Source organism: Bradyrhizobium sp. Leo114 (assembly GCF_055229415.2).
In genome coordinates, this window is the sequence record NZ_JBUYEN020000029.1 from 1 (window position 1) to 115,343 (window position 115,343).

Sequence of the window (115,343 nt, forward strand, 5' to 3'; positions counted from 1 at the left end):
GATCTCCCGAAGCGACGCCGCCCACAACGCAAGCGTCTCCTCAATCGACGCTGCCTGCGTCCACGATCTTCGAATCATGGTTGCCCATGGATTCAGAAACCCACTAAAAAAACAACTGTAATGCTAGGATGCGGCCTATCTACGTTGGCGCCGCGTTACAGATGTAGCCACGCCTGGCTTGACCCAGGCATCCACGCTGCAGTTGAGTAAAGCGAAAACGGAAATCTGCGAGGACGTCATGGATTTCGTCACGGTGCGGAACGGATCGATCAACCTCAATGTGGCCGTCGCCGGCCGCGGTCCCCTGATCGTCTGCGTTCACGGGTTTCCCGAGCTCTGGTACTCATGGCGTCACCAGATCGATCATTTCTCGGCGCGCGGCTATAAGGTGGCGGCGCTTGACGTGCGCGGCTACGGGCAGAGCTCCAAGCCGCAGGAGATTGCCGCCTACACCATTCGCAATCTGGCCTCCGATATCGTCGCCGTGGTCGATCAGTTGGGTGATGGCAAGGCGATCCTGTTCGGTCACGATTGGGGCGCGCCGATGGTTTGGAATACCGCGCTGCTCTACCCGAGCAAGGTGACGGCGGTCGCCGGCCTCAGTGTTCCCTACATTCCCAGACGACCCGTGCCGCTTCTCGACACGTTCAAAGCCACCTACAAGGACCGCTTCTTCTATCAGCTCTATTTCCAGGACGAAGGCGTGGCGGAGAAAGAGCTCGAGGCCGACATCCGCGTCGCTTTGCGAAAACTCTATTTCGCCATCTCAGGTAGCGCCCCGCTCAACAAGTGGCTCGATCATAAACCGGTGGATGCGAAATTGCTTGACGGGATGATCGATCCGAAGTCGTTTCCGGACTGGATGAGCGAAAAGGACCTGCAGGTCTATGTCGACGCATTTCGCGCCGGCGGCTTCCGTGGCCCGCTCAATCGCTACCGGGCACAGGATATCGATTTTAAAGAATTGGCGGAGTTTGCCAACAAGCCCGTGACGCAGCCATCGTATTTTGTGGCCGGCGAGCGCGACGCGGTTCGCGCGTTCATTCCCGGCATGGATCTCTATGCGAACGCCGGGATCGGCTGCACCGACTTTCGCGGATCGGTCATTCTCCCAGGTATCGGCCACTGGGTGCAGCAGGAAGCACCAGCTGAGACCAACGCAACGCTGGAGCGGTTCCTCGACGCACTTTGAGGGCTAAGGGCCAATATCCGTGCCCTCTATCGTCGCGCCTTCTGCGTGGGCTTCTTCCTTACCCTCCGCGTGAGCTTTTCTTCAATACCTTTGCGAGCCGCGCGCGTCCTGAGCTTCGCCTCTTGCATAGGCGGCGTGCCGCTTGGCGAGACCACGCCGTCATCGACCTTCTGCCTGTGGCGACGCTCAGTGTGGGACAGCCGCCAGCGAACCAAATCGTCCGCACCGGGGCCTTCTTTGATTGCGAGATCCAGGGCGCTGAGCTGCTCACCAGTGTTCTTGTCGATGAAACTCCACTCGACGTCGGCCCCGGTCTTTCGATTGACAAACTTCAGCGGCGGCGCTGAAGCGCCAGAGACGTCGCAGCGATCCCCGATCTGCGCGAGCACCGGCATCACAGAGGCGATTTGCCAGCCCTTTTGGGTCAACAGGTATTCAAATCGTTCCGGATTTACCTGATAGCGCCGCCGCTCGATCAGGCCATTGGCCTCAAGGTGTTTCAGCCGGTCGCTGAGCGTCGCATTGGTCGCGCCAGACGATTGGCGAAAGTCCTCGTATCGGTTGAGACCGAGGACAAGGTCGCGCAGGATCAGCAGACCCCAACGATCGCCGATCACCGCCATCACGCCGGCGATCGAGCATACCATTCCGTCGAAACCCTTCGAGCGCATCAACCATTTCCACGAGTTACGCAAGGATCATCGTCGCGCAGCTCTCATCATAAGAGCCAACTTAGGTCGGCAACACGGCAAATTCAACGAAGCGTGAGACGAGCCAGACTTTCTTGCTTTTCTGAGTCACTCTTATTATAAGAGTTACAGTCCAGTGACGAGTGCCGTCGTTTCGAATGACCGCGAAACGCCCGATCACCAGGCGAGGCTCCCGTTGGCCGGCCGCGACGCCGCTGCCAATCGGCTCAAAACCTGTGGAGATAACGATGCCCACGCACAGCACCTCCAAGATCTTCGTCATCGGCGGCACGGGCGCTCAGGGCTTGCCCGTCATCGGCGCTCTGGTCGCTGACAAGAAATATTCTGTCCGAGCCCTTAGCCGCGACCCTGCCTCCCGACGGGCAAATGCCCTTCGCGCACTCGGCAACGTGTCCATCCTGGAGGGAACGTTCGCGGACGAGGCCATATTGCGGGAAGGCTTCCGCGGTTGCGACGGGGCATACGTCAATATCGATGGGTTCAACACCGGCGAGAAGGCGGAGACCTATTGGGCAATCCGCAGCTACGAGATAGCCGTGGAAGAAGGGATCAAGTTCTTTGTCTATGGAAATCTGGACTACGCGCTCAAGAAGTCCGGTTATGATTCCAGATTCCGTGCGGGTCACTATGACGGCAAGGGCCGCATGGGCGAATGGATCTTGTTTCAAAACCAAGCGAACAAAGACAGGATGGGCGCGGCGGTGTTCACCACTGGCCCATACATGGAGATGGCAATCTCGGCGATGACGCCCATGACTCCTTCTGTGGAGGATGGTGTCGTGACGTGGCGAGTTCCGCTCGGCAACGGAGCCGTGCCGCACGTTGCTCTTGATGATTGTGGCTATTATGCCCGCTGGCTCTTCGACAACCCGGAGCGTGCGAATGGCATGAATCTCGAAGTCGCCATCGAGCATGTTGAGTATCAGAAACTTGCTGCGGCGTTCGAGAAGGTGACGGGGCATCCGGCTCAATACATAGATACGGACTTGGACGCGTACTGGAATGGCCCGCTGAAGGCGGCCGCTGACTTGCCCGCCGGATACAATGCAGATCCCAATGACAAAAGCACCATGAGTTTCCGGGATAACTTCACCGGGTTCTGGAACGTCTGGAAATACGGAGTCGTTCAGAGGGATTACGGGTTGTTGGATGAAATTCACCCCAATCGAATCGGGAGCGTCGAACAGTGGCTTCGGCGGGAAGATCAGTTGGGAAGAGAGCTTGGGAAGGGAAACCTTTGGGAAAGAGTTCAACCGGAAAATTTGTACAAGGCGCCGCCGCTTCTGAAGCTGACTGAGGATAAGAGGAAGGGGACGCTGTAGGGTGAACGGATGAAACAGGACGATCTTACATCGACTGATTTCTACACGGCTTGCGTATGTCTCGGCCTGAACAGGGCCGCCCGCGCCACATCGCGGAGATACGACGCGATGTTCAAGCCCATCGGCATCACGTCGGGACAGTTCACAATCGTGTCCGCGTTGAAGCGCAACGAGCCGGTGCGGATCAGCGACATGGCCGATCTGCTCGGTATGGATCGCACGACCCTCACTCGCAACTTGAAGCCGCTCGAAACCATGAAGCTCGTTGCGATCCAGCCGGACGCGCGAGATCGTCGTATTCGTAGCCTGACACTGACGGCCAAAGGCCGGGTACTCCTGAAACAAGCGGTGCCCCTCTGGCGGAAGGCCCAGAAAGAAAGCAACCGCCGCATAGGCGCCAATCGTTGGGACGAGCTCAGACCAACTCTGGACTTCTTATCAGCCTGAGGAGCGGGAAGAAGCGTCACGCATTTTTGTGCTCAAGTACGTGTAACTACACCTAAAAGGAGATAGGTCATGGATCGAGAACTCGAGCTCCGCAAACGCCGCGGGACGCGCGTCTTGCTGGTTGTGCTGGCCATCTGGGGATTGGCGGTCGCCTTTGCCGCGGAGGCAGGATTCTATCGTGCCATTCCCCCGCTGTTTCTGGCTGCCATCATCGCCTTGGGGATTGTGGTGCCTATTATTATCTACGCAATGTCCGATGGCTTCCGTGCATACATCGAAGCCATCGGTCTACGATCGATAACGGCATTTCATATCTGGCGCATCGCGGCCGCGTTGGTTTTCTTCTGGTATGGGGCGCACAACCTCCTCCCGGAAGCCTTTGTTCGAAACGCGGGGTGGGGCGACCTCATCGCGGGGTTCTTGGCCCTCGGCGTTTTACTTCTGCCCGAGAGTCGCAACCGGTACTTGGCCTTCCACATCTTCGGCTTTGCTGATTTTGTCGTGGCGGTCGGTACGGGGCTGACCTTCTTCCTCCTCAACGACCCCCGCATGTCTGGCATCCAGACGCTGCCCATGGCGCTGATCCCGCTCTACGGCGTCGGCATTTCGGGTGCGAGCCACATCATGGCGTTCGACCTGCTGCGTCGTGGCTCAGGGAGGGAAGTGAAGCGCGCCGCTGTCCAGACATGAAACGTGTGCTCCGGAATCCACGAAGTCGTGAAAGGAAAAGAGATGACCAACTCAAATGTGCAGGCTCCGGCAGCGCAGGATCCGACTGCTGAGACGAGCTTCTTTAGATGGCTATGGCAAAACATTCTGCGGTTTGATGAAGCACTGAACTTTGACCCATGCAGCGACGTTGCGCGTCGGATAACGGACCTCGAGAGGCATATCGAAGCTTCGAAGATCCCGAACAGAACGTCTTCGCCGCTGCGATAGCACGCGCGGTGCACACGATACTGCACAAGGCAATCCAATCATCGCCAACTACAGGGAATTCATCATGACGTCTCAACGTGCTCGCGCGGCAGCCAGCCTGCTGCTCGGTATCCTGCTTTCTGGAACGATGCTCTCAGGTGTGGGAGTCGCTCAATCCAGTTCGCGATCTGCCGCGGCTGCCGGCGAGCCGGCGTCACCTTGGGACCAGCGTGTGAACCCCGCTGCCGTGCAAGCCGACGCCTGGTTTGACAACTATAAGTTCCGTGACGGGGAGACGCTGGCGCGCCTCAAGATTCATTATTCGACTCTGGGCACACCGCACCGCAACGCCAAGGGCGAGATCGACAATGCGGTCCTTGTTCTGCATTGGACCGGGGCGGACAGCCGCGCCCTGCTGAGCCCAACCTACGCGAAGGCCCTCTTCGATCCTGGTCGCGCGCTGGACGCGCAACGTTACTATCTGATCTTTCCGGACAGTGTCGGCCACGGCCAATCCAGCAAGCCGAGCGACGGGTTGAAAACGAAGTTCCCGAACTACGATTACAGCGACATCGTCGACCTCCAGCATAAGGTGGTGACGGAAACACTGGGCATCAAACATCTTCACGCCATTCTCGGCATGTCCATGGGTGGAATGAATGCCTGGCAATGGGCCGAGGCCTATCCCGACATGATGGACGGCGTGATGCCGGTGGTCTCGCTGCCGATCTCGGTTTCGGGCCGCAACCTCCTCTGGAGGCGCATGGTGATCGATGCGATCCGTGCCGATCCAGAATGGAAAAACGGGGACTATACGGAGACCCCGCGCGGTTGGATCATGGGGTACAACATTCTGCGCCTGATGATCGACAGCGCTCCCGCTCTTCAGCACGAAGTGCCTGACGGCCCCGCGGTCGATAAATTCCTGAGCGCCAACCGTCTCACAGCGGAGCATGTCGACGCAAACGATATTCTTTATTCGCTCAAATCATCATTCAGCTACGATCCTGAGCCTGAGCTTTCCAAGATCAAGACGAAGCTCTTCGCACTCAATTTTTCCGACGACGAGTTCAATCCTGACAAACTGCAAGTTCTCGAAAAGTCGGTTCCGAAGCTCGAACGCGGCCGTTACGCAGTTCAAGCGGGAACCCCGTCATCGCCCGGTCACTTCACCATGACACGGCCCGACCTATGGGCCCAGCATGTCGCCGAGTTCATGCAGTGGCTTGGCGATACGCCTTCTCGGGCGAGCAACTAGAGCAATTTGCGGCCAAACATCCTCGCACGTCCGATCAGCCCACAAAACACGATACCGGCAGCTATGCTGGCGTGACCGCTGAACATCACGAGGCCGAGGCTCCAGCCATGCCGAGCGACGAGAATGCCGAGCGCAAAAACCAGGGCGCACGCGCCGGCAATGCGATGGATATATGTCATGCTTGGCCGCAGGAGCCTGCCAAAGATATCGCGCTGCTGGCGATTCGTGGCGAACGCCAGCGCGGTGAACCCTGTAAGGCACAGCGCAAAGGAAGGGAGATGACTCATCCTGCCGCCTCGCCGGACGCAACGGCGGCCAGAGCCTCGCGGCTTGTCTTGCGCCTGAACTGAGATCCGGTCTGCTGCCGAGCCGTGCGTATCGCCAGGACGGCATGGAGCGCAGCGAGCGCCCAGCACATGAGATCCACACCGGCAAAGACCCAGTCGCCTTCGGTGAGGCTGTGCCACAACGGACGCTGCGTCGTCACGGCGTTGAGGATCGGCAAGAGAAACAGCAGCGCCGATGCCGCCCATAATTGCTCGACCCAGGCTGACTTGGCGGAACGCACCAAGGCATGCAGCAGTGTCAGGGCCCAGACGATGAAGAACAGGTCAATCTCCCAGTTGGCGCGGCCTTCCAAGGGGTGTGGCAGCAGGCGGTTGGCCCACAAGAATGCAGTCATTGCGATCGACAAGCCGGCGATGCACGCGATGTTCAGCCGCTCCACAAGACGGAAGCCAAAATAGGGGCGATCCGCGTCAGGCAGCTTCTGTCGCCGCTTCACGGTCCACATCACGAGGCCCGTGCCCACCATGGCCGTACCCATGAAGCTCACGAGAAAATACAGCCACCGCGTGACGGTATCGCTGAAGCGTCCCAAATGGAGCGCATAAAGGACGCCTCGGGTTTCGGCCGCAGCCCCCACATGCTCGCGCACTGCCAGCAGTTTGCCAGTGGCGCCTTCGAACTCCAGATATTGCGGACTCATGGAAACGCGGCCGGCTTCTCCCCGCGTCACAGCCACACGCGCCGCCGCATCTCCGGGATGAACCGCATTGACGCGCCCCACATTCTCCCGGCCCCAGCGTTCTTGAGCCTGCCGCACCATGTCCTCGACCGATGCCAGTGGCACTTTCTGCCCGCTGGGTTTGCCGGGCTGGATGAAGGCACTGAGTTCGGCGTTGAGTTGCTGTTGCTCCGCCGGGCTCTTGAACGCCACGCGCTCGCCCCACGGCATGTACAGCGCCATCAAGGTCACCAATCCGGTGTAGGTGATCATGAAATGGAACGGCAGCCCGAACACCGAAAAGGCGTTGTGAGCGTCCAGCCAGGAGCGCTGTCCTTTGCTCCAGCGGAAGGTGAAGAAATCGACGAAAATCTTCTTATGGGTGATGACGCCACTCACAATGGCCACGAGCATGAACATTGCGGCCGCACCTGCAAGCCACCTGCCCCATATCACTGGCATGTAGTGGAATTGGAAGTGGAAACGGTAGAAGAACTCACCGCCCAGCGTGCCGCGTGAGGTGACTTTCTGGCCGGTGGCGGGATCGAAATTGGCTTCGTCAAAGGCACGGCCGCCCGGATTGCCTGTGGGTGTACGCCAGAAGGCGTAGACACTGTTATTGCGCGCGTCCGGCAGGCGCATGCTCCACTGCGAGGTTCCGGGCGCGATGTTGCCGAGTTCATCAGCAATTCGCTGCGCCACCACCGCTTGATCGGGAATCTGAGCTAGAGGCGGCAGCTCCGGTCGCATCCATTGCGACAACTCGTCCTTGAAATAGGACACTGTCCCTGTGAGGAACATGGCATAGAGAATCCAGCCGAGCAGAAGGCCAGCCCACGTATGCAGGCTGGACATACTTTGCCGGATGCCGCGGCCGGCAACTTGCACATCGTTGTCCGTCTTCACGCCTCGGCCCTTCGTCAGGAAACGGACCATGCCGCCAGCGACAACGGCACGGCCACGACGATCAGGCCGGCCCAAGCCTTCAGCGCGCTGCGCACGGCAAAGACCCAGATCACTGCACCGGCGTAGATGGCAAAGCTCGCCAGCATGCCGGTGAGCACGGCCTGGGGCTTGCTCATGGGCAAAGCGAGCACGGCGACGCTGTTGAGCGCGGCCAGCGCATAGCCGCCGAACAGGGCGGCGACGATGCGCGAGATGAGCGGGCCCGTGGAGCGAAGGCGATGTATCAGGGCGTTCATTTGCCCGGAGTTGCCGGCGGGCCCGCAGGAATTGGGGGCAGGCCGTTGGCATTCACATAGGTCACGGTGGTGGCATAGCTCACGGCATCATACTTCTCAGCGCCCTTCGTCCCCGTGCGCTCGCCTGGGCTGCGGTCGTTGAAGCTGACTTCAGCGACGTAAGTGCCTTTCCAAGGCATACTAAACGTTACAAGGCCCTGCTCGTCGGTGTGAGCTTCCTTGGACCAGCCAGATTCCGTTACCAGAGTCACCTTGGTCTTGGCTTTAGGTTGATTTTTGAAGAAGAGCTTGAACTGGCCTTCCTGACCTGTAGGCACGAGGTCCAGTACGAGCTTGGGCTGCTGCGCGGCAAAGCTGGTGATCAAGCGTGCGGCAGGATAGAACCAGTTCGTGGCCTCTTTGTCTTGCTGCTTCCAAACATAGAGCGGGTAGCTCGCATCTTCCGCGACAATGCCGTCGCCGGGGGCCGTGGAAAATGGCAGCGTGAAGCCGTTTGCGGTCTTCGTGGCATCGGACTTTTGCTCGCCCTTGGTGGAGATGAGCGTACCGGTTACCTTAGCGAACTTGTCGAGCAACCCCGGTGACACTTCACGAAGGTTCTCGCCGAACTCGCCAAAGCGAACGACGGCATTCTGGCCATCGGACTGCTCGATCCAGATCTGGTGCGCCTGCACGGGCGTTATCACGCCAAGCAGGGCGACTACTGCGATGAAGGGCTTTGTCATGACAAACACCTTAGAAATCGAATGAAGCAGATACGATGTAAGTCCGAGGCGACGCAACCGTTACGAATGTACCGGTCGTGAGCCAGTAGTTCTCGCCGGTCACGTTTTCGATGTTGGCACGGATCGTAACAGGCTTGCCGGTGAGCGCCGTCGTCGTATAGCGCGCGCCGATGTCGACACGAGTCCAATCGGGGAATCGCAGGAGATTGGCGCTGGTGAGATAGGCGCCCGACGTATAGATCACGCGCCCATTGAGAGCGAGGCCCTCGACCCAGGGCGTATCCCAGTCGAGGCTGGCCGAGAACGTCTTGTCCGGCACGCCCTGGGCGTCGTTGCCGCGCTCCAGAGGATTGGTCGGGTTGGTCAGCTCGGGACGCAGGAAGGTTGCGCTGGCCATACCGCGCAGGCCAGGCAGCAACAGGCCATAAGCGGACAGCTCCACGCCGCGGTTACGCTGTTCGCCGTCATAGGCCAGTGCGTTGGATGCGGTCCGGATCTGGCTGGGTCGTGTAATCTGGAACACCGCCGCAGTCGTCGTGATGGTGCCCCAGTCCACCTTGATACCAGCTTCCTGCTGCTTCGATTTGAATGGGGCAAGCACGGTACCGGTGTTGCTGTAGCCGGGACCGACGATGGTGCCCTGGCTCAGTCCTTCAGCGTAGTTCGCGTAGAGCGAAACATTATGCCAGGGCTTGACTACCACGCCGGCAAGTGGCGTCAGCGCTTCTGCTCCGTAGTTGCTTGTCGGGAGACCGGTAGTGGTGCTGAAAGCGTCCTGTTCCACTCTCTGGTGACGAGTGCCGACGGTCACCAGGATCGCATCATTCAGGAGCGACATCGTGTCGGCGATCGCAACGCTTCTGAGCGTTATCTCGTTGGCTAACCGCGGCGGCGTGCGCGCGCCAGTGACCACAGGAAGGGGGGATGGGTTGTAGATATTCGATGGGACTGACTGAGCCGGCGTATTGGCAACGTAAGCGTTGCCGTTCTCCTGATAATAGCCGGTGAAAGCGAGATTGATCGCATGACCGACCGGCCCTACTTGGAAACGTGACCGTATGCCTGCGTTGCCGCTCGTCGTCTTGCTGTAGGAGTCATAGTACGCGTTGATGAGCCTGAAATTGCCAAGAGCGTCTATGCCGCTAGGGAATCCCGTGACACGGGAATCGGGGAACGTCTGAGTGTTCTCACCCTCACGATAGCCGATGCCCGCATAGGCCGTCAGCGATTCGGTCAGATCGTATTCGAGGCCCGAGGCGATGGTGTTGTCGCGCTGACGGAGCATCGTGTCCGGGTACCAGTTGCTGCGCGCGTCGGGCGGGGCAGGAATGAAGGGCACATTACCCTGGATGGTCATCTGCGGACGGAAGTTCTTGGTGTCGTCGTTCTGCGAAATGGCATCGAGCGTCCAGCGCAGGCGCTCCCCGCGATAGTCGAGCGACAACGCACCGAGACCCGTCCGCCAGTTTCCGCCGTCGATCGAGGCTTCGCCATTGCGCCCCACCCCGTTGAAACGAACGCCCCACTCCTTGTTTTCACCAAAGCGGTGGCTGGTCTCTAGATGGAGACCGTAATTGCCGGCGCTCATGAAGACCGGCGTCAAACGTGTGAAAGGTACCTCAAGCGCGCGTTTGCTGACGATGTTGACGCCGCCGCCGACGCTGCCGCCAGGGGCTATGCCGTTGATGAGCGCACCGGGCCCCTTGAGCAATTCGATTCGCTCGATGATCTCCGCCGGCACGCGACTGGAGGACACCAGCCCGTAGAGACCGTTGAAGCCAACGTCACCTGAAGGAACGCTGAAGCCGCGGATCTGGAACGTATCGTCGAATCCGTTGCTGCCTGTGGTGAGTCGCACTGAAGAGTCGTTGATCAGCGTATCCGCGGCCGTCCGCGCCTGCTGATTCTCGATCAGTTGCGACGTATAGTTGACGGTGCTGAACGGCACATTCATGACGTTCGTGCTTCCGAGCAGGCCGAGCGTTCCACCCTGTGCCAACTGGCCGCCAGCATAGGCTGGCGCCGGCGCTCCGATCGTCCGGGTCGATCCCATCGTGGTAACAGGCGCAGTCGGCGCAGGAGGCTGTTCGGTTCGCTGCCGGGATGCGACGCGAGCAGAGTGCTGAGCCGAACCGCGAGTCCGAACAGTGCGCGTCGCTCGCGCTCTTTGTTGGGGCGCATCGACGTGCACCGGAGGCAACACGTGCGGCTGCGCGCTCTGCGCCCTGCTCTGAGAAGAGCTCACACCGCTCAGGCATAACTTAACAACGCCCGTCGCCACGCCAACATACAAACGGTTCTTATAATTCTCGAAGTTGCTCAACAATCGCCCCCAGTTCGCCTAGTCGATGTCCGACTAGGAAATCGAAGGTGCGAAGGCAACGAAGGCGATTTAGAATCTATTGATGCATGCGCGTAAGAGTTTGTGAGTCCGATCTCTAACCACTCTAGTAAGCCAACACTGAAATCTCTCTAATAAGCGAACACTGACAACTCATCGTCCGGCATTGCGACGCTTTGACGCGTGAGGGAGTGGAGGTTGTGCTAGCTAACACGTGCCGCCGCTTGATAGTCCGCTTTGCGAAGCTCGCTCGCGCACCATCGCGACGCCACACGTCGAACTCTGCCGTCGGCCAGCTCAGAGCTTCTTTGTGATTCCGAGGCCACGCCTTAGGCCGAGTCGGAAATTGAAGAGGCGCCCGAAGGCGCCTCCAATTCGCTGGAGTGATTGCGCCGCCTCTTTAGAACCGGTCGGCAACGCCCATGCCAGGATCGCTCACCGAACCGCGGCCGGTTTCCACATGGCCGGCGACGCGCCGATAGAAGCCGCTGCCCGAGTCGCTGGTGATGACGAAGTCATACCACAGGCCGGTGGTGCGCAGATTCCAGTACAGTTCACCGGGGTGGCCGGAAGCGGACACTTTGACATCCCACGACGTGCGCGGACCGCCGCCGAAGTCGGGTCCCGGGAAGAAGACCGGCGGATTGAAGCCGAAGCCGGGGGCGCAGAAGTCGGGAGCTTGCCGGAAACCAGGCACCGGGCCGAAGCCCACGGGACGGACGCTCGGACGCGGACCGAAGCCCGGAGGCTCCGGCTGCATCGCGGCGGCCACCGAGGCGCTCACGGCGAGCAGCGGTCCATAAATCTTGTTGGACTTCACCGTGAAGCGCAGGTGGCCGTTGCCGTCGTTGCGAAACTGCAGGTGCAGACCGCCGTCGTGGACGTTGTAGCCGACGAAGATTTCCGGTTCGGCTCATTCTTGTGCCGCATCGTAGAGATGTCGCCTTTGAAGTGGCGGTGGAAGCCATTGGGGGCGAGCACCCACAGATCATAAAGGCCGTCGTCGCCAACCGCCCATTCGTCGTCCAGCATCTGGCCCGCCTCGACCGTGTAGCGCCGTGGAATGCGATCCAGGTGCATCTTGTCGTAGACGTGGAACACGGCGCCTGCGAAGCCGGTATTGGCGAACAGCAGCCTCACCTTGCTCTTGCCGGCATCAACCTGCGCGCTGGCGTGCAGAATGTAGGGTAGCGCGCGCGAGAAGCGCACGCCGGTTTCCTGAAACAGCGGCTGCGGCGTCGTCGGCGCGGCGGGGGCCGGCAATGTCTTCTGGTGCGCATCCGATGCTTGCCAGTTGCTCTGGTCGGGCAGCTCCGGGAAGCGGGGATCGTTGGGGCTCGCGAAGTCGAAGGCCGTGGTGAGGTCGCCCGAAATGGCGCGGTGCCAGGGGCTGATGGAGTCCACCTTGATGCCGAAGCGCTTCTCGAGGAATCGGCCCACCGACGTGTGGTCGAAGACCTGCGAATTGACCCAGCCGCCCTTGCTCCACGGCGACACGACGTACATCGGCACGCGCGCACTGAGACCCCAGGGGCGGATGTTGCCGCTGATCTTGTCGTCGCTGCTCAGCACGTTGCCGACCGTGTTGGAAAAGTATTCACCCGCGAGCGGCATCGTGGCCTTGCCCATCAGGTTGCCGTCGTTGTCATAGGACGGCACCGCCGGTGCCGGCAGGTGATCGAAGAAGCCGTCGTTCTCGTCGAAGGTCAGGAAGAAGACGGTCTGGCTCCAGACCTCGGGGTTGGCGGTCAGTGCTTCCAGCACCTGGTCGGTGAAATTGCCGGCGCGGGTCGGGCTGCCGCCGCCGGGATGTTCGGAGTTGGCTTGCGTCGGCAGGATCCACGATACCTGCGGAAGGTTGCCGCTCATCACATCGGCCTTCAGCCTGTCGAGATAATCCGGGCCACCGGTCAGGCCGTGCACATAGTTGGGATCGCCCGGCTGGGCGTGGCGGAAGCTGGCGAACGCCAGGCAGCCGTGCATCGCGCCGGTCCAGTTGTCGTTCATGTCCTGGTAGACGTGCCAGCTGACGCCGGCGCGCTGCAGCAGGTCGGGGAGGGTGGGCCAGTTAAAGTCGCTGCCGACATAGCGATAGTTCGGCTGGGGCTGAGGCAGGCCGTCCACCCATTTGGAAGGGTTGGGCCAGCAGCGGTTGTTGTTGGGCTCGGAATCGTTCGTCGTGCAGTTGATGCCCTGCGCGCGCAGCGTGGGATTGAAGTTGGAGCCCGACCAGAACACGATCCGGTTGGGATCGGTGCCGGTGGTGATGGAGGCGTGGTAGGCGTCGCACAGTGTGAAGGCCTCGGCCAGCGCGAACTGGAAGGGAATGTCATCGCGGCCGAAATAGCCCATCGCGTACGGGGTCTTGTACTTGGCCCAGAAGCCCATCTTGCCCTGGTTCCACGCTGCCTGACTGTCGCCAAACGAATGCGGCGTGCCGTATCCGACCAGCGCGTTGCTGGTCGCGGAGTCGCGGTGATAGGGCGGGATCTCACGGGTGCCGTCCGACTGAAACCACACCGGCTTGCCGCTTTCGAGCGGAATAGGGAAGCGGTCGCCGAAGCCGCGCACGCCGCGCAGCGTACCGAAATAGTGGTCGAACGAGCGGTTCTCCTGCATCAGGATCACGATGTGCTTGACGTCCATGATCGTGCCGGTCCGACGCCGCGCCGGAATGGCCAGCGCCCGGTTGATGCTGGTAAAGGCAGCCGCCGCCGTGGCGCCCGCCAGAAAGTCGCGACGTGTTGTCATTTCTTATCTACCTTTGGTTGAACAGTTGAAGAAACGAACGACGGCCTGCAGCGCAGGCTTGGCTCACTGCGCGGGCAAGCCGGTCGGCAATAGCAGTGCGACTTGACGTCGCTGTGAATAATTTATTTCCGATGGAATTTTTTGTGAGCTTTTCTCAGTGTAGGGTGATTGAGCACCGAGAGAGGGGAGAACGGGCCGGAATGACCCATGGGCCATCCTCGTCGCCGGCTCATCCCGGCGGCCCACGAGAATTGAAGCTCTGCGCAAAGGGAATCGCGATAACCTTCCGCGATCCACCAAATGAATTCCCACGTTGTTCGCGAGGACGCGGGTGACACGCTCGAACTCCAATGCAGGGCCGTCCGTGAGCGGTATTCTATCCCGCGTTCGTGAATTGCAATCCGATCTTCCTCCAAAAGCCAGGCAAATCGCCGAGCTGATTATCGCGCAGCCGGAGTCCTTCATTCACATGTCGATCACCGAAGTTGCCGAGACATGTGGCGTGAGCGAAGGCACGATCGTTTCCTTTTGCGGCAGGGTGGGCGTTCGCGGGTTCCAGGAGCTCAAGATTCTTCTGGCGCGCGATCTGATCGAGCCGGTTCGTCTGATTCAGGAGGATCTGCATCGAGGCGATGATCCGGCGACCGTCACGGATCACATCTTTGCTGCTCACGCCGCTTCGCTCCACGAGACGCGCCGCCTGCTCTCAATGGAATCGCTGGCGAAGGCGGCGAGCTTGTTGAGGGAAGCGCAGCGGATCGAGATCTATGGCATAGGAAGTTCGGCGCCGATTGCGCAGGACCTCTCCTATCGCCTGCTGCAACTGGGGCTCGCGGCGAGCGCAGTCGTCGATTCTCATGTCCAGGCCGTCAGCGCGGGCATGACCGGCCCGGCGGTCACGACCGTTACGGTGTCTCACTCAGGCAGCACGGTCGAGACGGTGCTCGCGACCCGATTGGCGCGGGAAGCCGGCGCTCGGACAATCGGCATCACCCGGCTCGGCAAGTCGCCTCTGGCGGCCCATTGCGACGTTCTGCTCTATACCGTCGCCAATGAAACCAGATATCGGCCCGAGGCCATGAGCAGCCGCGTGGCTCAGCTCGCCATTATCGACACCCTGGTGAGCTGTTGCGCCCTGACCGACACCGAGCGCTCTGTGGACCGGCTTCAACACGCCGCGCGTATTCTTTCCGAGAAGCGCTTTTGACCGCACAGCTTGCGGCGGAGAGCCGCAACAGGATGGCTCCGACCCGAGCCGAAAATCTCCGCCCGAGATGCCTTTCGGAGGATGCCCCCACTTGGCTTTGATGTACAATTGATGCCGGTTGCCCACCACAGGAGGTAAGTCATGAAAAGCCTCTATGCTCTCGCGTCAGTTGGGTTCTGCGTAGCTTCGGCAGCCCTCACCATCACCTCGGCGTCGGCTTTTCCAAACGAGGAGATCCCGAAAACCGAACCGGAGTACATCGCCAAGACAAAGACCGCCGCGCCGGCGTCGGTCGTGAACAACGCGACGATCACCATGCCGCAGCCGGATGGGTCTTCCAAGACCGTCCAAACCGGATCGAACGGTTTCACGTGCTTTATCGGCAATGACGGAACACCCGAATGCGATGACCAGAACGCCATGGAATGGCGCAAAGCTCTCCAGGCCAAACAGACCCCGCCGAACAAGATTGGCTTCATCTTCATGCTGGCCGGTGACACCGGCACGAGCAATCATGATTCCTCCGAACGGCACACGCACCAGCATTGGGTCCAGACCGGGCCGCATGTGATGATCGTCGGCGGCGCAGCGCACGAGATGCTCAGTCCGTATCCGCGCGATCTGGATGTCAAAGACCCGACGCAGCCTTATGTGATGTTCCCCGGCAAACCCAACGAGCACCTGATGATCCCGGTGGTCTCGCAAGAGCTTACGACGGGCAGCACGCGGTGACGCGCGTGAACTCCACCGTGCCTGAGAGCAGCGGCACGGCGGCTGATTCCGTATGATCGCAATGGCGGATCTGTGCTGCCCGCGTGATATTTCTTGGCGGTACAGCGCAAAGCCAGAACATTTCAACTCATGCCAGCCTGCTTGGGGCCGGCCTGAGTTCAAGTTCTCAAGCCCCGACCTTCCTGGCGGCAGGAACCGTCCATGTGCCGTTGATGATGGAGGGGTCCGTTTCCTGCGGCCAGTACATGCGCAGCATGAGTATGAAATCTCCCTCGGGAGCGGGCAGCCAGTTTGACTCCTTGTCTTGGCCCGGGGAGTCCTTTTGAATGTAGAGATCGACCGAGCCGTCCGCGTTCTCCTTCAGATCTTCACGGGCGCTAATCGAGTAGCGGTTGATCGGATTCTTCACGAAGAAGTAGCTGCTATCGTACATCGTGAGCGACCAGAATCCCTCCGCGGGAGGCAGGTGGCCTTTCGGAAACCGCATGACGTACTTGTTTGCGCCATTGTACTTGCGGCCATCCGCATCCTTTTGGGAGGTCGGGTAGACCGCATCCTGCGGACGATTAGCGCCGAGTCCGATCGCGGTCACCAAGGCTCGCATCAGATAGTCGGTGCCATAGATGCCGGTCTTCGTTGTGAAGGCAAAGCCATTCTCATCCCTGATGGCTTTGTTGATCTTGAACTGAAGCATGATCCTGTCGAACGATACCTCCGGTAAGCGCTTCAGGAAGTCCGCCTTGAGCTTGCTCTCATCAAAATCCTGTCCGGGGACGATTCCAATTCGGGCAAATTTGGCAAGCTGGGGCGCGTCTGCTTCGTAGGGCGGATTGGTCTTCATAAGCTCGCACAGCAGCTTGAAATACGACACCGCGTCCATGCGATTGACCTGCTCGCGGACCGCGGTCTTCATGTCGACCGACGGATCGACTTTTCCCGCAGGTGGCGTGTACGGCTTGCCGTAAGCACTGAGCGGTACGAGTTTGCACTCATCCTGCAGCTTGTGGACGGCGGCGTAATCCTCCGGCGTGCCGGTGCAATAGATGCGGCCAAGCAGCCACACGATACTGGTGGGCGATTTGCACTCCTTCACGCCGGCCGGCAGCGTGCCCTTCCACCCGGGTCCGGTGATCGCGTAAGTCTGCGCCCCCGTGCCGGTGGTGCGTTTCCCTGGGACTTGAAACACCGTCGTCCAGCCGTCCAGCATTGGCATCAGGAAATAGCGCCCCTTCATGTCCGGGATGCTGAGGACCCACGGTTCTTTCCCGACGTCGACGAAGGAGGTTGTGTAGAGAGTGTCCGCATTCGGCGCGGTGACATCCCTGAACGAAGCGTCTGGATATTGGCGCAGCTTGATAAGATGACCCATCGGTCCCCGTGTTCCGACCGGTTCAGCAACATTGGTCATGACCCGGCGAGTCATCTCGATCGTCACCAACGGATAGCCGAAAGTGTAGGCGTCGCTCGCGAGCCAGAAATCCTCCAGGCCTTGACCCACTCCGAGGAAAGAATCCTGGGCAAGGACTGATCGTGTGGCGGCCGCGCCTGCCAGCAGCCCCATTCCACCAAACGCAAGGGATCGGCGGGTGATATTCATCGCTATCTCCTTCCTGAAACGAATACAAATGACGGCTAGTGTTTTCAGATGTGACGCTCATGCCCTGTGGGCCGAGGCGGTCAGGATGAATTGCTGGCGGCAGCTACGATGCCGCCAGTCAGCGCAGCTCAATAGCAAGGCGGATAAGGATAATATCCGCACCGGGGCGCGTAGTATGGATAGGCAGCTCCGGCCACTGCGGCCGCTCCCGCAAAGGCCGCACCTCGGTAGAAAGCACCGCGCCAGGCCGTTCGGCGGGCGACGCCCGCAAAGGACAGCGGAGTGAAGGGGCGGCCGATGATGTCGATAAAAACTGATGCCGGCCCATCAGCTCCCACAAGATCGCCTTCGAGAATATCGACATCGAAAGTCAGCTTGTCGTCCTCGAGCTTGGGCGATTTCAGTACGACGACGGCGTCGATCACCGACGATCCGTCTTTCTTGAAACCGGAAACCGTAGCGTTTGGAGGATCTTTGGCGAAGTTGTCGCTGCCGTTGCCCCAATCCTCAACAATTCGCGTCGTGAGATCGTGACCGGCCGCCCGTACAGGTCGATCGGCAAACACGATGGCATTCGGCGAAATTCCCGTCAGCACAAGCTTGCCGTCCTTCAAGCTCGCACCGCGCGAATTGAGGACGAAGAGGGATGGCACGACTTCCGGCTTTGCCTGGCCGATGGATTTCTCAAGCGGAATATGCGGCTTACGTTCGGGGGCCGTTTGAGCAGAAAGTCCTTGGGGGCAGATCAGCAATCCGCCGACGCAAAATGCGATTAAAGCAGCACGAAGTGTCACGGCAATTTTCTCCTTGGAAAGAGGACTATTTTCCTTTCGGCCGGCTCCTATGGCTTTCAAAAATCGTCTGGCGCATCTTCTTCTGCGCATTCTAGAAAGTGGCTCCGCAGCAGCCGGGCAATTGGCAAGCAGCTTCCAATGTGGCAAGCAGCTTCGCTAAGCATTTCGCGCCAATTCAGATCGCAAGTCTTGCCATTTCGCGCCAATCGGCCGGATCAGTTCAGCAGTCAATCGGACAAATTCTTCTGCGATTGGCGTGCCGCTCCTGCTTACGCGCAAGTTGCTGCTGTCTGTAGACAACGGGTTGAACTTTCATCAAACGCACGAAACTGCGGCTGAAGCTGCTTGCATTCGTATAGCCGAGAAATCTTGCGATATCGGACAGGCGCATGCTTGAGTCCACGAGCAAGCGGCACGCGATAGTCAGGCGAACTTCCGCAAGCATTGCGCTGTGGCTTGTGCCCATGCGACCGAGATGACGCTGCAAGGTGCGCGTGCTGATTTTGCAGGCGCGAGCTGTGCCATCGAGAGTTGCGTCACCGTGTCGCAGCGACGCGATAATGGCCGCGCGGACCGCCCGAGATGAAGGCAAACGGACAGCTCTCATCGGTTTGTGTGAGGCGTGAAGCCCACGGTCCCTCTGAAGAGAACCGATGCTTTGAGGCTACGCGCATTCTCAGGACCAATCTGGCCACCAGCCGCCAAAATGTTCGTCAAGTGGAATTATTTGTTGCTCGCCATGCCTGCACGACCTGACAATCGATAAGGCAAGACAGTTGCAAGCCTGCTAGTCTGCTACCGCGGCAGACTTCTTGGGCAGGTAGTGATGACCGTTATTCCATTGACCCGTTGCCAATTTCTAATGCCATTTGCTGAAATTCATTCAGAGATCGGCGGACCCACCGCGGCGCTTCTCGCCAAATTCCGGCTTCCTACGTCTTTGGAGGAAAAAGCGGATCATTACGTGCCGCTGCTGCCGGCCGTTCGCTTTGCGGCGGCCGCCCAGGAAAAGCAGGGGCTGTCGGAGATCGCCTTTCGCGCAGCCCAGAGGCTCTCATTCGATCATCTAAGCGATGCCATGCGAGTTCGAATCCGGCATTCGCCAACTCTGTTGGTTGCTCTTCAGCAGATGTGCAAGTGGGCGCCGGTCGAAGATACAAATCTGCGTCTATGGCTGGAGCCGTACGACGAAAGCGTGAAAATTTGCAGCAAGCTCATTGGAACGGAAGGTATTTCCCATCTTGAGGTGTCCCAATGGCTTCAGAACATATTCGTCCTGCACATCGTCCGTCAGTTCGCGGGCGCGTGCTGGACTCCCAGAGTGATCGCGTTTGAAGCTGATTATATGCCGAGCAGAGAAGTTCAATCGCATTGGCCGGATACACGCTTCATGTCAGGTCAGAAAGCCTCATGGATCGAAGTGCCGCTGCAGTTCTTGAGCTATCCCAATCGCGCAGTTGTTGTCCGGTCTCATTTGCCCGAGACAGAGCGGCAGCCTTTCGGCGGCGACGTCGTCGGCATTCTCAAGTTGACTTTACCATCGTATCTTGACGAGGGAGGCCCGGCGATAGTGCAGGCTGCCGAGATGGTTGGACTGAGCGTCAGGAGTCTGCAGAGGAAGCTCGCGCTGGCCGGGCTGACATACTCGGGCCTGCTTGAGCAGGTCCGCTTCAACAATGCGATGCAGCTTCTAAGCGATACTGAGAACAAGATCATCGACGTAGCATTCTCATCGGGATATGCAGACCCTGCCCACTTTGCTCGCGCTTTCCGACGGATTTCCGGATTCACCCCGCGACAGTTTCGGGAAAGGTCGAGGAGCGGACGGGCGGAGATCGACCTTCGCGCCTCCCAACTTGATGATCATCGTCTCTAGAGAAGATTTACGCCTTGGATGCTCCTCTATGTAGCGGCGTGGAATTTTCGGCTTTCCGGCTGATGTTGAAAGCTGGACTGCACGCGACATTGATCCTCGCCGCTGGGACAGCCTTTGGCGCAAATGATGATGACGGCGCTATCAGCGCATCGATACCGGCGGTCTATCTTGATCTGAGGACAAGCTACGCGCAGGTGCCGGCAGGATCGCTCGCATTTGGCTTTGGACATCCAACTCTATTCGATGCGTTGCGAACGCTTGCAACACCGAACCGCGCGGCGTTTCCGACCGGCCTGCCAGCAGCAAAATCGCTCAACGTGGATTTTCCGTTGACGGTCGATGTCACCGACAGTGTCTCGCTATACGGAGGCGTCTCCGGCAGTTCGACGGAGTTCGGAGGCAGCGGGTGGTCGTCCTTTCAAGTCACAAGCTGGAACGTCGGCTTCCAGGCGGATCTCTACCAGCAGAACGGCGGGACCTTTCCGACCGTGACGCTGCAATCGACCATCACACAATCGATCCCCAATGGTCCGCTGGCCACAACCTCCTTCAACAACATTCTCGAATTCGACTATGCACTTGATTCCGATGAGACCAAAGGCTTCCTCGCCGGTTTCCAGGACACGCGCACTGACGTCGGCACGACGCTCGTGAAGATCAACCCGAACACGATCGCCTATGTCGGCGGCTACTATCAATGGTCCAATAATTGGAGATTCACTGGCCGTGTGGGCGTGCAGTCCTTCGAAGGGGCGCAGCTTCTAACCCTTGCGCCCATTCAGCCGTTCACGCAACCGATCATGCGGCTCGATCTCGATCGCATGGACGATAACGACAATCGGCTGTTTGGCATCACCGCCGAAATCATGTGGGTGCCCAAGCCCGCCTATCAACTGACGGTCAGGACGCCCCTGTACGCAGTCCGTAATTAGCCGGCGCTGCTGGCGCGAGCCGACAAGGACCAAAAATACCCTGTGTCTGCTTTCGACGCCAATGTCCGCGCGGTCTTCCTGTGCCAGCGCTGCCGGTCATGTTCGCGCGAGGCGCGGGCCGGATCGTCCTGCGGCAATTCTCAGCGCTCCCGCAATGACAGGATGATTTTGCCATCACCATTATGAGTTGGACGGAACAATCCATGATCCGGATCAATTCGGATCGCGATAAGGGTGGGAGCCGAGCCTGGCTCGGGCAGCCGACGTGATTACGGCTGGAACTGTTGTTCGGCTTTGGGCCGGGTCGTATGCGCCCATTTTGGCATCTTTGCGTCTTATCTGCTTGCAGGGCAAACTCGGAAATGCCGGTTGTCCGATCTGCGGCCGGCTGGGATAAGCTGTCATCGTCCACACGGAAAGGTGCGCATTGGTCTCTGCAAGCGAACTGGAGGCTGCTCTGGATTTTCTCCGGGCTCGGGCTGCCGGATCTGCCGAGGGCATTTTTGGTCCGGACTCGATGACCTGGAGGATCGATAGAGAAGCGGTCATCTTTTTGGGCGCCGGTCGTGCGTTGCTCCTTCAACTGGCGCATCCCTGGATCGCGGCCGCTGTGGCGGAGCACTCGCGGACCTTTGCGGATCCGATCGGTCGTTTTCATCGAACCTTTGACGTTATGTTTACGATGGTGTTCGGCTCGGTCGATACGGCTCTTGCTGCTGCCCGGCATCTCCACCGCCGCCATGCCACGATCGTCGGCCGCTTGCCCGAAGCGATCGGTCCCTTCGAGCGTGGCTCACTCTACCGCGCCAATGAGATCGCAGCGTTGCTGTGGGTTCACGCGACCCTCGTCGAGACCGCTCTCATGGTGCACGACATGATCTTGCCTCCGCTCTCGGTTGAAGAGCGCGAGCGATATTGGGCCGAAAGCCGGCTCTTTGGGGCGTTGTTCGGGCTGAAGCCGACTGACTTGCCTGCGGATTGGCAATCGTTTGTCGCCTACAACCGGGCCATGATGCAATCGGACACATTGTCGGTTACCGACACCGCCCGCGACGTGGCTGGACAGATCTTCGCTGGCGGTCGTCCATGGTTGCGCGTACCGCGATGGTATCAAGCCCTAAGCGCCGAGCTGCTGCCTGACCGCATTCGCATGGGCTTCGGATTTGCGTTTGACGAACGGGACAGGAAAGCCGCGGAACGTGCGCTCGCACGCATCCGACGCGTATACTCGGCAATACCAACCCGGCTTCGCTACGTCGGCCCTTACCACGAAGCTCAAGCGCGACTAAAAGGAAGACCCCGGCTCGACTGGACAACCCGCTGCCTTAACAGGGTTTGGATCGGACGGCCTCAGCTAGGTGATCGCCGGAACATTTGAAGCTCCCGTGCTCTCTGTCCCGTGTATGAACGCTTGTATCTTCAGCGTAAGACGGAGGATTCCTGGCTTCCTGAGAGGGACAGCGTAGCCCGGATTGCGCTTCGCTCCATCCGGGTTACGGGCTGCTATCCCTTCTGCGTGTAGAGCAGCGGCACCGCGGAATCCACGACCACCTCGACAAGACTCGTGCCGTCATGTGTAAGCCCACGCTTCAGCGCGCTTGGAAGCTCGGCGGCCTTCGTCACGCGTACGGCGTGGCAGCCCATGCCTTCTGCGATCTTGACGAAATCGATATCGGGCAATTCCAGCCCCGGCACGTTGCGCACCTGCATCACCTGGCTGAACGAGCGCATCGCGCCGTAGCCTGAATTGTTGATCACCACCACCGTCATCGGCAGCTTGCGCTGCGCGGCGGTCCACAGCGCCTGGATCGAATACATCGCCGAGCCGTCGCCGATCAGGCAGACGATGCGACAACCGGTGCGGCCGAGCGCCATGCCGACCGCCGCCGGCAGGCTGTAGCCGAGGCCGCCGCTCGCCATGGTGTAGAAACTGTCCTGCCCGCGCATCGGCATGAACTTCTGCATCGCCAGGCGATGCGAGGGAGCCTCTTCCACCAGCACGTCATGCGGCCCCATCGCGGCGACAAGCAAATGCATCAGGAACTCGGCGGGAATCGGATCGCCGGGTGCGGGCACAGGCGACAGCGCGCGGCCCGCGGGCACGGCTCGCCTGGTTTCGGGCAACAGTTCGAGCAGTGTCGCAAGCGACGGCTTCATCGTGCCGATGATGCTGTTGCCGACTGGCGTGAAGGACGCAGCGTTTGGATCGTCGGTGATCTGGAACAGCGCGGTTGCGCCATCGAAGATCGAAGCGTGGCCCTCGACATGGAAGGTGAACACCGGCGCGCCGATCACGACGACCAAGTCGTGCCCGCGCAGCGCCTCCGAGAGCTGCCCCGGGGAAGCGTGGAGGAAGCCGGCGAATTGCGGATGCCGCTCGGGGAATGAGCAGCGCGCCGAGAACGGGCTCGCCCACACCAAGGCTTTCGTCTTCTCCGCGACCTCAATCATGAGATCGACGGCCTGTGCGCGGTCGACGGCGGGGCCGACGACGAGGGCAGGGTGCTTGCTGTCGGCGAGCGCGGCGACCAGCGCCTTCATCGCCGCCGGATCGGGCCCGATCTCGCGACTGATCTGGCGCGCCTCGACCGGCTGCGTCGACCGGTTCCAGTCGTCGACCGGCACCGAGACGAAGGTCGGCCCGCAGGGCGGCTGCATCGCGATGTAATAGGCGCGTGCTATCGCGCCGGGGACGTCCTCAGGCCGCGCCGGCTCGACCGCCCATTTCACATAGGGCTGCGGGAATTCGGTGGCGCGTTCGGCGTAGAGGAACGGCTGCAATGGCAGGATCGAGCGCGCCTGCTGGCCTGCGGTGATCACCAGCGGCGTCTGGTTGCGGTAGGCGTTGAAGACATTGCCGAGCGCGTGCCCGACGCCGGCCGCCGAATGCAGATTGACGAAGCCGGCGTTGCGCGTCGCCTGCGCATAGCCGTCGGCCATCCCGACGACAGAGGATTCCTGCAGTCCCAGCACATAGTCGATGTCATCGGGCCAGTCGCTCAGGAACGGCAATTCGGTTGAGCCGGGATTGCCGAACACCTTTTTGATGCCGAAGGCACGGAGCAGTCCGAACGTCGCGTCCTTGACCGTGACGGCTTTGCTGTTGGCGGCGGCGGGCTTGCGGGACGACATCAGGCGATTCTCCCCAGTTTATTTTTTCGTCATTGCGAGCCACCGGGTCGGCGCGTAGCGCCGCCCGATGACAGGCTCCGCGAAGCAATCCATCTCGCCGCTTGCGGAGATATGGATTGCTTCGTCGCTTCGTTCCTCGCAATGACGGCCTAGGAGCGACCGCTAGTCAAGCCCTACCAGGTCGCCGTGCCCTTCATCGTCGGCTGCCCTTCAGCATTAGCCGTCCACAGGTCCAGGCCTTCGCCATTCTCATTGGCGTTGACCGAGAACTCGCTGCCCTCGAACAGGGGCTGCACGCCGCGATAGACGAACTTCTTCGGCGGCTGGCCGCCATGAAGCTTCGCCGCCAGCTCGATGATGAACGCGGCTTGCAGCGGCCCGTGGAAGATCAGGCCGGGATAGCCCTCCACCTTGGTGACGTAGTCGCGATCGTAATGGATGCGATGGCCGTTGAAGGTCAGCGCCGAATAGCGGAACAGCAGCACCGGATCGGCCATGTGTGTCTCGCGGTGCTTTGCAATCGGCGGCGGGGGCGGAGCCTTCGCCGATGTGGCCGCTGGCGTGCTCGTCATCTCGCGATAGACGATATCCTGCCGCTCGCGGATCGCGAGCCCGCGCGGCGTCATCACCTCGTGATGGACGGAGACGAAGCACAGCGTGCCGGTCGAGCCGCTCTTCAAGCTCACGTCGGAGATGCGCGAGACGCGCCTCGGCTCGTCGCCGACGCGCAGCGTGTCGAGGAATTCGAGCTCGCCGCCGGCCCACATCCGGCGCGGCAGCGGCACCGGCGGCAGGAAGCCGCCGCGGGTCGGGTGGCCGTCGGGACCGAGCTGCGACATCGGAAACACCGGCTGCGCCAGGCACCAATGCACCGTGAACGGCGCGGCATCGCCCACCTTGGGCTCGCCGATCTCCTGGAACAGCGTCGCGCGCAGACCTTTCACGAGCTGCGCGGTGACGGTGTCGGAGGCCTCAGTGGTGCGGCCGATCCATTGCCTGAGATGATCGAGGTCGAGTTGTTCGCTCATGATGATTTGGCCCGGGCAGGAGAGGACTTTGCGGCGCTGGTCTGCTCGCCGATCGCCGGCACCGCGCCGTAGTGGCGCGGTTCGCCGACGACAATCGCAGCCGGTGCCGGATAGGCGACGCGGCCGTTCGGCGTCTCGACCTCGATCCGGCGCAGATGCGGATGATGGGCGAGGTCGTCCATGGTGTTGACCTCGGCGAAAGCGATGTCGGCATCGGCCAATTTCTGCAGCAGCTCGTCGCGCGTCAGCTTCGCGAAGGCGTCGCCGACGGTCTGGTCGGTCAGCGCGCGGTTGCGCACCCGCTCGACCATGTTGGCGAAGCGCGGATCCTTCGGTAGCTCCGGCTGGCCCAGCACTTCGGCGCACAGCTTCTTCCATTCCCGTTCGCTCTGGATCGAGATCAGGATCTCCTTGCCGTCCCTGGAGCGGAACACGCCGTAGGGCGCGATCGAGGGGTGGGCGAGGCCCATGCGCTTCGGCGGCTTGCCGTCCTCGGCATTGAGCAGCGGCACCGTCAGCCAGTCCGCCATCACGTCGAACATGGAGATGCGGATGTCGGCCCCCTTGCCGGTGCGCCCGCGCGCGATCAGCGCTTCCAGGATCGCCGCATGCGCCGTCGCGCCGGTCGCAACGTCCACGATCGACATACCGACGCGCGAGGCGCCCTCCGGCCCGCCGGTGATCGAGGCGAGTCCACTCTCGGCCTGGATCAGGAGATCATAGGCCTTGCGATTGGCATACGGCCCTTCGTCGCCATAGCCCGTGATGGTGCAGCAGATCAGCTTCGGATAATCCTTGCGCAGCCGTGCAAGCGAGAAGCCGAGCTTGTCCATCGAGCCCGGCTTCAAATTCTGCAATAGCACGTCGGCGCCCGCGATGAGCTCTTCCAGCGCGCTGCGGCCTTCCTTGGTCGCCAGATCGACCACGACCGAATCCTTCCCGCGGTTCAGCCAGACGAAATAGCTGCTCTGGCCCTTGGCGGCGGCGTCATAGCCGCGGGCGAAATCGCCCTCGGGGCGTTCGATCTTGATCACATGCGCGCCGGCATCGGCCAGGCGCGACGAGCAGAACGGCGCAGCCACCGCCTGCTCCACGGCGATGACGGTCAGTCCCTCGAGCGGCAGCATGCGTCTCACCTCAGTAGGAGCGGGGCATGCCGAGCACATGCTCGGCGACGAAGGACAGGATCAGATTGGTCGAGATCGGCGCCACCTGGTAGAGCCGCGTCTCGCGGAACTTGCGCTCGACGTCGTATTCCTCGGCAAAGCCGAAGCCGCCATGGGTCTGCACGCAGGCATTCGCCGCTTCCCAGGACGCATCCGCCGCCAACATCTTCGCCATGTTGGCTTCCGCACCGCAGTCGAGCCCGGCTTCGTACTTGCGGGTGGCTTCCTTCACCATCAACTCGGCCGCACGCATCGAGGCATAGGCTTTTGCGATCGGGAACTGGATGCCTTGATTCTGGCCGATCGGCCGGCCGAACACGGCGCGCTCCTTGGCGTAGTTGGTCGCCTTGGCGATGAACCATTTGGCATCGCCGATGCATTCGGCCGCGATCAGGATGCGCTCGGCATTCATGCCGGAGAGGATGTAGCGGAAACCCTTGCCCTCGTCGCCGATCAGGTTTTCCGCCGGCACCCGCATGTCCGTGAAGAACACCTCTGTCGTCGCGTGGTTCATCATGGTCCGGATCGGGCGGATCTCCAGCCCCTTGCCCTTGACCTCGCGCATGTCGACGATGAACACCGACAGCCCGTCGGTCCGCTTCTTCGCCTGCTCCTTCGGCGTGGTGCGCGCGAGCAGGATCATCAGATCGGAATGCTCGGCGCGGCTGGTCCAGATCTTCTGGCCGTTGACGACGTAGTGGTCGCCATCCTTCCGCGCAAACGTCTTCAGCGACGACGTATCGGTGCCGCTGGTCGGCTCGGTCACGCCAAAGGCCTGCAACCGCAATTCGCCGCTCGCGACCTTCGGCAGATACTTCGCCTTCTGCTCGGCATTGCCGTGCCGCAACACCGTGCCCATCGTGTACATCTGCGCGTGGCAGCCGCCACCGTTGCAGCCGGCACGCTGGATCTCCTCCAGGATCGCCGCCGCCGCGGACAGCTTCAGCCCCGCGCCGCCATACTCCTCGGGGATCAGCACCGAGAGATAGCCGGCTTCGGTCAACGCATCGACGAATTCCTTCGGATACGCCATCTGCCGGTCGAGCTTGCGCCAGTATTCACCGGGAAACTGTGCGCAGAGTTTTGCCACCGCATCGCGGATGTCGGAATAGTCGTCATGGTGTTCTTGTGCGGTCATCGGAAATCACCGGCGCGTTCGTTTAAGGGATGGCGGATCTGAAAGGCGCGGCGGACCATTGTGGCGCCGGCGTAAACTCCCTATGCTGTTTTGTTATAGCGTATGAAGTAGCATTCCAAGATTGGCAAGCATGGATTTCCGCCAGCTTAGGACGTTTACCTGCGTCGCGGAACTCGGGAGCCTGAGCAAGGCCTCCGACACGCTGCGCATAGCTCAGCCGGCGCTGAGCCGGCAGATCAAGCTGCTCGAGCACGAGCTGCGCACGGAGCTGTTTACGCGGAACGGCCGCGGCATGGTGCTGACCGATGCCGGTCGCCTCTTGCTCGCGCGCACCTCCGGCATCGTCCGCCAGGTCGACCAGATCCGCGACGACATCCAGTCCGCGCAGGGCCCGCCGTCCGGCCGCGTGGTGCTCGGCCTGGTGCCAACGGTGAGCTGCGTGCTCTCGGCGCGCTTCGCCCGCCGCTGCGTGGAGAATTTCCCCGGCATCTCGCTGCGCATCGTCGAGAGCTATAGCGGCCACCTGATCGAATGGCTGCACCGCGGCGAGATGGATATTTCGATCATCTACGGCCGCACCGCGGACCTGCATCTGGCGGCGCAGCCGCTCGGCCGCGACCAGATCATAGCCGTCGGCCCTCGCGGCTGCGGCTTGTCGCGCAAGAAGCAGGTCGAGATCGGCTGGCTCTTGCGCCAGCGCCTGGTACTGCCCAGTCATTCGCATGGGCTCCGTGCCCTGATCGAGCACGCCGCGGCGCTCAAGAAGATCAAGCTCGACGTCCAGCTCGAGGCGGATTCGTTCCGCGTGCTCACCAGCCTGGTCGAGGAGGGGCTCGGCTTTGCGCTGTTGCCGCCATCCTCGGTGCGGAGCGAAGTCGCCGACGGCCGGCTGGAAACCGCGGCGATCGCAAAGCCGCTGTCGCGCGAGCTGATCATTGCCTCTCCGATCGATCGTCCCACCTCAATCGCGACCACCGCCGTCACCACGCTGTTGCGCGAGGAGGTCGCCGCCTGCCGCAAGGAAGGCCTCTGGGACATCAAGCTGGCGTAACGCCGTTGCGGTGCGCCAACAGAAGACTTAAGGGAAGCTCGCGCAGCCTTCCCTTCGCATCTGGTGCAGGCTGTCATGCCAGGTTTTTATATCTCCGTCATTGCGAGCGAAGCGAAGCAATCCATTTCACCACTTGCGGAGGCATGGATTGCTTCGTCGCTTCGCTCCTCGCAATGACGGAGCTGAGGCCCGGCCTGTGGCCTCGCCCTTCGAGACGGTCGCTACGCGACCTCCTCAGGGTGAGGGGATAGAGTGGAGTGCGCCGCTCTCCCCGCGTCATTGCGAGCGAAGCGAAGCAATCCATCTCGCCACTTGTGGAAGCATGGATTGCTTCGTCGCTTCGCTCCTCGCAATGACGATCACCCCGGAATCCGCACCGGCAGCGTCTCATATCCCTTGATGAAGCTGGAATAGATCCGCCGGGGCTCGCCGACCACCTCGATACGGTCGAACCGTTTCAGCATCTCCTGCCAGATGATCTTCAATTGCAGCTCGGCGAGCCGCATGCCGACGCAGCGGTGGATGCCGAAGCCGAACGACAGATGCGTGCGCGGCCGCGGTCGGTCGATGATGAACTCGTTGGGGCGGTCGATCACCTCTTCGTCGCGGTTGCCCGAGACATACCACATCACGACGCGGTCGCCCTTTTTGATCGTCTTGCCGCCGAGCTCGGTATCTTCAAGAGCGGTACGCCGCATATGGGCGAGCGGCGTCTGCCAGCGGATCACTTCCGGCACCATCGAGTCGATCAATTCAGGGTTTTGCCTGAGCTTCTCGTACTGCTCCGGGTTTTCGTTCAGCGCCAGCACCGAGCCGGTCATAGTGTTGCGCGTGGTGTCGTTGCCGCCGACGATCAGCAGGATGAGGTTGCCCATGAGGTTGTCGCGGTCCATGTGCCGCGTCGCATCGCTATGCGCCATCATCGACAACAGATCGTTGCGCGGCGGCGCGTTGACGCGCTCGTTCCAGAGCTTGGCGAAATAGGCGTAGCATTCGTCCATTTCCTTCCGCCGCTGCTCCGGCGAGTCGACGATGCCGCTCTTGGGCAGAGCGGTAGCGACGTCGGACCAGCGCGTCAGCTTGCGCCGTTCCTCCCAGGGGAAGTCGAACAGCGTCGCCAGCATCTGCGTGGTCAATTCGATCGAGACCCTTTCGACAAAGTTGAAGGTCTCGTTGCGCGGCAGGCCGTCCAGCACCCGTTGCGACCGCTCGCGGATCAGCTTGGCAAGTTCGTCCAGATGCGTCGGCGTGAACATCGGCGACACCGTCTTGCGCTGCGCCGAGTGTTTCGGCTGGTCCATCGCGATGAAGCTCGGCCAGTCATAGCCGACCGGCATGTCGCGGATGCCGATGCCGCCAAGCGTCGCATCAGAGGAGAAGATGCCGTGGTTGGTGTCGACATGCATGATGTCGTTGTACTTCGTAACCGACCAATAGGGCTCGATCGGCGCGTTGGTGCAGTAATGCACCGGCTCTTCTTTGCGCAGCCGCTCGAACCACGGCTGCCACGTGTCGTTCTGGAACAGCCTTGGCGCGCCCGGGTGGAAATTCTTCAGCGGCGTCGAATAGGCCTCCTCGCGCGCCAGGCGCATCAGCTCGTTCCTGTCGACCCTGACCGAAGTCTGCACGTTCATGGTTATCAACTCCCAAAAGCGCTAGAGCATTTCGGTTCTGATGGAATCAGAACCGAAGCTCTAGATTCTCGTTTTGACGCGTTTTCTTCACGCGAACCGGTGTCCACTTCGCTCGAAAACGCTCTAGTCCGCGATGCGGACCGGCAGCGTCTCATATCCCTTGATGAAGCTCGAATACACGCGCTTCGGCTCCTCCACCACCTCGATCGTGTCGAAGCGCTTCAGGATCTCTTCCCAGATGATCTTCAACTGCAATTCGGCAAGTCTGAGGCCGACGCAGCGATGGATGCCGAAGCCAAACGAAATGTGAGTGCGGGGACGGGCGCGATCAATGATGAACTCGTAGGGACGTTCGATCACATCTTCGTCGCGGTTGCCCGAGACGTACCACATCACGACCTTGTCACCCTTCCGGATCTGCTTGCCATGGAACTCGATGTCGGCAAGCGCAGTGCGGCGCATATGCGCCAGCGGCGTCTGCCAGCGGATCACCTCCGGCACGAAGCTGTCGATCAAGTCAGGGTTCTGCTTCAGCTTGCGATACTGGTCCGGATTCCGGTTCAGCGCATAGATGCTGCCGGAAAGCGTGTTGCGCGTGGTGTCGTTGCCGCCGACGATCAAGAGGATCAGATTGCCGAGGAAGTTCTTCGGATCCATGTCGCGGGTCGCCGGGCTGTGCGCCATCATCGAGAGCAGGTCACTCTTCGGCGGCTGGTCGATCCGTTCCTTCCACAGCCGCGAGAAATAGCTGGCGCATTCCATCAGCTCTGCCTGCCTCTCGTCCTCGGTCGCGACCAGCCCGCCGGCGCCCGGAAGGGTGGTGGCGACGTCCGACCAGCGCGTCAGCTTGCGCCGGTCCTCCCAGGGGAAATCGAACAGCACCGCCAGCATCTGCGTGGTCAATTCGATCGAGACCCTGTCGACCCAGTCGAACACGTCGCCGCGCGGTAGGTTGTCGAGGCATTCGGTCGAGCGCTTGCGGATGTTGATCGCCAGCTCGTCGAGATGGGTCGGCGTGAACATCGGCGCCACGGTCCGCCGTTGCGCCGAGTGCCGCGGCTGATCCATTGCGATGAAGCTTTCGCGGCGCAGATCCGGGGCGATGTCGCGGATGGTGATGCCGCCGAGCGAGGCGGCCGAGGAGAACACCGAATGGTTGGTCTCGATCTCCATGATGTCGTTATACTTGGTCACCGACCAATAGGGCCCGAACAGGCTGTCCCGGCAATAGTGCACCGGCTCCTCCCGGCGTAGCCGGTCGAAATAGGGCCAGAACGAATCGGTCCGGAACAGTTCGGGAGCGCTGGGGTCGAATTGATCCAGCGGGATCGCATAAGCCCGCTCGCGGGCGGCCTCCTGGGTTTCGCTCTTGATACGATCGACCGTCCCGTGCATGGCGTATCTCCTTGGATCGTCCCGGTCCGGTTGTTCCGTCGGGCGCATTTTTGGCGGATTACAACCCGTCACGCCGCGCAGGGCAAGGGCGAGTTTGGCACATTTGGCCGCATCGGCTTCCACCGAGCCGCGCCTGCGGGGAGAGGGAAGGTACCTACCGCCCTCGTCATTCCGGGGCGTCCGAAGGACGAACCCGGAATCCATTGGGCCGCATATACGTGCGGAGAAATGGATTCCGGGCTCGACGCTTCGCGTCGCCCCGGAATGACGGCGGTGCGGGGAGCGGAAGAAGAAACCTCCCCGTGACAAGCCGCCCGGCAGCGAATAAGCCTAGGGCAACAAGCCATTCTGGAGGCCGCTCGCCATGATTCCCAACGCGCAACGGATGTTCAATTTCGACCTGGGCGAGACCGCGGATGCGATCCGCGAGACCGTGTACGATTTCGCGAGCAACGAGATCGCCCCACGCGCGGCCGAGATCGACCGCACCAACCAATTCCCGCGCGACCTCTGGCCGAAGATCGGCGCGCTCGGGCTGCACGGCATCACCGTCGAGGAGGAATATGGCGGAACAGGCCTCGGCTATCTCGAGCACTGCATCGCGCTGGAGGAGATCTCGCGTGCCTCCGCGTCCGTCGGCCTGTCCTACGGCGCCCATTCCAACCTCTGCGTCAACCAGATCCGCCGCAACGGCAACGAGGCGCAGAAGCGGAAATATCTGCCGAAGCTGATCTCGGGTGAGCATGTCGGCTCGCTCGCAATGTCCGAGCCGAGCGCCGGAAGCGATGTGGTCTCGATGAAGACCCGTGCGGAGAAGAAGGGTGATCGGTTCGTGCTCAACGGCAACAAGATGTGGATCACCAACGGTCCTGTCGCCGAGACGCTGGTGGTCTATGCCAAGACCGATCCGAACGGCGGTCCGCGCGGCATCACCGCTTTTATCATCGAGAAGGGCATGAAGGGGTTCTCCACCGCGCAGAAGCTCGACAAGCTCGGCATGCGCGGCTCCGACACGTGTGAGCTGGTGTTCGAGGATTGCGAGGTGCCGGAGGAGAACGTGCTCAGCGAGGTCGGCCGCGGGGTCAACGTGCTGATGAGCGGCCTCGACTATGAGCGCGCGGTGCTGGCGGCCGGCCCGATTGGCATCATGCAGGCCTGCATGGACGTGGTGATGCCCTATGTGCACGAGCGCAAGCAGTTCGGCCAGCCGATCGGCACTTTCCAGCTCGTGCAGGGCAAGGTCGCCGACATCTATACCACGATGAACGCCTCGCGGGCCTATGTCTATGCGGTGGCGAAAGCCTGCGACCGCGGCGAGACCACGCGCGAGGACGCCGCCGGCGCGATCCTCTACGCCGCCGAGAAGGCGACGCAATGCGCGCTCGACGCCATCCAGCTCCTCGGCGGCAATGGCTACATCAACGACTATCCGACCGGCCGCCTGCTGCGCGACGCCAAGCTCTACGAGATCGGCGCCGGCACCAGCGAAATCCGCCGCATGCTGATCGGCCGCGAACTGTTCGACAAGACCGCGTAGCGGCATTCTCTCCACTTGTCATTCCGGGGCGACGCGAAGCGTCGAACCCGGAATCCATTTCTCCGCCTGCACAAATGGCGAAATGGATTCCGGGCTCGCGACTACGTCGCGCCCCGGAATGACAGGGCGATGTGTGGCTCGATGGATTCTCTGATCTGCAATTGCACATCATAGCTCGTCCTTCGGACGCCCCGGAATGACGGGCACCGGATACCTCCGTCATCTGCACGGCACGTCATTCACTTTACACTCGACTCCTGCGCGAATATCTCGATCACCTTCCTTTGATAAATCTGTGGTTTTGTGCGATCCGCAGAGACCGCCTGGAGTTGATCCCCGTGCACGAGATGAGCTGGACCCCGATTGGGCCGCCGCAGCCGCCGCCCCTGCCTGTCCCGCCGCCGATACCGGTGGCCTTCACGGGCAGTCGCCGCGAATTCTTCGACCTGGTCAAGCGCGGCGCCGGGCTCGAATTCGTCACGCTCGGCTTCTACCGGTTCTGGCTGGCGACCGACATGCGCCGTCATCTCTGGTCCAACACCGAGATCGAAGGCGACGCCGCAGAATATACCGGCCGCGGCAAGGAGCTTCTGATCGGCTTCCTGGTCGCGCTCGCGATCCTGGTGCCGGTTTACCTCGCTTATTTCTTGGTCGGCCTCGAGGCCGAGCGCGCCCAGGCTTTCGCCAGCATTCCGCTGGTGGCGTTCTTCTATCTGTTCGGACAGTTCGCGATCTTTCGCGCGCGCCGCTACCGCCTGACGCGGACGGTGTGGCGCGGCGTGCGATTCTGGATGAGCGGCTCCGGCTGGGCCTATGCCGGGCTCTCGGCGTTGTGGGGACCCGCGGTGATCGTCACCCTCGGCCTCGCCCTGCCGTGGCGCGTCGCGGCGCTCGAGCGCTACAAGATGCGCCATTCCTACTATGGCGACCTGCAGGGCAGCTTCGAGGGGCGCGGCTGGGAGTTCTTCAAGCGCGGCTGGTGGCTCTGGCTGTTGGTGCCGGTGGCAGTCTGCATCGTGCCGCTCGCGCCCTTCATCTACGGTGCCTACAAAGCGGTCGAATGGCGATGGTGGTTGTCCGGCCTCCGCTTCGGCGGCGTGCGGCTCGAGTCGACGCTGAAGCGCGGCGCGCTGATCGGGCTTTATTGGAAAGTGATCGGCTGGATTGTCGTGCTCGGCCTCGTGTTTGCGGCCTGGCTCGCGCTATCCGCGGTGCTGGTCGCCAGCGTGAGCGCAACGCCGCTCAAGGAATTCCTCGCGAGCCAGGAATTTACCGGGAGCATTCCGTTCCTGGTGCTCCTGGGCGTTGGCTATCTCCTGTTCGCGCTCGCCATCAATGTCGTGATCCGCGTCTATCTGATGCGCGATCTCTGGGTGAAGGTGCTGGGGTCGACGATCGTCCATGGCATCGACGCGACGGCCAATGTCTCCGCCCGAGGTGAGCTCGCCAACGCGCTCGGCGAGGGCTTCGCCGACGGTCTCGACGTCGGGGGCTTTTGACCCATGAGCGGGGCGATCGACAGTGGACTTAGCTCCGCCTTCTATTTCGACGGCACGTCGAGCAAGCGGCACGCGGTCACGCTGCGACTCGCCGACGTGCTCGAGATCGAGGAGGACGGACAGCGGATCGCCGCCTGGCCCTATGCGGATATCCGCCGCGCCGACGGTCCGTCCGGCAAGCTGCGGCTCGCCTGCATCTCTGCGGCCGCGCTGGCGCGGCTCGAGATCCGCGATGCCGCGCTCGCGGCCGAGTTCGTCGCGCGCTGCGAAAAGCTTGACGAGCATGTGCTCGGCGGCCGCGGCGTTGCGAGCATCGTCGGCTGGTCGCTGGCGGCGACCGTGTCGATCGTCCTGGTCGTGCTGTTCGGCGTGCCGCTTGCCGCCGACCGGCTGGCGGCTCTGGTGCCTGTCGCGTTCGAGCGGCGGCTCGGCGAAGTCGCCGACAGCCAGGTGAAGATGGTGTTCGACGGCAAGTCGTGCGGCAACCCCGCCGGCCAGCGCGCGTTTGAAAAACTCGTCAACACGCTGCGCGAATCCGCTGGCATGGACACGTCGCTGCAATCGGGCGTGCTCTCGACCTCGATTCCGAACGCCTTCGCGTTGCCGGGCGGCAGGGTCTATGTGTTGGATGGGCTGCTCGCGAAAGCCGAAAATGTCGATGAGCTCGCGGGCATCCTCGCCCACGAGCTCGGCCATCTCCAGCATCGCGACGGCCTGCGCGGCATGATCCACAATGGCGGCACCTCGTTCCTGATCGGCCTCTTGTTCGGCGACATCACCGGCTCCGGCGCGGTGATCTTCGGCTCGCGGACGCTGGTGAACGCATCGCATTCCCGCGAAGCCGAACAGAACGCCGACAGCTTCGCGATCGAGACCATGCACCGGCTCGGCCGGCCGACCAAGCCGATGGGAGAATTGATGTTCCGCATCACCGGCAAGGAAGGCGACAGGGGCCTGTCGCTGATCGCAAGCCACCCCATGACCGAAGACCGCCTCGCCCGTATGACCCGCGAAAACCGCCCCGCCAGCGGCCCACCATTGTTGACCGCGGGAGAGTGGCGCGCGCTGAAGTCGATCTGCAGCGCCGGCACCAGGCTCTGACGCTTCAGTCCCACACTCGCCGTCATTCCGGGGCGCGCCTCTTGGCGCGAGCCCGGAATCCATCGGGCCGCATGCGTCGGCGGAGAAATGGATTCCGGGCTCGATGCTGTCGCATCGCCCCGGAATGACGGTCGCGAGCGATCTCAACGTGATTTGCCCTGTCCAGCCCTCGCGCAAAAAACATTCCGCTTCCGTCGTCGGGCAAATCAGTGATTTAACTCCGCGCGTCTCACCCGAGAGAGGGGCGGCTCGCGATCGTCACGAACGTTGCGGTGAGATGCGGTGGACGCAGATGTTGCGAACGACGAACGCAGCATCAGCGGACGGCGAAGTCGTGTGGTCCTGGCGCCCCGACGCTGGCGCTAAGTACGCGAGCAGCAAGAGCTGCCGCGGACGACGGTGGCAAGAAAGCCCGGTCACCGAGGAGAGCACGAAGTAAGCCGTAAACCATCGCGCAGGGAAAGCCGGAATGCTTCGGTTGAACCTGTGGTCCTACCCCCGTGCTTTTTGTTGCACGGGACCCACGGGTGCAACCGGCACCCGGCTTTCCCTGCGCCCTCTATTGAATGAGAGGGTGGAAAGTGCAGCAAAGCTCGGACGCAATGCGCCGCGAGAACGCGAACTCACATCCGCTGAGTCACACCTAGGATGGGTAGAGCGAAGCGAAACCCATCATGCGTGCGGCTTGCTCCATCGCGATGGGTTTCGCTTCGCTCTACCCATCCTACGGAATTGCTGTTTGAAAATTGAATCAGAACTTTCCGCGACGCCGTAGGGTGGGCAAAGCGAAGCGTGCCCACCATCGCGAGCACTGCGCTGGATGGTAGGCACGGCGCTGTCAATTGGTGCGCCCTCTCCCCTTGTGGGAGAGGGCTACTCCGTCGCTAGCCAAGAGCGCACATGGGTGAGGGGTCTTTCTCCACGCGCACCGTCGCCCGCCGAGACAACCCCTCATCCGTCGCGCATTGCATGCGCGCCACCTTCTCCCACAAGGGGAGAAGGGAAGCACCCCCTCACTCCGGCAGATTGTTCACCTTCTTCACCCAGGCGCGGACGTCGGCGAGGACGTCGGGCAGCAAGGCCTTGACGTCCTGCACGGTCATGCCGGCCTTGATGCGGGGATCGTAGAGCAGGTTGAGGATGTACTGGTCGTAGATGTCGAAATAGCCCATCGAGACGTTGTCGTTGAACATGGTCCAGGGCACGCTCGAGGTATCGTTGATCGGGCCGAGCGACTGCAGCAGTTCCTCATAGGCGCAATCGAAGAAGACGAAGTCGCCGTTATCGACCGTGAGGATCACGTCGGAATGCTCGATCTCGAAATTGTCGTTCTTGCGAAAGCCGCTCAGGCATTGCGGGTCGAGCGAGGAGCGGATTTCTTTCGCGCGCTCGCTGCCATAGAAGGTCGTGATGGTGCGATAGAGATCGCGGTCGCGCACCAGCTTCACCCTCACATTGGCGATCTCGCTGCTCTCGGTCATGGCGATGTCGAGGTGCTGGACCTTGGCGGCGACATCGCCGACGATCTTTGCGAGCTGCGCCTTGCGGTCGGCGCGGGTGCCGTCGGCGAACACCCTGATCGGGGAGTCATATTTGCGGATGCGGTCGACGCGGCCGGCGAGGTGGTACTCGGCGCCGAACGCCGTCTTCATGAAGCCTTCGATGATCTCGCTATCGGTGAAGGCTTTCTTCTCGTTGCGCTGGCGCGCGGCGATCGATGGGTTCTCGCCCGACCATGCCGACGGCGCAACGAGGCCGGGCATGATCGCGGCCGGGGCGATTGCGAGGACGAGGATAGCCAGGATACGGTGAAGCGTGCACATCGCTATAACGCTGCCGCAATCACCGTGCGCGCGCAAGCTTGCTTGCGCATGGCAGCGCTGGTTCCCGCACCGTCCTAATTCTTGACGACGACGGTGGTGCCCACGGAAACGCGGCTATAGAGATCCACCACATCCTCGTTGGTCATGCGGAAGCAGCCCGACGATACCGCCTGTCCGATTGTCTCCGGCTCGTTCGAGCCGTGGATGCGGTAGAGCGTCGAGCCGAGATACAGCGCGCGGGCGCCGAGCGGATTTTCGACGCCGCCGGCCATGTGGCGCGGCAAGTCGGGACGGCGCCGCAGCATCTGCGCCGGCGGCGTCCAGCTCGGCCATTCCTTCTTGGCGGTGACGCGATGGGTTCCGCCCCAGCGGAAGCCGTCGCGGCCGACCCCGATGCCATAACGCAGCGCCTGGCCGTCATTGAGGACGAGATAAAGCCGTCGCTCGGCGGTGTTGATGACGACCGTGCCCGGCGCATAACGGCTCGGGTACATCACGGTCGTCCGTTGGATCGGGCTCGCGCCGGTGCCGAAGAAGCTGGGGCCGCCGCCCATGATGTCGCGGGTGTCGAAGAATTGGGCCTGCGCCTGACCGGCGCCTCCCAGCATCAAGAGCGCCGCCGCCAGCAAAACCCTGCCCCGTGTCATTGCCTTCCTCGCGTTATTTCCAGCCTCATGAAAGTGAGGCCATAAGTTGTTCGAATGCGCAACCCACGCCGCCGTGAGCGACGGATTTTCGGGCACCGCGGTTAAAAAAGGCAACACATCAGAAACGATGGCAGCAATGTCCCGCTAAACCTTTGACGAAACGGGCGAACAATGGTTGATCTGGGCTCGGAACGCCGGGCTTGAGATAGTCGACTTGGGCCAACACAACATTACTTGGGCCAACAAAACAGCGCGGGAATGCGGGAGCGAGACATGAATGGTGCGGAAAGTCTGGTACGGACATTGGTCGCGGGCGGCGTCGACGTCTGCTTCACCAATCCCGGCACCTCCGAGATGCATTTCGTCGCCGCGCTTGACAGGGTCGAGGGCATGCGCTGCGTGCTCGGCCTGTTCGAGGGCGTGGTGACGGGGGCGGCCGACGGTTATTTCCGTATCAAGGAAACACCCGCTTCGACGCTGCTGCATCTCGGCCCGGGTCTCGCCAACGGCCTTGCCAACCTGCACAACGCCAAGAAGGCGAATTCCGGCATCGTCAACATCGTCGGCCAGCACGCGACCTACCACATCGCGTATAACGCGCCGCTGACCTCCGACATCGAGGGCCTGGCGCGGCCGATGTCGGCCTGGGTCAGGACCTCGCCGGACGCCAAGTCGGTCGCCGCCGATGGCGCCGCCGCGATTGCCGCCGCCAAGAGCACGCCGCCGCAGATCGCGACCCTGATCCTGCCGGCCGACACCGCCTGGAACGAGGCTGACGGTATCGCCCAGGTCCCGGCCGAAAGCCAGCGGCCGAACTATTCGGCACAGGCGGTGGAAGCGGCGGCCAAGATCCTGCGCGAAGGCGGCTCGCGGAACCTGTTGCTGCTGACCGGCGGTGCGCTGAGCGAGCACGGGCTGGCGCTGGCCCAGCAGATCGCCGGCAAGACCGGCTGCAAGGTGATGGGTCAGACCTACAATCCGAAAATGGCCCGCGGCAGGGGTCGCTTCCTGATCGACCGCATTCCTTACGTGATCGAGCAGGCGCTGCCGATCCTCAAGGACTTCAAGAACATCGTGCTGGTCGAGGCCAACGACCCCGTCGCCTTCTTCGCCTATCCGAACAAGCCGAGCCTTCTGAAGCCGGAGGGGTGCGAGGTGCACCGCATGACCTCGGGCGGGGAGAATTCGGTGGCGGCGCTGGAGGCGCTGGCTGGCGCGCTCGGGGCCAAGCCGCAGGACGTCAAGCCGCAGAAGCTTGTCGAGCTTGCGAAGCCGACTGGCGCGCTGACGTTTGCCTCGATCGCGCAGGCGATCGCGTGCGCGATTCCGGAGAACGCCATCGTGGTCGATGAATCCATCACCACCGGCCGCGGCTTCTTCCCGCCGACGGCGGCCGCCGCGCCGCATGACTGGCTGCAGAACATGGGCGGCTCGATCGGCTTCTCGCCGCCGGTTGCGACCGGCGCCGCGGTGGCCGCTCCCGATCGCAAGGTGATCTGCATGGTCGGCGACGGCTCTTCGATGTACACGATCCAGGCGCTGTGGACGCAGGCCCGCGAGAACCTCAACGTCGTCACCATTGTGTTCGCCAATCGCATCTACCAGATCCTGCGCGGCGAGTTCGACGGCGTCGGCGCCGGCGAGCCGGGTAAGCGCGCGCAGGACATGCTGAAGATCGACCGGCCGACCATCGACTTCGTCTCGCTCGCCAAGGGCATGGGCGTGCCCGGCCGCGCGGTCACCACGGCCGACGAGTTCAACAAGGCGCTCGCGGAGGCGATCGCCGAGCCGGGACCGAGGCTGATCGAGGTGCAGATGTAAGGGGCTGCTCGCTACGCCGCGATATCCGGGAAGCAGAATTCGCAGATCAGGCCTTCCGGCTTCCACTGCCGGGTGATGGTGCCGCTCAAGGTGCGGACCACGCCGTCGACGGCGTCGACGCCAAATCCGGTGCGGGTGGGCTCGGCCACTCTTGGTCCGCCGCTCTCCTGCCAGCGCAGCGATAGGTTGGCGTTATCGGTCCGCCAACTGACGGCGATCTTTCCCGAGGGGCTGGAGAGCGAGCCATATTTGGCGGCGTTGGTGGCGAGCTCATGCACGGAGACCGCGATCGCCTGCGCCAGCGTGGCCGTCAGCCTCAAATCGCCGCCGTCTATCGCGACCCGTCTCGAGTCGTCCACCGCATAGGGCTTGAGCTCCTGTTCGATGATCGCGCGGATGTTGGCGCCGGTCCAGCGCGACACCGAGAACAGCCGCTGCACATTGGCGAGCGCGCTGAGGCGCCCCTGGAAGACCGCCTGGAACTCCTCCGCAGTATCGGCCTTGGTCAGGCGCAGGATCGCCTGGATCACCGCCAGCAGATTGTTGGCGCGATGATCGACCTCCCAAGCGAGCCGCATCATGCGCTCCTCGGCCTGCTTGCGCATGGTGGTATCGACCAGCATGTTGACGGCGCCGATCAGCCGGCCGTCAGCGTCGCGCAAGGGCGTGGGGTAGGGCATGAAACAGATGCGCGAGCCATCGGGCCGTTCGGCGATTGCTTCCACGTTGCGCACCGGGCGGTTCTCACGAAGCGCGATCGCCATCGGGCATTCCTCATGCGCAAGCGGCGTGCCGTCCGTGCGGAACAGCTTCCAGCTCACGCACCACATGTCGCCGATGGCAGGCACACGGCCGGCGAACTCGATGCAAGCGTGGTTGAAGAAGGTGATGCGACCGTCTGCATCCGTCGTGTAGATCGCGGCGGGCAGCGCCTGAAGCACATCGCGAAACTGCTGCTCGTCGGCGTCGGCGCTGATCGCGGTGTGATGCGCCAGGATCTTTTCGATCTCTGCTTCTTCTTCCGAATCGTCAAAGAGGTTCAGCATCACCCGTCCATGCCCGCAGGTCTTCAGCCGGTAATTCGACACTAAGGGAAATGTTCCTCCCGGCGCGTGCAGTGGCCTGCAATTCAGGGGAAATCCGGACGCAAGGACGGTGAGCACAGCGACGAGGCACATCAAAAAAGGCCGCCCCGAAGGACGGCCTTGATCCCCATGAATCCTGTCTTACTGATGCATCGTGTCTTCGCCGGATTTCTTCGACGACTTCTTGGCCACCTTCTTCGAGCTCTTCTTCGGCGCCATTTTCGACGCATCATCCTTGCTCGCATTGTCGCTCTGCGCCGCGGGGCCAGTGGTGCCGCCGGACTTGTCGGTGGTCTGTGCTGAAGCGGCCGACGAAACAAACGCCAGTGCGGTGGCGGCGATAATCAGTTTACGCATCGGATGGTTCTCCCAAGTTGGCCCCCGCCCTCAACGGAACCGCGATACGTCCGGTTCCGTCGCCCCGATCAGCAGTCCGTGAACGGCGCGTGAACTCCCGCGCCGACGCTGCGATCAAGAACCCAATCCGAAGACCCTAGCCAACCAAACTGGCGTCACGCTAAACTAAAAAAATCCATGTATTATATGGATTTGTGTCGGTATGTAGCCATAGTGGGGCCATTGGCGGCGCCACGGGCAACAGCGAAGCCGCCTTTGTCGAGACAAAGCGTGTCTGGCGCAAGGTCGGTGCTGCCGGACGCGCCTTGTTCGAGCCGCAAGAAGACTTCATGGGGCTTCGGTGGTGAGGATAACGACGAAGGGCAACGGCGCCCGACGGAAGAGCAGCAGCGCAATCTGACCGAAGAGGAGCGAAGGAAGTTCCATCGCATCGACCCACGAAGCACGCTGTGACCGAACCCCACATTAGGAAACTTATGCCTCCTGACTCGCGCTCGACGTAGGTGATGAACAAAGTGAAATATTGCGCCATCTGCAGGCGTCCCTATCATTTCGCAAACGCCGATTAGCCACCAGCGCGCCGGCGAGAGCGGTCCAGCCGGTCTGATGCGAGGCGCCAAAGCCCTCGCCGGTGTCGCCATGAAAATACTCGTAGAAGAGCAATAAATCGCACCAAGGCCCGCCGCGCCGGAAGCGGGGATTTAGTCCCAGCGCTGGTCGCTGGCCTTCTGCGTTCCGGAGAAACAATTTGAGCAGTCGACGCTCGAGTTCTTCGGCCACTTGCTCGAGGCTTGCCTGCCTGCCTGATCCTGTCGGCAGTTCAACGGTAAAGTCTTCGCCGAGGCTGGTATGAAGATGTCGTAGCGACTCGATCGCGAGAAAATTGAGCGGGAACCAAATCGGTCCGCGCCAGTTCGAATTGCCGCCGAACAGTCCGGTCCGAGATTCACCCGGCTCGTAGTCGAGACGAGCGACATGTCCGTCCATGTTGACGATAAGCGGATGTTCGCGGTGGTAACGCGACAGCGATCGCAGCCCGTAAGACGACAGAAACTCCGACTCGTCGAGCATACACGCGAGGATCCGCTTCATCCGCGACTTGCCTACCAGCGAGATCAGCCGAGGGCGTTCATTGGCCGGCGACATGTGCAGAAATTCTGCAAGGCCCGGCTTGTTCTCGATGTACCAGAGCGCGCGCTTGCGAAACATCGGCAGTCGTTCCCACAGCGCCGCATCGAGCTGTACGGCCGCAAAGATTGGCAACAATCCCACCATGGAACGCGCGCGCACCGTGAAAGTCGAGCCGTCGCGCTTGCGAAGTCGATCGTAGAAAAAGCCGTCTTGGTCGTCCCAGAGCTTGCTCATGGCGGCGCCGATGAGAGCGAAATGCTCGAAGAACTTTACCGCGACGTCTTCGTAGCTAGGCTGATGGTTGGCAAGCAGCAGAGCCATCTCCAGCATGTTGAGACAGAACTTGGCCATCCAGGCGGTGCCATCCGACTGCTCCAGGACGTCGCCGTCGGGAAGCATCTGCGAGCGGTCGAACGGGCCGATATTGTCGAGTCCGAGAAAGCCGCCCTCGAACACGTTGTCGCCACATGCGTCTTCTCGATTTACCCACCAGGTGAAGTTGATCAGGAGCTTTTGAAAAGTGCGAGCCAGAAAATCGAAGTCGGTGCCGCCATCGATCCGGAACACTGCAAGCGTGGCCCACGCCTGAACTGGCGGATTCACATCTCCAAAATTCCATTCATACGCCGGCAATTGGCCGTTCGCGTGCATGTATCATTCGCGCGTCAGCAGCAGCAATTGATGCTTCGCTGCTGAGGGGTCGATGTGCGCCAGCACCACGCAATGGAAGGCGAGGTCCCATGAGGCATACCACGGATACTCCCATTTGTCGGGCATGGCGATGATGTCGTGGTTGTTGAGATGGCGCCAGCCCGCGTTGCGACCTGACGCGCGTGCCTCGGGCGGACGTATGATGTCGCCGTCGAGCCAGCGCGCGACGTCGTAGTGGTAGAACTGCTGGCCCCACAGCATTCCGGCGAACGCCTGCCGCATGACTGCGGCCTCGTCCTCGCTCGCGCCGTCAGGGGTCAGCGCTTTATAGTATTCGTCAGCTTCGCGGCTCCGGTCGGCGTGGATCCGCTCGAAGTCTGCCCCGAGGCTCGCGGTCTGGCCGTGCCCATCACGTGCGAGGCGAAGCCTGAGCTCGACAGTTTCGCCGGCAGCGACTTCGAGGCGATACCAGCAGGCCATTTTTGTACCCTGCTTGGCAGGATTTACCGTTGCCGCACCGTGAAGGACGTGGTCGTTGATGCCGTCCTTTGGATACGGCGTCTGCTCGGCGGTGATATCATACAGGTACCGGGCATTGGTTTCGTTCTCACAGAACAGCAGCCGTGGCGGCTTTCCCGCCGGATCCGTCCCGGCAGTGAAGCGCCAGCGACCCAGCAGTTCTTCTTCAGCGATCGCGCCGACGTTGCCAGTTTCAGCAGTCGCCCGGATCATCGGCCGCGCGACGCCGGCCTCCCATGACCAGCGGTTGCGGAACCACAGAGTCGGAAGCACGTGAAGCTCAGCCGGATCGGGTCCCGCGTTACGAACGCTGATGCGCATGCATATGTCATCAGGTGACGCCTTGGCGTAATCCGCCGCGATCTGCCAGTAACGGTCCCCTTCGAAAATGCCGGTATCCACGAGTTCAAATTCGACCTCGTCCTTGTTGCGTCTTGCGTTCTCCTGCCGAAGCAACGCGTAGGGAAACTCTGCCTGGGGATAGTAGTAACGCCAACGAAGCCATGAACTGGTCGGTGTTGCGTCGATGTACCACCAGTACTCCTTGGCGTCTTCGCCGTGATTTCCTTCTGGACCAGCGAGACCGAAGATGCGTTCCTTCAGGAAGGGGTCACGTCCATTCCAAAAGGCAAGAGCAAAACACAGGCGCTGCGCTCGATCGCAAAGGCCGGCAAGACCGTCCTCGTTCCACCGATAGGCGCGCGAGCGCGCGTGTTCGTATGGGAAGTATTGCCAGGCCTGTCCGTCGGCACTGTAGTCTTCGCGCACGGTACCCCAGGCGCGCTCGCTGACGTATGGCCCGATCGTTTTCCAGTTGCCAGGCGTGTCCGGCGACGAATCTTGAAGCCGCGCGTGCTCCGCCGATAGCGGCTTTCGCTCCTCAAGGATATTCATGGCTATGTGGCTTTTGCAGGCCGCAAGAGCGCCTTGGCCGTCGTCACAACGTTATCGACGGTGAATCCGAACTCCTGCTGCAGGGCCTTCAGCGGGGCGGAGGCGCCGAAAGTGTGCATGCCGATGACCCGACCGGTCGGGCCAACGTAACGCTCCCAACCGAACGTTGACGCCTGCTCGATTGCGAGGCGGGTCGTGACCTCCGGCGGCAAGACGGCGTCGCGGTATTCCTGCGTCTCGCGTTCGAAGACATCCCAGGAAGGCATCGAGACCACGCGCGAGCGGATACCATCCGAGCTAAGTCTCTCATGAGCCTCGGCCGCGAGACTCAACTCGCTGCCGGTAGCAATCAAGATGATGTCCGGCTTGCCGTCAGCGGCGTCGGCAAGCACGTAGGCGCCTCGCGATGTCCCGGATGCCGATGCATATTTGCTGCGATCGAGGGTCGGTAACGGTTGACGAGACAGAACCAGCAAGGCTGGCCGATGACGAAGCTGCATGACGTAGCGATAGACTTCCACCACTTCGTTGGCATCACCCGGCCGGAACAGCGTCATACCCGGCATTGCCCGCATTGAAGCGAGTTGCTCGATTGGTTGATGCGTTGGGCCGTCTTCGCCATCGCCCATGGCATCATGGGTAAAAGCAAAGATCACGGGTAGTTCCATTAGCGCCGCCAGTCGTATCGCGGGCCGGGCGTAGTCGCTGAAAATCAGAAAGGTCGCGCCGAACGGCCGCAGCTTCGAGAGTGCCAGACCGTTGAGAATTGCAGCCATCGCGTGTTCGCGGATGCCGAAATGGAAGTTCTTGCCGCCCGGTGTGGCGGCCTGAACATCGCCTGCGCCTTCAAAGGTTAGCAGCGTCTTGGTCGATGGACCCAGATCTGCCGAACCGCCAATCAACCAGGCAACGTTTTGCGCCAGAACGTTCAGGACCTTTCCCGACGCCTCACGCCCCGCGAGCCCCTTCAGATCTGCCGGGAATGACGGCAGGTTGCGGTCCCAGCCTGCCGGAAGCTCGCGGCGTTGCATCTGATCAATCTCGGTCGCCAGCGGGGCATACTTCGAGCGGTAATCAGTGAACAGAGCTTGCCATTTGCGGTGCGCCTCGCCGCCTCGCTCACCGACGCCGGCGGCGAAGTGTTCGAGAACGCCGTCAGGCACCAGGAAATTCGAGTCTTCGGGCCAGCCATAGGCGCGTTTGGTGAGTTTGACTTCTTCAACGCCGAGCGGCTCGCCATGCGCCGCGGCCGTATCGTGGCGGTGTGGCGAGCCATATCCGATATGGCTGTTGAGTATCACCAGCGTCGGTCGGCCTTTCGTATCGCGAAACGTTGCCAGGGCCTGTTCAATGCCGGCAATGTCGTTGGCGTCATTAACGTGAAGGATATTCCAGCCATAGCCGGTGAAACGAACGGCTACATCTTCGGTGAACGCCAGCCGCGTGCTGCCTTCTATCGTGATGTGGTTGTTGTCGTAGATCCAGCACAGATTATCGAGGCCGAGGTGGCCGGCGAGCGATGCCGCTTCAGAGCCAACGCCCTCCATCAGGCATCCGTCTCCGCATACGGCATAGATGTCGTAATCGAAGATGGCAAAATCCGGCTTGTTGTAGCGCGCAGCGAGCCAGCGCTGCGCGATTGCCATCCCGACGCTGGTCGCAATGCCTTGTCCGAGCGGGCCGGAAGTCGTCTCCACGCCGGATACCAAGTGGTATTCGGGATGCCCTGGCGCATGACTTCCGAACTGACGAAAGCGCCGGATATCGTCGAGGGTGACAGCAGGCCTGCCCAACGTCTCGTACTCAGCATTCACGGCCTGTGTACGGGTAAGGTAGAGCACTGACCACAGTAGCATCGATGCGTGGCCGTTCGACAGCACGAAGCGATCACGGCCGGGCCAGATCGGATCTTGCGGGTCGAAGCGCATGACTCGGTTCCAGAGCGTATAGACGAGCGGCGCAAGCGCCATTGGTGTGCCGGGATGGCCCGAGTTGGCGGCCTGGACCGCGTCAATCGACAGTGTGCGAATGGTGTTGATCGCGAGCTGGTCGAGTTCGGCGTCTGTCATGGCTGATTTCCTCCCGCGGGTGTCGATTACAGGCCGCCTGCGCGCGGCAGCCGTGTACGTGCATCGTCAGCGATAGGCTGCCGTCATCAAGCAACAGAGCCGGGGATCGAGGAGCACTTCGATCTTCATTCCTCACTCTCTGCGTTACGCTACCGTTGGGTTGTGCCAGCCGCCCGGGGGGGTGACATTCTTGTCCACTTCGTGAGGCCCCCAGCTTCCGGCTTGATATTCGTAGACGGGAGTCGCCTTCTTCAAGACCGGATCGACGATCCGCCATGCTTCTTCGACATAGTCCTGTCGTGCAAACAGCGTTCGGTCGCCATTCATGGCGTCGCCGAGCACGCGTTCATACGCATCCATTTCCTCTGGGCCTGGGCGCCGGCTCGCCAACAATTCAACCGGCTCGCCGACCTCTCGGTCATCCTCGTCCATCACCATCGTGCCAAGGGCAATGGCCATGTCGGGATTGATGCGAAACCGCAAATAATTGGGTATCGCGGCGCAATGGGGAAAGATCCGCGGCGCCTCACGAAGGCGTACGATCACTTCCGTGCAAGTCACCGGAAGCGATTTTCCGGCACGGATATAAAATGGCACTCCCTGCCAGCGCCAGGAGTCGATCTCCAGCCGCAACGCAGCGAACGTCTCCACTTGCGAGTCCGGAGCAACGCCAGGCTCCTGCCGGTAGCCGTGAAACTGTCCGCGCACCAGCTCGTTCTCAACGATCGGCGGAATTGATCTCAAGACCTTGACCTTCTCGTCGCGCAAGGATTCGCTGTCGGATCGGGCTGGCGGTTCCATCGCCAGATTGGCCAACACCTGAAACAGATGATTCTGGATCACGTCGCGAATTGTGCCAGTTTGATCATAGAACGCGCCACGACCCTGCACGCCGAAATTCTCCGCCATCGTGATCTGCACGCTGCTCACGAACTTGCGGTCCCAGAACGACTCCAGGAACGCGTTAGCGAAGCGAAAGAAGACCATGTTGTGAACAGGTCGTTTTCCGAGATAGTGGTCTATGCGGAAGATGTGATCTTCGTCGAATCTGGCGAGCAGAATCCTGTTGAGGTTGCGTGCGGAGGCGAGATCATGCCCGAATGGCTTCTCCACAATGACGCGCGCGCCGTTGGTGCAATCGGCAGTGTCGAGCCGTTCCACTACGGTTGCAAACAACGCCGGTGGGATCGCCAGATAGTGTGCTGGCCGCTGTGCCGAACCGAGCTGCTTGCGAAGGGCATCGAACGTAGTCGGATCGGCGTAGTCGCCGTCTACGTAACGCAAAAGACCGGCCAGCTTGTCAAACGCAGCGGCGTCGAGGCCGCCGTGCTTTTCAAGGCTGTCTCGTACTCGGGCCTTGAGCTGGTCGAGTGTCCAGCCGGCCTTTGCGACGCCGATGACAGGCACATCGAGGTGGCCCCGTTTCAGCATCGCTTGCAACGACGGAAAGATCTTCTTGTAGGCAAGATCGCCGGTCGCGCCGAAAAACACCAATGCGTCGGATTTAGGTTCGCTCATGGCTATCTCGGTCTCTCATTGGCCGCCTTTTCCAAGTGTCCACCGAACTCGTAGCGCATCGCCGAAAGCAGCTTGTTCTGGAAATCGGCCTCGCCGCGAGAGCTGAAACGCTCGTATAGCGCCGTCGTCAGGACCGGGGCGGGGACTGCTTCGTCGATCGCTGCTGCAATAGTCCAGCGTCCTTCGCCGGAGTCGGAGACGCGCCCAGCGAATTTGGACAGAGCCGGATCTTCCAGCAACGCGGTTGCTGTCAAATCGAGAAGCCACGAGGCTATCACGCTGCCGCGCCGCCACACCTCTGCGATGTCGGGTAGCTTCAGGTCGTATTGGTAGTGCTCGGGAATGCGAAGCGGTGTTGTTTCGGCGTCCGCCGCGTGCGCGTGCTTGCCGATGTTCGCTGCGCGCAGGATAGCGAGCCCCTCGGCATACGCCGCCATCAGCCCGTACTCGATACCATTATGGACCATCTTGACGAAATGACCGGCGCCGCTCTGCCCGCAGTGGAGATAGCCTTGCTCGGAGGTGCCTGCGGAGGCGCGCTCTCGTCCCGGGGTGCGCGGGATTTCGCCGAGACCGGGAGCGAGGGTCTTGAAGATCGGATCCAGCCGCTGCACGGCCTCGTCAGGGCCGCCGATCATCATGCAGTAGCCGCGCTCGAGACCCCACACGCCGCCGCTGGTGCCGACATCGACATAATGGATGCTGTTGTGCGCCAACTCCTTGGAACGCCTGATGTCATCGATGTAGTAGGAGTTGCCGCCGTCAATCAGAATGTCGCCGGCTTCGAGCAGCGGCAGCAGATCACCGATCGATCTATCTACGACTGCCGCCGGAACCATCAACCAGATCGCGCGCGGCTTTTCGAGCTTCGCCACGAAATCCGCCAGAGAGGCGCTTCCCGTCGCCTTCTCTTTCACCAGTTCTGCAACGGCGTTCGGCGACATGTCGAAGACGACACATTGGTGACCATGTCGAACAAGTCTTCGCACCATATTGGCGCCCATTCGGCCGAGACCGATCATCCCGAGTTGCATGAGTGGCTCCTCTTTTTTTCGCGGTGTGACTTCCCCCCGGGTGCGCAGGTATCCTGGCGTGTCGAGATCAGTATTTAGTGCGACTTCTCCCTGAACGTGCGATGTCGGCGGATCAATGTGTTGGTCGAGCTGTCGTGTCCGAATTTGGGTTCGGCTTCATTGGTGAGTTCCGGGATGATGCGTTGCGCCAGCACCTTGCCGAGTTCGACGCCCCATTGGTCGAATGAATCGATCTGCCAAATTGCGCCCTGCGTGAAGACGTTGTGCTCGTACAGCGCGACGAGTTTGCCGAGAGCCGCGGGTGTTAGCCGTTCCAGCAGAATCGTAGTCGACGGCCTGTTTCCTTCGAACACGCGATGCGGAACGAGCCAATCGGCAGACCCCTCCCGCCTTACTTCGTCAGCCGTCTTGCCAAATGCGAGCGCTTCGCCCTGAGCAAAGACGTTCGCGAGCAGCATGTCGTGCTGCTCTCCAAGATGGTTGAGTGTCTTGTGAAACGCGATGAAGTCGCAAGGAATGAGACGGGTGCCCTGATGGATGAGCTGATAGAACGAATGCTGGCCGTTGGTCCCAGGCTCGCCCCAATAAATCGGACCGGTGTTGTAGTTGAGAGGATTGCCCTCGAGCGTGACGTGCTTGCCGTTGCTCTCCATCGTCAACTGCTGGAGATATGCCGGAAACCGTTTCAGGTATTGTTCGTAGGGCAGCACCGCCACCGTCTGCGCGCCGAAGAAGTTATTATACCAGATGGCGAGCAGCCCCATCAGCACCGGCAGGTTACGCTCGAACGGCGCGGTGCGGAAATGCTCATCCATCTCATGGAAGCCGCCGAGCATGGCGCGAAAGTTGTCCGGGCCGATGGCAAGCATCGTCGAGAGTCCGATCGCGGAGTCCATGGAGTACCGTCCGCCAACCCAGTCCCAGAAGCCGAACATGTTGGCGATATCGATGCCGAACTTCGTCACTTCCTTCGCGTTGGTCGACACCGCGACGAAATGCTTCGCGACCGACTTCTCGTCTCCCCCAAGTCCCGCGAGCGACCAATCGCGCGCGCTCCTGGCGTTGGTCATGGTCTCCAGTGTAGTGAAAGTCTTGGAAGAGATAATGAACAGAGTCTCGGCCGGATCGAGATCGTGGGTCGCTTCCGCGAAATCGGTGCCGTCCACGTTGGAGACGAACCGGAACGTCATCGCGCGGTCGCTGTAATGCTTGAGCGCCTCGTAGGCCATCACCGGCCCCAGATCGGAGCCGCCGATGCCGATGTTGACGATGTTGCGGATTGGCTTGCCGGTGTGGCCGCGCCACGCACCGCCGCGTACGCGATCGGAAAAGTCGGCCATGCGGTCGAGCACCGAATGGACCTGCGGTACAACGTCCTCGCCATCAACCAGGATCGATTGGCCGTTCGGCGCGCGGAGCGCGACATGCAGGACGGCCCGCTTCTCGGAAACGTTGATCTTCTGGCCTCCGAACATCGCATCGATCCGCGCGCGGAGCCCGGACTGTTCGGCCAGTTGCAACAGCAGAGCTAGCGTGTCATCGGTAATCCGGTTCTTCGAGTAGTCGAGGTAGAGCCCGGCTGTTTCGACCGTCAAACGCTCGCCGCGTTTAGGGTCTTGAGCAAAGAGCTCGCGCAGATGCAGGCGGCCGATCTTCTGAAAATGGGCGGACAGGTCCTTCCAGGCGGGAAGCTCGGTGACCGTTTTCGTGGCCGTTGCCATTCATCGCTCCTGTTAACGCGCTATGGCGGCTTGCGCAGTTTGTTTGCGCGAGCGAGTGATCTTTCCCTTTGGCGGGCCTTCCCACATTCGGAAGCCACCCTTGAATGCGTTGGCATTATCCCCAAGCCGGCACAATGGCGGCAGTTCTTTCAACAGTTTGGCGTTGCCGCCGCCCAGCACGACGTCCTCCGGTTGGAGTGCCGCAATCAGATATTCAACGACATCTTCGACGTGCTTCCGCCATGCTTTCTTGCCGAACTCCTCCAGCGCGCGGGCGCCGACATAGTCCTCATAGATCCGCTTCTTGTAGGGTAAGTGCCCAAGCTCCATCGGCTGCACGATGCCATCGATGACCATCGCCGAGCCGAGTCCCGTTCCGAGCCCGAGGAACAACATTTTGCCGCCCCCGTAGCTGCCGAGCGCCTGCATCGCCGCATCGTTGATGACTTTCGTCGGCAGTTTGAATGCCGCAGTAAAGTCGAAGCCCATCCAGCCTTTTCCGAGATTGTGAGGTTCCGCCACAGGCCGGTCGTGCACAACCGGGCCCGGATAGCCAATCGAGACGAAGTCATATTCCCAGCCATCGGCGAGTTTCTTGACGCTCGATACCATCTGCCGGGCCGTCAGGGTCGGCCCGGAGTCAATTTCTCGCCTTACTTTTTCGCGGGAGGCAAGGATCTTGACGTGGGTGCCGCCCACGTCAACGACCAGTATATTCATTGCGAGGACCTTCGTCTCGATTGCAACCTAGCTTGCCTTCTTGAGCACCTCGGTTTTGGCAGAGATGACGCCCAGCAGCTCGTTCCAGGATTTGACAAACGACTTGGCACCCTCGTCCTGCAACGTTGCTGCTAACGCTTCGACATCGACGCCGGCCTTTGCAAATTGCGCCAGCACCTCTTCGGAGTCGCCGCCATCGGCCGCCAACATCTCTCCGACGTCTCCGTGGTCGGCGAGGGCCTTCACCGTGCTTTCCGGCATGGTGTTGACCGTGAGCGGCGCGGCCAGCGCCTTGATGTACAGGACGTCGGATGCCGCGGGATCCTTGGTTCCGGTGCTCGCCCATAGCAGGCGCTGTGGCCGCCCACCCTCGTTGTAAATACGCCGCGAGCGTGAGGAGCCGAGCAATTCGCAGGCTGTCTTGTATGTTCGTTTCGCGATTGCGATACCCAGCTTGTTGTGTAAAGGCGCGGGAACCTTGTTGGCGACGGCGGCATCCCAGCGACTGACGAAGACCGACGCAACGGAGCCAACATTTGGATTCAGACCGGCTGCAATGCGCCGCTCGATGCCCCGCAGATATGCCTCCGCCGCGGCGCGGTAGTGCTCTCGGCTGAACAACAGGGTCACATTCACGGGCACGCCGGCGAAAATTGCCTCTTCGATGGCGAGCAGCCCTTCCCTGGTGCCGGGTATCTTGATGAAGAGGTTGGGGCGCTTCGCCTGTGCGTGCAACTCCCTGGCGGCTGCGATTGTGCTGGCCGTATCATGTACAAGGAGTGGCGAGACCTCGAGCGAGACCCATCCGTCTACACCATTGGTGCGGTCCCAAATCGGGCGGAACAGGTCGGCTGCCTGCGCTAGATCTTCGATCGCTAGTTCGAAGAATAGCGTCTCACCCGACTTTCCCTCGTTCAGCTTGCTGCGGATCGCAGAATCATAGTGTGAGCTGTTCTTGATCGCGTGATCGAAGATTGTCGGGTTCGATGTGAGCCCCGACAGCGACAAGTCGGCAATGTAGCGCTTTAAAGTGCCACTCGTCAGCAGGTCACGGGTGATGTTGTCGAGCCAAACGCTCTGTCCGAGCTCGTGGAGCTTTTGCGTTGCCTTCATCGCTTCACCTCCGCACAGCTTCGAGTCGAGGGACAGCCGCAAGCAGGCGACCCAGATCATAGTCGAGCAGGTCTCCGATCCGGTCCACCGTCACGTCCTGTGTGGCGAAGGAGGCGAGCGCGTTCGCGTCATGCGCATATTGTCCCTGTCGGGGAAAAACGGTGGTGACGCGACTGCCCCAGGCTTCCTTGACCGCGGCGAGGATTCGCGGCTTGTCGTCCACCAGGACGTAGTGCAGTGCCGGATAACGGGACTCGACATCGTCGAGCGCGAGTTCCTTGTGGATGTAGATCAACACATGCGAGTTGACGGCCTCTGAAAGGCCGGAGCGCTCAACCTTGCGCGGTTGAAAAACAACGTCGCCATCAGTGAGAAGGACGGTGGGGCCCCACTGACGCAGTCGTTCGAGCACATCCAGCGATCCCGGGTACAGACGATTGGCGAACGGGTAATCGACCAGGAACGAAGACATTGACAACAGATGCATGTCCTGCGGGTGTTCGACACGGTACCGCTGCAGTGCACCACGATAGTCTCGATATCCCAGTTCGACAAACAGGTCGTCGAGAATTGCCCAGTACCGGTCGCGACAGGCGGCACCATACTGGCGCTCGAGGTGGGCCTTGATGTCAGCCTGGATGTGGTCGTTGTCGAGAAGCGTATTGTCGACGTCGACCAGAAAGACGACCTGATTCATCGGTCTTACCCTTACGCAACTCTCTGCAATATGCTCAGCGTGCGCGCCTAACACGCGCGGGTCATATTCAAGATTATGTTACTCCGACGGGCGCTTCTAAATCTCAACGCGCAAAGGCTGGTGCGAATCGACCTTCGACGTGTCTGGTGTCATTCCACAGCCGGATCACTGGTTCTGACCGATCGTGTTCGTACCCAAGTATGCTCAGGCTTGCAGTGTCGAGCGTGAAGAATCGTCCGGCCTCCGCATCGAGACCTAACCAGCGTGCCGCCAAAACTCGGAGAAAATGTCCACTCGAGAACAATAACACGTTCCCAGGGACGTTGCGAACGCGCTCCACGATGCGGTCGGCCCGGGCGCCGACTTGATTTGGTGTTTCTCCTCCCGGACAGCCGTCGCGAAACAATTGCCAGCCGGGACGCTCTTCATGGATCTCCTTTGTGCGACGCCCCTCGTATTGGCCGTAATTCCATTCCACCAGATCGCGGTCGGATTCCGCTTCGACGCCGAAGCCAGCCAACTCAGACGTCCGGACCGCTCGCTTCAGGGGGCTCGTGAACACTTTTGCGAAAGTGAAACCCTGCAACCGCGAGCCCAAACTCTGCGCATTGAGTTCGCCGCGCTCGGTGAGAGGCAAATCTGTGAGGCCGGTATGCTGGCCTGAGAGGCTCCAGGCGGTCTCGCCATGCCTTGCAAGGCAAATGATCGGAAGGACGGCGCTCATGGTCTCGCCCCTTCAGCTTCGTCCTCCCGGCGCGTGCGGCGGAAAGAACACTCGTACCAAGGCATCTCTATCGTCAACGCCGTATCAAGGCGCGTCCGCACCCACCAAGTGGTAGCGCGACTTCTTCGGAGAAGCAACGACCAGCCGTCCAGTGTTACGACAGTTCGCCACTAAAGGGATGTAGGTCTGAAGCGCTGACCTATTCGCTATTAGGCATTTGCGATTGCGACTTGAGTTCTTTGAGCCAGCGCGTTCGCGGACATAAGATCCCCACCGAGCCAGAGGGGAGACAAGGCATCGTTCGTTCTTGTCGGAAACCGAAATCCGGCTGGCAGATGAGACCGAAACGCGTAATGCTTCTGCCTTAACAATGCTTCCGCCTTATGGGAGAAGCTTGCAGCCTCATCTGGTCGTTGTTGTTGCCATTGTTGTGATCGCGGCACCAAGCGGCTGAATTCGCGAGCATCCTATGCCATTTAAGGTTCAGGTTGGTCCACATCAAATCTCGATCCATCAGGGGCAAACAGTGCTGGTCAGCGAACCAGACGGACAAATCAACTGGCCAACCGAAAAGGGACTTTATTTCTTTGATACAAGAGTAATCAGCAGCTGGGCCGTCTACGCAAATGGTGAACCTTGGGATCTTCTCAATGGAGGTTCCATCACCCACTATGCGTCCCGAATTTATCTTACGAACACCAGGATTCCTACCGCCGACGGCTTGATCCCGCCGCGCACGCTCGGTTTTGTGATCAGCCGATATATCAATGGCGGGATGCACGAAGATCTCGACATTACAAATCACGGCACGAAGCAGGTACGCTTCCAGCTCGAGATCGCGATACGGTCGGATTTCGCCGACATCTTCGAGGTGAAGTCGGGCGATATTGTGCGCCGCGGGCGGATCACCACGACATGGTCGTCGGCGAAGCAGGAACTTCGCACATGCTATCGCAACAGCGATTTCGTCCGCGCGGTAACCGTTGCTCCTGTACATCGCCAGAGCGAAATCGAGTACGCTAATGGCCGGCTGAGCTTCGAAATCAGCCTCGAGGCGGGCGAAGCCTGGCATTGCTGCTTGCTCTATGCGTTGGAGGATGGCGACCGACACTTCGCTGCACCGGACGCATGTGTGCACAACCATGAACGAACCCGCCACGCCGAGGCGCTCTCGGACTGGCTGCAATCGGTACTAAAGATCCGCTGCAGTAACGAGGAGTTCTACCGCCTTTATCGCCAGGCGCTGGAGGACATGGCGGCGCTTCGGCTCCCGATCGCCGGCACCGATCACATGGTGTTCCTGCCTGCCGCCGGCTTGCCGTGGTTTGTAGCTCCGTTTGGCCGGGACAGCTTGATCGTGTCGCTACAGAACATGCTGATCTATCCAGATTTCGCCCGTGGAACGCTCGACATCCTGGGCGCGCTCCAGGCGAAGGAACGGGACGATTACCGCGACGCTGAGCCGGGAAAGATCCTGCATGAAATCCGCTACGGAGAACTCGCTCATTTCAAACTGATTCCGCACACGCCATATTACGGCACGGCCGATGCGACGCCGCTCTATCTCATCACGCTACATGCGGCCTGGCGGGCAACGGGCGACAAGGCGCTGTTGGATCAGCATCTTGAGACCGCGGAGGGATGCCTGTCCTGGATAGACAAGCACGGTGATAGCGACGGCGATGGATTCCAGGAGTATCAGACCCGCTCTCCGGTCGGCTACGAGAATATGGGCTGGAAGGATTCCGGAGACAGTGTGGTTCATCCTGACGGGTCGCTGGTCAAGGGACCGAAGGCGCTCTGCGAGTTGCAGGGCTATGTCTATGACGCCTGGCTGCGCATGGCGGAAGTGTTCGATGAACTCGGCAAGACACGCCGTGCCGCGGATCTGCGCAGCAAAGCCGCAGCGCTTTTCAAACGGTTCAACGAGACCTTCTGGGATGAGGAGTTGGGTTTCTACGCCCTGGCCCTGGATGGCGAAAAGAAAAAGGTTCTTACGGTTGCCTCCAATGCCGGCCATTGCTTGTGGTCAGGCATCGTTCCGCAGGAACGCGCCGGAAAGGTCGTGCAACGTCTCATGGCATCGGACATGTGGAGCGGTTGGGGCATCCGCACGCTGTCGGCCTCGAACCCAGCGTTCAACCCATATAATTACCAAACCGGGTCGGTCTGGCCCCACGACAATGCCGTTATCGCTCTCGGCTTTAAACGATATGGATTCCACGCAGAGGCCGCAAGGGTCGCACGCGATATCAGCGATGCTGGAAGCCACTTCCTGTCCAATCAGTTGCCAGAGCTCTATACGACGATCGAGCGTGATCGAAGAAGCTTTCCCGTTCAATATCTTGGCGCCAACATCCCACAGGCCTGGGCAGCGGGGTCGGTCTTCGCGTTTCTGCAGGCGATACTTGGGTTCGCGCCGGACGCTCCGAAGGGAAAGCTGTACGTTGATCCATCTCTGCCGCAATGGTTGCCCGATCTGACTGTACTCGATCTGCGTCTCGGTACAGGGCTATTCGACATCCGTTTCTGGCGCGATGGCGATGAGACGCGCTTTGAGGTCCTGCGAGGCGCTCCAGGAGCCGTCCAAAGGAGGCCCTTCGGTGCACGGCTGGAATTTCCACGTTCAGCGTAGAACGCTGTGCGATGCGCATCGAATCAACGCAAGGCAAGGCCGGCGGAACGCCTCCGAGTATTTTGGCGTTGCCGCGTCGAGCGAGCGGAGGAGACGAGATCATGGGCTACAAGCCGATCGAGTCCTACGGCGTCATCGGCGACCTGCACACCGTTGCCCTGGTCGGCATCGACGGCTCCATCGACTGGTGCTGCCTGCCGCACTTTGACTCGCCGAGCGTCTTCGCGGCGATCCTCGACGACCAGAAAGGGGGCTCATTCCGCATCGCCAGTCTCTACGAGGCGCAGCACAAACAGATGTACATGCCTGACAGCAACGTCCTGGTGACGCGCTTTCTTAGCGACCAGGGCGTCGGTGAGGTCGTGGATTTCATGCCGGTCCAAGGCTCGCGCGAGACCAGAAAGATCCACCAGATCGTCCGGGTCGTGCGGGCGGTGCGCGGATCGGTCCGCTTCCGGCTCGACTGCCGGCCGGCTTTCGACTTTGCCCGCCGGCCCCACCAGGTCGTCCTGGAAGGCCGGGGAGCGATCTTCGAGGCGCAAGGCATGAAAGTCTCGCTGGTCAGCCGCTTCCCGCTTGGTCGGCAGGGCGACGGCGTCGCTGCCGAGTTCGTCCTCAACCCCGGCGAGACGACCACGTTCATCCTCCGCCAGGTGGAGGAGAACGGCCACGACAGCGTTCATGACGGCGTCCTGCTCGAGGCGCGGCTGGTCGGCACGGAGGCGCTGACGCAGACCTTGGCCTTTTGGCGGCAGTGGCTGAGGAAGTGCAACTATTCAGGTCGCTGGCGCGAGATGGTCAACCGCTCGGCGCTGGTGTTGAAGCTGTTGACGTTCGCGCCGACCGGCGCGATCGTGGCGGCGCCGACCTGCGGGCTGCCGGAAGAGATCGGCGGGGTGCGCAACTGGGACTATCGCTATACGTGGGTGCGCGACGCCGCTTTCACCAACTACGCTTTCCTGCGCCTGGGGCTGACGTCGGAGGCAGAGCAGTTCATGGCCTGGTTGGAGCAGCGGGCCGTCGAGGGCGCCCGAGGCGACCCGTTGCAGACGATGTATCGCATCGACGGCGGACACGAGCTGCCCGAGGAGGTCCTCGACCACCTCGACGGCTACCGCGGCTCACGCCCGGTGCGAGTCGGCAATGCCGCTGTCGGCCAGCTACAGCTCGACATCTACGGCGAGCTGATGGACGCCGTCTACCTGTACGACAAGTATGGGACGCCGATCGCCTATGACTTCTGGTGCCACCTGCGCAAGATGCTGGACTGGGTGGCGAACAACTGGGAGCGAGCCGACGATGGCATCTGGGAGGTGCGTGGTGGACGGCAGCAGTTCGTGTACTCCAAGGTGCAGTGCTGGGTGGCGCTGGACCGAGCGATCCGCCTTGCGCAGAAGCGGAGCCTGCCGCTGGACCGCACCCACCTGGCCGTGGAGCGCGACCGCGTCTACGAGGCCATCATGACGCGCGGCTGGGACACCGAGCGGCAGACCTTCGTGCAGCACTTCGGCACCAACGCGGTGGATGCATCCAACCTGATCATGCCGCTCGTCTTCTTCCTGTCGCCGACCGACCCCCGCATGCGTGGGACGCTGGATCGGACCATGGCGGAGCTGGTCTCCGACAGCCTGGTGCACCGCTACGAGATCGGCAGAGGAGCCGGCGACGGTCTAACCGGGAGCGAGGGGACGTTCAATATGTGTACGTTCTGGCTGGTGGAAGCGCTGGCCCGGGCGGGCCGCGCCGAGGAGGCCCGCTTCATCTTCGAGAAGATGCTGACCTACGCCAATCACCTCGGTCTGTACGCGGAGGAGACGGGTCCGTGTGGCGAAGCACTGGGCAACTTCCCGCAGGCATTCACTCACATCGGGCTGATAAGCGCCGCATTCAACCTGGACCGCCGGCTCGGCGTGGGTCCTTGAGTAGGGACGGGCCATGAGTGCGCAGGTCGCTTACATAGGGACTTCCGTCCCAGAGTGGGTGAGGGAGCTTTCGAGCAGCGATCCGCTCCGGCGCCGCCTCGGCGCATATGCCCTGGGCGAGATCGGCCCCGCGGCAACCGAGGCTGTGTCCGACCTCGCTGCGGCCCTCCAGGACCCGGTTGGGTTCGTGCGCGTCTGGGTGGCGGCGGCACTCGCCCGGGTGGAGCCGCCGGGGGGAGCGCCGGTCATCGTCCTCATCGCGGAGTTGGGCAATGAGCTTGCCTTCGTCCGCAGCCTGGCGGCCTGGCACCTCGGACGCCTCGGTCCGGCCTTCCCGGGGATCGAACAAGCCATTCTGCCGCTCCGACAGCTAGCGGATGATCAGGATCCGAGCGTGCGGGTGGAGGCGGCGCTAGCGCTGGGGATGCTTGAGGGGAAGGGCGCCCCGCCGCCGGAGCTGAAATCCCTGTGCGCTTGAGCCTCGGGCGGCATCGCCTCGCGCGGATTTTGTTCGCGCGCCTCCAGCAATTCTTTTGACGCGGGCGGAATGCTTGGATTTTACTTGAGGTAGACGCTCACGCTGCGGGTTGCCGGTTCGAGAGCGTTGATATTGTCCTTCACTCCTGCGGCCGCGACCCGGACCCCGATGGGAGGAGGTCCGCTATTGGGAGGAGCTCCGCTATCCAGCGGTGGCAGGCTAATGGCCGCGCGCAGTCCCTTCTGCTGGTTGATCAATGTGATATCACCGCCATGGTGGCGGACGATGGTCCGCGCAATGGAAAGACCAAGACCGACGCCTCCAGTTTCGCGATTCCGCGAATTCTCCATCCGAAAGAAAGGCGTAAAGACCTGCTCCTTGGCGTTGTCCGGAATACCGGGGCCATCATCGGAGACGATGATTTCGATGCTATCCGCTCGCCTCTCCACGCTGACCCGCGCCCGCTCGCCATAACGGATGGCATTTTCGACGAGGTTGCGGCACGCGCGGCGCAGCGCGTCTGGTCGGCAGCTATAGCTGATCTTCGTCCCCTCCGAGAACGAAACATCGTAGCCGAGTTCGGCGAGATCGTCGCAAAGACTTTCCACAAGGGCTGAGAGGTCCACCGTACGGGTGGCTTCTGCGGTCGCATCCTCGCGGGCGAATGCGAGGGTTGCTTCCGTCATCGTCTGGATCTCTGTAATCGTGGAGAGCATTTTCTCCCGCACTTCCTGATCGGGCACGAACTCTGCACGCAGACGGAGTGAGGTCAGAGGTGTGCGCAGATCATGGCCGATGGCGGCCAGCATTCTGGTTCGATCGTCGACGAAACGATGCAGGCGCGCCTGCATGCGATTGAATGCCTCGGCCGTACGCCGAATATCGTCGGGGCCGGTCTCCGGCAGCGGTACGATCTCCTGACCGCGGCCAAGGGCTTCAGCCGCTACCGCCAGGCGACGCAGTGGCTGCGCGATGCCGCGTGCGGCGAATACGGCAATGATCGACAACAACAACGCCGACAGGCCGAGCGTGACGGTGGATTGGGAGGTCCAGAAGCCGTCTTGCGCGGGTTTGGCAAATGCAGTGTTCAGCCATGCGCCGTCCGCCAGCTGCACGGCCAAACCCATGCCGGTGGCGTCATCGAGATAGAGAAATTTCGCCGGCCGGGACAGCGGCCAAGCTTCCGGCTTTAGATCGATCCATTGCGAGGAGGTGGCGCTGCTACTGCTGGCCGAATTTCGGACGAAATCCGGTCTCACCTCGACGGGCGCGCTGTGGCCGGGGAAGGATACGCGTGGCAACGGTTGTGCCAAACGCTCCCACGCCTCCTCTCGCCAGGCGGGGGCATCCTTCAGGCCGTTGGTCGATATCCAATATCTCGCTGAACTGGTGTTGCTGGCGTTCAGGATATCCGACTGAAGCGCTGGAGGCGTCGCCTCCAAGACCCGGGCAAGCGAGGCGCACCGGCTGAATATCTCGCCCTTGGCGGCCTTCCGGATCGTCTGCCCGTGCTCATCCCAGGAAATGAAGAACACAACCGCTTGCGACAGCATCAGCGACAGCAGCGTGAAGCAGATGAAGCGGGCCGCCAGGCTGCGCTTCCATAACCCCATCATGGCTGCTCGACCTGCGCAACGAGGCTGTATCCACCGCCCCAGTGAGTCTTGATCAACGCTGGTACTTTCGGATCGGCCTCGATCTTCTTCCTCAAACGACTGACTTGATTGTCGATGCTCCGATCGAATGGATCGGCATCTCGGCCGACCGTCAGGTCGAGAAGCTGATTGCGGCTGAGCACCAGGCCGGGATGATCGAGAAAGGCGCACAGCAGCCGAAACTCTGCCGTGCTGAGCGGGACAGCAATGCCATCGTGTCCCACCAGCTCGCGCCGGCTGACGTCAAAAGTCCATCGATCGAAACGTACGATCTTGGTCGCGAGCCGGCCTTTCTGCGGCGGCAGGCTTTGGACACGGCGAAGCACTGCTTTGATACGGGCGAGGAGTTCGCGGGGATTGAACGGCTTGCACACATAGTCATCGGCGCCCATTTCGAGGCCGACAATCCGATCGGTCTGCTCGACCATAGCAGTCAACAGGATCACGGGGAGGTCCGTGGTACTGCGGAGATGGCGGCAGAGAGACAATCCGTCCTCGCCCGGCATCATGACGTCGAGAACCACCAGGTCAAAAGCACTTCGTTCGAGCAGACGGCGAAGTGCGGCGGCGCTCTCCGCAAGGCTGATGCGGTAGCCATGTTGCATCAAATATTTGCCGACGAGATCGCGGATGTCGCGATGATCATCCACGACGGCGATGTGCGGTGCCGAGTCCATCCAGTTGCTCCGTTCCACATCATACCGAAGTCCGGCGCGCAACCCACCGGAAAAGTGTAACAGAATGTATCGGTCGCGTAGGGTTGAGTACAAGCAGTCGCAGTATCCGGGCCCGGTGAGCCACTTTGTCGCAAAGCCGTATGGCATAGGACTTGATGGAGCTCCGCGAAACCGTATTGAAAGCAAGGTGATTGAAGAGGAGGGGACAGAAGCACGGCTCCAACTTGTCGCGAACTATGCAGTGCGGCGTTCCTGAGACAGATCGCGACAATTGCCGGTAATGGTCGGCAAAGTTCTGCGACAACCAGATCCCATCGTGCGCACGTTCGACAAGGCAGGAGCTCTGCATGTGCGTTGCGATCGATGCTGTTTTTGGCAGGATAGTTCCCGAAAGTCCGAGGGGCTCATCAGCCGAGAGCGATGAAGACTACCCCACACGGAAGGGACCGATTTCTGGCAGATCCGCATTTCGGATAAGTTTGCTGCTCGTCTTCGTGTTGCGGAATGCGTCTACCTCGACGACGCCCCTTGATCTGACGTATGGCGCAAATAACACGGCCATTTCACGCCTCGTCACGGAGGGCGACCGTTTGACGTCCGAGCGAGATCTCAAGTTCGTATGCGGAAGTGCCCGAATTCACTTCGGCCGTTTCGATGAGGCCAGGCGAATTGAGTTGATCAAGGAAAGGTACATGCCATGGCTTTGACCCCGATGATCGGAGAGGGGGAACTCCGCGTCACAGATGAGACCCGATCGGGGCCACCGCATACATGCTCATGGCTTGATGGTGCAATCGTGTTCGACCATCGACGCTGGTCCTGCCGGGAAGCCGAGCTGACTTGGACAGCGCCCTCGCATCTGATCGTGCTGACCCATACAGGCAAGACCGCGCGAACGCGGATTTCGTGCTCCGGCGAACTCGTCTATGACGGCCGGGACAGGCCGGGCGCGCTCTCCTTCATCCCCGCAGGTGTCGAGCGCTCCGGCAGTTATTGCGAGCCGGATCTCGTCTACTCTGCCCTTTGGCTCGATCACGCTCGGTTCGGATGCGAGCGTTCGGCGGAGACGTTACCAATATTGGTCAATCGCGCCGATGCGGTTGTCGCTGCGCTGCTGACGGCGCTGCATAACGACGTTGCATTCGGCGGCAAGCCGGACACTGCTTATGTCGAGCATCTCGCCGCCATTGCGATGCATCGGGTCATGGCGATCGACGGTGGCAAACCCCGTCCAAGTGCACATGGCGCGCTCGGCAAGGCGACGCTCCGCAGGATTGAGGAGTATGTCGAGGAGCACCTCAACGGGGAGATCAGGCTGAGCGATCTCGCGGCGATCGCAGACATGGAGATTGATTCCTTCGCGCGCCGCTTCAGGACGGCGATCGGAATGGCTCCCTATGCCTTTGTGATTGCGCGGCGGATTCGCCGCGCCGAGCAGCTTCTTGCGGATTCCGACCACGAACTTGCGCTGATCGCGGCCACACTAGGCTTCTCCAGCCAGAGCCATTTCACCACGGCATTTAAACGCGAGCGAGGCATGACGCCCCGAGCCTACCGGCAACAGCTTTTTTCCTGAATCCTGCAAGAGCGCCGGAATCGTGAAAGAACGCCCGAGTCGGCGCACCTATCTTGCGCCGAGCAAGCAGGGGATGCGCAAGGGAGCGAGCTCGACATGGCCGACTGCAGAGACCGACGCCCGACCGATGAGGGGCCGACACGAAGGATCGTGATTCAGGGGGCCGCGGCAGCTACGGCGCTGCTCACTGTTGGGATAGCTGACGCCGCGCCGGCGTTCGCTCAGTCTAGCGGTCTTCTCGAGCCTGCAGCCGGAACGAAGAGAATCCCCGCAAGTCTGATCATCAACGCCAGCCGGACTTCGGTCGAACTCGATCCGCGCACCACGCTGCTCGATGCGCTGCGCCATCAGCTTGGCCTGACCGGGTCCAAAAAGGGCTGCGACCACGGTCAGTGCGGCGCCTGTACAGTCCTGATCAACGGCAGGCGGATAAACTCGTGCTTGACGCTTGCGATCATGCACCAAGGCGACGAGATCACGACAGTCGAAGGGTTGGCGCAGGGCGAGGCGCTGCATCCGATGCAGGCCGCGTTCATCGCGCGCGACGGCTTCCAGTGCGGCTATTGCACGCCGGGCCAGATCTGCTCGGCCGTCGGCATGCTGAACGAAGCCAGGGAGGGCTGGCCAAGCCATGTCACGGGCGATCTCGTTGCACAGACCACGCTGAGCGATGCCGAAATTCGCGAACGCATGAGCGGCAATCTCTGCCGTTGCGCCGCCTATCCCAACATCGTCGCGGCCATTCGCGATGTCGCCGAGAGGACCTGAACGATGAAGCCGTTCACGTATGAGCGCGCATCCGGCCTGCGCGAGGCGGCCGCCGCAGTGGCCGCGCGTCCCGGTATCAAATTCATCGCCGGCGGCACCAATCTCATCGATCTGATGAAGCTGGAGATCGAGCAGCCGATACATCTCGTCGATATTAGCCGCCTGCCACTGCGCTTGATCGAGGAGACCCCGGAAGGCGGCCTGCGTATCGGGGCACAGGTTCCCAATAGCGATCTCGCAGCCGACATGCGGGTGAGAAGGCGCTATCCGCTGCTTTCGCAGGCGCTTCTCTCGGGTGCCTCCGCTCAGCTTCGCAACAAGGCCAGTACCGCCGGCAATCTGCTACAACGTACGCGGTGCCCGTACTTCTATGAACGCGGCATGCCCTGCAACAAGCGCGACCCCGGCTCGGGCTGCAGCGCGCGCGGCGGCTTCAACCGGCTTCACGCGATCCTTGGTGCCAGCGAGGCCTGCATCGCGGTCCACCCATCGGACATGGCGGTGGCCATGACCGCGCTCGATGCGCGCGTCGAGACGATACAATCCGACGGCCGCACACGCGTCTTTCCGCTTGGCGAACTGCACCGCCTGCCGGGAACGACGCCGCACATCGAGACCACGCTCGCCGCCGGCGAGATGATTACCGCTGTGATCTTGCCGCCACCGCCGCCGGGTCGGCAGCTCTACCGCAAGGTCCGCGACCGCGCGTCCTACGCTTTCGCGCTGGTCTCGGTCGCAGCAATTGTCGACGTCGCCGCCGGACGCATCCGCAGCGCGCGCATCGCAATGGGCGGCGTTGCACCCAAGCCTTGGCACTCTGCCGAAGGCGAGCGTGCGCTTGCCGGGCGGGCCGCGGGCGACGAGACCTGCGCTGCGGCCGCCGATGCGGCTCTTTCCGGCGCGCGCGCCGAAGGCCACGCCGCCTTCAAGATCGAGCTGGCGCGGCGCACGCTGCGCCGGACGCTCGCTGAAGCCGCCCAAGACGTTTGAGGCATAAGACGATGGCTAAAGATTACATCGTTCAGACGACATCGCGCCCCGGCGCTGCCACGGCAATCGGCCAGCCCGTGGACCGTATCGACGGAGCGCTGAAGGTCACGGGGAGGGCACGCTATGCCTACGAGCACAGGCTCGATCGCGCGGCGGCCTTTGGCTACATCCTCGGTGCGAGCATCGCCAAGGGACGTATCCTCGAAATCGATACCGGCGACGCCGAGCGCGCACCCGGCGTCATCCTGGTGATGACGCACAGGAACGCACCGAGCCAAGCGGCCTTCGGTGCGGCTGTCACGCCAACTGTGCCGGAGGTGTTCACGCGGGCCCGGCCGGTGCTGGCGAGCGAGCGCATCCGCTATCATGATGAGCCGGTCGCGCTGGTCGTCGCCGAGACCTTCGAGGAGGCGCGAGGGGCAGCGAGGCTGATCAGGCTGCGCTATGCGAGCGAACCGGGCGCGTTCGATGCCGCAGCGCCGAATGCCGAAATCTACCGGCCCGAACGTACCAATGCCGGCTTTCCCACGGACTCGATACTTGGCGACTTTGACCGCGCTTTCGCCGAGGCGCCGGTCAAGCTCGACGCCGTTTATGCGACGCCGTTCGAAAGCCATAATCCGATGGAGCCGCATGCGGCCATCGCCGAATGGGATGGGGACCGACTGACCGTCCATACTTCGGCGCAGACGCTGGCGAATATCCAGGCCGGCTTGGCCAACACGCTGCGCATCTCGCCGCAGAATGTCAGGGTCATCAGCCCCTTCATCGGCGGCGGCTTCGGTTCCAAGTTGATCGTTCATGCCGAGACGGTCTGCGCCGCACTGGCCGCGCGCGTTCTTGGCCGGCCGGTTAGGGTCGCTCTGACGCGACAGCAAATGTTCGCCAATGCCGGCCATCGCCCGGCAATGAAACAGCGGATCAGGCTCGGCGCGGACCGCGATGGCCGCCTGACCGCGATCGAGCATGAGGTCACCTCCTCGACGTCCCGTTTCGAGGAGTTCACTGAGCAGAGCGCGGTGCCGACGCGCGCGCTCTACGCAGCGGCGAACCGCCGTACGATGCATCGCCTTGTACGCCTCGACACCAATCGTGGTGAATGGATGCGGGCACCCGGCGAAGCATCCGGCCTGCTCGCGCTTGAATGCGCAATGGACGAACTTGCCGAACAGCTCGGCCTCGATCCGATCGAATTACGCATCCGCAACGAGCCGGAGCGCGATCCGGAGCGCAACGTGGCCTTCTCCAGCCGAAACCTGATCGCGTGCATGCGCGATGGGGCCGAGCGCTTCGGCTGGCGTGATCGCCCGGTGAAGCCAGGCAGCCGTCGGGAAGGCCGCAAGCTGATCGGCTATGGCATGGCAGCCGCGATCCGCGCCAATTATCTCGGACCGGGCTCGGCTCGTGTCGCCATCGATGCGCGGGGGCAGGTCACGGTGCAGGCTGACATGACCGATATCGGTACCGGCACATATACGATCCTGGCGCAAGTCGCGGCCGAGCGGCTGGGCGTACCGCTCTCGGCCGTCAAGGTCGAACTCGGCGACAGCAGCCTACCGCGCACCGCCGGTTCGGGCGGCTCGTGGGGCGCATCGAGTTCGAGCACGGCGGTTCACAATGCCTGTCTGATATTGCGGGAGCAGATCGCGTCCGCAGCCGCATCACACGAACGTTCACCCTTGCATGGCGCGAACATTTCGGAAGCTCGTTTCGAGGGCGGCAAACTCCACCTCGGCTCACGCTCGGAAAGCCTTGGCAGTCTTCTGGAGCGGATCGCGCCGGACGGATTAATGGCCGAGGGTTCTGCGGCCCGCGGCGAAACCTATCGCACCTATTCCCAGCATGCGTTCGGCGCGCATTTTGCCGAGGTCGCGGTCGATATCGACACGGGCGAACCACGGCTGCGGCGCATGCTTGGCGTCTTCGCCGCCGGGCGCATCCTCAATCCGAAGACGGCGCGTTCGCAAATGATCGGCGGCATGATCTGGGGCGTTGGGGCGGCGCTGATGGAAGAGACCGTGCTCGATCCTCGCCATGGTCATTTCGTCAACCACGATCTCGCCGAGTACCATGTGCCCGTGCATGCCGATGTTCCAAGCGTCGAAGCCGTCTTCCTTCCCGAGGAGGACGACAAGGGCAATCCGCTTGGCGCCAAGGGCATCGGCGAGCTCGGCAACTGTGGGGCAGGAGCTGCAGTCGCAAACGCGATCTATAACGCTACCGGTGTGCGGGTCCGCGACTTTCCGATCACGCTCGACAAGATCTTTCCCGAACTGCCCGTCGGCTGAACTCCGCTCGAACTATATGTTCGTCGGAATAGGCATTGATTTTGCCGGCAAATCATATCGTGGCACAGCGATTCTGGGCAACCGCGCCATACCGACGTGCCCCTATTGTACCTGAGCTCTCTTGGGGTACTTCGTTAGGGAACTAGTCCGCTAAGTCGTTGACTTTTAAAAAGTTAATGGTGGACGCACAAGGGATCGAACCTTGGACCTCTCCCGTGTGAAGGGAACGCTCTCCCGCTGAGCTATGCGTCCGGGATCTCGGCGCGGAAGCCGGAAACGGCCTTTCGGCCGGAGCCGCGATTTACGAAGGGCAGGGGCGGGGTGTCAAGCCAAAGCCGACCCCAAAGCGTGAAAGAGCCTTATGCCCCCTGCTGGCGGGCGCGGGAAGCGTGGGATTGCAGCGCTCGGATGCGTTCGGCGAGCGTTCCGCCGCCTTCGGGCAGACCGCTTGCGGCGGGCACACCATTGGCAGCTTTCGGTCCCGTCTTCGGTCCGCCCTTGGCCGGGACCGCCGGCTCCGCGGCCAGCATGGCCTCGATCGGCGAATCCGGCCCTTCGAGCTGGATCGCCAGCTTTGCTACTTCGGCGGCAATGTCGTTGATGCGCTCGCGCAGCAGCGCGTTCTCCATGCGCTCGGTCGCCCAGGAGTTCTCCGCCTGTTCCTGGATCCCGTTGATGTCGCGCTGCAGCTTTGACCGCTCGTCGCTGATGATGCGGAGCTGTTCTTCCAGAGCGGCCTTCTCGCTTTTTAGCTTTTCAAGGGCCGGCGATTTGCCGCCATTCATCGCCGCGCGCAGTTCCTTCACGGTGCGCTCGGCTGCCTCATTGGCCTGCCGGAGCTGGTTGTTCTCGAATTCCCGTTCGGCCAAGAGCTTGCCTTGGCTCGCAAGCCGCCCTTCCAGTTGGTTGACGCGGTTGCCGAGGATCTGGGCTTCATTAACCTGGACGCTCAATTGACGGTCGAGGTCGGTGACGCGCTGGTTCAGACTCTCGGCTCGGCTTCGCGCCTCCGCGAGCTCGCGGGTCGCGGCTTCGGATGCGCTGCGTTCCTCGGCCAGGCGGGCCTGGGTGGCGGCGAAGTCCCTTTCAGCGTCGCTGACCCGGTCCTTCAATTCCTCGATCTGGGTGCGGACGGAGATCAGCTCGATCTGGCGGCTATCCGCCGCCATCGAGCGGTCGTTCAGGTCGGCATTGATCTTGCCGAGCTCGCTCTGCTTGTTCGTCAGCGCCTGCTCGACGGCGCGCAACTGCTCGGCCTTGGCGGCGAACTCCTCTTCGGTGGCGCGGGCCTGATCCTTCATCGCCTTTTCGCGCGCCTCGAGCGCGAAGATCGCGGCGTTCTTTTCGCCGAGCTCGATCTTCATGCGGTTGATCGCGTCGGTCTTCTTGCCGAGTTCGGCGAGCTGGCTCGTAGTCTTGCTCTTGAGCTGCTCGACGTTCATTTCGAGCCGCCGCGCCGACATCGCGAATTCCGCGCGCAACTGGTCCTTGTCCGCCTGGATCTCGGCCATCGACAGCGGGGTTGCGGCCTCGATACGCCGGGTCGTCAGCCGCACCGCCCGGTTATGCACCAGCGGCACGATCATCAGACCGCACAGCATCGAGACCAGAAAACCGATCGCCAGATACATGATCGGTTCGACCATGAATGGGTTACTCCCGCGATAATAATTCGTTAATCACAATGCCACGGGCGGCCGGCAAAACGCCAGCCAAATGCCTGCCCGTGGTGAGGGATTCACGTCAAGGCGTTAACGGCGGGGTCAGAACGGGTTCCAGGTCGCGCGCGGGGTATATTTCAGGTAGCCGACATTGGCACCAAGCCTGAGCCCGATGCCGGAACGGATCGGCACCAGCACGATGTTGTTGGCCGTCAGCGCGGTCATGCCGAAACCGCCGACGATGTAAGCCGAGCCGTCGATGCCGACGAAGCGCTGGTAGATCGCTTGCGTGGAGGGCAGGTTGTAGACCAGCGTCATGGTGCGGGCACCATCGCCGCCCCAGTCGAAGCCGACCGAGGGCCCCTGCCAATAGACCCGCAGATCGCCGGCATTCTTGGTGTAGAGCGTGCCTTCCCCATAGCGCAGGCCGGCGACGAAAGCGCCGGAGCCTTCTTCGCCGAGCACGTAGCCATTGGGCAGACCCCATTGGCTGACCGCGCGTTCGATGACGGAGGCAAGCCCGCGCGAGACGTTACCGAAGAATTTGTGGCCGGCGGTAACAAGTTCGTCTGGCCCATAGGTGCTCGGACCGGGCTCGCGCTGCGGCGGCGGGTATTGCGGCGGCGGGGCCTGCTGGGCGGCAACCGGCGCAATCCAGCACATCAGCGCAGCGAGCGCTGCCGCGGCAAGGCGTGATGCGAAACTCATAAAGAACCCCTGCGATCGAAATTCTGGTCGCCGCCTTAACCTGACGCCAACAAGGTCGGCTCTAGCTTGCGCCCAGTGTCCCCTCGATTCCAATGTTATCGATATCAACTATGACGGTACAACGGCAGGAAATATACCGCCGGCGCCCCGGAATAGCCTTTTTCATCTTCGCCGTCGGTCTTTTAGCTTGGATCGGGAATGATTCGGCAGTCCGGGCTGCCACGACCGAGCGGGTGGTGGTCAATCACTATTCCGGCCTCGCCATCGAGGGATTCGACCCAGTGGCATATTTTACCGATGCCGCTGCCCTTGAGGGTTTGCCGGACTTTGAGGCTGCGCAGGCAGGCGCGGTCTGGCGCTTCCGCAATGAAGGCAACCGCGCCTCCTTTGTCGCTCATCCGGAAATCTACGGTCCGCAATTCGGCGGCTATGACCCGGTCGATCTCGGCCGCGGCGTCACCTATGCCGGCAATCCACGATTTTGGGCGGTCACCGGGCAGCGGCTCTATCTGTTCGGCCGGGAGGACAATCGGGACGCCTTTGTCGCCGATCCTCAACGTTTTTTGAAAGATGCCACCGCCCGCTGGCCGGAGTTGGAGCAGACGCTGGCGCAGTAGTTGCCCGCCTCTAAGGGGCGGCTGCGGGATCGCCCCAGGCAATGAATTCCGGCACGATAAAGTCGTCCCGCAGGCCGAAATGCAGTGCCGCTCCGTGCGAATCCGTGATCTTGCCGCCGGCGGCGGTGACCACGGCATGGCCGGCCGCGACGTCCCATTCGCAGGTCGGCGCAAGGCGGGGATAGATGTCCACCTTGCCTTCGGCCGCCCGTCCGAACTTCACCGCTGAGCCGAGTTCGGCCCGCACCGCGCCGCCCCGCCCGGCGATAAAGGCCTCCGTGCGCGCATCGCCATGGGAGCGGCTGACCGCCACGGTCCAGGGGTTTCCGCGCGGCGGGTGAGGGCGGGTGCGAATCGATTCGACGATCGGTGCCGCGCCATCGCGAACGATCAACCGCTCCGCGCCGCGGCCGACAATGCCGCGCCAGATCACGCCCAGAGCTGGCGCCCCGACGATGCCAAGCAGCGGCGTCCCTTCGGTCACCAGGGCGAGGTTGACCGTGAACTCGTTGCGGCCGGCGACGAATTCCTTGGTGCCGTCGAGCGGATCGACCAGGAAGAAGCTGTCTCTATAGGGCGGTCTCGCCAGACGCGTGCGCTCCTCGGAGAGCGACGGCACGTTTGGCGCAAGCCGCGCCAAGCCCTCGGCAACGATGCGGTCGGCCGCGAGATCGGCCTCGGTCACCGGCGAGCCGTCGCTCTTGCCCTCAACCTTCATGGCGCTGCGATTGACCGCCAGGATGGCCTCGCCAGCCCGCATCACCAGTTCCGTCAGTGGTTCGATCAGCGCGGCCGCGGCATTGCCGTCGATCCGGGGCGGGCATGCCTCATTCATAAGCGGTTCTCATCGGCTACTACCGTTCCCATCTCACTTCCGCCGCAAGCTGGCAGCATGCGCTTCCCCAGTGTATCAAATCCAAAAGCATGCGTGATTCGCTCCCGTCCGCGTGTATCGCGGCATTCCAGGAACACTTCATGTCTGGCACTTCGTCTCTCGGTCCCGCTCCCGATGCCCTCGAACTGGCGGCGCTGTTGTGCTCGCGCGTCTGCCACGATCTCATCAGTCCTGTCGGCGCGATCGTCAATGGCCTTGAGGTCATCGACGACAATCCGAAACCCGAGGACCGCGATTTTGCACTCGACCTGATCCGCAAGAGCGCCAAGACCGCATCTGCCCGCCTGCAGTTCTGCCGGCTTGCCTTCGGTGCCGCCGGGTCGGCCGGCGCGCAGATCGATCTCGGCGACGCGCAGGCCATGGCGAAGGGGCATATCGAGGACGGCAAGGTGACGCTGACCTGGAATCTGCCGCGGCTGCTCATGCCCAAGAATCGCGTCAAGCTGCTCCTGAATATGCTCGTGATCGCGCAGCAGACGATTCCGCGCGGCGGCACGCTGACGATCGATCCGGTCGGCGAGGGCGAGACGATGAGCTTTCGCATCACCTCGGCCGGGCTGAACGCCCGCGTGCCGCAGAACATCGTCGATATTCTCGGCAGCACGTCGGCCGCGGTCGATGCCCACGCGGTGCAGCCCTATTACGCGCGGCTGTTGGCGCAGGCCTGCGGATTGACCGTCAAGCTCGCCCTCGAGGGCGAGACTGTGGTGGTCAGCGCGTCCTGACGAATTGCTGCATGATCTCACGGCGCGCAGGCCGCCCAAGAGATCATGCGCAAACAACGACGTAGAGCGCGATCGGAGGCGCGAAGCGAATGCGCCGCGCGCCGCGACGGCGGCCATAGCGTTAACCAATCGTTTGCAACTTGCCGTTGATTTCGATCTTTTCTTCTTATCTCTTTGTTGATCCCGTTCTTTTCCACATACTCAACCAAACTTAAACGCTTTGCATGGAAGCTGGTCCAAGTTCCGTAAGGCGCGTCGATGTCGCGTGCCGCTGCGTACGAAGGCCAGGTTCATGGACGATTTGATGCGAGAGTTTCTGACCGAGACCAGCGAAAGCCTGGACACGGTCGACAATCAGTTGGTGAAGTTCGAGCAAGAGCCGAACAACGCGAAGATTCTCGATAATATTTTTCGCCTGGTGCACACCATCAAGGGTACCTGCGGCTTCCTGGGGCTCCCGCGACTGGAAGCGCTGGCGCATGCCGGCGAGACCTTGATGGGCAAATTCCGCGACGGCATGCCGGTCACGGCGGAAGCGGTGACGCTGATCCTGTCGAGCATCGACCGCATCAAGGAGATCCTCGCAGGACTGGAGGCAACCGAGGCCGAGCCGGAAGGATCGGACGAAGACCTCATCGTCAAGCTGCACGAGATGGCCGAGCGCAGTTTCGAATCGATGGCGGCCGAGGCCAGTACCGAACCTGCCGCAGAGCCGGAGGCCCCTGTCATGGCCGCGCCGCCGCTGCAGCCCGTGGCGACCGAGGGCACGCTGGTGGTACAGACGCTCGAGCGCCCGCTGCGTCCCGGTGAAGTCTCACTCGACGAGCTTGAGCGCGCGTTCCGCGAAACCGCCACCGAAGTGGCGCCGCCCCCGCCTGCTGCCGCGCCCGCAGCCAAGCCTGCCGCACATGAGCCGGCCGCAGAGGTTGCCAAGGAGAAGAAGGCACCGAGGAAGACGGCGGCCGCCGAAGACATGCACGAGTCCGACAAGGTCGCAAACCAGTCGATCCGCGTCAACGTGGATACGCTGGAGCACCTGATGACCATGGTCTCCGAGCTGGTGCTGACCCGCAACCAGCTCCTGGAGATATCACGCCGCAACGAGGACACCGAGTTCAAGGTGCCGTTGCAGCGTCTCTCGAACGTCACCGCCGAGCTGCAGGAGGGCGTCATGAAGACGCGCATGCAGCCGATCGGCAACGCCTGGCAGAAGCTGCCGCGCATCGTGCGCGACCTCTCGGGCGAACTCGGCAAGCAGATCGAACTGGAGATGCACGGCGCCGACACCGAGCTCGACCGCCAGGTGCTCGATCTGATCAAGGATCCCCTCACGCACATGGTGCGCAACTCCGCGGACCATGGTCTGGAGACCACGGCCGAGCGCGCGGCGGCCGGCAAGCCGGAGCAGGGCACCATCCGTCTCTCCGCCTATCACGAGGGCGGCCACATCATCATCTGCATCGCCGACAACGGCCGCGGTCTCAACACCGAACGGATCAAGGCGAAAGCTCTGGCCAACGGCCTCGTCACCGAGGCTGAACTGGAGAAGATGACGGAAGCGCAGATCCACAAGTTCATCTTCGCGCCGGGCTTCTCGACGGCTGCGCAAGTCACTTCGGTTTCCGGCCGCGGCGTCGGCATGGACGTGGTGCGCACCAATATCGACCAGATCGGCGGCACCATCGACATCAAGTCGGTCGCAGGCGAGGGCTGCTCCGTCACCATCAAGATCCCGCTGACGCTCGCCATCGTGTCGGCGCTGATCGTCGAAGCAGGCGGCGACCGTTTTGCGATCCCCCAGCTCTCCGTCGTTGAACTGGTTCGCGCGCGGGCCAATTCCGAGCACCGCATCGAGCGCATCAAGGACACCGCCGTGCTGCGCCTGCGCAACAAGCTCTTGCCGCTGATGCACCTGAAGAAGCTGCTCAGGATCGATGACGGTTCGTCGAGCGATCCCGAGAACGGTTTCATCGTGGTGACGCAGGTCGGCAGCCAGACTTTCGGTATCGTGGTCGACGGCGTGTTTCACACCGAGGAAATCGTGGTCAAGCCGATGTCGACCAAGCTGCGTCACATCGACATGTTCTCCGGCAACACCATCCTCGGCGATGGCGCTGTCATCATGATCATCGACCCCAACGGCATCGCCAAGGCGCTCGGTGCTGCCGGCTCGGCCGCCCATGAGATGGCGGACGACAGCGCTGCGGCCCATGTCAGCGGCGAGCAGCTCACCTCGCTCCTGGTGTTCCGTGCCGGCACCAGCCAGCCGAAGGCGGTGCCGCTTGGCCTCGTCACGCGCCTGGAGGAGATCGCCACCGACAAGATCGAGCTCTCCAACGGCCGCTACATGGTGCAGTACCGCGATCAGTTGATGCCGCTGGTGCAGATGGCTGATGTCAATGTGCAGACCTCCGGCTCGCAGCCGATCCTGGTGTTCGCCGACGACGGCCGCTCGATGGGGCTCGTGGTCGACGAGATCATCGACATCGTTGAGGAGCGGCTGCACATCGAGGTCGCGGGCTCGCAGGATGGCATTCTCGGCTCGGCCGTGATCAAGGGCCAGGCGACCGAAGTGATCGACGTCGGTCACTTCCTGCCGATGGCCTTCTCCGACTGGTTCAGCCGCAAGGAGATGCGGCCGTCCTCCAACGCGCAATCGGTGCTTCTGGTCGACGACAGCGCGTTCTTCCGCAACATGCTGGCCCCGGTCCTGAAGGCCGCCGGCTACAAGGTGCGTACCGCGCCGAATGCACAGGAAGGGCTGGCCGCGCTGCGTTCGGGACAGGCGTTCGACGTGGTGCTGACCGACATCGAGATGCCCGAGATGAACGGCTTCGAGTTCGCCGAGAGCATCCGTTCCGATCAGCATTTGAGCGGCGTTCCGATCATCGCGCTGTCGGCGATGGTCTCGCCGGCCGCGATCGAGCGCGGGCGGCAAGCGGGCTTCCATGATTACGTCGCCAAATTCGACCGTCCCGGCCTGATCGCGGCGTTGAAGGAACAGACCGCCGAGATCAGGAAAGCGGCATAGGTTGAGTCGGGCACAAGGAATTGAAACGATGACCAGCAAGACCGACACCAGCGAAGGCACCATGGCCGAATACGTCACCGCCGTGATCGGCGGACAATTGTTCGGCCTGCCGATCTCACGCGTGCAGGACGTGTTCATGCCGGAGCGGCTGACGCGTGTGCCGCTGTCTTCCAGCGAGATCGCCGGCGTGCTCAACCTGCGCGGCCGCATCGTCACGGTGGTCGATATGCGCGCGCGGCTCGGCCTGCCGAAGAACGATGACGGCAAGCCGCCGATGGCGGTCGGCGTCGATCTTCGCGGCGAATCCTATGGCCTCTTGATCGACCAGATCGGCGAGGTGCTGCGGCTGCCCGATGACAGCCGCGAGGAGAATCCGGTCAACCTCGACCCGCGGATGGCCAAGCTCGCCGGCGGCGTCCATCGCCTCGACGGCCAGCTCATGGTCGTCCTCGATGTCGACCGCGTGCTCGAACTGATGCCGGATGCGAAGGCGGCCTAGTCTCCGCGCGATAGGCGGGCATGCCTATTGAAGAACTGAAACGGAAACGTCCCTCGCGGGATGAGGAAGTAGAGGCCCAACATGAGAACCTGTCTTGTCGTCGATGACTCCAGCGTCATTCGCAAGGTCGCGCGTCGCATCCTGGAAGGCCTCGATTTTCAGATTGTCGAGGCCGAGGACGGCGAGAAGGCGCTGGAAGCCTGCAAGCGCGCCATGCCCGCCGCCGTGTTGCTCGATTGGAACATGCCGGTGATGGATGGCTACGAATTCCTCGGCAATCTGCGCCGGATGCCCGGCGGCGATCAGCCCAAGGTGGTGTTCTGCACCACCGAGAACGACGTCGCGCATATCGCCCGCGCGCTGCATGCCGGCGCCAACGAATACATCATGAAGCCGTTCGACCGGGACATCGTTACCGCGAAGTTCCAGGAGGTCGGCCTGATCTGAGTGTCGTGTTCGATCCGGCGGCTGAAAGCCATCGGCATGGGAGCATGATCCGGAGAAGGCCTGCCGTTGAGCCGTTGGTGAATTGATGAGTGTTGCGTTGACAAATGCCCCGTCCCGGACTTCGACGCGGGAGGAGCCGTTGCGGGTGATGGTGGTCGACGACTCCGTCGTCATCCGCGGCATGATCTCGCGCTGGATCGGCGCGGAATCCGACATGGAGGTGACGGCCTCATTCCGCACCGGTCTCGACGCCGTCAACCAGCTCGAGCGCGTCAATCCCGATGTCGCCGTGCTCGACATCGAAATGCCGGAGCTCGACGGCATCTCGGCGCTGCCGAAGCTGCTGGCCAAGAAGCGTGATCTCGTCATCATCATGGCCTCGACGCTGACCCGTCGCAACGCGGAGATCAGCCTGAAGGCGCTGTCGCTCGGCGCGGCCGACTACATCCCCAAGCCGGAAAGTACGCGCGAGGCCGGCGCCGCAGAAACCTTCCGGCACGACCTGATCCAGAAGATCCGCCATCTCGGTGCCAAGGTGCGCCGGCGCGCGACACCCGTCGCCGCAAGCCCGGCATTGGCGCCGGTGCAGGACAAGGCGCGCGAAGCCGCGACCCGCCCGGCGACTTCGCAGCAGGCATTGGTGCGCCGCCCCTTCGGCATGCTGGCGCCGAAGGTGCTGTTGATCGGCTCGTCGACCGGTGGTCCGCAGGCGCTGATGGCGCTGGTCGCCGAGATCGGACCGGTGATCGACCGCTTTCCGGTGCTGATCACCCAGCACATGCCGCCGACCTTCACGACGATCCTGGCCGAGCATCTCGCGCGTGCCAGCCGCCGGCCGGCGCATGAGGCTGTTGACGGCGAGATCGTCAAGGCCGGCCAGATCTATCTGGCGCCGGGCGGCCGCCATATGCGCGTTGCGCGCCGCGGCGCCGAGATCGCGATCGCACTCGATGACGGACCGCCGGTGAATTTCTGCAAGCCTGCGGTTGATCCCATGTTCATGTCCGCGATCGATGTCTGGCAGGGCGGCATCATGTCGGTGATCCTGACCGGCATGGGGTCGGACGGCATGCGCGGCGGCAAGGATATCGTGGCCGCCGGCGGCAGCGTGATTGCGCAGGACGAGGCGACCAGTGTCGTGTGGGGCATGCCGGGCGCGGCGGCGAATGCGGGGATCTGCGCGGCCGTGCTACCGCTCAAGGAGATCGGACCGAAGCTTAACCGGTTGTTTGCGGGAGATCGTTCGTGACGCCGATGGATTATGATTATCTGCGCAAGCTCCTGAAGGAGCGGTCCGGCCTCGACCTGTCGTCCGACAAGCAATATCTGGTCGAGAGCCGCCTGGTGCCGCTTGCGCGCAAATCGGGATTATCAGGCATTCCGGAGCTGGTCCAGAAGATGAAGGGCGCTAGCGCCGAGGCGCTGACATCGGAAGTGGTCGAGGCGATGACCACCAACGAGACGTTCTTTTTCCGCGACAAGATTCCGTTCGACCATTTGAAGCAGGCGGTGCTGCCGGCGCTGATCCAGGCGCGGGCCGCGCGGCGTTCGCTGCGCATCTGGTGCGCGGCGTCGTCCACCGGGCAGGAGCCTTACTCGATCGCGATGTGTCTGAAGGAAATGGGCGCGGCGCTCGCGGGCTGGCGGCTCGAGATCGTCGCGACCGACCTGTCGCAGGCAGTCCTGGAAAAATCCAAGGCCGGCATCTTCAGCCAGTTCGAGGTGCAGCGCGGCCTGCCGATCCAGTTCCTGGTGAAATACTTCACCCAGATCGGCGAGTTCTGGCAGCTCAATGCCGATATCCGCGCCATGGTGCAGCATCGCCAGCTCAACCTGCTGCAGGACTTCTCCCATCTCGGCACGTTCGATGTGATCTTCTGCCGAAACGTGCTGATCTATTTCGATCAGGAGACGAAGACGGATATCTTCGCGCGGCTTGCAAAAATGCTCGAGCCCGACGGCGTGCTGGCGCTGGGGGCGGCCGAGTCCGTGGTTGGTATCAGCAGCGTCTTCAAGCCCTATCCGGACCGCCGCGGTCTCTATTGCCTGGGCACCGCGCCGGTCGCGCGCACCGGCGCGCCGATCGGGCTCAAGGCTGTCGCTTCCGCGGCGCGATAGAGTTAAGCGGCGACACCCAACCCTACAACTCCGTCGCCCGTGATCGTCATTGCGAGCGCAGCGAAGCAATCCATCTCACCACTTGCGGAGGCATGGATTGCTTCGCGGAGCCTGTCATCGGGCGCGCGTTCGCGCGACCCGTTGGCTCTCAATGACGCAGGGACCGCCCCTCAAAGGATCGCGTGGGGCAAAAAGCGCGACGTGTTCCCCGTGATCGGATTCTCGTCCTCGCGGATCGATAGCCCGCATGGGGTGTGATCGATCAACCAGCTCCCGATCACCGGATATTGGCCTGCGAAATTCGGCAGCGGCGCCGGCGCCTGGCGGATGAAGCCTTCGGCGCCGTAGGGCCCCTCCTGCTCGATCAGCGTGGTGCCGGCGCTGACAAGCGCGACATTGGCGCCCTCGCGCGAATAGATCGGCTTGCGGACGAACGAGCTGCCGAGCGTTTGCGCGTTCGGATCATCCTCGAAATAGGCCGGCAGCAGATTGGGATGGTTCGGAAACATCTCCCACAGCAGCGGCAGGATGCCTTTGTTGGACAGGATTGCCTTCCACGGCGGCTCGATCCAGCGCGTCGGCGCGCTCGCGAGCCTGGTGCCGAAGGTGTCGTGAAACATCCATTCCCAAGGATAGAGCTTGAATGCGAGCTCGATTGCGCGGTTATCGAGGTCGACAAAGCGGCCGTCCTCGGTAAGGCCGATGCCCTCGATATCGAGCAGCGTGGTCGCAAGGCCGGCCTGCGAGGCGGTGTCCTCCAGATAGGCCAGCGTTGCGGCGTCCTCGGCATTGCCGGTCATGCCGGCAAGATGCAGGTGCTCGCCGGATGCCAATTTCTTCCAGGCGTCGATCAACCGCTCGTGGATCGAATTGTACTGGTCGGATCGCTTCGGGATGATGTTGCGCTCGATCGCCTGCTCGAGCCAGGTCCATTGGAACACCGCCGCCTCGAAGATCGAGGTCGGCGTGTCGGCATTGTACTCCAGCAGCTTGGCCGGTCCGCGCCCGTCGAAGCTGAGATCGAGCCGGCCATAGAGGCTTCCGTCGTCGCGGCGCCAGCTTTCCGCAATCAGCGGCCAGAACGCTTCCGGGATCTTCAATCGGCGTAGATATTTTTCATCTTCGGTGGCGCGGCCGACGAGTTCGAGGCACATCGCGTCGATCTCGCCGGTCGGCTCCTCGATCCCGCGCTCGATCTCGTCCAGCGCGAAGGCGTAATAGGCGCGTTCGTCCCAATAGCGTTCGCCGCCTATGGTGTGGAAACTGAAGCCGGCGCGCTCGGCGGTCGCCGGCCAGTCGTCACGTTCCGAACAAGGAATGCGCCGCATGCGGATATCAGCTTCCGCCATACGAAGGGTCGAATTCAACGTCACCACGGGCGTTGAAGCGGCGTGGCGTCCCGCCGAAGCCGCCATAGACCGCGCGGCAACTGGGTTTGCCGCCGGGGCCGGGTGCGGCCGTGTTGCCGGGGCCGCAATCAGTGCGCGGTACCAGCCCCATCGAGGCGGCGCCGACCGCAACGCTTCCCATCAGTTTCAGGACGACCCGGCGCGAGCGTTTCATGACGGCAGTCCCGTTCTTCCGCCATTTGCGGTGTGGCACCAGTCTCCAACAGCGGCCGATGCCAAGGCAAGCAAAAGCAGTCATTTCACGGTGATGTGCGAAGGGTACGCTTCTCTCAACCACCGGAAAAGCCGAAGGCGTGCGCGAACGAACCGAAGCCGCCGCGGCTGACATGGTTCGATCCGGAGTCGGATGTGCCTGAGGCGGAGTGGCTCGAGGAGGAGCCGCTGCTGGAGTAGCGCGAGCCGCCGCTGGAGCCGTGGCTGGAGGAGGACGATCCGCGCTGCCGGCATTCGGTGTCGCCCTGCGAAAACGACGGCGCGGCGCCGTTCGGCGGGCGCTCGCAGTTCTCGCTCGGCATCAGCAAATAGGCGGTGCCGCCGACCGCGAGCGTGCCCATCAGGATCAGGACGATCTCGGCCGAACGTTTGGTCGGTGGGCGCGGCGGCACAGGGGCCGACTTTCGCGTTCCGAACTCCTTGGGTGGTGGAAGGCTTGTCATGGTCAGTAGATCATCGAAGCGGCGTTGAGGGCGCCGGCGGCGAGCGAGGAAAGCCCGAGCCAGATCGCGGGTGCGAGTTCGCCGTCTGCGATCCGTCCCGACAGGTTCGGCACGGGGACCTTGACGATGAAATAGACGATGATCTGGACGATCAGCGCGACCACGCTCCAGATCAGGCAATCGATGACATTGGCCGAGTGCGCGATCGCGCTCACCACCGGCAGCACGAAGCCGCACAGGCTGAGGCCCAGCGCGATCGCTGCTGCCGTATTGTTCTCGCGGATAAGCTCGAATTCGTTGTGCGCGGTGACGCGGGTATAGACGAAGAGGTAGGCCATGACGGCGACGAGCGCCGTGCAGAAATAGACCAAGAAAGCCGGAAGCCCGGCAAGCGTGCAGGATCATTCAACGCGCCGTTTCATCCTTTGGGCGCGGCGATGCAAAAACCAAATCTGACCTTAGCAATCGCGCCCCCGATTCGCCCGACAACAGAATTGCACGAGCGATTGGTCGGCGCATGACGATGGTGGGTTCAATCCCCGCTTATGGGTTCGTTTGGCCGATGCGATCCCCGAGTCGAGCCCCGAAGCAGGCGGAATGCGAGCCAGAAAAACAGGATGACCAGCGCGAGCGCGGCGAGCGGCGCGGCCAGGGCCAGAAGTGCCATCAGCGAGGCGCTCCCGAGTTCGGCCGTCGCGACGGCCGGATTCCCAAGGCCGCCGGTGAAGACGGATGATTTTGCCCGGAGTATCGCGGTCAAACCTTGCGTGATGCCGGCAACGCCGCCTCCCGCGATAATGGCCGCCGTCCATTTCACCATCGGCGGCAAGTCGGTCATGACAGCGGCGGAAACGATTGTCCCCGCGACGACAGCAGCGGGCGTCGCCACCGTATCGAGCAGGTTGTCCACACCGGGAATGTAGAACGCGGCGATCTCGGCTATCGCCGCGGTGCCAAGCATGATGATCGCGGCAGGTGTGCCGAGCCATGCAAAGCCCTCATTCAGATTCGCGTGTCCGGTGTAGGCGGCCACGCTCAGGGCCAGCAGCGGCAGGAACAGCCGGAAGCCGGTTGCGGCGGCCAAGCCGATGCCAAGCCCAACCGACAGTGCCAGATCGAAGTTCGACATGTGCCGCAAACTCCATCAGCCCAGTTCGGCTGATCGTAACAGCTTTTGCGAAGTTTCGATTGGCCCCGCCAGGTTGAGGGTCGCCATGGCGAACAATATTACCGACCAGTTTGAGGCTGGCGCAAAACAGAAACCCCGCCGTTTCGGCGGGGTTTTCGTCGGAGCAGCGAGATCGGGGCGATTAGGCCGGGATGCGTTCGTCCGCCTCATGCGGCTCGCGCAGCACGTAGCCGCGGCCCCATACGGTCTCGATGAAGTTGCGGCCTTCGGAGGCGTTGGCGAGCTTCTTGCGCAGCTTGCAGATGAAGACGTCGATGATCTTCAATTCCGGCTCGTCCATGCCGCCATAGAGATGGTTCAGGAACATTTCCTTGGTCAACGTGGTGCCCTTGCGCAGCGAGAGCAGCTCCAGCATCTGATATTCCTTGCCGGTCAGATGCACGCGCTGGCCGCCGACTTCCACCGTCTTGGTGTCGAGATTAACCACGAGGTCGCCGGTCTGGATGACGGACTGGGCATGGCCCTTGGAGCGGCGCACGATGGCGTGGATACGCGCGACCAGCTCGTCCTTGTGGAAGGGTTTGGTCATGTAGTCGTCGGCGCCGACGCCGAGACCCTTGACCTTGTCCTCGATGCCGGCGAGGCCGGAGAGGATCAGAATGGGGGTTTTGATCTTGGAGACCCGGAGCTGCTTCAGCACGTCGTAGCCGGACATGTCGGGCAGGTTCAGGTCGAGAAGGATAATGTCGTAGTCATAGAGTTTGCCGAGATCGACGCCTTCTTCTCCGAGGTCCGTCGTATAGACGTTGAAACTCTCGGATTTGAGCATCAATTCGATCGACTGCGCGACGGCGCTGTCATCTTCTATCAGCAAAACGCGCATGCCAGTCCCCTTTAGTCGCCGCTCCTGGGCGTCAGGTCGGCCGCACTTGCGGCACTCACAAAACGCCTTTGCACAACTGATTCGGATCCTGACGAGACATGGTTAACAAAAACTGATTCCCATCCGCAAGGTCCGCGGTGCAATTTTTTTCGAATCGCCCTAAGATCTTGCGCAGAAGCAGCTTTTCTCATCCGTTCTCGTTCAAGCTCCACTTTAAGAGGCCGGACTAACCGACTCTTGCGACTCGCCCTTCTTCTGAACAGGCAAGCGACCTCAGTCACCCAAAGACAGTGACGCAATGATTAATGATGCGGGTAAACACGAAGTTAAGCGGATGCGGAGAAATCGGCGAAACTTAAGGTTTTCGCAATGAAAGCGCTCGCGGAACAGATCGGCGACATCGACGGCGTCAATATTTATGGCCGCGTGGTCGGCGTCCGCGGGCTCATGGTTGAGATCGCCGGCCCCATCCATGCGATGTCGGTCGGCGCCCGCATCGTGATCGACGTTGGCGGCAATCGCTTCATCCCGGCGGAGGTCATCGGCTTCTCCGGCAGCAACGCGGTGGTGATGCCGTTCGGTGGTCTCGAAGGCGTCAGGCGTGGCTGCCGTGCTGTCATCGCCAACGCCGCCGGCTTCGTGCGGCCGTCGGCGGCCTGGCTCGGCCGCGTCGTCAACGCGATGGGCGAGCCGATCGACGGCAAGGGTCCGCTGCCGCAGGGCGCCTCTCCCGTTCCCTTCCGCAACGCACCGCCGCCGGCGCATTCGCGCAAGCGGGTCGGCAGCCCGCTCGATCTCGGCATCCGCGCGCTCAACACGTTCCTGACCTGCTGCCGCGGCCAGCGGCTCGGCATCTTCGCCGGCTCCGGCGTCGGCAAGTCGGTGCTGCTCTCGATGCTGGCGCGCAACGTCGATGCCGACATCTCGGTGATCGGGCTGATCGGCGAACGCGGCCGCGAGGTGCAGGAATTCCTCCAGGAAGACCTCGGCGAGGAGGGCCTCGCGCGCTCGGTGGTCGTGGTCGCGACCTCCGACGAGCCGGCCTTGATGCGGCGGCAGGCCGCTTACCTCACGCTCGCGATCGCGGAGTATTTTCGCGATGAGGACAAGGAGGTGCTGTGCCTGATGGATTCGGTGACGCGCTTTGCCATGGCGCAGCGCGAGATCGGGCTGTCCGCCGGCGAGCCGCCGACCGCCAAGGGCTATACGCCGACGGTGTTCACCGAACTGCCGAAGCTTCTGGAGCGGGCAGGGCCGGGGACCGGGGTCGGTGCCATCACCGCGATCTTCACGGTGCTGGTCGATGGTGACGACCACAATGAGCCGATCGCCGATGCCGTGCGCGGCATCCTCGATGGTCACATCGTGATGCAGCGCTCGATCGCCGAGCGCGGGCGCTATCCTGCGATCAACATCCTCAAATCGGTCTCCCGCACGATGCCGCGCTCGGCCGACCCGGCATTTCTCCCCGTTATCACCAGGGCGCGTCAGGTGATGGCGACGTACGCCGATATGGAGGAGTTGATCCGGCTCGGCGCCTACCGGGCCGGTTCCAGCCCGGAAGTGGACGAGGCAATCCGCCTGCACGAGCCTTTGGAGGCCTTCCTGCGCCAGGGCAAGGGCGAGTCTGTCAGTTTGGCCGACGGCTATCGGCAACTGGCGCAAATCCTCTCGAATTTGGAAACGGAACGCTAACTTTGTCGGGCCATCATCCGCGGCATGTCATTAGCTGCGCCGGCGGGGTCCAGGGGGAGCCGGCCTTGTCCCGCGTTCGAAATCGGGACTTCTGGGGAGTATGAGTCGATGAAGTCACGTGACACGCTGATCCGCCTGAAGAAATTTCAGGTCGACGAGAAGCGCCGCAGGGTCACCCAGATCGAAGGCATGATCGCCGATTTCCATCGCATGTCGGTGGAGCTTGAACGCGAGATCCAGGTCGAGCAGGAGCGAGCCGGGATCAACGATCCCGCTCACTTTGCCTATCCGACCTATGCCAAGGCTGCGATCCAGCGCCGCGAAAACCTCACCCGCTCCGCTGACGAGCTGCGCATCCAGCTCGAGGAGGCCAAGGCGCAGCTTGGGGAAGCCTTCGAGGAACTCAAGAAGGTCGAGCTCCTGGACGAACGCGACCAGGCCCGCGAGCGCGCTGAAGAGAGCGCCCGGGAGCAGGCCGACATGGACTCGATCGGCTTGATGCGGGCGCGTCTCGGCGTTGCCTGAATCCTGAACCTCTCCACATTGGATGGGAACCGAACCCGGGCTGCGAGGCCCGGGTTTTGCTTTGGAAAGGTCCCGAATCCATCGGCTGGTGGACCGCGGCCTGCCGAACTATGCTACGAAGGGATAGGATTAATTCCCGGCATCAGGCGAACAGGGATCGCGATTTGGGGGATGCTGAATGCTGACGCCGGCTGAACTGGTCTGGCTGATCGCTGCCGTTGCGAAGGGGGATGAGGCCGCTTTCGAGCGATTGTACGTGGCCACGCGGGCGAAACTCTTCGGCGTCGTCCTGCGTATCTTGCGGCGACAGGATCTTGCCGAGGAAATCATTCAGGATACTTACGTCAAGATCTGGAACAGCGCGGGACAATTCGACCCGGCGCTGGCGTCGCCGATCACCTGGATGGCATCCATTGCCCGCAACCGCGCCATCGACATGGTCCGCAAGAAGAGCGAAATCTCGCTGGAGGAAGAGCCTGCGGCGATGGAGGTCGCGGCCGAGACGCCCGATCCGCTGGCGCGACGCGAGATGACGGAGGAACTGCGCCGCTTATTGGAATGCGTCGGCCGTCTGGAGCCGGACCGGCAGAAGCTCGTGCTGCTTGCCTATTACAACGGCTGGAGCCGCGAGCAGCTCGCCGTCAAATTCGAGACGCCGGTGAACACGGTGAAGACATGGCTGCGCCGCAGCCTGCTGGAGATCAGGGAGTGTCTTGGGGTTTGAGAGCCCCGATATCGTGTGATGGCTCATAACGAGGACCATATCGCGCTCGCCGCCGAGTATGCGCTCGGCTCGCTCGATGCGGAGGAGCGCGCGCAGGTCGAGACCATGATGGCGATGGACAAGGAGTTCACCGCCCTCGTGCAGGCCTGGGAATTCAGGCTCGGCCCGCTCAACCAGATGGTGGGCCTGGTCGAGCCGCGGCCGATCGTGTGGGAGAACATCAAGAGCGTGATCGCGCAATCCTCCGCACCGCAAGCGCCCTTGGCCCTGCCGCCGGAAGCCCCGTCACCTTCGCCCCCGCCGGTGGAGCCGAGAGTCGTCGCGGAGGCGCCCGTTCAGCAGGCACCGCTCGTCGATGACGGTCGGGTCGTCCAGCTCACAAGCCGGCTCAGACGCTGGCGCGGCGTGGCGTCGGCGGTGAGCACGATTGCTGCTGCGCTCCTGGTGGTGCTGGGGCTTCAGGTCTACCGGCCCGATGCCCTGCCTGACGCCATCCGTCCGAAGCCCCGCACAGAGATTGTGGAGGTCAAGACACCGCCCCCGCCGCCCTCGGGACAATTTGTCGCCGTGCTGCAGCAGGACGGCAACTCCCCAGCCTTCATCCTGACCGTCGATGCCGCCACCAGGAAATTCACGGTGCGCCGGGTCGGCGCGCCGCCGGAGCCCGGCAAGAGCTTCGAGCTGTGGCTGATCTCGGACAAGCTGCCGCAGCCGCGCTCGCTCGGCGTGATCGGCGCTGATGATTTCACCGAGCGCCCGGTGCTGTCGTCCATCGATGCCGCCACGATCAATGATGCGACCTACGCAGTCACCGTCGAGCCGGAGGGGGGGTCGCCGACGGGCATGCCGACCTCGGCACCGATCTTCTCCGGCAGGCTGATCGAGAGCGTGCCGCCGGGAACCGCTGATTCAAAATAAAAAGAAAACGCCCGTGGGGAGCGGGCGTTTTCGATAGTCAACTTGGGGGTAGTTGGGGGTCTTAATATCCACGTGGCCTTTGGGGGGCTGTAAAGAACCACGTGAATTCCGTAAATTCCTCTCCTGCTCTAGCGTACGAGCGAATTGTTCGATGAGGTGATGGCCACCGGCTTGCCGGCCTTCATCACCCGCGCGGTCTGGTACTCGTCCACGCCGTTGCGCGCCATGATGCCAAGGCCGGCCACAACCACACCCGCTACGAGTGCAACGACCACAATCTTCAGATGGGTCGTCCGATCCGCGCTGTAGATCGAGTGGTTCATGGAAGTCTCCTGCCGCCTTCCCTGTCGCTTACTTTTTGTCGGTCGCCTCTTCCGACAGGTTCAACATCCTTGCGCCCTTCCAACATAGGAATCGCGGATTCCGTTCCGTAGAGGCGATCACAAGCCCGTGAACAGACGTGATCCGACGCGATTGAAATCCGCGCTGGCGGGGATATTGTTCAGTTATTGCAATGCGTTAGATCGAGAGCGGGGCGCGGCGACGATAAGCTGTTGAAATTAAGCCATTTTCTACAAACAAGTTGCATGTGACGAAAATGCTGCGTCGCTTTGCAACTGATTTGCGCGCCGGTCACACGCTCCCGACGGTCTTCAAGCGTGCCCGCGGATGGATTTCCGCCTGCGACAAAACGGTCGTCTGCGAGCGGAAGCGTTCAACCAGCGAGCGAACGAAGGGCCGGATCGCGGCCGAGGTCACCAGCACCGGCGCTTCGCCTTCGCGCGCGGCCTGCTCGAAGGCGTTGCGGGTCGCGGTCATGAATTCCGACAATTTGGACGGCTGCATCGCAAGGCTCCTGTCCTCGCCCGTGCCCACGATCGATTCCGCGAACGCCTGCTCCCAGCGCGCCGACAGCGCGATCAGCGGCAGGTAGCCGTTGTAGGAAGTGTTCTGCGCGCAGATCTGCCGCGCCAGGCGGGCGCGGACATGCTCGACCATGGTCGCCGGATTGCGCGAGAAGGCGAGCGCGTCGGCAATGCCTTCGAGGATGGTCGAGAGGTCGCGGATTGAGACGCGCTCGGCCAGCAGCAGTTGCAGCACGCGCTGGATGCCGGAGATCGTGACCTGGCTCGGCACGATATCCTTGATCAGTTCGCCCTGTTCCTTCGGCAGTTCCTTGAGCAGCTTCTGCACCTCGCCGTAGGACAACAGGTCCGACATGTTGTTCTTGAGCAGCTCGGTCAGGTGCGTCGACAGCACGGTGGCGGCATCGACCACGGTGTAGCCCTTCAGCGAGGCCTCTTCCTTCAGCGCGGCGTCGACCCAGGTCGCAGGCAGACCAAACGTCGGCTCGACGGTATGGATGCCGGGGATCGCGACCTGGTTGCCGCCGGGGTCCATCACCATGAACTGGTTCGGCCAGATCCGCCCCGTGCCGGCATCGACCTCCTTGATCTTGATGACATAGGTGTTGGCCTCGAGCTGGACGTTGTCGAGGATGCGCACCGCCGGCATCACAAAGCCCATCTCGACCGCGAGCGAGCGGCGCAGCGCCTTGATCTGCTCGGTCAATCGGTCGGTGCCGTCGGGGCCGTTGACGAGCGGCAGCAGCGCATAGCCGAGCTCGATCTTGAGGTCGTCGATCTTTAGCGCGCTCGAGATCGGCTCCTCGGCGGCTGCTGCGGCTGCCGCTGCCGCAGCAGTAGGGGCGGCCGCAGCGGCGGCCTGGACGGCCTTGGCGGCATGCTTCTGCTTGCGCGCGGTCCAGGCCAGCGCGGCGGCGCCGGAGCCCAGCGCCAGGAACGGGATCATCGGAATGCCCGGCAGCAGCGACAGCACGATCATGACGCCGGCCGACATGCCGAGCGCCTGAGGATAGCCCGAGAGCTGTTTCATCAGCGCCTTGTCGGCGGCGCCGGAGACGCCGGCCTTCGAGACCAGGAGGCCCGCGGCGGTCGAGACGATCAGCGCCGGGACCTGCGTCACCAGGCCGTCGCCGACGGTCAGCACCGTGTAGGTGCGCGCGGCTTCGGCAAAGCCGAGGCCCTGCTGGGCGACGCCGATGATGATGCCGCCGACGACGTTGATGAACACCACGAGCAGGCCGGCGATCGCGTCGCCACGGACGAATTTCGAGGCACCGTCCATGGCGCCGAAGAAGCCGCTTTCGTCTTCCAGCTCCTTGCGCCGTTCCTTGGCGACCTTCTCGTCGATCAGGCCGGCGGAGAGGTCGGCGTCGATGGCCATCTGCTTGCCCGGCATCGAATCCAAATGGAAGCGTGCCGCGACTTCGGCGATGCGGCCCGAACCCTTGGTGATGACGACGAAGTTGACGATGACCAGGATCGCGAACACGATGATCCCGATCACGAAATTGCCGCCCATCACGAAATTGCCGAAGGCCTCGATGACGTGGCCGGCGGCTGCCGTGCCCTCATGCCCGCGCGACAGGATCAACCGGGTCGAGGCCAGGTTGAGCGACAGCCGCAGCATGGTCGAGATCAACAGGATGGTCGGGAATGAGGAGAATTCCAGTGGCGCCTGGATGAACAGCGCGGTCATCAGGATCAGGACCGACAGCGTGATCGAGATCGCCAGGAACAGGTCGAGCACGATCGCGGGCAACGGCAGGATCAGCACCACCAGAATGGTGAGGATGCCGAACGCCAGCGCGATGTCGCCGCGCTTCAGGATATTGGTGATGTCGGCCAGGGAGAAGCCGCCGGATGCCGTGCCCTGACCCGCCGTCACGTCGACCATGGTAGCCCGATCCCCCCGCGCCTGCCGGGCGCGGCCGCCAAATGTCTGCGCGGCGGCTTGCGGGCCGCCGCTCCGAAAGTGAGGCACCGCGCTGGCGTCCACGGGGGATCCCCTCCCGTCATCCGCGACCGACGACACTCGACTTCACCCGGCAATTTTTGCCCAGCGTATGGTTAGTAAAGGGTTAACGGCACTGTCCTTTCGGGAGGCTTGCCCACCCTACGGCGTCGCCGCGAGTTCTGATTCAAGATGTCAAACAGCTCTCCGCTGTCATCGTCCGGGGTTGACCGGACGATCCAGTATTCCAGAGGCAGCAGTGCTTGAGCCGAGTGGCCGCCGGATACGATGCCCCGCCTTCGCGGGGGCATGACGGTGGAGTTGGGGAGAGATGTGAGTTCGCGTTCTCGCGGTGCGTTGCGCCCGAGCTTTGCGTCTCGTTTCACCCTCTCATCAATCAGAGGGCGCAGGGAAAGCCGGGTGCTGGTTGCACCCGTGGGTCCCGTGCAACAAAAAGCACGGGGGTAGGACCACAGGTTCAACCGAAGCATTCCGGCTTTCCCTGCGCGATGGTTTTACAGCTTACTTCGTGCTCTCCCTGGTGACCGGGCTTTCTTGCCACCATCGCTGTGTTCAACGAACAAAACTTAGCGCCAGCGTCGGGGCGCCAGGACCACACGACTTCGCCGTCCGCTGATGTTGCGTTCGTCTTTCGCAACACCCGCGTCCACCGCATCTCACCGCAACGTTCGTGACGATCGCGACCCGCCCCTCATCTGCCGTGAGACGCGCGGAGTTAAATCACTGATTTGCCCGACGGCGGAAGCGGAATGTTTTTCGCTACAGGGCTGGACGGGGCAAATCAGGTTGAAATCGCAGGTGAATTTTTCTTCGTCATTCCGGGGCGATGCGACAGCGTCGAGCTATGATGTGCAATTGCACATCAGAGAATCCATTTCTCCGCTCGTGCATGCGGCTAGATGGATTCCGGGCTCGCGCTGCGCGCACCCCGGAATGACGGAGAGTGAGGCGCGCGGCCTATCTTGAGACGCCGCTTGCAACGGCTCGCCGGGATTGGGCGAAGCCGAAGCAGCATCGAGCCATGACGCGTAATTGCGCGTCAGCGAATTGCATCACGAAAACCGGCGCACGGGCCGAGATGCAGACAAACGGATTTGATTCGTGCCCATCAAGCACTCCGCAGAAGATCAGACGCTCCGCACAAGAAAAAGGAAAGGACCGACGAGGAGCCGGCCATGCACAGGACACTCGATCCCACTCAAGACAGCCGATACGACAGGGCCCGAGAGCGGGCTCTCTCCCTGCCGCTGGAAGAGCTCGATCCCGCAGATCCCGAGCTGTTCCGCTCCAACACCCATTGGCCCTATTTCGATCGGCTGCGCAAGGAAGATCCGGTCCACTACACCAGCGACAGCATGTTCGGCCCGTATTGGTCCATCACCAGATACGAGGACATCATCGATGTTGAAGCTAATCATGCGGTGTTCTCCTCGGCCTCGGCGCTTGGCGGCATCACCCTGGTCGACGTGACACCCGACCTGCGCCGCGAGAGCTTCATCAGCATGGATCCTCCGCGCCATGCCGCTCAGCGCAAGACGATAGCTCCAGTATTCACGTCAACACATCTCGAACAGTTGGCAATCGGCATCCGTGAGCGCTCTGTCGAATGCTTCGACAATCTGCCGACCAGTGAGGTGTTCGACTGGGTCGGCCGGGTCTCGATCGAGCTGACCACGCAGATGCTGGCCGTCCTGTTTGATTTTCCCTTCGAGGATCGCCGAAAGCTGACGCGCTGGTCTGATCTGGCAACGACCATTCCGGGCCCCGGAGGAGTCGTTGCAACCGAGGACGAGCGGCAGGCTGAACTTGAAGAATGCGCGCGATATTTCAGCCGGCTCTGGGACGCGCGCATCAACCAGCCGCCGAAAAGCGATCTGTTGTCGCTGATGGCGCACAGCCCGGCCGCACGCGATGTGGATCCGAAAAATTTCCTCGGTAATCTGCTGCTTTTGATCGTCGGCGGGAACGAGACTACTCGCAATACCTTGTCGGGCAGCATCTATGCGGTCAACCGGCATTGGGATCAGTATCAGAAGCTCAGGAAGAGCCCTGCCCTGATCGATAGTTTCGTGCAGGAGGTGATCCGCTGGCAGACGCCAGTTGCCCATATGCGGCGGACGGCACTTTCCGACATCGAGTTCCGCGGCAAGCGGATCAGGAAGGGCGATAAAGTCGCGATGTGGTATGTCTCGGGCAACCGCGACGAAGAGGTCATCGAGAAGCCTTACGAGTTCATCATCGATCGGGAGCGACCGCGCCAGCATCTGTCGTTCGGCTTTGGTATTCACCGTTGCGTCGGGCTTAGGCTCGCCGAGCTGCAGCTCAAGATCATCTGGGAAGAAATCCTGAAGCGTTTCGAGCGTATAGAAGTGGTCGACGAACCGAGGCGAGTGTATTCGAATTTCGTCAATGGCTACGAGACCCTGCCTGTTCGGATTGCCAGATAGCGAACACCGGAGTCCGCTCATGGCCCGAGGCGGTGAGTGGCTTTCAGGAACTCGCCAGCACGCTCGCCGATGACAACGCATGGGGCCATGGTATTGCCGGTCGTCACCCGCGGCAGGACCGATCCGTCGGCGATCCGCAAATGATCGAGGCCGTAAACGCGCAAGTCGTGGTCGACCACCGACATGGCATCGCGCCCCATCTTGGCAGTGCAGGTTTGGTGCGAGTGGCTGACCGTCGCATTACGGATGAACGTTTCCAGCCCGGAATCGTCGACCGGTCCCGGCACGAGTTCTCTTTTCATGAAAGGTCGCAAGGCCGGTGAATTGCCGATAGCCCTGCAGAACTCGACACAGGTCTTCAGCGCCTTCAGATCGGCGGGATCGTCGAGGCAGTTTGCATCGATCTCGACTGGGTCGTCTGGATTGGGTCCGGTCAGTCGGAGGCAGCCCCGGCTGGCGGTGCGCAGTACCGCATTTGTCAGTGACCAACTATCGGGCGGCAGCGGATCCTTGGCGGCCTGCGGACTGGCATAGGGTGCCTCGACTATGAGCGTCTGCAGGTCCGGCACCTCGAGCGCGGAGTCACTGCGCCAAAGTGCGGTCGCTTCCGTCAAATTGTTGCGGCGTTCAATAGGCCCACACGACTCCCAGACGCATGGTGCCATGAAGTGATCCTGGAAGTTCTGACCAACGCCGGGCAGATGCTGGACAAGAGGAATGCCGAAGCGTTTCAGCTCGGCCTCATCGCCGATACCGGACTGCATGAGCAGCTTGGGCGTGTGAATGGCGCCCAGCGACAGCACGACTTCGCCAGCACCGATGCGACGCATCTTGCCCTCATACGCGACCTCCACGCCGGTCACTCGCTTGCCGGCCAACGTTAGACGAGTGACGAGTGCGCCTGTCAGGACCGTGAGATTTGAACGATCCATGATAGGAGAGACATAGGAACGGAAGATGGATTGCCGTCGGCCATCACGGACGCACAGGTTGGTGAGGGCGGCGCCACCATGGCCCTCCATCATCACGCCGTTCTGGTCATCGAACGTCCGAACGCCGACGGTGGCAAAGGCCTCGATCATCGCGGCGGCGAGAGGATGCGGATCAGGCGCCGGTTGCACGAAGACCATCCCCCCGGAGCCGCGGCGGGCTGCATCCGGTGCGCCGTGCCAGTCCTCGATGCGCCGATAGATCTGCAGCACGGATTGATAGTTCCAGCCGTCATCACCGGCTTCCGCCGCGAAGCCATCCCAATCCGCTTTGTGGCCGCGCGACCAAACCATCACGTTGATACTGGATCCGCCACCGAGCACCTTGCCCATGGACATGGGAATGGCGCGATCGTTCAGCCGAGGATTTGGCATCGCGTTGAAGGACCAGTCGTGTTCGCCACGGCGAAGGGCGGGCCAACGCGACGCGCTCATGATGTCCGGCACGTCATCGCTGCCGCCGGCTTCGAGCAGGAGAACGCTGACGTCGGCATTTTCCGCCAAACGCCGCGCCACTACTGAACCCGATGACCCCGACCCGCAAATGATGAAGTCATAGTGGGACTTCAACTCAGCTCTCAGTTTCTGCTGATTGGCCTCAACACGAGCGGCAAGGTCGTCGGCCATGATCTTCCTCTTGCACGATCGCCATCATGGGACGGCGCTTGACTGATATTCCTCGGCGAATTCTATCAGGAGTCCGAAGCGCCGCTGTTATCGATGAGCGGCATCACCGAAGTGTGTCCCGCCCAGGCAAAGGTTACAGCCGCAACACTTGGCGTCTGAGGACGCGAGAATCACGGGGTGGGTTGGTCGAGCCACACGCATCGTAACTTCCACGCGTGAGAGTGATGGCGTAACGCACGGGGCAGAGGCGCAACGGATGGCGGATTACGTTTTTTGGCTGTACTCGTTGAAGCAACGGAGAACGGGACGCTGGATCATGAACCGATTAGACGGAATCGGATCATGATCTCATCTTTGTTCAAGCATGAGTTCCGTGCAAACGGTTTCCGTTTGTCGGATGCGGAGCGCTCGCCGCTTTAACAAGTTGTAAACTTCTCCCGATCAATTTGACGGACTTCGCCCACATAGCAAGGAGCTCCAAATGTTGCGCCGCGAGCGTAAAGAGTTGGAACAAAAGCTTGCGCAAACCCGAAGGCTGGCACAGGAACCGACCGATCTGTTTACGCGCGAACGGTTGGCGCAGCTTATCGAGGACTTGGAGTTTCGGTTGGAGGCCGGTCGCGTCGCCGCCTAGGCTCGCGTATCGGAGCGCGATCTTCGGTCCGCAGATGATGCGCTCATCGGTGGCGAAAGCGTTTACCGTATTTCTCAGTCGGCTGCCGTGACGATGTAGTCGGCGAATTGTACGTGGCTATCGGCCTTTGACCACAGGCCGACGCGACCCGAGACGGGCTGCGCCAATGTGTGCTCGAGATAGAGCTTGCCATCGAGATAGCCCTCGACCTTTGTACCGATGATGCGAACCTTGAGGTCGTGCCATTGGCGCGTGGCGGTCGGCGTGTTGCGCACCCATTTGACCGACGAGCGCTTGCCGTTCTCGAACTTCCAGAGCACGAGGTTGTTTTCCAGACAATTGGCGCGGACGGTCAGGTAGTTGCCGTTCGGCTTCAGGTTGAACAGGATTCCGGCACCCTGATCGATGCGGCCGGACAATCCCTGGAAGCGCACGGTGATCTCGCCGTTGGTGAAGTTTTCGATGTTGGGCGCGATCACGTAGGGGAAGTAGGCATAGGCCTGGACCCGATCGAGGAATTCGGCGTAGCGCTCGCCATACAGCGCGCGCGCCTTGTCGGCGATCCCGGCAGACGATTGTCCCTCCTTCCACTGCCGGCCGTCCACCGCAAGCACCTTCTTGCCGCTATCGCTCTCGATGTGCCAGATGCCGACGACCGGCACGAGCGATTTCGGCTCTGTGCCCACGGTTTCGTCGACAAAGTCGATTTTTGTCGGCTGCCCGGCGAGTGCCGGCAGCGCCAGCGCTGCGAGAACCATCGCAGCAGCGATGGCCTTGATGCTTCCTCCTGCGGTCATGATTGGGCTCCTTTGCAGGTGAACAGGGATTTGGCCGGCGGGCGCCGGCTCCACCACCAGGCGCCCGCGATCAACAGCGGTAGTCCGCCGACGAACCAGAAGAGTGCAGCATCTGCCGTGGCGACCAGCGGATAGCCCGGATATTCGTCACTGGGTGCGGGCGCGGGCGGTTGCTTGCCGGCGAGGGCATACAGCAGCGGCAGGACTTCGCGCGGACTGGTCGAGCGGCTGACATCCGATCGGGCGCCGTATGAGTATTCGATTTCGCCATAAGCATCATTGGCCGGTTGGCTGGCGGCATCGCGATGGCTGCCGGCGACAATGATCGAGACGTTCGGCATCGCGCGATCGAGCTTTGCCAGCACGTTGCGTTGCAGATCGGCGTAGCGTGGATCCTCGGGGGCGAGATTCACCTTGATGATCAGAGGCAGTTGGAGCGTGGCGAGCAGCCGCTGATCGGCAGCCGGGAAGGAGTTTCGCCGGTCCTCGGTGACATCGACCGATTGCCTGATCTGCGTCGCCAGACCGAGCGCCAGCAAGATGGCGAGCACGCATGGGACAGAACGCATGCACTTGGTTTGCGTTGGGACGCCGGGCGGCAACCAGATGGACGCGAGGGCGGACAGGGCTGCGATTGCGCCGGTCACGCCGAGCACCAGCCCGGCGGAGAGCAAGCCTTGTTCGAACGGGCGCAGCGCCTGCGTCAGTGATAGTTGCGCGACAAAGGCCGCGAGGCCGGAATGGCCGGCGAGGGTGAAGTCGAGCACCCATGATCCGATCGTCACTGCCAGCGCGATGATGGCTGAAGTGGCCGCGCTATCGGCAATGGTCGCGGCGAATAATGCAATCGCGGCCACGAGCAGGCCGTAGAGCAGATGGCCGAACAAGAGATTCACGGTCTCGGACGCCGCAAGATGCCCGCCCATCATCGCCCAGATCGCGAGTGCTGAAAGGGCGGGAATGCTTACCAGAATCCAGGCCGCGAGCACGGCGGCGAGCTTGGCAAGAATGAGCGTCGAGGATCGATAGGGCAACTGGACCAACAGGCGCAGCGCGCCCGATTCCTTTTCCTGGCCCAGCGCGCGGATCGCCACGAATGGGAACAGCAGCGTGACCGCGACGTAGAACGCGCCGAATGTCGGCACCAGGACGCCGTCGAGCGGCGACAGGCTTGCCGCCAGTACCGGAGATTGCTGCGCCGACGCGCTCGCTTCGCCATAGAGCGAGACGGCTTGAACGAAGCTGTAGCCGATCAATGGACAGACCAGGAGAAGCATCGTCCAGAGCGCCCGGCCGCAGACAATCTCGGCCAATTCCTTTGCAAGCAGCGGAGCAAGCGGCGCCTCGCGAGCGCGATGTGGTTCAGGTGAGCGCAAGAAAAATCTCCTCCAGCGAGCCGTTCGCCAGCGCGGTTATCGCGCGCAATTCGCCGAGAGTGCCGATACCGCGTACCTTTCCTCCGGCGAGCAGCAGAAAGCGGTCGCAGGCACGCTCGGCATCCGCGAGCTGGTGGATGGCGAGGATGAAGGTGCGTCCACGCGCCGCCTCCTGGCGGATCACGTCGATGATGGTGCGCGTCTGCCTGATGTCGAAGCCATCGAACGGTTCGTCCATCACCAGCACGTCATGCGGTGTCAGCAGACCGAGCCCGAGCAGCAGCCGGCGGTTGTAGCCCTTGGACAGCGCATGCACGCGCTTGCCGAGGGCCGGCGTCAATCCGACGGCAGCGATCGTTGCGGCCGTCTGCGCTGCCGTTCGCTTGTGGACCCGCGCAAAGAAAGTCATGACGTCGATCGCGAACCGGTCCTGATAGGGCCGTATGCCATCGGGCAGATAGAACAGCGCTTCCTTTCTCCGCGGTGGGGGCAATTCCTCGCCGCACCAGAAAACAGTGCCTTGCTCCGTCGCGAGCAAGCCCACAAGCGATTCCAGCAAGGTCGTCTTCCCGGCCCCGTTCGGACCGACAATGCCAAGGATTTCACCGGCCGCGACGGAAAATGAGACATGCGCGACCGCCGCCTCCTGGCCGTACCGCTTAACGAGGTCTTCCACGCGAAGGAACTCGCGGGACGTATCGTGAGCAGTAGCAGCCGCGGAGATCATGGACCCGGCCCAATCGCGGCGGGCGTACCCATGGGCGGCCCTCTCACTTCTGCGCCACCGCCGTTTTATCGAGCGCGGCGCGGATGCCGCGGGCGAGCTTTTGCGCGTCGTCGTTGGCCCAGAAATGGATGAAGAACATCCGCGGCTGCTCGTCGAGCATGTGGCTGTGGATCGCGGTCACCTCGATGTCGCCGGCGCGCAGGGCTCGGATCAGCGGATTGACCTCGTCGCCGGTGACGAGGAAGTCGCCCGTGATGGCGGCTTTGCCGCCGCCGGTCGGCTGGAAGTTGATGCCGTTGGCACCGCCCATCGCGGGGGTGACCGTCATGCCTGCTTCGGTCGCCGGCTCGCGGCGCGGGATCGTGAACTGATCGACGCCGCCGGTGACGTTCCCTTTGGCGTGCATGATCTCGTCGAGCTTCGCGGTGTCGAGGTCGACGGTGGGGGCAGGGCCGGCGGTGGTCGCCGGCGGCTCGAACGGCGTCTTGCTGCCGGTCGTCAGCGCCTCGTGGATCGCGCTAGCCAGCTTCACCGGATCGCCATGTCCGGCGACATGCATGTAGAACGTTGCCGGCGAGGCGCGCAGGATGTGGTTGTGGACCGCCGTGATGTCCAGTCCGCTGTTCAAGAGCTTCGTCATGACTGGCGTGATCTCGGATTCGAGCAGGACGAGATCGCCCATCACCATCGCCTGACCATCCATGGGAGTGAAGGCCACCCAGCCGCCGAGCGCGAGCGCGGGCTTGATCGTCACGCCGTCGAGCGTGACATGCAGATCGGACCGCGGCAGGCCATAGCGATGGGCCTCTCCGCTGACGGTAGCGGTCTTGCCGAGCGCTGTGTCCACCTTTTTCCAATCGATCGACTGCGCGTGAGCTTCCGAGATGAACGGCTCCGCAAAGATGTTCCAATCGACGGACTGCGCCGATGCGAGGCTCGGTAACAGCAAGGCCGCGGCGATGGCGGCAAAACGAGGTTTCATGGTCATGGGGATTGGCTCCTCTTGTTGGCGTTCCTGTAGTCGAGATGCTTGTGCTTGCGACCGCGGCGCGCGGCCCTACCGCCGTTCCTTGATTTGACCGCTGCTGTCGACGACGATCTGGACCTCCTTGCCGTCTTTGACGGCCTTCACGACGATGCCTTCGGCGGTCGATTTCATCTCACCGACCTGCGAGTAGCCGGCCGACTCGAGCTTCGCGACGAGTTCCTGTTGCGTCAGGGCATAGGCAGGCGACAGCACGCCCGCCATCGTCAGGCAAAGGGCTGCGCCAGAGATCAGTCGCATCATGGTCCTTGCTCCCAGCTTGTGCCTCCAGCCCATTGTTTACTGCTATCGTCATTCGGCTCGCCGCCACATGCGCTTCGGTCAGATGATGCCAGTCAGGCGCCACAGGACGCCGGTGATGCAGGACGCTGCGAGGACGACAAGCATTCCTACATTGAAGCGAAAAATCGCAGTCGCCGCCGCGAGCGACAGCGCAAGCGCCGGCCAATCCACGCTGCGCAGTACCGGCGCATCGAAGAAGAGACCGAAGCCTTGCACCGGAAAAGTCTGCCGGAAGATCGTGTGCAGCGCGAACCAGATGGAGAGATTGAGAATGACGCCGACGACCGCGGCGGTGATCGCCGAGAGTGCGCCGGCGAGCGCCTTGTTGCCGCGTAACGCCTCGATGTAGGGCGCCCCGACGAAGATCCAGAGAAAGCACGGCGTGAAAGTGACCCAGGTCGCGAGCAATCCGCCGAGTGTGCCGGCCAGCATCGGGGACAGCCCGCTCGACTCACGGAACGCGGCCATGAAGCCTACGAACTGGACCACCATGATGAGCGGCCCCGGCGTGGTCTCTGCCATTCCGAGGCCGTCGAGCATCTCGCGCGGGGTTACCCAGTGATAGTATTCGGCGGCCTGTTGCGCGACGTAGGCCAGCACGGCGTAAGCCCCGCCGAACGTCACCATCGCCATCTTGCTGAAGAAGATCGCTATCTGGCTGAACACATCGCTCGGTCCCAGGGCGATAAGCAAGGCGAAGACAGGAACAAGCCAGAGCGCAAGCCATGCCGCGCCCACACGCAGGGTGCGCGCGGCATTCGGCCGGACGTGATCCGGCACAGCTTCGCCGAGCATGCTGTCGATCACGGCAGAACTCTTTCCGCCGTGTTCGAGGGCTGCGAACTCCGGCCTTCCGAGCCGCGCGCCAACGAAGCCGGTGATGGCGGCGGCAACGATGATGACCGGAAACGGCACCCCGAAGAAGAAGATTGCGATGAAGGCGATCGCCGCCAACGCAACCATGACCGGATTGCGGAGCGCACGCCTGCCGACGCGGACCACCGCCTGGATCACGATGGCGAGCACCGCCGCCTTCAGGCCGAAGAACAGCGCCTCGACGAAGCCGACATTGCCGTAGGCGGCGTAGATGTAGCTCAGCGCCATGATGGCGAAAACGCCAGGCAGGATGAACAGGCCTCCCGCCACGATCCCGCCGACTGTCCGGTGCAGGAGCCAGCCGATATAGGTCGCAAGCTGCTGCGCCTCCGGTCCGGGCAGCAGCATGCAGTAGTTGAGCGCGTGCAGGAAGCGCGCTTCCGAAATCCAGTTCTTCTCCTCGACGAGGATACGATGCATCACCGCGATCTGCCCGGCCGGGCCGCCGAAGCTCAGGATCGCGACGCGCAGCCAGACAACGAGCGCATCGGCAAAAGAGATGCCGTGCACCTCGTTGTGCGAAGTGGCCTTCGATTCGGCGGTGAGCGCGGTCATGGCTTCACCTTGCTGGTCGGCCAGTTGTGGGTCTCCTTGGTTGCGTCGCGGCACCAGCGGTAGAAGGCATCGTAGAGAAGCATGCCGGCGTTGAGCTGCTCGAGGTCGTCGTCGTACATGCGCGACAGGCCGAGCGAGACCGCGAGCAGGCCCGACGCCTCCGGAGAAAGATCGAGACGCGCGGTGTCGGCCCCGCGCACCATGACGGCCAGCCGCTCCAGTGCAGGCGTCGACAGGCCGAATTCCTGCACCATCACGTCGAACGTGCAGAGTTCGCCGCGGTGGCTCCAGAACACATTCTCGATGTCGAACGGCGTTGCCGCGAAGCGCTCGCCGACCGCAACCACTTCCGCAGGTGCGACGAACAGGAAGACCGCGGCGGGATCGACGAAACGGCGGATCAGCCAGGGGCAGGCGATGCGATCGATCTTCGGCCGCGATCGCGTCACCCAGACAGTGCGACCGCGCCCGTCACGCCGTGGAATCCTGTTGGCGGGCACGGTGGGCAGTTCCGCCTGCTTCCAGCCGAGATGGCCGCCTTCCAGGATTTCCGCCGCGATGCCGTTGTGACGGAGCCAGGCGGCGGCGCCTTCTGAGAGCTTCTCGCCCTTGTTGCAGATGACGATGGCCGACCGTCCGGCCAGCTCTCGTGCCCAGTCGTTGATGTCGAGATGCGAGCGGCGCGTCGCGCCCGGGATCAGGCGCGGGTCCGCCGCGAAGTCCTCATCGAGGCGGACATCGATCAGGACAGGCGCACTTGCGGTGCCGATCCGTCGTGAAAGCTTGTCAGGGGAAATGGATGTGTATGAAGACATGCTGCGTCCCTCATAAGTTAAGGACGCGATGCTTGGGCATGTCGCCTCGCGGGGAGATCGCTTAATCCCCGGAAGACAAAATAAACTCCTTGCGGCCTGCCATGTCAATCGATGCCGCGATGCGTCGGTAGTCCTGACGAATCCTTGATCTGATAGTTCCGACCGGTTCCGCGCCACTCGGCGCTCCGCGGCCAATTTGGCGGTGGCCTGATGCAGCGAACCGGCTCGCCATGCGGTGTCGGCAATACTCTCAATTGCCGGCAGTGTGAGCTAGATCAAAGATACCTCCCTGCCGATCTGCGACACGTAGATTCGCGACGAGGAAATGCGGTGGCCGAAATGCCTTATCTCGACTCTGAAACCCTCGGGTGTTAGGAACTTGATGGGGTGGGGCTGATGCGGCAGCGGTTGCAAAGATTTTTTCCGATCGTTCTGATCGCGCTGGCGGTTCAGGTTCTGGCGCCGATCGCCACCTGCTGGGCTGCGGCCATCGCCATTTCCGATCCGGTCGGCTTCGCTGAAATCTGTCACAGCGATTCAGTCGCGTCGGCAGCAAACGCCAATCGAGATGCCAGCCAGCGCGCGCATGGCATCGCCTGTCTGATTTGCTGCGCGGCTCAGGCAAATGCGTCATTTGATGCGCCGCAGGCCATCGTGTTCGCGACGCCATATCGGCAACCGGTCCGGATGGTCTGGCACGCGCGCAGACATACCGATGTAGCCTCCCGCGCAGGCTCCAACACGCAGGCGCGCGCACCGCCTTCGATGTCGTAAGGCGAGCCGGCGCCACCGCTTCGACAATTCATCGAAGCGCGACGCCTTTTCCTTCAACCAACACGCATCGCTCGATCGCCGTCCTCGACGGCGCGCGAAGGCATGTCCCGATTTCGTTTGCCTGTCCGGCCCGATCGCCGGGCAGGGGCGTCACCCCTATGCGCGGCGATGCCGCGCCACACCCGAGTCCTTATCATCATGAGCAAGCCTTCGTCCGGCCTTGGCCGATCCACTCTCTACCTGTCCAGCGCCCTCATCTCATCGGCGCTGACCGCCACCATCACGCTGGCGCCGCCGGCCGTGACGAGCGTCGCGGCACAGTCGGCCCATACGCTTCCCCCGGTCGACGTTGCCGCACCGCATCGACGACATTCCGTGCATCAACGATCGAATGCGCGTCGTCCGTCGGGTCCCGCGGCGGGCCATCTCGCGGAGGCACCCCAGCGCCCGGCCGAGAATCCGGCGCAGCCTGCGGGCAACGCGACCGTGACGGCGCGGACCGCGTTCGATCGGGGTCTGTCGACCAGCGATTCAGCTTCGCTCGTCACGGAATTGCCGGGAGGCGCAGTGTGGGGTGCCGGCGGCGTGTCGAGCCTGCCCGCGATCAACGGGTTCGGCGCCGACCGGGTCCAGGTCGCGATCAACAGCATGTTGATCAGCCCCGCATGTCCGAACGAAATGAATCCGCCGCTGTCTTTCGTCAATCCCACCATGATCGCGAAGATGCGGGCCTATCTCGGCATCGCGCCGGTCAGCACCGGCGGCGACTACATCGGGGCGCGCATCGATGTCACGACCGCGCCTCCTGTGTTCGCGAACGATCCGTCCGGGTGGCTATCGACCGCAACCGTCTCAGGCTTCTTCCGCAGCAACGGCAATGCCTACGGCGTCGACGCCACCGCAACGCTCGCCAACCGTGACACCAGCGTCACCTACACCGGCGGCTGGGTGCGCTCCGGCAACTACAAGGCGGGCGACGGCAGCACTATCAAATCGACGCTCTACGAGACCCAGAACCACGCGCTCAGCATTTCCAAGCGTACCTTTGGCAACCTGTTCACGTTCCAGGTCGGCGGCCAGTTCATCCCCTATCAGGGCTACGTCAATCAGTACATGGACATGGTCTACAACCGCGGCCTGTACGCGAACGGCCGTTACGAAGGAGACTTCGACTGGGGCAAGTTGGAGGCCAGCGCGTTCGTCCATCAGATCCGGCATACGATGGGCTTCATTGCGCCGGACAAGACCGGCGAGATGCCGATGGACACCGATGGGATCGATGGCGGATACGCCGTCAAAGCCACGTTCGCGGCGTCCAACATCGACCTGCTGCGGGTCGGCAATGAGCTGACGCTCAACCGGATTGACGACTGGTGGGATCCGGTTGCGGGCTCGATGATGATGGGGCCGAACAGCTTCATCAACCTCAATGGTGGCCAGCGCGACCGCGTCGGCACCTTCGCCGAATGGGAGCGGCACTGGGACCGCAACTGGACCACCATCGTCGGCTTGCGCAACGACGTGGTGTGGATGAACACCGGTGACGTCCATGGGTACAATGCGATGATGTATGGCGCGGATGCCGCCGCCTTCAATGCCCAGGATCGGGCCCGGACCGACGTTCATTTCGATGGCTCCGCCCTGGTGCGCTATGAGCCCGATCAGTTCAGCCATTACGAACTCGGCTTTGCGCGCAAGACACGCTCGCCGAACCTCTACGAACGCTATGCCTGGTCGACCAACGCCATGGCCATGCAGATGATCGGGTGGTTCGGCGACGGCAACGGCTATGTCGGCAATCTCGACCTGAAGCCGGAAAAGGCGCACACGGTGAGCTTCACCGCAGGTTGGCACGATCCGGCGCACAAGATCTGGAGCTTCAGCGTCACTCCCTATGCGAGCTACGTCCAGGACTATATCGACGTCGATCGCTGCGCGACCGGCAGTTGCCTTGCCAACAATCCGGACAACCTCACCGCCACCACTGGCTTCGTCTATCTGCGTTTCGCCAACCACGACGCTACGCTGTATGGCGTGAACCTCGAAGGCCGGCTCGCTTTGTGGGACAATGCGAGCTACGGCCGGGGCGAGCTGCGCGGAACGCTCGGCTATGTGCGCGGCCGGCGGCAGGACGGCGTCGACCTCTACCACGTGATGCCGATCAACGCGAAGCTTGCGTTCGAGCACGCAATTGGCGGCTGGACCAACGGCATCGAACTGCAGCTCGTCGGCTCCAAGGACCAGGTCAGCCAGGTTCACAACGAACTGACGACGCCTTCCTACGCGCTGGTCAATCTGCGCACCGGCTATCAATGGCAGCACGTCCGGATCGATCTCGGTATCGACAATTTGTTCGATCAGAATTACTACCTGCCGCTCGGCGGCGCCGATCTGGTCGACTACAAGGTGGTCTCGATGATGGGATCGTCGGCGGCCTATGGCTACAATGTCAAAGGGCCGGGGCGCTCGATCAACGGCCGGCTGACGGTTAGTTTCTGAATCCTTGGCGAGGCGACGCGGTTTTCCGCGTCGCCGACGCGCATTTCGCGGACGAACCGCTAGAGCATTTTCGGTTCTGATTGCATCAGAACCGAAGCTCTAGATTCTTGTTTTGACGCGTTTTCTTCACGCGAACCGGTTTCCACTTCGCTCGAAAACGCTCTCACGCACGTCTTGTTGACCGCCTCTCCCGATTGACGCCCCAGATTTGTGGTTCGATGTTGGTCTTGAACCTGGCAATGGGGCCGCGATGGAGGTGTTGTGATGAGTCCGGCGAACGCAGTTTCTGGTCCCGTCGTAACTGCTGTTGCGCCCGCCGATATCGAGCGGGCCATTTCCGTTTTGGTGCTTGCCTTCAGCGCCGATCCGGTGACGCGTTGGGCCTATCCGGATCCGGATCAGTATCTCGCATCTTTCCCGGCCCTGGTGCGCGCATTCGGCGGCCGCGCCTTTGAGCAGGACACGGCGCGCTGTGTCGACGATTATGCAGGCGCGGCACTGTGGCTGCCGCCGGGCATCGAACCCGACGAGGCGGCGCTCGCAGCGACCATGCCGGCCGGGCGAGAGTCCGAGATGGCTGCGGTTTTCGAAGGGATGGCGGCCTATCATCCCAAGGAAACTCATTGGTATCTACCGCTGATCGGCGTCGATCCGGCGCATCGACGCAAAGGCCGTGGTGGGGCATTGCTGGGGGACGCCGTTCGGCTGTTCGATCGGGATCATGTCGCGGCCTATCTCGAATCCACCAACCCGGCCAACATCCCGCTGTATCAGCGACACGGCTTCGAGGTCCTCGGCACGATCCAGGTAGGGGCATCGCCGCCGCTGTTTCCAATGCTGCGCCGGGCTCGCTGACGGCGCCGGTTCACCAACGTTAAGTCCAATCCGGGCCACGGCTTCTACCTCATCCCGAGGAGGCCGCACTGCGGCCGTCTCGAGGGATGAGTTCCGGGCGAGATCGGCGCCTCATGGTTCTCAAGGCGATGCGAAGCATCGTCCGGAGACGCGCGAAGACGCGCTCCTCACCATGAGGGTCTGTCATCGCGCTCGACTGTTTCCCAACAAGAACAAAGAGTAGCTGCAGCGCACCAACCAAAGATTGAATTGTCCGATGACAAGCCGAGGGAAGCAGATGTAGCCTCACGAAAAATCAAATGCACGGGAGGATGGCATGCCAGACGCAATGGTTGCAGCACGTGCTTCTGAGGCGACAAACGGCACGGCGCAACAGGTCGACGTCGCAGTGGTAGGGGCCGGCTTTGCGGGCCTCTATCTCTTACACCGGTTGGCCAAGGCCGGCTTCACGACGGTGGCATTGGAGGAGGCCGGCGACGTCGGCGGAACCTGGTACTGGAACCGCTATCCCGGCGCACGTTGCGACATTCAGACCATCGACTACAGCTACACGTTCGATCCGGAGCTGGAACGCGCGTGGCAATGGTCGGAGAAATACGCGACGCAGCCTGAAATCCTGCGCTATCTCGGCTTCGTCGCCGATCGTTATGATCTCAGGCGCCATATCCGCTTTGGCACCAAAGTCACGGCGGCGATGTGGGATGAGTCCATCGAACGCTGGCTGCTCACGACAGACAATGGCGCAGCCGTCTCCTGCCGCAATTACATCATGGCCACGGGCTGTCTCTCGTCGCCCAAGCCGCCGGAGATCGATGGCGTCAAGGAGTTCAAGGGCGACGTCTATTTCACCAGCCGCTGGCCACATGACGGCGTCGATCTTGCCGGCAAGCGCGTCGCGGTCATCGGCACGGGATCGTCGGGGATCCAGTCGATCCCGTTGATCGCGGAGCAGGCGGCGCATCTCACAGTTTTCCAGCGCACGCCGAATTTCGCACTGCCCGCGCACAACGGCCCTCGGCCGGCTGATCGGCTTTCCATGCTGGAGGGCGATCGCGCCGGCTACCGCGAGCAGGCGCGCTGGTCGCTCACGGGCGTGCCATATCCGCAGCAAACTGTCGTCAGCTGGCAGTTGAGCGATGCCGAGCGGCGCGAGCGCTTCGAAAAGGCGTGGGCCGCCGGCGATCTCGTTCACGTGCTCACGCAACTCTGGGCCGACCAGGGCGTGGACGTCGATGGGAACGCGCTGGTCAGCGAACTGATTCACGAGAAGATCCGTGCGGCCGTGAAGGATCCTGATACGGCCGAGGCGCTCACTCCGCACGATCATCCGTTCGGCGCCAAGCGTCCCTGCCTCGATACCAACTATTACGCCACCTATAACCGTCCCAACGTCACGCTAGTGAATTTGAGGCAGGAGCCGATCAAGGAGATCACCGCGACCGGCATCACGACCGACAAGCGCAGCTTCGATCTCGATGTGATCGTGTTCGCCACCGGCTTCGATGCGATGACCGGCGCCATCAAGGCCGTGCATCCGATCACGGGGCGTGATGGAAAATCGCTGTCCGACGTCTGGGCTCAGGGACCGCAGACCTATCTCGGGCTCACCGTTGCCGGATTTCCCAATTTGTTCATGATCACGGGGCCGGGCAGCCCGTCGGTGCTGTCGAACATGGCGGTGTCGATCGAGCAGCACATCGACTGGGTGGTCGATCGATTGACCGCATTGCGCGAAGCGGGCTTCACCACGATGGAAGCCACCGAGACGGCGCAGGCCGGCTGGGCGCGGCACATGGCCGACTGCGCGACGGTCACGCTGCACCGGCTCGCCAACACCTGGTACACGGGCGCGAACGTTCCGGGCAAGGCGCGCGGCGTGATGCCCTATACCGGCGGCGTCGGCCCGTATCGCAGCATCTGCAACGAGATCGTCAGCCGCGGCATGCTCGGCTTCAAGCTCACGGGTCCGAACGTTGCCGAGCAATGCAATGACGGCGAGGTCGTTCGCCTGCAGCCGGATGTGCGGCTGGTGCTGAACATGCTGGCGGATATGAAGTTGCCGCCGATCGAGTCCCTCGGCGCCCAGGGCGCGCGCGACTTCCTCGACGAGTTCAACAAGGGCCGTCCCGCGGGCCGGCCGGTCGGCGAGATCGTCGACGGCACGCTTCCCGGCAATGACGGTCCGCTGCCTTATCGGCTCTATCGGCCGGCGACGCCGGGACCGCATCCGGTCGTGGTCTATTTCCACGGCGGCGGCTGGGTGCTCGGCGACGAGCAATCGGACGAACCGTTCTGCCGCGACATGTGCCGGCGCAGCGGAATGATCTTCGTCAGCGTCGGCTATCGGCATGCGCCCTGGCACCGCTTCCCGACGGCAGCGGAGGACGGCTTTGCCGCGACGCGCTGGATTGCCGAGCATGCGGCCGAGCTCGGCGGTGCGCCAGGACCGGTGCTGGTCGCCGGCTGGAGTGCCGGTGCCAACATCGCGGCGGTCACCTGCCAATTGGCGCGCGATCGCGGCGGCCCCGAGATTGCGGGCCAGCTCCTGCTGACCCCGGTCACCGACTGTACGTTCGAAAGGCCCTCGTATGCCGAGAATGCGACGGACTATTTCGTGACGCGTTCGCTGATGTATTGGTTCTGGGATCTCTACTGCTCGCCCGGCGACCGCACCGATCCGCGCGCCTCGCCGCTACGCGGCAAGCTGGAGGGCTTGCCTCCGGCCTTCGTGGTGACCTGCGAGTTCGATCCGCTGCGTGACGAGGGCATGGCGTATGCCGAAGCGCTCGCCGCTGCCGGCGTGCCGGTCGAGCAGCTCAACGCGCGAGGTCACTTCCACTGTTCCTTCACCATGGTCGACGTGATCATCACCGGCGTCAGCGGACGTGTACGGATGGCCGAAGCCTTGCGCCGGTTTGCCGGGCTGAGTGACGAGGGGAGAGTGCCTATCGCCGTGGCCGCGGAGTAGCGAGACAAGGAGTAGGATGGGTAGAGCGAAGCGAAACCCATCGCGATGGAGCAAGCGGCATGAATGATGGGTTTCGCTGCGCTCTACCCATCCTACGCGCTACGCGTTATCGCCTGACGTCCGCCTCGATGTGGCGAAGATTTCCCAGCTCACCATGAAGATGGCGGCGATCAACGGGCCGATGACGAAGCCGTTCAGACCGAAGACTTCGATTCCGCCCAGCGTGGAGATCAGCACGACGTAATCGGGCAGCTTGGTGCCCTTGCCGACCAGGAAGGGACGCAGCAGATTGTCCACCAGGCCGATGACGAGCACGCCATAGGCAATAAGACCGAGGCCCTGCCATATGGCGCCGGTGGCCAGGAAATAGATGGCAACAGGGATCCAGACCAGTCCGGCGCCGATCGCCGGCAATAGCGACAGGAACGCCATCAGCACGGCCCACAAGATCGGCGCGTGAACGCCCAAGAACCAGAACGCCAGTCCGCCGAGCGCGCCCTGGGCCATCGCGACCAGCACGCCACCCTTGACGGTGGCGCGGACGACATCGGCGAAGCGCGTGAACAGCGCGGACTTCCGATCGGCCTCGAGTGGAACGGCCTCCCTGATCCTATCAGCCACTGCCTTGCCGTCGCGCAACAGGAAAAACAGAAGATACAGCATGATGCCCAGGCTGATGACGAAATCGAATGTGTTCATCCCGATGCTGAGCGCCTGAGGCGCCAGGACCTGTCCGCCCTTCATGAGGCCGGACGTCAACGTTTCGCGCAGGGCCGAAAGATCGCCCAGGTTGAAGCGATCCAGCCAGCCGGTCGCCCACGCAGGCAGCGCATCGAAAACCCGCTGGACATAGGCGGAGAAGTTGTACTCCCCGGACTGGATCTTTGCGTAAAGACCGGCAGCTTCCCGAGCCAGTGAGGTCGCGATGATCGCGAACGGCAGCAGCACCATCGCGATGATAAGCAGGACCGTGATCGAGGCGGCGAGGGTCTCCCTTCCGCCCACCGATCTCAATATCCTCCGGTTGACCGGCGCAAAGATGACGGCGACGACGATGGCCCAGAGCACCGCGCCATAGAACGGCTGCAGGATCCAGGCGAACGCCAGGGTGACGGCGAACAGCAGTAGCAGGAAACCCTGGTCTTCAATCCTTCGCACGGCCGTCTCGCTTTCACCTTTGCTGCGCCGTTGTCGATACAACGAACCCGGCGCCGACTTTGTTCACGGCCTGTATATTGCTTTATTGCGTCCCGGTCCCCTCGAAAAAATCGCGCTCGCTTGCACACGGCGTCGCAGCCCGCTGCCATTCTTCCACAAGATGCCTCCGTCCCATTTGCCGGAGATGTCGCATCGTACAAACGCGGTCATAGTCCGCCCGAAAAAGAAACGTGGAGGAAACATGACCGAGAGTACCGTTGAGACGACCGCGTCGGAGGTCGCGGAGGGCGGGGCGGTATCGCCCAGGAAAGTGTTCTGGGCGACCTGGTTCGGATGGATGCTCGATGGCTTCGACTCCTCCATGTACAGCTACATCCTGGTCGGCGCGCTCTCGGAATTGTTGCCGGCGAGCGGGATCGAGGCGAATCACGCCAATATCGGCATTTATGGCGGCCTCCTGTTCTCGATCTTCATGCTCGGCTGGGCTTGCTCGATGGTGTGGGGCTGGGCGGCTGACCGCTATGGCCGGGTCCGGATCATGTGCTGGACGGTGCTGGTCTATTCGTTGTTCACGGCACTGTGCGGCCTTGCGACCGGCGTCGTCATGTTCGCCCTGTTTCGCTTCATGGCCGGTTTCGGTGTCGGCGGCGAATGGGCGGCGGGCACGCCGCTGCTGCAGGAATCCGTGCCCGAACACACAAGGGTGCGGCTCGCCGGCTGGCTGCACACGGCAACGCCGACCGGACTGTTTCTCGCCGCAGCCGTCACGCTGATCGGGGGAAGCCTGCTCGGCTGGCGCGGCATGTTCATGCTCGGCATCTTGCCGGCGCTCTTGATCGCGTACTTGCGCAGAAATATTCCTGAGCCGGCGCACAGCCGCGCATCCAAGACGAAGACCTCGCTTGCGGCGCTGTTCTCGGGCGCGCAAGCGCGCACCACATGGGCGGCAGCGCTGATGATGGCCTGCATCATCTTCGGCCTATGGTCATCCAACTTCTGGGCGCCGACGGTCATCATCACCAAGCTCACCGCGGCGGGCGCGACGCCAGCCCATGCGCAGCAGATGGGCGCCGTGGCCGGTCTCATCACCAATGTCGGCACGCTGGCCGGTTGCCTGCTGATGCCCTGGATCACCGGCTATCTCGCGAGCCGCCGCCGGACGGCGGTGCTGTTCTTCATCGGCTCGCTGATCTCGGTGGTGGTGAGCTACGAGATCGCCATCGCGCGTCTCGACAATCTCGCGCTGTTCCTGGTCCTGCTTCCAGTGCTCGGCTTCTTCACCAACGGCGTGTTCGGCCTGTTCACGATCTGGCTGCCGGAGATGTTTCCGACCGCCTTGCGGGGATCCGGCTCCGGCTTCGCCTTCAGCATGGGACGCGTATTGGGCGCGGCCGGCCCGACCCTGATCGGCGCGCTCGCCGCAAAGACCGGGAGCTATCCGCTCGCGATCTCGCTGCTGTCGCTGATCTACGTGGTCGGCCTGCCCTTCATCGCGATGGCGCCCGAGACGGCGGGGAAGCCGCTGGCAAGATGAGGTCAGGCGCGCGCTTCGGCTCGCGTCATTCGGCCGGCTCCGGAACGCGCGCCTTGCTCGCCGTCGCCGGTGCTGCGGCCGGCGGCAGTGATTTGTCCTGATCGTCGGAAGGCAGGCCGAAGCCTTTGACGATGCCGAAAATCGCGGGGATCACGATCAGCGTCAGCAGCGTCGAGGAGACCATGCCACCGATCATGGGCACCGCGATCCGCTGCATGATCTCCGAGCCCGTGCCGGTGCTCCACATGATCGGCAGCAGTCCGGCCATGATCGCAACCACGGTCATCATCTTCGGCCGCACGCGCTCGACCGCGCCTTCCATGATGGCATCGCGCAGGTCGGCCCTAGTCAACGCGCGTCCCTCGACGGCGCGACGCTCCCTGATCTCGGCCAGCGCCTGGTTGAGATAGATCAGCATCACGACGCCGGTCTCGGCGGCAACGCCCGCGAGCGCAATGAAGCCGACCGCGACGGCAACCGAAAGGTTGAAGCCGAGCCACCACATCAGCCAGAGACCGCCGACCAGCGCGAAAGGCAGCGACAGCATGACAACGCCCGTCTCGGTGACCGAGCGGAAGTTGATGTAGAGCAGGAGGAAGATGATCAGGAGCGTTGCCGGCACGACGATCTTCAGGCGGGCCATCGCGCGTTCGAGATATTCGTACTGGCCGCTCCAGATCACATAATAGCCCAGCGGAAACTGGACGCTTGCCTGCACCGCATGCTGCGCCTCAGTGACGTAGCCGCCGAGGTCGCGGTCGCGGATGTCGACATAGATGTAGGTCGCAAGCTGCCCGTTCTCGGTGCGGATCGAGGTCGGCCCGCGTGCCGGCTGGATGGTCGCGACCTCGCCGAGCGGCACCGCGCCTCCCGCCGGCATCGGCACCAGGACGTCGCTCCCGATCGCCTTCGGATTGTCACGGAGATCGCGCGGATAGCGCATATTGACGGTAAAGCGCTGCCGGCCTTCGACTGTCGTCGTCACCGTCTGTCCGCCGAGCGCGGTTGCGATCGTATCCTGTACGTCCTGGACCGACATGCCGTAGCGCGCGAGCGCCGTGCGGTCCGGCGTGATCTCGAGATAATAGCCGCCGATGCCGCGCTCGGCATAAGCCGATGATGTTCCCGGGACTGCCTTCAGAACCTGCTCGATCTGCTTGGCGAGACGATCGATCTCGACCAGGTCGGTACCAACGACTTTCACGCCGATCGGCGTGCGGATGCCGGTCGAAAGCATGTCGATGCGCGCCTTGATCGGCATGGTCCAGGCGTTGGAGACACCTGGGAACTGCAGCGCCTTGTCCATCTCCGCGATCAGGCTGTCTACGGTGACTCCCGCCCGCCATTGCTCCTTGGGCTTGAGGTTGACGATGGTCTCGAACATCTCGGTCGGCGCCGGATCGGTCGCGGTCGCCGCCCGTCCGGCCTTGCCGTAGACCGAGGCAACTTCGGGGAACGAGCGGATGATGCGATCCTGCATCTGCATCAGCTCGGCGGCTTTTGTCACGGAGATGCCGGGCAGCGTGGTCGGCATGTAGAGCAGGGTGCCTTCGTTGAGGTTCGGCATGAATTCCGTGCCGAGCTGTCGCGCCGGCCAGACCGTCACGGCGAGGACGACGAGCGCGAGCAGCACGACCAGCGTCTTGGCACGCAGCACGCCCTTGATGATGGGTCGATAGATCCAGATCAGGAAGCGGTTGATCGGATTCTTGTGCTCCGGAACGATCTTGCCGCGGACGAAGATCACCATCAGCGCCGGCACCAGCGTGACCGACAGCAGCGCGGCGGCCGCCATCGCGAAAGTCTTGGTGAAGGCGAGCGGGCTGAACAGCCGGCCCTCCTGCGATTCCAATGTGAAGATCGGCATGAAGGAGACGGTGATGATCAACAGGCTGAAGAACAGCGCCGGACCCACTTCGGCGGCGGCATCGATCAGGATGGCGATGCGCGATTGTCCGGGCTTCGCTCGCTCGAGATGCTTGTGGGCGTTCTCGATCATGACGATGGCGGCATCCACCATGGCGCCGATCGCAATGGCGATGCCGCCGATGCTCATGATGTTGGAGCCGATGCCGAGCAGCTTCATCGCGCCGAATGCCATCAGCACGCCGACCGGCAGCATCAGGATCGCGACCAGCGCGCTGCGGACATGGAGCAGGAACACGATGCAGACGACGGCGACGACGACGCTCTCCTCGACCAGCGTATGCTTCAAGGTATCGATGGCGGCGTTGATCAGGTTCGAGCGGTCGTAGACCGGCGCGATCTCGACCGATTTCGGCAGACTGGTTGCGATCTCCTGGAAGCGCTTCTTGACGTTCTCGATGACGTCGAGCGCGTTGACGCCGAAGCGTTGCAGCACGATGCCGCTGGCAACCTCGCCCTCGCCATTGAGCTCGGCGATGCCGCGCCGCTCGTCGGGGCCGAGCTCGACGCGGGCGACATCGCGCAGCAGCACGGGCGTGCCGTTGGTGGTCTTGAGCACGATATTGCCGAGGTCGTTGACATCCTTGATGTAGCCCTTGCCGCGGATGACGTATTCGAATTCGGACAATTCGACGGTGCGGCCGCCGACATCGGCGTTGCTGGCGCGGATCGCCTCGCGCATCCTTTGCATGGTGATGCCGCGGTCGCGCATCCGCTGTGGATCGAGGATCACGTTGTACTGCTTCACGAAGCCGCCGATGCTGGCGACCTCCGCGACGCCCTCGGCCTTGGCGAGCGCGAATTTCAGATTCCAGTCCTGGATCGTGCGGGTGTCGGCGAGGTTCAGCTCTTTCGAGATCACGGCGTATTGGTAGACCCAGCCGACACCTGTCGCGTCGGGTCCGATCGTCGGCGTCACGCCGGCTGGCAGGCGCGAGGATGCGCCATTGAGGAATTCGAGCACGCGCGAGCGCGCCCAATAGATGTCGGTGCCGTCTTCGAAGATCACATAGACGAAGGAGGCGCCGAAGAACGAGAAGCCGCGCACGACCTTCGACTTCGGTACGGTCAGCATGGCTGATGTCAAGGGATAGGTGACCTGGTCCTCGATCACCTGCGGCGCCTGGCCCGGATATTCGGTGTAGACGATCACCTGGGTGTCGGAGAGGTCAGGGATGGCATCGAGCGGCAGATGAAGGAGCGCATAGAGTCCGGCCGCCGCGGCGAAGCCGGTGCCGAACAGCACCAGCAGCAGGTTGCGTGCCGACCAGGCGATGAGGCGGGCGATCATGGCTGTCCTCCCATGCCGCTGGTCGAGGATGTTTCCTGCACACTGCGTGCATCGGAAAAGCCCTTCAGTGCCGCCTTGAGATTGCTCTCGGCGTCGATCAGGAAATTGGCCGAGGTCACGACGATGTCGTCTTCGCTGACACCCTCCGTGATCTCGACATAGCCGCCGCCGCGATGTCCGACCTTGACCTCGCGCGGCTCGAACCGGCCGCCGCCCTTGTCGATGATGACCGTCTGCCGGCTGCCGGTGTCGAGCACGGAGCTGTCCGGTACGGCGATCACGGGGTTCTGGCTGCCGACTTCGATCTCAGCATCGACATACATGTCGGGAAGCAGCGCGAGGTCGGCATTGTCGAGTTCGATCCGGAGGCGGACGGTGCGCGTGTCGCGGTTGACCTGCGGATAGATCACGCTGACCTTGCCGGCGAAAGCGCGGCCCGGAAAGCTGCGGGCACGCACGGTGACGGGCTGGCCGACCGCGACGCCGCCGACATCGCGTTCCGCCACGTCGACCACGGCCCAGACCAGCGAGGTGTCGGCAACACGAAACAGCACGTCGCCGGGCTGCGCACGCATGCCTTCGACGGCGTTGCGCTCCAGCACGATGCCGTCGCGCGGCGCCGACCATTCGATCACGATCGGGACGGCCTTGGTCTTTTCCATCGTCGCGATGGCGGCTTCCGGCACGTCGAGATTCATCAGCCGCTGCCGCGAGCCGCGGCCATAGCTTTCGATCGTCGCCGTGGTCTTCGAGGTGATGGTGGCGAGATATTCGGCGGCGGCCGATGAGACCGCGGGGCTATAGATCTCCATCAGCGGCTGGCCTTTTGTCACCCGGCTGCCGGTGGTCACATTGGCGACCTTCTGCACATAGCTTTCGGCGCGCATGGCGATGACGGAGACGCGGCGCTCGTCGAGCTGGATCGTCCCCGGTGCACGCACCAATGTGCTGACGATATGGAGCATCACCGGCTCGGACTTGACGCCGGTGCGCTGGATCCGGCCCGGCGACAGCCTGATCGAGCCGTCGTCGGTCTCCTCGCCCTCGTAGACGGGGATGTAGTCCATCCCCATCGAGTCCTTCTTCGGCGCCGGCGACGTATCCGGCAGCCCCATCGGGTTGCGGTAGTACTTGATCTTGCGGCCGGAGGTCGTGTCCGTGTCGGCTGCGGCCGCGTGCGAGATGGCGTAACCCGCGGGCTTCGGCCACGGGATTCCGCCGGCGAAAATGGCGAGACCCGCCGCTGCGAAGGTCGCAGCGGCGGCGCCGATCACGATGGCGCGGGTCATTTCTGCGCCGTGACGACGAGCTTGTTTTCGACCGCGCCGGTTTCGCCCTGCACCTTGGCGCCGAGCGAAAGCTGCCACCGGCCGGCCATGCCCAGGGTGGCCTTGAACTTGTACAGTCCGGGCTCGCCGCCGGGCACGGCGGTGACCTTGGTCGCCATCTCCTGCATGCCGTCGGGGGCCATATCCAGCCGCGTGGCGAAGATCACGGCATCCGGCACCGGCTTGCCGGTCTTCTTGTTGACCAGCCGAACCGTGATGATCTTGTCCGCTCCCGCCTGGACGGTCTGATCGACCAGTTGGAATTCGTAGTCCTTGATCTCGGCCCGCGCGGTGCCGGCCGTGCCCAGCACGGCCATGCCGATGAGCGCTGCCGAGACGGCGCGCCTGGTGTTGAACGATTTCATTTTTCCATTCCTCGATTGCTTTGGTCTGCTGCTCGCGCAGCACGTGTGATCCGCGCGGCGTCTCAAGCCACGCGGCAGCGCTCGGCGCCGTGACGCCGGTCAGGCCAAAGTTCGAGGGGGGTGGTCGGGAGGTGGGCGCGCCAGCCCGTCAGCGATGATGTCGTTGAGCGGACGGAGCTGTTCGCCCGGCCGTCGGATCACGTCCACCATGCTGGTCGATGGGCCGGCCAGCATGACCTGCATCATGCAGATCGCAACCAGCGGACAGTCCCGGCAAGCCGGACTCTTCTCTTTGTCCGGGCAGCAGGGCATGTCCGCCATGTCCTGATCGTCCGCCATCTGCATGCCAGCGGACGACAGCATATGCTCCGCCGCGGCCGGGGTGGCGAGCGGCGCCAGGGTCAGGCTTGCCGTCACCAGCAGCGCGACCAGGAGCTTGAGCAGTTGGCGGATATCCACGGTGCGAGTTTCGCATAGTTGGATGGTTGCTGGAAGAGCCCTATTGCTCACGAAGTTGGTGGCAGCGTGAGAATGCTGTCATTCCGGGATGCGCCGTGAGGCGCAGGCCCGGAATCCATTGGGCCGCAGGCACGGTGGTGAAATGGATTCCGGGTTCTCGCTGCGCGAGCCCCGGAATGACGGGAGTGGCGGAGGGCATTTCCGCATGCCCAATATTTCGCCAAAGCGCTTGACCAGGAGGCAATTCGCGACGAAGTTTGGCCTCGCCGTGGAAATTCCTTCTCAGATCAGCCCAAATTCGGACCAGTTCATTCCCGATTCGCGCCGGGCATGG

At 62.3% G+C, this 115,343-nt stretch carries 100 protein-coding genes, 1 tRNA gene and 1 pseudogene (1 of these 102 running past the window's edge); 42 read left to right on the top strand and 60 right to left on the bottom strand.

Features of this window, described 5'->3' with window-relative positions:
• Positions 1-238: 238 nt before the first annotated feature.
• Positions 239-1,192: an alpha/beta fold hydrolase gene (locus ACZIRK_RS29380; protein ID WP_130227273.1), complete on the top strand. Its 954-nt coding sequence runs from the start codon at positions 239-241 to the stop codon at positions 1,190-1,192.
• A gap of 26 nt (positions 1,193-1,218) precedes the next feature.
• Here the strand turns inward: ACZIRK_RS29380 and ACZIRK_RS29385 are convergent, their stop codons facing one another.
• Together ACZIRK_RS29385 and ACZIRK_RS29390 are read right to left on the bottom strand one after the other, a co-directional pair.
• Entirely contained in the window at positions 1,219-1,863 is a 645-nt protein-coding gene (locus tag ACZIRK_RS29385) for a winged helix-turn-helix transcriptional regulator (RefSeq protein ID WP_130227272.1), read from the bottom strand.
• Between the two features lie 61 nt (positions 1,864-1,924).
• Entirely contained in the window at positions 1,925-2,137 is a 213-nt protein-coding gene (locus ACZIRK_RS29390; RefSeq protein WP_130227271.1) for a hypothetical protein, read from the bottom strand.
• Between ACZIRK_RS29390 and ACZIRK_RS29395 the strand changes: the two genes are divergently transcribed.
• From ACZIRK_RS29395 to ACZIRK_RS29410, 4 genes are all read left to right on the top strand, one after another.
• Positions 2,130-3,224: an NmrA family NAD(P)-binding protein gene (locus ACZIRK_RS29395; protein WP_130227270.1), complete on the top strand. Its 1,095-nt coding sequence runs from the start codon at positions 2,130-2,132 to the stop codon at positions 3,222-3,224. The genes ACZIRK_RS29390 and ACZIRK_RS29395 overlap by 8 nt on opposite strands.
• 108 nt (positions 3,225-3,332) lie before the next feature.
• Entirely contained in the window at positions 3,333-3,671 is a 339-nt protein-coding gene (locus ACZIRK_RS29400) for a MarR family winged helix-turn-helix transcriptional regulator (RefSeq protein WP_474418681.1), read from the top strand.
• A gap of 69 nt (positions 3,672-3,740) precedes the next feature.
• Positions 3,741-4,361, top strand: coding sequence for a permease (locus ACZIRK_RS29405; protein ID WP_130227268.1), 621 nt, complete (start codon positions 3,741-3,743; stop codon positions 4,359-4,361).
• Positions 4,362-4,674: 313 nt separating this feature from the next.
• Positions 4,675-5,847, top strand: coding sequence for an alpha/beta fold hydrolase (locus ACZIRK_RS29410; protein ID WP_130227267.1), 1,173 nt, complete (start codon positions 4,675-4,677; stop codon positions 5,845-5,847).
• Here the strand turns inward: ACZIRK_RS29410 and ACZIRK_RS29415 are convergent.
• From ACZIRK_RS29415 to ACZIRK_RS29445, 7 genes are all read right to left on the bottom strand, one after another.
• Positions 5,844-6,134, bottom strand: a complete 291-nt coding sequence (locus ACZIRK_RS29415) for a DUF3325 domain-containing protein (RefSeq protein WP_130227266.1) — start codon at positions 6,132-6,134, stop codon at positions 5,844-5,846. The two genes, ACZIRK_RS29410 and ACZIRK_RS29415, sit on opposite strands and share 4 nt — an antisense overlap.
• On the bottom strand, positions 6,131-7,708 hold the full coding sequence (locus ACZIRK_RS29420; RefSeq protein ID WP_207231061.1) for a PepSY-associated TM helix domain-containing protein: 1,578 nt from the start codon (positions 7,706-7,708) through the stop codon (positions 6,131-6,133). Before ACZIRK_RS29420 ends, ACZIRK_RS29415 begins: the two co-directional genes overlap by 4 nt.
• A gap of 65 nt (positions 7,709-7,773) precedes the next feature.
• A complete protein-coding gene (locus ACZIRK_RS29425) occupies positions 7,774-8,055 on the bottom strand; it encodes a DUF3649 domain-containing protein (protein ID WP_130227264.1) in 282 nt (93 codons plus the stop codon).
• Complete coding sequence (locus tag ACZIRK_RS29430; RefSeq protein WP_130227263.1) at positions 8,052-8,780, bottom strand: cobalt ABC transporter substrate-binding protein; 729 nt, start codon at positions 8,778-8,780, stop codon at positions 8,052-8,054. The genes ACZIRK_RS29425 and ACZIRK_RS29430 overlap by 4 nt, the downstream gene beginning before the upstream one ends.
• A 10-nt stretch (positions 8,781-8,790) precedes the next feature.
• On the bottom strand, positions 8,791-11,103 hold the full coding sequence (locus ACZIRK_RS29435) for a TonB-dependent receptor (RefSeq protein ID WP_474418682.1): 2,313 nt from the start codon (positions 11,101-11,103) through the stop codon (positions 8,791-8,793).
• Positions 11,104-11,521: 418 nt separating this feature from the next.
• Positions 11,522-11,941, bottom strand: a complete 420-nt coding sequence (locus ACZIRK_RS29440; RefSeq protein WP_474418683.1) for a phospholipase domain-containing protein — start codon at positions 11,939-11,941, stop codon at positions 11,522-11,524.
• Positions 11,938-13,872: a phosphocholine-specific phospholipase C gene (locus tag ACZIRK_RS29445; protein ID WP_474418684.1), complete on the bottom strand. Its 1,935-nt coding sequence runs from the start codon at positions 13,870-13,872 to the stop codon at positions 11,938-11,940. The genes ACZIRK_RS29440 and ACZIRK_RS29445 overlap by 4 nt, the downstream gene beginning before the upstream one ends.
• 364 nt (positions 13,873-14,236) lie before the next feature.
• Here ACZIRK_RS29445 and ACZIRK_RS29450 point away from each other — a divergent pair, with 364 nt between their 5' ends.
• A complete protein-coding gene (locus ACZIRK_RS29450) occupies positions 14,237-15,079 on the top strand; it encodes a MurR/RpiR family transcriptional regulator (protein ID WP_474418685.1) in 843 nt (280 codons plus the stop codon).
• Positions 15,080-15,373: 294 nt separating this feature from the next.
• Positions 15,374-15,811: a hypothetical protein gene (locus ACZIRK_RS29455; protein ID WP_130227259.1), complete on the top strand. Its 438-nt coding sequence runs from the start codon at positions 15,374-15,376 to the stop codon at positions 15,809-15,811.
• 166 nt (positions 15,812-15,977) lie between these two features.
• On the opposite strand, the gene ACZIRK_RS29460 is transcribed toward ACZIRK_RS29455, so the two are convergent.
• The 3 genes from ACZIRK_RS29460 to ACZIRK_RS29470 form a co-directional block, all read right to left on the bottom strand.
• On the bottom strand, positions 15,978-17,408 hold the full coding sequence (locus tag ACZIRK_RS29460; protein WP_130227258.1) for a DUF1254 domain-containing protein: 1,431 nt from the start codon (positions 17,406-17,408) through the stop codon (positions 15,978-15,980).
• Between the two features lie 128 nt (positions 17,409-17,536).
• Positions 17,537-18,202: a hypothetical protein gene (locus ACZIRK_RS29465; RefSeq protein ID WP_474418686.1), complete on the bottom strand. Its 666-nt coding sequence runs from the start codon at positions 18,200-18,202 to the stop codon at positions 17,537-17,539.
• A gap of 220 nt (positions 18,203-18,422) precedes the next feature.
• Positions 18,423-18,809, bottom strand: a complete 387-nt coding sequence (locus tag ACZIRK_RS29470) for a helix-turn-helix domain-containing protein (RefSeq protein WP_130227257.1) — start codon at positions 18,807-18,809, stop codon at positions 18,423-18,425.
• 219 nt (positions 18,810-19,028) lie between these two features.
• Between ACZIRK_RS29470 and ACZIRK_RS29475 the strand changes: the two genes are divergently transcribed.
• From ACZIRK_RS29475 to ACZIRK_RS29485, 3 genes are all read left to right on the top strand, one after another.
• On the top strand, positions 19,029-20,078 hold the full coding sequence (locus tag ACZIRK_RS29475) for an AraC family transcriptional regulator (protein ID WP_130227256.1): 1,050 nt from the start codon (positions 19,029-19,031) through the stop codon (positions 20,076-20,078).
• 62 nt (positions 20,079-20,140) lie between these two features.
• A complete protein-coding gene (locus ACZIRK_RS29480) occupies positions 20,141-21,010 on the top strand; it encodes a hypothetical protein (protein ID WP_165435313.1) in 870 nt (289 codons plus the stop codon).
• A gap of 427 nt (positions 21,011-21,437) precedes the next feature.
• Entirely contained in the window at positions 21,438-22,388 is a 951-nt protein-coding gene (locus ACZIRK_RS29485) for an oxygenase MpaB family protein (RefSeq protein ID WP_130227255.1), read from the top strand.
• A gap of 125 nt (positions 22,389-22,513) precedes the next feature.
• On the opposite strand, the gene mdlC is transcribed toward ACZIRK_RS29485, so the two are convergent.
• The 4 genes from mdlC to ACZIRK_RS29505 form a co-directional block, all read right to left on the bottom strand.
• On the bottom strand, positions 22,514-24,142 hold the full coding sequence (mdlC, locus tag ACZIRK_RS29490) for a benzoylformate decarboxylase (protein ID WP_130227254.1): 1,629 nt from the start codon (positions 24,140-24,142) through the stop codon (positions 22,514-22,516).
• Positions 24,143-24,315: 173 nt separating this feature from the next.
• Positions 24,316-25,170: an HTD2 family dehydratase gene (locus ACZIRK_RS29495; RefSeq protein ID WP_130227253.1), complete on the bottom strand. Its 855-nt coding sequence runs from the start codon at positions 25,168-25,170 to the stop codon at positions 24,316-24,318.
• Positions 25,167-26,297, bottom strand: coding sequence for a CaiB/BaiF CoA transferase family protein (locus ACZIRK_RS29500; protein ID WP_165435312.1), 1,131 nt, complete (start codon positions 26,295-26,297; stop codon positions 25,167-25,169). The genes ACZIRK_RS29495 and ACZIRK_RS29500 overlap by 4 nt, the downstream gene beginning before the upstream one ends.
• Before the next feature lie 10 nt (positions 26,298-26,307).
• A complete protein-coding gene (locus ACZIRK_RS29505; RefSeq protein WP_028161769.1) occupies positions 26,308-27,474 on the bottom strand; it encodes an acyl-CoA dehydrogenase family protein in 1,167 nt (388 codons plus the stop codon).
• Between the two features lie 130 nt (positions 27,475-27,604).
• On the opposite strand from ACZIRK_RS29505, the gene ACZIRK_RS29510 reads away from it, so the two are divergent.
• Positions 27,605-28,525: a LysR substrate-binding domain-containing protein gene (locus tag ACZIRK_RS29510; RefSeq protein ID WP_130227251.1), complete on the top strand. Its 921-nt coding sequence runs from the start codon at positions 27,605-27,607 to the stop codon at positions 28,523-28,525.
• Positions 28,526-28,884: 359 nt separating this feature from the next.
• Here ACZIRK_RS29510 and ACZIRK_RS29515 read toward each other — a convergent pair whose 3' ends face one another.
• Together ACZIRK_RS29515 and ACZIRK_RS29520 are read right to left on the bottom strand one after the other, a co-directional pair.
• A complete protein-coding gene (locus tag ACZIRK_RS29515; protein WP_130227250.1) occupies positions 28,885-30,159 on the bottom strand; it encodes a cytochrome P450 in 1,275 nt (424 codons plus the stop codon).
• A 123-nt stretch (positions 30,160-30,282) separates the two neighbouring features.
• The gene (locus ACZIRK_RS29520; protein ID WP_130227249.1) at positions 30,283-31,554 is read right to left on the bottom strand and encodes a cytochrome P450; all 1,272 of its coding nucleotides are present in this window, start codon (positions 31,552-31,554) and stop codon (positions 30,283-30,285) included.
• A gap of 364 nt (positions 31,555-31,918) precedes the next feature.
• Here ACZIRK_RS29520 and ACZIRK_RS29525 point away from each other — a divergent pair, with 364 nt between their 5' ends.
• From ACZIRK_RS29525 to ACZIRK_RS29535, 3 genes are all read left to right on the top strand, one after another.
• A complete protein-coding gene (locus tag ACZIRK_RS29525) occupies positions 31,919-33,091 on the top strand; it encodes an isovaleryl-CoA dehydrogenase (RefSeq protein ID WP_130227248.1) in 1,173 nt (390 codons plus the stop codon).
• Between the two features lie 347 nt (positions 33,092-33,438).
• Positions 33,439-34,590 (top strand): DUF898 family protein, encoded by a 1,152-nt coding sequence (locus tag ACZIRK_RS29530; protein ID WP_130227276.1) that lies wholly within the window; start codon positions 33,439-33,441, stop codon positions 34,588-34,590.
• A 3-nt stretch (positions 34,591-34,593) separates the two neighbouring features.
• The gene (locus ACZIRK_RS29535; protein WP_130227247.1) at positions 34,594-35,691 is read left to right on the top strand and encodes a M48 family metallopeptidase; all 1,098 of its coding nucleotides are present in this window, start codon (positions 34,594-34,596) and stop codon (positions 35,689-35,691) included.
• Between the two features lie 1,013 nt (positions 35,692-36,704).
• On the opposite strand, the gene ACZIRK_RS29540 is transcribed toward ACZIRK_RS29535, so the two are convergent.
• Both ACZIRK_RS29540 and ACZIRK_RS29545 read right to left on the bottom strand, forming a co-directional pair.
• Positions 36,705-37,454: a DUF2927 domain-containing protein gene (locus ACZIRK_RS29540; RefSeq protein ID WP_245474919.1), complete on the bottom strand. Its 750-nt coding sequence runs from the start codon at positions 37,452-37,454 to the stop codon at positions 36,705-36,707.
• Positions 37,455-37,588: 134 nt separating this feature from the next.
• Positions 37,589-38,161, bottom strand: coding sequence for a L,D-transpeptidase (locus ACZIRK_RS29545; protein ID WP_474418687.1), 573 nt, complete (start codon positions 38,159-38,161; stop codon positions 37,589-37,591).
• Positions 38,162-38,434: 273 nt separating this feature from the next.
• On the opposite strand from ACZIRK_RS29545, the gene ACZIRK_RS29550 reads away from it, so the two are divergent.
• Entirely contained in the window at positions 38,435-39,982 is a 1,548-nt protein-coding gene (locus ACZIRK_RS29550; protein WP_130228339.1) for an acetolactate synthase large subunit, read from the top strand.
• Positions 39,983-39,993: 11 nt separating this feature from the next.
• Here ACZIRK_RS29550 and ACZIRK_RS29555 read toward each other — a convergent pair whose 3' ends face one another.
• Together ACZIRK_RS29555 and ACZIRK_RS29560 are read right to left on the bottom strand one after the other, a co-directional pair.
• A complete protein-coding gene (locus ACZIRK_RS29555) occupies positions 39,994-41,028 on the bottom strand; it encodes an HWE histidine kinase domain-containing protein (protein WP_474418688.1) in 1,035 nt (344 codons plus the stop codon).
• Between the two features lie 180 nt (positions 41,029-41,208).
• The gene (locus ACZIRK_RS29560; RefSeq protein WP_130228341.1) at positions 41,209-41,424 is read right to left on the bottom strand and encodes a hypothetical protein; all 216 of its coding nucleotides are present in this window, start codon (positions 41,422-41,424) and stop codon (positions 41,209-41,211) included.
• 270 nt (positions 41,425-41,694) lie between these two features.
• On the opposite strand from ACZIRK_RS29560, the gene ACZIRK_RS29565 reads away from it, so the two are divergent.
• Complete coding sequence (locus ACZIRK_RS29565) at positions 41,695-41,877, top strand: hypothetical protein (protein WP_130228342.1); 183 nt, start codon at positions 41,695-41,697, stop codon at positions 41,875-41,877.
• 21 nt (positions 41,878-41,898) lie between these two features.
• Here the strand turns inward: ACZIRK_RS29565 and ACZIRK_RS29570 are convergent, their stop codons facing one another.
• From ACZIRK_RS29570 to ACZIRK_RS29615, 10 genes are all read right to left on the bottom strand, one after another.
• Positions 41,899-43,206: an MGH1-like glycoside hydrolase domain-containing protein gene (locus tag ACZIRK_RS29570; RefSeq protein WP_474418689.1), complete on the bottom strand. Its 1,308-nt coding sequence runs from the start codon at positions 43,204-43,206 to the stop codon at positions 41,899-41,901.
• 3 nt (positions 43,207-43,209) lie between these two features.
• A complete protein-coding gene (locus ACZIRK_RS29575; RefSeq protein ID WP_474418690.1) occupies positions 43,210-44,619 on the bottom strand; it encodes a hypothetical protein in 1,410 nt (469 codons plus the stop codon).
• A gap of 2 nt (positions 44,620-44,621) precedes the next feature.
• Positions 44,622-46,688, bottom strand: coding sequence for a transketolase (gene tkt, locus ACZIRK_RS29580; protein ID WP_474418691.1), 2,067 nt, complete (start codon positions 46,686-46,688; stop codon positions 44,622-44,624).
• A gap of 144 nt (positions 46,689-46,832) precedes the next feature.
• Positions 46,833-48,206, bottom strand: a complete 1,374-nt coding sequence (gene zwf / locus ACZIRK_RS29585; RefSeq protein ID WP_130228345.1) for a glucose-6-phosphate dehydrogenase — start codon at positions 48,204-48,206, stop codon at positions 46,833-46,835.
• A gap of 2 nt (positions 48,207-48,208) precedes the next feature.
• The gene (gene gnd, locus ACZIRK_RS29590) at positions 48,209-49,240 is read right to left on the bottom strand and encodes a phosphogluconate dehydrogenase (NAD(+)-dependent, decarboxylating) (RefSeq protein ID WP_130228346.1); all 1,032 of its coding nucleotides are present in this window, start codon (positions 49,238-49,240) and stop codon (positions 48,209-48,211) included.
• A 74-nt stretch (positions 49,241-49,314) separates the two neighbouring features.
• Positions 49,315-50,961, bottom strand: coding sequence for a glucose-6-phosphate isomerase (pgi, locus tag ACZIRK_RS29595; RefSeq protein WP_130228347.1), 1,647 nt, complete (start codon positions 50,959-50,961; stop codon positions 49,315-49,317).
• 12 nt (positions 50,962-50,973) lie between these two features.
• The gene (locus ACZIRK_RS29600) at positions 50,974-51,681 is read right to left on the bottom strand and encodes an ROK family protein (protein WP_130228348.1); all 708 of its coding nucleotides are present in this window, start codon (positions 51,679-51,681) and stop codon (positions 50,974-50,976) included.
• Between the two features lie 27 nt (positions 51,682-51,708).
• Positions 51,709-52,794 carry a transaldolase gene (gene tal / locus ACZIRK_RS29605; protein WP_130228349.1) on the bottom strand — a complete coding sequence of 362 codons (1,086 nt, stop codon included), beginning with the start codon at positions 52,792-52,794 and terminating at the stop codon, positions 51,709-51,711.
• 4 nt (positions 52,795-52,798) lie between these two features.
• Positions 52,799-53,491, bottom strand: coding sequence for an HAD family hydrolase (locus tag ACZIRK_RS29610; RefSeq protein ID WP_474418692.1), 693 nt, complete (start codon positions 53,489-53,491; stop codon positions 52,799-52,801).
• Between the two features lie 103 nt (positions 53,492-53,594).
• Positions 53,595-54,215, bottom strand: coding sequence for a histidine phosphatase family protein (locus ACZIRK_RS29615; RefSeq protein ID WP_130228351.1), 621 nt, complete (start codon positions 54,213-54,215; stop codon positions 53,595-53,597).
• A 469-nt stretch (positions 54,216-54,684) separates the two neighbouring features.
• On the opposite strand from ACZIRK_RS29615, the gene ACZIRK_RS29620 reads away from it, so the two are divergent.
• The 3 genes from ACZIRK_RS29620 to ACZIRK_RS29630 all read left to right on the top strand — a co-directional run bounded on the left by ACZIRK_RS29620 (position 54,685) and on the right by ACZIRK_RS29630 (position 59,250).
• The gene (locus tag ACZIRK_RS29620; protein WP_130228352.1) at positions 54,685-56,850 is read left to right on the top strand and encodes an amylo-alpha-1,6-glucosidase; all 2,166 of its coding nucleotides are present in this window, start codon (positions 54,685-54,687) and stop codon (positions 56,848-56,850) included.
• 101 nt (positions 56,851-56,951) lie between these two features.
• Complete coding sequence (locus tag ACZIRK_RS29625; protein WP_130228353.1) at positions 56,952-58,772, top strand: glycoside hydrolase family 15 protein; 1,821 nt, start codon at positions 56,952-56,954, stop codon at positions 58,770-58,772.
• 13 nt (positions 58,773-58,785) lie between these two features.
• Positions 58,786-59,250, top strand: a complete 465-nt coding sequence (locus tag ACZIRK_RS29630) for a HEAT repeat domain-containing protein (protein WP_130228354.1) — start codon at positions 58,786-58,788, stop codon at positions 59,248-59,250.
• A gap of 80 nt (positions 59,251-59,330) precedes the next feature.
• Here the strand turns inward: ACZIRK_RS29630 and ACZIRK_RS29635 are convergent, their stop codons facing one another.
• Positions 59,331-60,866, bottom strand: a complete 1,536-nt coding sequence (locus ACZIRK_RS29635; protein WP_474418693.1) for a sensor histidine kinase — start codon at positions 60,864-60,866, stop codon at positions 59,331-59,333.
• Positions 60,863-61,582, bottom strand: coding sequence for a response regulator (locus tag ACZIRK_RS29640; RefSeq protein WP_028165428.1), 720 nt, complete (start codon positions 61,580-61,582; stop codon positions 60,863-60,865). The genes ACZIRK_RS29635 and ACZIRK_RS29640 overlap by 4 nt, the downstream gene beginning before the upstream one ends.
• Before the next feature lie 796 nt (positions 61,583-62,378).
• On the opposite strand from ACZIRK_RS29640, the gene ACZIRK_RS29645 reads away from it, so the two are divergent.
• The 4 genes from ACZIRK_RS29645 (at position 62,379) to ACZIRK_RS29660 (ending at position 67,204) form a co-directional block, all read left to right on the top strand.
• Positions 62,379-63,158, top strand: coding sequence for a helix-turn-helix domain-containing protein (locus ACZIRK_RS29645; protein WP_474418694.1), 780 nt, complete (start codon positions 62,379-62,381; stop codon positions 63,156-63,158).
• 96 nt (positions 63,159-63,254) lie between these two features.
• Positions 63,255-63,926 (top strand): 2Fe-2S iron-sulfur cluster-binding protein, encoded by a 672-nt coding sequence (locus ACZIRK_RS29650; RefSeq protein WP_474418695.1) that lies wholly within the window; start codon positions 63,255-63,257, stop codon positions 63,924-63,926.
• A 3-nt stretch (positions 63,927-63,929) separates the two neighbouring features.
• Positions 63,930-64,916 carry an FAD binding domain-containing protein gene (locus ACZIRK_RS29655; RefSeq protein ID WP_474418696.1) on the top strand — a complete coding sequence of 329 codons (987 nt, stop codon included), beginning with the start codon at positions 63,930-63,932 and terminating at the stop codon, positions 64,914-64,916.
• Between the two features lie 11 nt (positions 64,917-64,927).
• Positions 64,928-67,204, top strand: a complete 2,277-nt coding sequence (locus tag ACZIRK_RS29660) for a xanthine dehydrogenase family protein molybdopterin-binding subunit (RefSeq protein ID WP_130228838.1) — start codon at positions 64,928-64,930, stop codon at positions 67,202-67,204.
• A 177-nt stretch (positions 67,205-67,381) separates the two neighbouring features.
• Here ACZIRK_RS29660 and ACZIRK_RS29665 read toward each other — a convergent pair.
• The 3 genes from ACZIRK_RS29665 to ACZIRK_RS29675 all read right to left on the bottom strand — a co-directional run bounded on the left by ACZIRK_RS29665 (position 67,382) and on the right by ACZIRK_RS29675 (position 69,573).
• A tRNA-Val gene (locus tag ACZIRK_RS29665) sits at positions 67,382-67,456 on the bottom strand.
• A 107-nt stretch (positions 67,457-67,563) separates the two neighbouring features.
• Positions 67,564-68,850 carry a hypothetical protein gene (locus tag ACZIRK_RS29670; RefSeq protein ID WP_474418697.1) on the bottom strand — a complete coding sequence of 429 codons (1,287 nt, stop codon included), beginning with the start codon at positions 68,848-68,850 and terminating at the stop codon, positions 67,564-67,566.
• Between the two features lie 117 nt (positions 68,851-68,967).
• The gene (locus tag ACZIRK_RS29675) at positions 68,968-69,573 is read right to left on the bottom strand and encodes a DUF1134 domain-containing protein (RefSeq protein WP_028165514.1); all 606 of its coding nucleotides are present in this window, start codon (positions 69,571-69,573) and stop codon (positions 68,968-68,970) included.
• 92 nt (positions 69,574-69,665) lie between these two features.
• Between ACZIRK_RS29675 and ACZIRK_RS29680 the strand changes: the two genes are divergently transcribed.
• The gene (locus ACZIRK_RS29680) at positions 69,666-70,190 is read left to right on the top strand and encodes a YHS domain-containing (seleno)protein (protein WP_207231108.1); all 525 of its coding nucleotides are present in this window, start codon (positions 69,666-69,668) and stop codon (positions 70,188-70,190) included.
• Positions 70,191-70,200: 10 nt separating this feature from the next.
• Here ACZIRK_RS29680 and cysQ read toward each other — a convergent pair whose 3' ends face one another.
• The gene (cysQ, locus tag ACZIRK_RS29685) at positions 70,201-71,025 is read right to left on the bottom strand and encodes a 3'(2'),5'-bisphosphate nucleotidase CysQ (protein WP_474418698.1); all 825 of its coding nucleotides are present in this window, start codon (positions 71,023-71,025) and stop codon (positions 70,201-70,203) included.
• 140 nt (positions 71,026-71,165) lie between these two features.
• On the opposite strand from cysQ, the gene chpT reads away from it, so the two are divergent.
• The 6 genes from chpT to ACZIRK_RS29715 all read left to right on the top strand — a co-directional run bounded on the left by chpT (position 71,166) and on the right by ACZIRK_RS29715 (position 77,905).
• Complete coding sequence (gene chpT / locus ACZIRK_RS29690; protein WP_165435464.1) at positions 71,166-71,810, top strand: histidine phosphotransferase ChpT; 645 nt, start codon at positions 71,166-71,168, stop codon at positions 71,808-71,810.
• Between the two features lie 292 nt (positions 71,811-72,102).
• Positions 72,103-74,841: a hybrid sensor histidine kinase/response regulator gene (locus ACZIRK_RS29695; RefSeq protein WP_474418699.1), complete on the top strand. Its 2,739-nt coding sequence runs from the start codon at positions 72,103-72,105 to the stop codon at positions 74,839-74,841.
• A gap of 28 nt (positions 74,842-74,869) precedes the next feature.
• A complete protein-coding gene (locus ACZIRK_RS29700) occupies positions 74,870-75,340 on the top strand; it encodes a chemotaxis protein CheW (protein WP_130228842.1) in 471 nt (156 codons plus the stop codon).
• Between the two features lie 81 nt (positions 75,341-75,421).
• Positions 75,422-75,787 carry a response regulator gene (locus ACZIRK_RS29705; RefSeq protein WP_028165519.1) on the top strand — a complete coding sequence of 122 codons (366 nt, stop codon included), beginning with the start codon at positions 75,422-75,424 and terminating at the stop codon, positions 75,785-75,787.
• 85 nt (positions 75,788-75,872) lie between these two features.
• A complete protein-coding gene (locus ACZIRK_RS29710) occupies positions 75,873-77,036 on the top strand; it encodes a protein-glutamate methylesterase/protein-glutamine glutaminase (protein WP_130228843.1) in 1,164 nt (387 codons plus the stop codon).
• Positions 77,033-77,905: a CheR family methyltransferase gene (locus ACZIRK_RS29715; RefSeq protein ID WP_130228844.1), complete on the top strand. Its 873-nt coding sequence runs from the start codon at positions 77,033-77,035 to the stop codon at positions 77,903-77,905. The genes ACZIRK_RS29710 and ACZIRK_RS29715 overlap by 4 nt, the downstream gene beginning before the upstream one ends.
• 170 nt (positions 77,906-78,075) lie before the next feature.
• Here the strand turns inward: ACZIRK_RS29715 and ACZIRK_RS29720 are convergent, their stop codons facing one another.
• The 6 genes and pseudogenes from ACZIRK_RS29720 to ctrA all read right to left on the bottom strand — a co-directional run bounded on the left by ACZIRK_RS29720 (position 78,076) and on the right by ctrA (position 81,982).
• Entirely contained in the window at positions 78,076-79,233 is a 1,158-nt protein-coding gene (locus ACZIRK_RS29720) for a glutathionylspermidine synthase family protein (protein WP_130228845.1), read from the bottom strand.
• 7 nt (positions 79,234-79,240) lie between these two features.
• A complete protein-coding gene (locus ACZIRK_RS29725; RefSeq protein WP_130228846.1) occupies positions 79,241-79,468 on the bottom strand; it encodes a hypothetical protein in 228 nt (75 codons plus the stop codon).
• A gap of 115 nt (positions 79,469-79,583) precedes the next feature.
• Positions 79,584-79,970, bottom strand: a complete 387-nt coding sequence (locus ACZIRK_RS29730; RefSeq protein ID WP_130228847.1) for a hypothetical protein — start codon at positions 79,968-79,970, stop codon at positions 79,584-79,586.
• Positions 79,971-79,972: 2 nt separating this feature from the next.
• A pseudogene (locus tag ACZIRK_RS29735) lies at positions 79,973-80,365 on the bottom strand (DUF350 domain-containing protein); the annotation flags it as partial.
• A 137-nt stretch (positions 80,366-80,502) separates the two neighbouring features.
• Entirely contained in the window at positions 80,503-81,099 is a 597-nt protein-coding gene (locus ACZIRK_RS29740; RefSeq protein WP_130228849.1) for a DUF4126 domain-containing protein, read from the bottom strand.
• Between the two features lie 181 nt (positions 81,100-81,280).
• A complete protein-coding gene (ctrA, locus tag ACZIRK_RS29745; protein WP_016848562.1) occupies positions 81,281-81,982 on the bottom strand; it encodes a response regulator transcription factor CtrA in 702 nt (233 codons plus the stop codon).
• A 369-nt stretch (positions 81,983-82,351) separates the two neighbouring features.
• On the opposite strand from ctrA, the gene fliI reads away from it, so the two are divergent.
• The 4 genes from fliI to ACZIRK_RS29765 all read left to right on the top strand — a co-directional run bounded on the left by fliI (position 82,352) and on the right by ACZIRK_RS29765 (position 85,844).
• Positions 82,352-83,677, top strand: coding sequence for a flagellar protein export ATPase FliI (gene fliI, locus ACZIRK_RS29750; RefSeq protein ID WP_028162101.1), 1,326 nt, complete (start codon positions 82,352-82,354; stop codon positions 83,675-83,677).
• A 108-nt stretch (positions 83,678-83,785) separates the two neighbouring features.
• Positions 83,786-84,202, top strand: a complete 417-nt coding sequence (fliJ, locus tag ACZIRK_RS29755; RefSeq protein WP_028162102.1) for a flagellar export protein FliJ — start codon at positions 83,786-83,788, stop codon at positions 84,200-84,202.
• Between the two features lie 178 nt (positions 84,203-84,380).
• The gene (locus tag ACZIRK_RS29760) at positions 84,381-84,926 is read left to right on the top strand and encodes a sigma-70 family RNA polymerase sigma factor (protein WP_130228850.1); all 546 of its coding nucleotides are present in this window, start codon (positions 84,381-84,383) and stop codon (positions 84,924-84,926) included.
• A gap of 18 nt (positions 84,927-84,944) precedes the next feature.
• Positions 84,945-85,844 (top strand): anti-sigma factor, encoded by a 900-nt coding sequence (locus ACZIRK_RS29765; protein ID WP_474418700.1) that lies wholly within the window; start codon positions 84,945-84,947, stop codon positions 85,842-85,844.
• 128 nt (positions 85,845-85,972) lie between these two features.
• Here the strand turns inward: ACZIRK_RS29765 and ACZIRK_RS29770 are convergent, their stop codons facing one another.
• Entirely contained in the window at positions 85,973-86,167 is a 195-nt protein-coding gene (locus ACZIRK_RS29770; RefSeq protein ID WP_130228852.1) for a hypothetical protein, read from the bottom strand.
• A gap of 310 nt (positions 86,168-86,477) precedes the next feature.
• Entirely contained in the window at positions 86,478-88,706 is a 2,229-nt protein-coding gene (gene flhA, locus ACZIRK_RS29775) for a flagellar biosynthesis protein FlhA (RefSeq protein ID WP_130228853.1), read from the bottom strand.
• A 1,151-nt stretch (positions 88,707-89,857) separates the two neighbouring features.
• On the opposite strand from flhA, the gene ACZIRK_RS29780 reads away from it, so the two are divergent.
• The gene (locus ACZIRK_RS29780) at positions 89,858-91,129 is read left to right on the top strand and encodes a cytochrome P450 (protein WP_130227464.1); all 1,272 of its coding nucleotides are present in this window, start codon (positions 89,858-89,860) and stop codon (positions 91,127-91,129) included.
• A gap of 17 nt (positions 91,130-91,146) precedes the next feature.
• On the opposite strand, the gene ACZIRK_RS29785 is transcribed toward ACZIRK_RS29780, so the two are convergent.
• The gene (locus ACZIRK_RS29785) at positions 91,147-92,745 is read right to left on the bottom strand and encodes a GMC family oxidoreductase (RefSeq protein WP_474418701.1); all 1,599 of its coding nucleotides are present in this window, start codon (positions 92,743-92,745) and stop codon (positions 91,147-91,149) included.
• A gap of 481 nt (positions 92,746-93,226) precedes the next feature.
• Between ACZIRK_RS29785 and ACZIRK_RS29790 the strand changes: the two genes are divergently transcribed.
• Positions 93,227-93,379, top strand: a complete 153-nt coding sequence (locus ACZIRK_RS29790) for a hypothetical protein (protein WP_165435332.1) — start codon at positions 93,227-93,229, stop codon at positions 93,377-93,379.
• A gap of 74 nt (positions 93,380-93,453) precedes the next feature.
• Here the strand turns inward: ACZIRK_RS29790 and ACZIRK_RS29795 are convergent, their stop codons facing one another.
• The 8 genes from ACZIRK_RS29795 to ACZIRK_RS29830 all read right to left on the bottom strand — a co-directional run bounded on the left by ACZIRK_RS29795 (position 93,454) and on the right by ACZIRK_RS29830 (position 100,383).
• Positions 93,454-94,176 (bottom strand): hypothetical protein, encoded by a 723-nt coding sequence (locus ACZIRK_RS29795; protein ID WP_245474835.1) that lies wholly within the window; start codon positions 94,174-94,176, stop codon positions 93,454-93,456.
• Positions 94,173-95,552: an ABC transporter permease gene (locus tag ACZIRK_RS29800; protein ID WP_130227463.1), complete on the bottom strand. Its 1,380-nt coding sequence runs from the start codon at positions 95,550-95,552 to the stop codon at positions 94,173-94,175. Before ACZIRK_RS29800 ends, ACZIRK_RS29795 begins: the two co-directional genes overlap by 4 nt.
• Positions 95,539-96,228, bottom strand: coding sequence for an ABC transporter ATP-binding protein (locus ACZIRK_RS29805; RefSeq protein WP_245474834.1), 690 nt, complete (start codon positions 96,226-96,228; stop codon positions 95,539-95,541). The genes ACZIRK_RS29800 and ACZIRK_RS29805 overlap by 14 nt, the downstream gene beginning before the upstream one ends.
• A gap of 94 nt (positions 96,229-96,322) precedes the next feature.
• On the bottom strand, positions 96,323-97,267 hold the full coding sequence (locus ACZIRK_RS29810; RefSeq protein WP_130227461.1) for a DUF1259 domain-containing protein: 945 nt from the start codon (positions 97,265-97,267) through the stop codon (positions 96,323-96,325).
• A 69-nt stretch (positions 97,268-97,336) separates the two neighbouring features.
• Complete coding sequence (locus ACZIRK_RS29815) at positions 97,337-97,567, bottom strand: PepSY domain-containing protein (protein ID WP_409334847.1); 231 nt, start codon at positions 97,565-97,567, stop codon at positions 97,337-97,339.
• Positions 97,568-97,645: 78 nt separating this feature from the next.
• Positions 97,646-99,037 (bottom strand): chromate efflux transporter, encoded by a 1,392-nt coding sequence (gene chrA, locus ACZIRK_RS29820; RefSeq protein ID WP_130227460.1) that lies wholly within the window; start codon positions 99,035-99,037, stop codon positions 97,646-97,648.
• On the bottom strand, positions 99,034-99,852 hold the full coding sequence (locus ACZIRK_RS29825) for a chromate resistance protein ChrB domain-containing protein (RefSeq protein WP_130227459.1): 819 nt from the start codon (positions 99,850-99,852) through the stop codon (positions 99,034-99,036). The genes chrA and ACZIRK_RS29825 overlap by 4 nt, the downstream gene beginning before the upstream one ends.
• Before the next feature lie 270 nt (positions 99,853-100,122).
• Positions 100,123-100,383 carry a hypothetical protein gene (locus tag ACZIRK_RS29830; protein ID WP_165435331.1) on the bottom strand — a complete coding sequence of 87 codons (261 nt, stop codon included), beginning with the start codon at positions 100,381-100,383 and terminating at the stop codon, positions 100,123-100,125.
• On the opposite strand from ACZIRK_RS29830, the gene ACZIRK_RS29835 reads away from it, so the two are divergent.
• The 4 genes from ACZIRK_RS29835 to ACZIRK_RS29850 all read left to right on the top strand — a co-directional run bounded on the left by ACZIRK_RS29835 (position 100,318) and on the right by ACZIRK_RS29850 (position 106,948).
• A complete protein-coding gene (locus ACZIRK_RS29835) occupies positions 100,318-100,626 on the top strand; it encodes a DUF2946 domain-containing protein (RefSeq protein WP_456671156.1) in 309 nt (102 codons plus the stop codon). The genes ACZIRK_RS29830 and ACZIRK_RS29835 overlap by 66 nt on opposite strands.
• Positions 100,627-100,824: 198 nt before the next feature.
• Positions 100,825-103,125 (top strand): TonB-dependent receptor, encoded by a 2,301-nt coding sequence (locus ACZIRK_RS29840; RefSeq protein ID WP_130227457.1) that lies wholly within the window; start codon positions 100,825-100,827, stop codon positions 103,123-103,125.
• A 264-nt stretch (positions 103,126-103,389) separates the two neighbouring features.
• A complete protein-coding gene (locus tag ACZIRK_RS29845; RefSeq protein ID WP_130227456.1) occupies positions 103,390-103,980 on the top strand; it encodes a GNAT family N-acetyltransferase in 591 nt (196 codons plus the stop codon).
• Between the two features lie 316 nt (positions 103,981-104,296).
• Positions 104,297-106,948, top strand: a complete 2,652-nt coding sequence (locus tag ACZIRK_RS29850; RefSeq protein ID WP_130227455.1) for a flavin-containing monooxygenase — start codon at positions 104,297-104,299, stop codon at positions 106,946-106,948.
• A gap of 99 nt (positions 106,949-107,047) precedes the next feature.
• Here ACZIRK_RS29850 and ACZIRK_RS29855 read toward each other — a convergent pair whose 3' ends face one another.
• The gene (locus tag ACZIRK_RS29855; RefSeq protein ID WP_474418702.1) at positions 107,048-108,106 is read right to left on the bottom strand and encodes an AI-2E family transporter; all 1,059 of its coding nucleotides are present in this window, start codon (positions 108,104-108,106) and stop codon (positions 107,048-107,050) included.
• A 241-nt stretch (positions 108,107-108,347) separates the two neighbouring features.
• Here ACZIRK_RS29855 and ACZIRK_RS29860 point away from each other — a divergent pair, with 241 nt between their 5' ends.
• Positions 108,348-109,640 (top strand): MFS transporter, encoded by a 1,293-nt coding sequence (locus ACZIRK_RS29860; RefSeq protein ID WP_474418703.1) that lies wholly within the window; start codon positions 108,348-108,350, stop codon positions 109,638-109,640.
• A gap of 25 nt (positions 109,641-109,665) precedes the next feature.
• On the opposite strand, the gene ACZIRK_RS29865 is transcribed toward ACZIRK_RS29860, so the two are convergent.
• From ACZIRK_RS29865 to ACZIRK_RS29880, 4 genes are all read right to left on the bottom strand, one after another.
• Positions 109,666-112,857: an efflux RND transporter permease subunit gene (locus ACZIRK_RS29865; protein ID WP_474418704.1), complete on the bottom strand. Its 3,192-nt coding sequence runs from the start codon at positions 112,855-112,857 to the stop codon at positions 109,666-109,668.
• Positions 112,854-114,146, bottom strand: coding sequence for an efflux RND transporter periplasmic adaptor subunit (locus ACZIRK_RS29870; protein ID WP_474418705.1), 1,293 nt, complete (start codon positions 114,144-114,146; stop codon positions 112,854-112,856). Before ACZIRK_RS29870 ends, ACZIRK_RS29865 begins: the two co-directional genes overlap by 4 nt.
• Positions 114,143-114,550: a FixH family protein gene (locus ACZIRK_RS29875; RefSeq protein ID WP_474418706.1), complete on the bottom strand. Its 408-nt coding sequence runs from the start codon at positions 114,548-114,550 to the stop codon at positions 114,143-114,145. Before ACZIRK_RS29875 ends, ACZIRK_RS29870 begins: the two co-directional genes overlap by 4 nt.
• A 99-nt stretch (positions 114,551-114,649) precedes the next feature.
• Positions 114,650-115,009, bottom strand: a complete 360-nt coding sequence (locus ACZIRK_RS29880) for a hypothetical protein (RefSeq protein WP_130227450.1) — start codon at positions 115,007-115,009, stop codon at positions 114,650-114,652.
• A gap of 205 nt (positions 115,010-115,214) precedes the next feature.
• Here ACZIRK_RS29880 and ACZIRK_RS29885 point away from each other — a divergent pair, with 205 nt between their 5' ends.
• Positions 115,215-115,343: the 5' end (the start) of an MFS transporter gene (locus tag ACZIRK_RS29885; RefSeq protein WP_474418707.1), read on the top strand. It continues 1,170 nt past the right edge of the window; 129 of the gene's 1,299 nt are visible here — the first part of the coding sequence; it begins with the start codon at positions 115,215-115,217; its stop codon lies beyond the right edge, outside the window.

Bases quoted from the DNA above. Each gene is read 5' to 3' on its own strand.
- ACZIRK_RS29380 (WP_130227273.1), top strand. From the start codon at position 239: ATGGATTTCGTCACGGTGCGGAACGGATCGATCAACCTCAATGTGGCC.
- ACZIRK_RS29385 (WP_130227272.1), bottom strand. From the start codon at position 1,863: ATGCGCTCGAAGGGTTTCGACGGAATGGTATGCTCGATCGCCGGCGTG.
- ACZIRK_RS29395 (WP_130227270.1), top strand. From the start codon at position 2,130: ATGCCCACGCACAGCACCTCCAAGATCTTCGTCATCGGCGGCACGGGC.
- ACZIRK_RS29400 (WP_474418681.1), top strand. From the start codon at position 3,333: ATGTTCAAGCCCATCGGCATCACGTCGGGACAGTTCACAATCGTGTCC.
- ACZIRK_RS29405 (WP_130227268.1), top strand. From the start codon at position 3,741: ATGGATCGAGAACTCGAGCTCCGCAAACGCCGCGGGACGCGCGTCTTG.
- ACZIRK_RS29410 (WP_130227267.1), top strand. From the start codon at position 4,675: ATGACGTCTCAACGTGCTCGCGCGGCAGCCAGCCTGCTGCTCGGTATC.
- ACZIRK_RS29415 (WP_130227266.1), bottom strand. From the start codon at position 6,134: ATGAGTCATCTCCCTTCCTTTGCGCTGTGCCTTACAGGGTTCACCGCG.
- ACZIRK_RS29420 (WP_207231061.1), bottom strand. From the start codon at position 7,708: ATGTCCAGCCTGCATACGTGGGCTGGCCTTCTGCTCGGCTGGATTCTC.
- ACZIRK_RS29425 (WP_130227264.1), bottom strand. From the start codon at position 8,055: ATGAACGCCCTGATACATCGCCTTCGCTCCACGGGCCCGCTCATCTCG.
- ACZIRK_RS29430 (WP_130227263.1), bottom strand. From the start codon at position 8,780: ATGACAAAGCCCTTCATCGCAGTAGTCGCCCTGCTTGGCGTGATAACG.
- ACZIRK_RS29445 (WP_474418684.1), bottom strand. From the start codon at position 13,872: ATGACAACACGTCGCGACTTTCTGGCGGGCGCCACGGCGGCGGCTGCC.
- ACZIRK_RS29460 (WP_130227258.1), bottom strand. From the start codon at position 17,408: ATGAATATCACCCGCCGATCCCTTGCGTTTGGTGGAATGGGGCTGCTG.
- ACZIRK_RS29470 (WP_130227257.1), bottom strand. From the start codon at position 18,809: ATGAGAGCTGTCCGTTTGCCTTCATCTCGGGCGGTCCGCGCGGCCATT.
- ACZIRK_RS29475 (WP_130227256.1), top strand. From the start codon at position 19,029: ATGACCGTTATTCCATTGACCCGTTGCCAATTTCTAATGCCATTTGCT.
- ACZIRK_RS29480 (WP_165435313.1), top strand. From the start codon at position 20,141: ATGTTGAAAGCTGGACTGCACGCGACATTGATCCTCGCCGCTGGGACA.
- mdlC (WP_130227254.1), bottom strand. From the start codon at position 24,142: ATGTCGTCCCGCAAGCCCGCCGCCGCCAACAGCAAAGCCGTCACGGTC.
- ACZIRK_RS29495 (WP_130227253.1), bottom strand. From the start codon at position 25,170: ATGAGCGAACAACTCGACCTCGATCATCTCAGGCAATGGATCGGCCGC.
- ACZIRK_RS29500 (WP_165435312.1), bottom strand. From the start codon at position 26,297: ATGCTGCCGCTCGAGGGACTGACCGTCATCGCCGTGGAGCAGGCGGTG.
- ACZIRK_RS29505 (WP_028161769.1), bottom strand. From the start codon at position 27,474: ATGACCGCACAAGAACACCATGACGACTATTCCGACATCCGCGATGCG.
- ACZIRK_RS29510 (WP_130227251.1), top strand. From the start codon at position 27,605: ATGGATTTCCGCCAGCTTAGGACGTTTACCTGCGTCGCGGAACTCGGG.
- ACZIRK_RS29515 (WP_130227250.1), bottom strand. From the start codon at position 30,159: ATGAACGTGCAGACTTCGGTCAGGGTCGACAGGAACGAGCTGATGCGC.
- ACZIRK_RS29520 (WP_130227249.1), bottom strand. From the start codon at position 31,554: ATGCACGGGACGGTCGATCGTATCAAGAGCGAAACCCAGGAGGCCGCC.
- ACZIRK_RS29525 (WP_130227248.1), top strand. From the start codon at position 31,919: ATGATTCCCAACGCGCAACGGATGTTCAATTTCGACCTGGGCGAGACC.
- ACZIRK_RS29530 (WP_130227276.1), top strand. From the start codon at position 33,439: ATGAGCTGGACCCCGATTGGGCCGCCGCAGCCGCCGCCCCTGCCTGTC.
- ACZIRK_RS29535 (WP_130227247.1), top strand. From the start codon at position 34,594: ATGAGCGGGGCGATCGACAGTGGACTTAGCTCCGCCTTCTATTTCGAC.
- ACZIRK_RS29540 (WP_245474919.1), bottom strand. From the start codon at position 37,454: ATGCCCGGCCTCGTTGCGCCGTCGGCATGGTCGGGCGAGAACCCATCG.
- ACZIRK_RS29545 (WP_474418687.1), bottom strand. From the start codon at position 38,161: ATGACACGGGGCAGGGTTTTGCTGGCGGCGGCGCTCTTGATGCTGGGA.
- ACZIRK_RS29550 (WP_130228339.1), top strand. From the start codon at position 38,435: ATGAATGGTGCGGAAAGTCTGGTACGGACATTGGTCGCGGGCGGCGTC.
- ACZIRK_RS29555 (WP_474418688.1), bottom strand. From the start codon at position 41,028: ATGCTGAACCTCTTTGACGATTCGGAAGAAGAAGCAGAGATCGAAAAG.
- ACZIRK_RS29560 (WP_130228341.1), bottom strand. From the start codon at position 41,424: ATGCGTAAACTGATTATCGCCGCCACCGCACTGGCGTTTGTTTCGTCG.
- ACZIRK_RS29570 (WP_474418689.1), bottom strand. From the start codon at position 43,206: ATGCACGCGAACGGCCAATTGCCGGCGTATGAATGGAATTTTGGAGAT.
- ACZIRK_RS29575 (WP_474418690.1), bottom strand. From the start codon at position 44,619: ATGAATATCCTTGAGGAGCGAAAGCCGCTATCGGCGGAGCACGCGCGG.
- tkt (WP_474418691.1), bottom strand. From the start codon at position 46,688: ATGACAGACGCCGAACTCGACCAGCTCGCGATCAACACCATTCGCACA.
- zwf (WP_130228345.1), bottom strand. From the start codon at position 48,206: ATGAGCGAACCTAAATCCGACGCATTGGTGTTTTTCGGCGCGACCGGC.
- gnd (WP_130228346.1), bottom strand. From the start codon at position 49,240: ATGCAACTCGGGATGATCGGTCTCGGCCGAATGGGCGCCAATATGGTG.
- pgi (WP_130228347.1), bottom strand. From the start codon at position 50,961: ATGGCAACGGCCACGAAAACGGTCACCGAGCTTCCCGCCTGGAAGGAC.
- ACZIRK_RS29600 (WP_130228348.1), bottom strand. From the start codon at position 51,681: ATGAATATACTGGTCGTTGACGTGGGCGGCACCCACGTCAAGATCCTT.
- tal (WP_130228349.1), bottom strand. From the start codon at position 52,794: ATGAAGGCAACGCAAAAGCTCCACGAGCTCGGACAGAGCGTTTGGCTC.
- ACZIRK_RS29610 (WP_474418692.1), bottom strand. From the start codon at position 53,491: ATGAATCAGGTCGTCTTTCTGGTCGACGTCGACAATACGCTTCTCGAC.
- ACZIRK_RS29615 (WP_130228351.1), bottom strand. From the start codon at position 54,215: ATGAGCGCCGTCCTTCCGATCATTTGCCTTGCAAGGCATGGCGAGACC.
- ACZIRK_RS29620 (WP_130228352.1), top strand. From the start codon at position 54,685: ATGCCATTTAAGGTTCAGGTTGGTCCACATCAAATCTCGATCCATCAG.
- ACZIRK_RS29625 (WP_130228353.1), top strand. From the start codon at position 56,952: ATGGGCTACAAGCCGATCGAGTCCTACGGCGTCATCGGCGACCTGCAC.
- ACZIRK_RS29630 (WP_130228354.1), top strand. From the start codon at position 58,786: ATGAGTGCGCAGGTCGCTTACATAGGGACTTCCGTCCCAGAGTGGGTG.
- ACZIRK_RS29635 (WP_474418693.1), bottom strand. From the start codon at position 60,866: ATGATGGGGTTATGGAAGCGCAGCCTGGCGGCCCGCTTCATCTGCTTC.
- ACZIRK_RS29640 (WP_028165428.1), bottom strand. From the start codon at position 61,582: ATGGACTCGGCACCGCACATCGCCGTCGTGGATGATCATCGCGACATC.
- ACZIRK_RS29650 (WP_474418695.1), top strand. From the start codon at position 63,255: ATGGCCGACTGCAGAGACCGACGCCCGACCGATGAGGGGCCGACACGA.
- ACZIRK_RS29655 (WP_474418696.1), top strand. From the start codon at position 63,930: ATGAAGCCGTTCACGTATGAGCGCGCATCCGGCCTGCGCGAGGCGGCC.
- ACZIRK_RS29660 (WP_130228838.1), top strand. From the start codon at position 64,928: ATGGCTAAAGATTACATCGTTCAGACGACATCGCGCCCCGGCGCTGCC.
- ACZIRK_RS29670 (WP_474418697.1), bottom strand. From the start codon at position 68,850: ATGGTCGAACCGATCATGTATCTGGCGATCGGTTTTCTGGTCTCGATG.
- ACZIRK_RS29675 (WP_028165514.1), bottom strand. From the start codon at position 69,573: ATGAGTTTCGCATCACGCCTTGCCGCGGCAGCGCTCGCTGCGCTGATG.
- ACZIRK_RS29680 (WP_207231108.1), top strand. From the start codon at position 69,666: ATGTTATCGATATCAACTATGACGGTACAACGGCAGGAAATATACCGC.
- cysQ (WP_474418698.1), bottom strand. From the start codon at position 71,025: ATGAATGAGGCATGCCCGCCCCGGATCGACGGCAATGCCGCGGCCGCG.
- chpT (WP_165435464.1), top strand. From the start codon at position 71,166: ATGTCTGGCACTTCGTCTCTCGGTCCCGCTCCCGATGCCCTCGAACTG.
- ACZIRK_RS29695 (WP_474418699.1), top strand. From the start codon at position 72,103: ATGGACGATTTGATGCGAGAGTTTCTGACCGAGACCAGCGAAAGCCTG.
- ACZIRK_RS29700 (WP_130228842.1), top strand. From the start codon at position 74,870: ATGACCAGCAAGACCGACACCAGCGAAGGCACCATGGCCGAATACGTC.
- ACZIRK_RS29705 (WP_028165519.1), top strand. From the start codon at position 75,422: ATGAGAACCTGTCTTGTCGTCGATGACTCCAGCGTCATTCGCAAGGTC.
- ACZIRK_RS29710 (WP_130228843.1), top strand. From the start codon at position 75,873: ATGAGTGTTGCGTTGACAAATGCCCCGTCCCGGACTTCGACGCGGGAG.
- ACZIRK_RS29720 (WP_130228845.1), bottom strand. From the start codon at position 79,233: ATGCGGCGCATTCCTTGTTCGGAACGTGACGACTGGCCGGCGACCGCC.
- ACZIRK_RS29725 (WP_130228846.1), bottom strand. From the start codon at position 79,468: ATGAAACGCTCGCGCCGGGTCGTCCTGAAACTGATGGGAAGCGTTGCG.
- ACZIRK_RS29730 (WP_130228847.1), bottom strand. From the start codon at position 79,970: ATGACAAGCCTTCCACCACCCAAGGAGTTCGGAACGCGAAAGTCGGCC.
- ACZIRK_RS29740 (WP_130228849.1), bottom strand. From the start codon at position 81,099: ATGTCGAACTTCGATCTGGCACTGTCGGTTGGGCTTGGCATCGGCTTG.
- ctrA (WP_016848562.1), bottom strand. From the start codon at position 81,982: ATGCGCGTTTTGCTGATAGAAGATGACAGCGCCGTCGCGCAGTCGATC.
- fliI (WP_028162101.1), top strand. From the start codon at position 82,352: ATGAAAGCGCTCGCGGAACAGATCGGCGACATCGACGGCGTCAATATT.
- fliJ (WP_028162102.1), top strand. From the start codon at position 83,786: ATGAAGTCACGTGACACGCTGATCCGCCTGAAGAAATTTCAGGTCGAC.
- ACZIRK_RS29760 (WP_130228850.1), top strand. From the start codon at position 84,381: ATGCTGACGCCGGCTGAACTGGTCTGGCTGATCGCTGCCGTTGCGAAG.
- ACZIRK_RS29765 (WP_474418700.1), top strand. From the start codon at position 84,945: ATGGCTCATAACGAGGACCATATCGCGCTCGCCGCCGAGTATGCGCTC.
- ACZIRK_RS29770 (WP_130228852.1), bottom strand. From the start codon at position 86,167: ATGAACCACTCGATCTACAGCGCGGATCGGACGACCCATCTGAAGATT.
- ACZIRK_RS29780 (WP_130227464.1), top strand. From the start codon at position 89,858: ATGCACAGGACACTCGATCCCACTCAAGACAGCCGATACGACAGGGCC.
- ACZIRK_RS29785 (WP_474418701.1), bottom strand. From the start codon at position 92,745: ATGGCCGACGACCTTGCCGCTCGTGTTGAGGCCAATCAGCAGAAACTG.
- ACZIRK_RS29790 (WP_165435332.1), top strand. From the start codon at position 93,227: ATGTTGCGCCGCGAGCGTAAAGAGTTGGAACAAAAGCTTGCGCAAACC.
- ACZIRK_RS29795 (WP_245474835.1), bottom strand. From the start codon at position 94,176: ATGACCGCAGGAGGAAGCATCAAGGCCATCGCTGCTGCGATGGTTCTC.
- ACZIRK_RS29810 (WP_130227461.1), bottom strand. From the start codon at position 97,267: ATGACCATGAAACCTCGTTTTGCCGCCATCGCCGCGGCCTTGCTGTTA.
- ACZIRK_RS29815 (WP_409334847.1), bottom strand. From the start codon at position 97,567: ATGATGCGACTGATCTCTGGCGCAGCCCTTTGCCTGACGATGGCGGGC.
- chrA (WP_130227460.1), bottom strand. From the start codon at position 99,037: ATGACCGCGCTCACCGCCGAATCGAAGGCCACTTCGCACAACGAGGTG.
- ACZIRK_RS29825 (WP_130227459.1), bottom strand. From the start codon at position 99,852: ATGTCTTCATACACATCCATTTCCCCTGACAAGCTTTCACGACGGATC.
- ACZIRK_RS29840 (WP_130227457.1), top strand. From the start codon at position 100,825: ATGAGCAAGCCTTCGTCCGGCCTTGGCCGATCCACTCTCTACCTGTCC.
- ACZIRK_RS29845 (WP_130227456.1), top strand. From the start codon at position 103,390: ATGAGTCCGGCGAACGCAGTTTCTGGTCCCGTCGTAACTGCTGTTGCG.
- ACZIRK_RS29850 (WP_130227455.1), top strand. From the start codon at position 104,297: ATGCCAGACGCAATGGTTGCAGCACGTGCTTCTGAGGCGACAAACGGC.
- ACZIRK_RS29860 (WP_474418703.1), top strand. From the start codon at position 108,348: ATGACCGAGAGTACCGTTGAGACGACCGCGTCGGAGGTCGCGGAGGGC.
- ACZIRK_RS29865 (WP_474418704.1), bottom strand. From the start codon at position 112,857: ATGATCGCCCGCCTCATCGCCTGGTCGGCACGCAACCTGCTGCTGGTG.
- ACZIRK_RS29870 (WP_474418705.1), bottom strand. From the start codon at position 114,146: ATGACCCGCGCCATCGTGATCGGCGCCGCCGCTGCGACCTTCGCAGCG.
- ACZIRK_RS29875 (WP_474418706.1), bottom strand. From the start codon at position 114,550: ATGAAATCGTTCAACACCAGGCGCGCCGTCTCGGCAGCGCTCATCGGC.